The sequence below is a fragment of the Mucilaginibacter phyllosphaerae genome (assembly GCF_004378255.1).
GTDB classification, from domain to species: domain Bacteria; phylum Bacteroidota; class Bacteroidia; order Sphingobacteriales; family Sphingobacteriaceae; genus Mucilaginibacter; species Mucilaginibacter phyllosphaerae.
This window is the reverse complement of record NZ_SNQG01000002.1, coordinates 115,343-230,685: the sequence shown is the minus strand read 5'-3', so window position 1 is coordinate 230,685 and position 115,343 is coordinate 115,343. Positions and strand designations below refer to the sequence as shown.

Sequence of the window (115,343 nt, the reverse complement as noted above, 5' to 3'; positions counted from 1 at the left end):
CTTTTCAAAGTGATATGATTAAAGCCTAAATATAGTAAAGCCCCCTCTAATCTCCCCCGAAAGGGGAGACTTTTTTTTAAGCCCTTCTACTTCGGAGATGGTTTTGGGTGAGGCTTATAAATTAGATAAGCAAATTGTCATGGTGAGCCTGTCGAACTATTAGCCGCATGTAAAGGTTTTCGATGCAGTAGTTGTGCTGACTATCTATTTAACCCCCGTCTTTGCGAGTTACGAAGCAATCTCTTGAGGACAATTCGCGGATCAGTTCTCTGTTAGGAAAGGCAGTGCGCAAATTTTGGCCTGTGGATGTTCTTTTTCTTTTCTCTCAAAAGAAGAAAGAACCAAAAAGAAAAGTCGCGGCTTGGTAACGCCCTTTGTAAGGTAGTGCTTTATCAATACCTGTGCTATCCGTGCGTTACACTATGCCGCATTTAGGATGTTATTGTTCAGGTTGTCAGGCTCAGTAGTCCACCATGTCATTGCGAACCAGGGCTGTGATGTTGGCGGCGCGGTGAAGCAATCTCGTCGGGTTAATTCTAATTTACCCGTCTTTGCGAGGTACTAAGCAATCTCTTTATGGGTAGGTGGAGATGATGTATAAAACCATAAGCGGAACGATTGCGGATGCGGAGGAGGAACAAAAAATATTAATTTTTTTCGTAAGTTAGATGTTTAAAGAAAAAGAATTTAATGAGTAAAATAAAAGTAGACGGTGTTGAAATAACCATTTTTACACAAAATGATCATGACTATATATCATTAACGGATATGGCCAAAAGCCAACACGAAAATATAATCATTACTAAATGGCTAAGTTTAAAAAATACAATTGAATATCTAGGAGAATGGGAGGCTATGTATAATCCTGATTTTAATTATACCGATTTCGGTACAATTAAAAATACAGCAGGTGGAAACAATTATGTACTATCCGTAAAAGAATGGATTGAGAAAACAAAAGCAATAGGTATTAGAGCAACTGCTGGTCGATACGGTGGTACATATGCACATAAGGACATAGCATTTCAATTCGGTATGTGGATGAGTCCAAGGTTTCAATTATTATTAGTAAAAGAGTTTCAAAGATTAAAAGAAGAAGAAACTAAGCGACTAAATTCAGATTGGGATTATAAACGCTTTCTTGCAAAAGCTAATTACACAATTCACACAGATTCAATAAAAAATTATGTGATTCCTAAGATTACTGATGAAGAAAGAAAAAAATGGGTTTATAGCACAGAGGCTGATTTATTAAATGTCGCGCTATTTGGATTTACTGCCGCTCAATGGAAACAGGCGAACCCAACATTGGCAAAACAAAATTTGAATGTAAGAGACTTGGCAGATGCTCATGAATTGTTAGTACTATCTAATTTGGAAGGCTTAAATGCAATATTAAATCAGCAAGGAATAGAAAGTCATAATAAATTGGATCTACTTAGAAAAGCTGCCTCTCAACAATTGGCTGCTTTAAGAGCTTCATCTTATACTTTAGAAAAAATCCAAAGTCCATTCAATATTGAAAAAAAGAAATTAAACTAATAGTTTCATAGGCGTATGCCACCTGCTGTCGTACCCAGTTCGTACGTACTTTAATAACTATATCATTTCCTTTAGATTAGCTTCAAAATAACAACTTATACTACTCTGTTAAATATAATTTAAAGGAATGACACATATAATATCTAATTGTCCTACGGTCGGTTGTCTTCATAACTCGCAATAACGCGCAAGGGATATAGTAGGTTACCTACTTTGCATAGGAGCTGCCGAAATAAATCTTAATGGCCTAAATATCTAACCCGGGATGCATAAAGCGTTTACATAACCTATGGTGACAGAATGTCGTCAGCTATATTTTCATAGGCCTGATTATTAGTATATTAACTAATGTTCACGGTGTTCACGTGCGTGAACATGAACACTCATTAATTTCTGTTAACCTTTGATGATCACATAAGTGCGGGCCCATTTGTCGTGCCAGGCTTGTTTCTGGCTATCCCATAGGATGGCTAAATAGCCAATACCTAATGCCGTGCCCGATACAAATTTACCCAGGTTGCGCAGCAGTGCCCTGCCAAAGCTTAGTTTCATGCCATCGGCATCCACCACGCTGATCTTAAAGAATTTTTTGCCCAGGCTACCCTGCATGGGCGAAAATTCGCAAATGGTATGGTACACCGCCATAATTAAAAAGCTGATCATATTAAATTTAAGCATGATCACCAAATCATCTACAGTAGCAGTGCCGTTTGTTGCCCTGGCATAAACCTCTGTAAAGGTAGCCGGCCTGAAGAATGATATAGGGTAAGATAGGATGATGGAATCTACCACGTAGGCAATTAAGCGCCAGCCAAAACCGGCCAGGTTATCTTCGGTGGGGAAGTAGATGCCGCGGGCTTCAAAGTATTCAAAAAATTCGGGCAGGTCTGATGCACGCTGCCAGTCGTCCTGCTGTGGCGATAGTATCATCGTATCCACATTGAGCGGCATATTCAGCATCTCTTCCAGCGTGTATGGGCCGTTCTCCTCTTCTCCCTGCGATATGTAGTAACCGTCTGTCATGTGCAATTAAAAAACTGAGCGAAAGGTAAGCATAATTGCCGTTACGCGTTTACGAATTTAAGGCATAAACAATAATGTTTACGCCAAACTTGGTGTTGTCTTCGGCCAGGAAACGTTTGTTACGGAAATCGTAATCCCATTCGCAGCCATAATCCTTACTACTGTATAAAACGCCTATACGGCCATTTATCTCAATAGCTTTCAGATAGTCGTGCACCAGGTCATCGCCCCAGCCGTTTAGCTCAAAGGTTGTGGTAGGCGGCCCTTTCTCAAACTTAAAAAACGAGTTATACAGTTTATGGTTGTTCGGGATCTTTTTTAAAGCCGCCGGCCCAAATAAAGCCGCCATTTGCGCCTCAAATGATTTGGCGAACAACCCGTCTATATCGTGATTGCAGTCGTCCACAAACACAAAGCCGCCGTTTTGCACGTATTTTTTAAAGTTGGCCTTCTCTTTGGCATCAAACTGCACCAGCTTGTGGCCGCTGAGGTAGCAAAACGGATAAGCAAAAATATCGTCGCTGCTTAAGGGGATAACCTTTTCGTGCTCGTTAATGGGGATGGTGGTATATTCCAGCAAAGAATTAAGCAAGTTAGATGGCATCCGCTGATCGGTATCCCAATCGCCGCTGTGGTAACTTAACCTTGTAAATGTAAATTTTTGTCTGTACGCCATCTGCCGCTAAAAATCTAAAATTAAAACAAAAATATGGGCCGCTTATATTAATAAAACGATGATGTTGTAAAGTTTTAGATACTTTGTTGATATTTTGATAAAAAAGCATGGTATTTAGTTAAAAGCATAATATCTTGTAGGCTCATGAGCCTCTCCCCGGCCCTCTCCTTTGGAGAGGGTTAGGGAGAGGCCGAAATATTATAATATTTGGAACTGACCGAAAAAAATATAAAAGCCCTGCTGGATAAATTACCACAGCTAAAAACCGAGATCCAAAAAGTAATTGTAGGGCAGGATGCCATATTGGATGAATTGCTGGTGGCATTTTTAGCCGGCGGCCATTGCCTGCTGGAGGGTGTGCCGGGCCTGGCCAAAACGCTGATCGTGAAAACCATGTCGCAGGCGCTGCACCTGGCTTTCAGGCGTATCCAGTTTACGCCAGACCTGATGCCGACGGATATCATCGGTACCGAGATTTTGGAAGAAGACCACGTTACAGGGAAACGCTTTTTTAAATTTAACAAAGGCCCTTTATTTGCCAATATAATTTTGGCTGATGAGATCAACCGGACGCCACCCAAAACACAGTCGGCTTTGTTAGAGGCCATGCAGGAGTTTGAGGTAACCTACGGCGGGCAAACCTATCCGCTGGATAAGCCATTTTTTATTTTGGCCACCCAAAACCCCATTGAGCAGGCAGGCACCTACCCCCTGCCCGAGGCACAGTTAGATAGGTTTTTACTGCTGATAAAAATTGGCTATCCAACACCCGAAGAAGAATTTGCGATACTAAACCGCACCACCGGCACTAAAAAAGCCAATGTGCAGGCCGTAATAACCGCCGATGAAATTATACAGGCGCAAGCCCTGGTAAGGCAGGTAACTATTAATGAGGACCTGACCCGCTATGTAAGCGAAATCATTCGCGCTACCCGCCCGGATACCACCACTATTAATTATATAAAGGAGTGGGTACGCTGGGGGGCAGGTCCGCGTGCAGGCCAGGCGTTGATCCTGACAGCCAAGGCAAGGGCATTGCTAAAAGGAAGGTACTCGGTACTGATGGAGGATATCCACGCTATGGCCCCGGCCGTTTTAAGGCACCGCATCCTGATGAACTTTAAAGCCGAAGCGGAGGGCATCACATCCGACAGGGTAACCGAGGAACTGATAAAAGTGGTGGAACGGAAAGGGGCGCTGTAGCCTCACCCTGCCCTCTCCAAAGGAGAGGGTTCTGATAAACTATGCGCAACTAATCTCTAATTAACCATTCTCTGATCACTAAAAATGCTTAACCCCAAAGTTTTAATGACCATTAAGGATTTGCCATTGCTGGCGAAAACGGTTATTGATGGCTTTATGAACGGGTTTAACAAAAGCACCGTTAAGGGGCCCGGGCTGGAATTTAGTCAGTACCGCAGCTACCAACCCGGCGATGATCTGCGCTGGCTGGACTGGCACATGTTTGCCCGCAGCGACAGGTATTACATCCGTGAATCGGAGGTGGAAACGAGTATCTCCGTAAGGTTTTTGGTGGATGCCAGCGCATCTATGAACCATGATGATGACGGGGTGAAAAAAATAGAATACGCCAAAGCGCTAACCGCCTCATTGGCCTACCTGGCCAATCTGCAGGGCGATTCGGTTGCGCTGAATGTTTTTCAGGATGGCGGGCTGTTCTCCCTGCCCTCCAGGCCGGATCCGCAGCACTTACAGCGGTTATTTCATCACCTGCAACAAATAAACCCGACAGGGAAATTCACCAAACCTATACAGTATAAAGAGCTTTTTGCGGGCACCGGCCGTAAAGAATTATTGGTTTTTGTGACCGATATGTACCAGGCAAACGGCGAGATAGATGAATTACTGAAATCGCTATCATCATTAAGGCACGAGATCATTGTTTTCCACCTGATAGGGCAAAACGAAATTGACTTTGATTTTAAAGGATATACGACGTTGCAGGACCTGGAAACCGGCGAAACCATCCAGGTAAACACCCAACGGGCAAAGGACGCTTATCAGGTGAGATTGAAAGAACATTTGGCAGGCATCAAAAGCAACCTCGCGGCAAAAGGTATCGTATATCAAATGGTGAGCATCGCACAACCGCTTGATGAAGCATTGCGGGCATTTTTGGTCCGGCGTAAAAAGGGGGCAAAATAGGCATGCAGTTTTTAACCCCAATATGGTTTTTGGCGCTGGCTGCACTTGGTATCCCGGTGATTATCCATTTATGGAATATCCGCCCGGGCAAAACGCTGAAGGTGGGCAGTATATCATTAATAACAGAGGCATCAAAAAGCAGCAGCCGTAGCTTTAAACTGCTGGATGTTTTATTACTGATATTGCGGTGTTTATTGCTGATTTTATTGGCTGCGCTGCTGGCGTCGCCAATTTGGCAAAGGGCTGTATCCATGCAAAAATCAAAAGGCTGGCTGCTCATCCCTAAAGAGAATTTTAAAGAAACGTATCAAAAATTTAAACTAACTGTAGATTCATTGAGTAAAGCCGGATACGAGTTTCATTATTTTGACAGTGGATTTGCACAACAGGACCTGAATAGGCTGATAGCTGATACCGATTTGAAAGATACCGTAGCTGTAAGCAATTACTGGACTTTAATTAAGGCCTTAAACAGTAAAGTTACCGCCGCTACCCCGGTTCATATTTTCACCCAAAACGGCATCAACTATTTTAAAGGGACTAAACCTGCGGTTGATATGAAGCTGTACTGGCAAACCTACACAGCAGCAGATTCTGTCAGCACATGGCTGGCATCGGCATCACTAACCGTTAGCGGTGCTATCAAAGTTACCCAAGGGAATAGTAACCCTGCAGGGGTAACTTATAAGCACCAAATTTTGCACAACGAAGGCAACCCGCAGATCCGCATCAATATGCAGAAGGGCCAGCTTTCCGTCAGTTTAAAAGATGGTAAACGTATAACAGTAGATACCGGCACTATGCGTTTAGCTATTTACACCGATAAATATGCGCTTGATGCAGGTTATTTAAAGGCAGCATTATCGGCAGCGGTTAACTTTAGCGGCCGTAAGGCGATTATTAAACAATATAATAATCCATCATCTATACCGGGCGGGCAAAACTGGTTATTTTGGTTATCTGAACAAGTTATAATTGGCCCTGCAAAAAACAGCAAAAATATATTCAAATACGAGGCAGGCAAAGCTGTGGATGTAAACACCTGGATAGAGCCGGGACACATCGCTTTAGCTAAAACAATAAATGCCGATAGCAAAGATGACGCGATATGGAAAGATGGCTTTGGTAAAACTGTATTGGAGTTAGATAACAATACCTACCATTTTTACAGCCGTTTTAACCCGCTTTGGAATGATTTGGTTTGGAGTGATGCCTTCCCAAAGATGATATTAAAACTGATCGCAGAGGATCAAACTGACCTGTCGCCAAAACAGGATAAACGCGTTTTAAGCAACGAGGAAATTCAGCCGCAGGTACGTAAACAAAACAAACCGGCAACAGCTGCTAAAGCAACGCAACAAACTGATCTGTCGCGCTATTTTTGGCTGATGCTTGTAGTTATATTGATCATAGAACGCGTACTGTCGCATCAAACTAAACAAGCAAACAATGGCTAAACCGGGCGGCATACATCAGATCCAAAACCTGCGTCGCCGCCGGATAATTTACCGCGTGCTGGAGGATGCGCTGTATGCCTTGTACGCAGCATTATATGCAGGCGGCTTAATATACTACCTGCTTTCGCCAACCTGGCTGTGGGGTATGCTCATATTCCCTATAGCATTGGCAATACTTTTAGCTATCCACCGCCCGTGGCAAATAAACAATGAAAAAATTGCCGCATTTTTAAATAAGGAATACCCGGAATTACAGGAGAGCACTCAATTATTGTTATTACCAACAGACGAGTTAAACCCGCTGCAGCATATTGCATCCTCTAAAACGGCGGCTGTTTTAGCGGGCCTTAAAGTTTCGCATAAGCATTTTAGCAGCCGCCTGTTAAAAGCTTTTATTGCCCTGTTTGTTTCGGTTGCCTTGTTATGGGTGGTAGCTAAAAACCTGCCTAAGCGTTCTGTTCAATCAAGTTCTTTTCATCCGGTTAACGAGTGTGCCCCTATCCCAAATGAAAAAATGCTGCCACAGGTAAGTACGGTCGAGATCATAATAACCCCTCCCGCCTATATCCACAGGCCAAAGCGCACCTGGGATAAATTCAGCCTCACGGTTGAAGAAGGCGCAACTCTTACCTGGACAATTAAAACCAATATTGCCATAAAAAAAGCAAGCCTGCTATTTAATAATACCGAGCAGATCCCCTTAAAGCCCACTAAAAATACTAATTGGTATGCTTCCAGGCTGATTGACAAGGCGGGTTTTTACCAGGTAAATATTGATGGTAAGCTGTCGGATCTATACTACATCCAGGTGATTAAAGATGCTGCGCCGGTGATCCACCTGAAATCGCCTAAGCAGTACACCTATATAGATGCCGGTGAAGCGCCCAGGGTAAATATAAATACCTCGCTGGATGATGATTACGGATTAATATCGGCAACCATTATGGCCACGGTAGCCAAAGGCCGTGGCGAGGGAGTGAAGTTTAAGGAATACAAACTAAATTTTGCCGAGGGTTTTGCCGCGCAAAAACCGCAATACGACTTAAAGAAACTGATAGACCTGCCGGCTTTAAATATGGAACCTGGTGACGAACTTTATTTTTATGTGCAGGCACAGGATACCCGCAAACAGTTAAGCCGCACAGATGTGTACACTGTAAGCATCCAGGATACCGCAGAGTTGCTGAGTATGAACGGCATGCTTACCGGCGCAAATTTAAAGCCCGAGTTTTTCAGGAGCGAGCGGCAAATCATTATAGATGCCGAGCAATTGCTGAAAGAAAAAGATACCATTGCCCTGGAGAAATTTAACGCCCGCAGCAATAACCTGGGCATCGACCAAAAACTGCTGCGCCTGCGTTATGGCAAGTTTTTGGGCGAAGAGGGTGAAGATGCCATTGGCGCACCCAATAACGATGCTGCCGACCCGGCTGATTTTAGCAATGCCCAAAAGATCCTGAAAGAATATACCGACGACCATGATAATGCCGAGGACGCAGGCTTTTTAGAGCCAACCGTTAAAGCCCAGCTAAAAGCCACCCTTACCGAAATGTGGAAGGCCGAACTACAGCTGCGCCTTTACAAACCACAGGCCGCCCTGCCGTTTGCCTACAAGGCCTTACGATTATTAAAAGATCTGCAACAAAAATCGCGTTCTTTTGTGGCCAAAACGGCTTATAACCCGCCGCCCTTAAAAGATGAAAAACGGTTAAGCGGCGAACTGGATAAAATTATTCAACCCATAAATAAGCAGGATATAAAACCCGTTGCCGACCAAACGGACGGCTTGAAAAAAGCCGTAACGGTATTAGAGGGACTAAAGCAAAATCCGGTAAAAAAAGCTGCTGATGGGCAGGTGTTGCAAGCGGCATATTTACAGTTAAGCCAAAGGGCATCACAGCAGCCGGGAATTTATCTGCCCGCTATGAATGCCATGCGCAGGATCTTATCATCGCCCAAGGCAAATCTTAATGACATCAATTCGGTAGAGCGTGTTTTGCAAAAAACACTGATAGCGCTAAAAAACATGCCATCAGCACAGGGAAATCAGGTAGATATGGGCCTGTCTAAACAGTATTACAAAAACCTAAAACAAGCTAACCGTTAATGCTGGGCAACTTTACATACATCGTTATCGCAATTTGCATCTTAGTGGCTGTAGCGTTTGCCTGGCAGGAATACAGGCGTGCTAACAAAAGGCACCTGTTGCTGCGCATCATAGCAGTAGTATTAGCGGTAACTGCATTGGCCTGTATCATTTTACCCATTGCTTATGATGGCGCGCTTAATAAAACAGCTGAACGTAAAGCCATTTTATTAACCACTGGGTTTAATAATGATAGCTTAAACAGGGCAGATACCAACATCATCACTGCAGATGCGGTCATTAAAAATCAATACCCCAATGCCAAACTGATAAACGGTTTAAATGAGTTGCCCAAAAACACTAACCTGCATATTTACGGCTACGGTTTAAATGAGGATGAATTAGCGCAACTGGATACGTTACCGATCGTATTCCACCCTGCAAAAGCGCCTGTTGGTGTTAACTATGTAAATTGGGATGGATCCATCAAGGCAGGCGAGCCATTGCATGTGCAGGGCCAATACAACAATACATCGGCACAAAAAGTAAAATTGGTTTTAAACGGATTAAATACCGGCTTAGATTCGGTCATGTTGCCGCCAAACGCACAAACCAACTTCAATCTGTCTACCATTCCTAAAACAACCGGTAAAATAGTATTTACGCTATATGCTGATACAGCTTTGCAGGGTAGCATACCCGTACAAATTGCCCCGGTTAAACCACTCAGGATTTTAATGCTGTCGGCTTCGCCGGATTTTGAAAGCAAATTTTTAAAGAATTGGCTAACCGGAAACGGTTATGCCGTGGCTCTGCGCTCGGCCATCAGCAAAAATAAATTCAACAGCGAGTTTATTAATACCGATCAGTTTAATTTATCCAAGCTATCGGCACAAACCTTAAACAAGTTTGATGTGGTTTTTGGCGACTTGTCAGTTTTTAACGGACTAAGTGTTGCAGAAAACAGCGCACTAAAACAAGCTGTTGCCGATAATGGCTTAGGTTTGATCGTTCGTGCAGATAGTACAGGTAAAACCTCCTGGCTACAACAACCTTTCCCGGTAGACAGGGCATCTGGCAAGGAACCCGCAGCAGGCCCGATCCTGATCAACGGTAAAAAAAGTGCCGGCAAGCTTAACAATGGGTTGGCATATATAGCCTATCAAAACGGTACGCAACCACTTATAAAGAATACACAGCAACAAGTGCTGGCAAGCAGCGCATTATATGGCTCGGGCAAAATTATTTTCACTACGCTTAATAATACTTTTACCTGGATACTGGGCGGCAATAAGCAGGATTATTGGTTATTGTGGAGTACATTGATCACCAAAGCCGCACGAAAAGAAAACCCCGACGAAAGCCAGATTGAAGTTTTGACCCCGGCTTATGCGGGCGAACCTGTACACCTGCAAATAGCACAGGGTAATGCATCGCCTTTAATTATCAACGGTAAAAATACCCCATCATTACAAAACGCTGCTATACCTTTTGAATACCGTGCGCAATACCGGCCCGCAAAACCAGGATGGCAAACATTACAAAGCAACAATTGGTATGCATACACCAAACAAAGCTGGGCAGTTATGCAGGCATCTGCTAAATTATCGGCCACCAAAAAATATGCTAAAGCACATCAAATAAATAGCATTGTAACAAAACAGATACAGCAAAAAATGCGGATTGATGTGCCGAAAATATATTTTTATATCTTGTTGCTTGCGGCATGTACTTTCCTTTGGGCAGAAATAAAAAGCCTCTTTTAAAGAGCTTTTTTAGAACCCCTCCTTTGCAGATGCAGAGAAAAGCTATTTAGTAATTAATTTATTGGAGGATAAACTTTGAGAAGAAGAGACTTTATTTTTTTAACCGGCGTAGGTGCAGGGGCCATGATGCTCCCCTCTTTAGACGGTTTTGGTAAAAATATTGATGTGCAGCAGGCGCTTGAGGGTGTTGACGTGCGCATTAAAAAAGAACTGGCCGATGCCGGACTGAATGCAGCCAAAAGCGCAGGCGCCAGTTATGCCGATGTGCGCATTGGCCGTTACCTTAACCAGTTTGTGATCACCCGCGAAAACCGGGTGCTTAACGTAGCCAATACCGAATCGTACGGTGTGGGCATCCGCGTAATTGCCAATGGTTGCTGGGGCTTTGCGGCCACCAACGAGGTAACCAAAGATGGTGTGGCTAAAGCCGCTCAACGCGCTGTTGCTGTTGCAAAAGCCAACGCTAAATTAGGCAGTGCCCCTGTACAATTGGCACCGCAAAAAGGGTATGGCGAGGTAAGCTGGAAAACACCTATCGAAAAAAACGCCTTTGAAGTGCCCATTAAAGAAAAAGTCGACCTGCTTTTGGGGGCAAATGCATCTGCCATTGCAGGCGGGGCCAATTTTGTAAACTCCACCATTTTTGCAGTGAACGAGCAAAAATATTTTGCCTCTACCGATGGCTCCTACATCGATCAGGATATCCACAGGTTGTACCCGTCGTTTACGGTTACCAAGATAGATTCGGCATCCAATTCGTTCCAAACCCGCCGCTCGTTAAGTTCGCCGGTTGGTATGGGTTACGAGTATCTGATGCCGCTGGAAAGCGAAAAAGTAACCGGCATAACTACCCGCTATAAAAAGCGCTACGATATGCTGGAGGATATGAAATTTGCCACTAAACAGGCGGCAGAAAAAATAACCGCCAAAACGGTAGAGCCGGGTAAGTACGATCTGGTGCTGGATCCAAGTCACCTTTGGTTAACCATCCACGAATCGGTAGGCCACCCAACCGAGCTTGACCGTGTATTGGGTTATGAAGCCAACTTTGCAGGTACCAGCTTCCTGACGCTGGATAAATGGAAATCGGGCAAGTTCAACTTCGGCAGTAAAAATGTGAACGTAACCGGCGATAAAACCGAGGTAGGTTCATTAGGTGCTGTGGGGTATGATGATGAAGGCGTGGGCACCAAAAAATGGGATATCATTAAAGATGGTACATTGGTAAATTACCAGGCCATCCGCGATCAGGCGCACATCATCGGGTTAAAAGAATCGCAGGGCTGCTGCTACGCCCAAAGCTGGCAGGATGTACAGTTTCAGCGGATGCCAAACGTATCCCTACAGCCGGGCAAAACCCTATTGGCGGTGGATGACATGATCAAGAATGTTGAAAAAGGCATTTACATTATTGGCGATGGCTCGTTCTCGATAGATCAGCAGCGCTATAACTTCCAGTTTGGCGGGCAGCTGTTCTACGAGATCAAGAATGGAAAAATAGCCGGGATGCTGAATGATGTGGCCTACCAGGCCAACACCCAGGAATTCTGGAACTCGTGCACTGCTGTTTGCGATCAGCGCGATTACCGTTTAGGCGGCTCGTTCAACGATGGCAAAGGCCAGCCAAGCCAAAGCAGCGCGGTATCGCATGGCTCATCAACAGCAAGGTTTAACGGTGTTAATGTGATTAACACAAAAAGAAAGATCGGATAACATATGCCTATATATACAAAAGAACAAGCACAGGCTTTATTAAAAAAAGTGCTTAACTATTCCAAAGCCGATGAGTGCGAGGTAAGCCTGGGCGGCAGCGAGGGCGGTAACGTACGTTATGCCTTAAACGCAGTTTCTACCGCTGGTGATATCAGTACGGTTGGCCTTAGCGTAACATCTGTTTACGGCAAAAAAGCAGGGTCGGCTACTATAGATCAGTTCGACGATGCTTCGCTGGAGCGCGTTGTTCGCCGTTCGGAGGAACTGGCGCAGCTGGCTCCCGAAAATTCGGAATACATGCCGATGCTTGGTCCGTCAGAATTTAAAGAGTCGATAACCTATAATGCCAATACAGCCGCCATGACGCCGGAAAGCCGTGCAGATATGGTAGGCAAAAGTTTGCAGGCAAGCAAAAATGCCAAACTATTTGCAGCCGGCTTTCTTGAAAACTCAACCGGGTTTAACGCGGTCATGAATTCTAAAGGTTTATTTGCCTACAACAAAAGCAGCGATGTTACCTTTTCTGTTACCACCCGTAACGAGGGCGGCACTACATCCGGCTACGCAGCCCGCGGCTTTACCGATGTATCTAAATTAGATACCGCATCTGCCACGCGTGTGGCCTGTATGAAAGCTAATGCCTCAGTTGGTGCAAAAGCATTGGAACCGGGTAAATACACGGTGATATTAGAGCCTGTTGCAGCAACCTACATGCTGGAAAATATGTTCCGGTTTGATGCGCGCAGCGCAGAAGAGGGCCGCAGTTTCCTGAGTAAAAAAGGCGGCGGTACCCGTTTAGGCGAGCAACTGGTTGACCCTAAAGTAACCATCTACTCTGATCCGTTCAATCCCGATCTGCCATCATCAACCTGGACAGGCGACGGCCTGCCACGCGAAAAAACCATGTGGATAGATAAAGGCGTAGTGAAAAACTTATCCTACTCGCGCTTTTGGGCGCAAAAAAAAGGTGTAGCGCCTACCCCCGGCCCGGGCAATATCATTATGGAGGGTGGCACCCAAAGTTTAGAGGACCTGATCAAAGGTACCGAGCGTGGCATCCTGGTATCAAGGTTATGGTATATCCGTATGGTAGATCCACAATCGTTGCTGCTTACCGGCCTTACCCGCGATGGTACGTTTTACATTGAGAATGGTAAGATCATGTTCCCGGTAAAAAACTTCAGGTTTAACGAGAGCCCGGTAATTATGCTGAACAACCTGGAAGCCCTGGGCAAGCAGGAACGCAGCATCAGCGTAGAAAGCTACCGTAGTTACCTGATCCCGCCCATGAAGATCAGGGACTTTACATTTAGCTCGTTATCAGATGCGGTATAAGAGATTTGACAACTTTAATAAAGTTGTCAAATCTGGTTTTGAAATGGCGCTTAATGGCGATGAAGATTAGTAACCTTACGTTCAGATCGCTATCGAATGCGGTGCAAGGGAGATTTCTGGGATTTGAGATTTGACAACTTTAATAAAGTTGTCAAATCTGGTTTAAAGGCCATTATTATTGGCGTTTTTGTTTATTTGCAGCCCCAAAGCTTTTATCATGCAAAAATTCCCGGTTAGTAGTTCAGTTTTGTCTGCAGATCATCTGGGCGTATTGGTACAGGATGTTTACAATTTAAACACCGGCGTTACCTGCCAGCTTTTAAAAACAGGCATCAACCACAGTTATCTGATAAAAGACTTTCCTGATAAGTATGTATTCCGTATTTATAGTTTAGACTGGCGCACCCGCTTAGAGATCGAGGAAGAGATCAGGTTATTGAATTTGCTGTGCGATGCCGGGATCTCCGTATCTTATCCAATAGCAGATGCCGATGGAGATCATATCCAGGAATTGAATGCACCCGAAGGCATGCGCTATGGTGTATTGTTTTCTTTTGCTGAGGGTGAAAAGCTGCTCAACTTCCCTGCAGAGGTACATCATAAAGCTGGCGAAACCATGGCCCGCATACACCAGGTAACTAAAAATGTAGGGTTGCAAAGGGCAACCTATACACCGCAAGTTTTAACAGAAGACACAATATCCGGCCTGCAAAAGTTTTTACCTGCTGACAGCGAAGAGATGGCCTGGATATTATCTACGCAAAAGTATTTACTAAACGAACTGGCCAAAGCCGATTTAGGGCAATTACGTACAGGTGCCGTGCACATGGATATTTGGTTCGATAACTTTAATATCACTAAAGATGGCCAGATCAATTTGTTTGATTTTGATTTTTGCGGAAACGGGTGGTTGTGTTTGGATATTGCTTATTACGTATTACAATTGCACAGTACCGAAAAGATAGAGGATGAGCGTAACGAAAAGCTAAATGCCTTTTTTGCCGGGTATGAATCTATCACTCCGATAAGTGCGGAAGAGAAACGCCTGTTGCCTGTGCTGGGTGTTAGTATGTATTTCTTTTACCTCGGGGTGCAATGCAGGCGGTTCGAAAACTGGTCGAACGTGTTTTTGAATGAAACTTATTTAAAACGCTTTATTAATCTGCTGGTAAAAAAATACTTTGATGAAAACGTTGTGACCGCAACAAATGTTAACCCATCATGACAAATACAACAAAAATTGGCTGGATAGGCCTTGGCTTAATGGGTAACCCCATGTCACAGCAATTGCTGAAAGCCGGTTACCCCGTTACGGTTTACAACCGCCATAAGGATAAAGAAGCTGCATTGAAAGAGCAAGGTGCCGAAACAGCATCATCCCCAAAAGAATTATTGCAGCAAACCGATGTGGTTATCATTATGGTGACCGACGACCAGGCCATCCGTGATATTTTTACAGGTGAGGACGGTTTGTTAAAGGCAGGTGCTACAGATAAGATCATGATTAATATGAGCACGGTATCGCCCGCCATCAGCAAAGAAATGGCCGGGTTATGTAAGGCGCAGGGGTTGCATTATCTGGATGCGCCGGTATCAGGCAGCGTTAAACAGGCCGAAACTGCCCAACTGGTTATTATGGTGGGCGGCGAAGCTGCTGCCTTTGAAAAAGCCAAACCTATTTTAGAAAAAATTGGCAAAATGGTGGTTAACGTTGGCGAAACAGGTGCCGGCAACAGCGCTAAACTGGCTATAAATACCCTGCTTAGTTTTTACACTCAAGGGCTTGCCGAAGCCGTTATCCTCGCCAAAAACAATGGCATCGAGCCGGCAGTTTTGCTGGATCTTTTGGGCAACGCAGCTATTGCTAACCCTTACACCAAATTAAAAGGCGAGGCCATTACCAATAATAATTTTAAAGCGGCATTCAGCCTTAAAAATATTGTGAAAGACCTGAAGCTATCTAAAGATATAGGCCTCACCACGCCTTTAGGCCAGGCTGCGCTAAATACGTTTGAGAAGGCTTCTGCAAAGTTTGGAGACGAAGATCTGATAGCTATCTATAAATATTTAGATAACACCAATTAACGATCACCTTTGCTTTTTTAAAGAAAACGCGGGCTTGTTAGATTTTACTTTTTCTGAGCCATCGTAAAGGCTTAAGGTTTTTTTATTGATGATAAACGAATAAGCTTTCTGGCCTGTAGTGCCCAGATTAAAGATGATCTCGTCGTGGCTGTGGTCGGGATCCGTAATCAGGTCATTTTGTATGTAATAAGTGGTAAAGCCGGCCAGGCCCGTTACTTTCCCATCATTGGTAAAATTGGCGGTAATTTTTTTGCCTGATGCGTCAGCCCCCTCATACCTGCCCGACAGGATAGCCTGGTTGATCATAAAATTCATGCCCGGGGCCAATCCGGCTGCAGGCTGCTTATCCATCGCCTTTATATACTGGTCGGTATTGGTTTCCCTGGTATCCGGGTTATAATGATAGATGATCAGGTTTGTATCTTTTTTAAGCTTATAACTTAACTCATCTTTACCTAAAGTAATGGTGGTTGTGTTTCTGCCTGGTTGAAATTTAAGCGTTAGGTTACTGCCCTCGTGGTTGTTTAAAATAACCGGCACTATAATACTGTCGCCGGTAAGTTTGGCTGTATCAATATATAATACGGTGATACCCCTGCCTTTATCCACAGCCTCTAAAGGCGATTTGCTCTTTTTTACTTTTTTAATGTAGTCCTTTTTTACCCAAACGCCATTGATCATTGGCTTAAACTGCTGTATCAGCGCGGGCGATTGGTTGAGCCTGCTGCTACTGCCCTGTTCAGAATCGTCGGTTTTACTTTTGCACGATAAAAATATACTCAGTATAAGCGGGAAACAGATAACTCTTTTCATGTAGACGTATTAATAAACCCAAGATAGGGAATAATGCTGTTTAACGGACATTTAAAGGCGCTTTTTAACATTATTATTTGAAGTATTTTGTCAATCATCGCTTATACTCATCAGCCATGTTTAATTCTAAACTTTCCTCAGTACCTTACTTTTTCTTTTGTTGGATATAAGCAAATAATTAAGTTTACCCCATACCTACACAAACAAACTCCAACCTTCAAAGTTCTTTCGTATTTTTGCATCTTATTAATTCCACCTCTGCATGAATGCTGATGCCGTTAAAATGCTGCAAGGCCGTTATTGTAATTCATTAACCAGCTATTCCCGTTTTGTAACCCGCGAGGTTGCTATTGGTGATGTGCCAATGGGCGGCAATAACCCCATCCGCATCCAAAGCATGACCACCACCGATACCATGGACACTATAGGTACGGTGGAGCAAACCATCCGCATGGTTAACGCGGGCTGCGAATATGTGCGGATAACAGCCCCGAGTATTAAAGAAGCCAACAACCTGGCCGAAATTAAAAAGCAGTTGCGCATGCGCGGTTATAATGTGCCGCTGGTTGCCGATATACATTTTACCCCAAACGCTGCCGAGGTAGCCGCCCGCATTGTAGAAAAAGTGCGTGTAAACCCGGGTAACTATGCCGATAAAAAGAAATTTGATACCATAGAATATACCGACCTGGAATACCAGGGCGAGCTGGACCGCATCTTCCAGAAATTTACACCGCTGGTAAATATTTGTAAGGAATACGGCACGGCCATGCGCATTGGCACCAACCACGGCTCGTTGAGCGACCGGATCATGAGCCGCTACGGCGATACCCCGCAGGGTATGGTAGAGAGCGCTATGGAATTCATCCGCATGTGCGAGGCCTTAGGTTATTACAGCCTTGTGGTGAGCATGAAGAGCAGTAACCCGCAGGTAATGGTGCAAGCCTACCGCCTGCTGGTACAAACCATGGTGGCCGAAGGTATGAATTACCCGCTGCACCTGGGTGTAACCGAAGCCGGCGACGGCGAGGATGGCCGCATCAAATCTGCCGTGGGTATTGGTACCCTGCTGGAAGATGGCCTGGGCGATACCGTGCGTGTATCCTTAACCGAAGAACCCGAAGCCGAAGCACCTGTTGCCATTGCGCTGGTAAAAAGATATTCGTTAAGGAGTGAGATTTTAGGAGCGAAGAGCGAAGTAGCTGTAGCGAAGAATAAGGAAGAAAACATCTCGCACCCCGCACCCCAATCTTCACATTCTCCGTACGAATACAAAAAACGCGACACCTACGAGGCTAATGCTTTTATAGGCGGCCACATGGTGCCGAGGGTGGTTATTGATCTTTCGCGGGCTAACCTGAAGGATGCTGCTGTAATGAATGATGCAGGCTACCTGTATTCGGCATTACTGGATAAATATACCATGGCCGAGCAATCGGTAGATTTTGTTTACCTGGGCGATAGTTTGCCATCGTTTACGCTACCGGGTAACTTAAAGCAGCTTTATAACTATACAACCTGGCAAAAGCTTACCAATAAAACGCTTTGCCACCCGCTGTTTACGCTGGATGAGTATAGCCGTACAGGTGCCGACCGTACATCGGCCCTTAACCTGGTGCGCATTAAAAATGCGGATTTGGATACAGATGCCTTTGGTTTGATCCCGCTGGATAAGTCGCTGGTTTTTGTGCTGGAAACTGATGAAGCCCACGGCATGGCCGACCAGCGCACCTTTTTCCTGAAACTACAGGAGATGGAGCTGGATGTACCGGTGATCGTGAAGAGAAGCTATACATTCTCAGACCATGTACCATCGACCATGGACCATGGACAAACCGACCTAACCACCTATCTGCAACTTTACGCCGCTACCGATTTGGGTGCTTTATTGGTTGATGGTTTTGGGGATGGCATTTGGATAGATGCACCGCAGGTGCCGGCCAACATCATCACGTCTACCGCTTTTGGCATACTGCAGGCCACCCGCTCGCGGATCTCTAAAACAGAATATATCTCTTGCCCAAGCTGTGGCCGCACGCTGTTCGATCTGATGTTGACCACACAAATGATCCGCAGCCGCACCAGCCATTTAAAAGGGTTAAAAATCGGCATTATGGGCTGCATTGTAAACGGCCCCGGCGAAATGGCCGATGCCGATTATGGCTACGTAGGCTCGGGCACGGATAAGGTTACCCTATACCGCGGGCAGGAAGCCGTAAAAAAGAATATCAATTCGGCCAACGCGCTTGATGAGCTTATCGGCATCATCAAAAGCGATGGCAACTGGTTAGAACCTGCCGAATAGGTTAAATAGGTAATTTCCGTAACCCTGTTAAATAAACAAAGCCCCATTCTTACCGAACGGGGCTTTGTTTATTTGATAGCAAGATCTTAGTGAATCCCCATAAATAACCTGCTCCAGCGGATCTTGCTGAAGAACGAGCCGTTATCGTCCCAGCTCATCCATACAAACAGGGCTTTACCTACTATGTGGTCTTCGGGCACAAAACCCCAGTAGCGCGAGTCTAACGAGTCGTGGCGGTTATCGCCCATCATCCAGTAATAATTCATTTTAAAGGTATAGGTAGTAGTTTCCTTACCGTTTATCAGGATCTTACCGTTATTGATCTCCAGCTTGTTACCTTCATATATTTCAATGGCGCGGCCATAAACCGGCAGGGTTAAACTATCCAGTTTTACCGTCCACCCTTTTTTAGGGATGATGATAGGGCCGTAGTTATCTACATTCCAGTCGAAATTTTTATTGTTGGGGTTAAGCTTATATTTTTGGGGTGAACTGGCCGGGAACACCGGATTTAACGGATCTGTTAAACCGGCGGGCATGTAGTTTGGTGTAATAGCTTTAACGTTAGAGTAGGTTTTAAGCTTGGCAGCAGCATCCTTAGTCATGGTTGGCGATGGTACGTTATCATAATTAGATACGTTAAGCTCTGCCAAAATATCGGGATTTACATCCATGCCGTTGGTGGTAACGGTATAATCTGTTTGCTCGCCCGGCGGGTTTGGCGCGGCCTTGCCATTTACATATACCTGCGCGTTAACCAGGCTTAGGGTATCACCCGGGGCGCCCTGGCAGCGTTTAATATAATTTTCGCGCTTATCTACCGGCCTGTAGTACGGCGAATCTGCCTCCATAGGATAATTAAATACCACTACATCGCCTTTTTTAACTTCGCTTAAACCGGGCAAGCGGTAATAAGGCAGCTTAATACCATCCCAGTAGGCTTTGGTGCCAAGCAGGGGCATGGTATGGTGCGCAAACGGGAATGCTACGGGTGTCATTGGTGTACGCGCGCCATAGTTAACCTTGCTCACAAATAAAAAATCGCCTACTAACAGCGAGCGTTCCATCGAGGGAGTAGGTATGGTATATGCCTCTATAAAAAGCACACGGATCAAGGTAGCGGCTACAACAGCAAATATGATAGCGTCGAACCACTCGCGGCCGGCGCTTTTCTTTTTCTTATTTTCTGCTGATTTATTTTTATTCCAGAATTTCCAGTTCATTATTTAAATATAGGGCAGTAAATTAATACTAATTATTAAAATCAAACATATCCTCAACAGAATAAAAACCTTTTTTATCCTTTACCCATTCGGCAGCCAGTACGGCGCCCAGTGCAAACCCGTTACGGTTATGGGCGGTGTGCTTAAATTCTATGGTATCCACTTCAGAATCATATATCACGGTGTGGGTGCCCGGCACGTTCTCTATCCTTAAAGATTCTATCAGCACCTCGTTATTAGCGATGGTTTCATCATCAGGCTGATCATCACTTATCAAAACATTTTTCCACTCATTTTTACCGTCCAGGTTTTGTATGATCCCCTCGGCAATGGTAATAGCCGTACCGCTTGGCGAATCGAGTTTTTGGGTATGGTGTATCTCTTCTACCTGTACATCATAGTACGGATAGTTGTTCAGCACCCTGGCCAGCATTTTATTAATATAAAAAAAGATGTTTACCCCTACGCTAAAATTGGTACCGTATATTAACGATGCCTTGTTATACCCGCACTGCTCTTTTATCTGCGGCAGCTCTTTATGCCAGCCGGTGGTACCTACCACAATGGGCGTACCCGCATTAAAGCAAAGTTCGATATTAGATAAAACGGTAGCCGGGGTGCTAAATTCGATAGCCACATCGGCCTTTTGCAGGTTTTCGGCAGTTAGTTCGTGCGCGTTATCCCGGCCTATCTTCAGTACAATTTCGTGCTTACGGTCAAGGGCTATCTGCTCTATCATTTTACCCATTTTACCGTAACCTAACAATGCAATCTTCATCGGTTAATTTATTTAGCTAAGGCTTTGTAATTATTTTAAAGCGTAAAGGTAAATTTTATACCCGGAATAAATGCACTGCTAAAATTTGAAGCATAAACAGGCTGATTCATAAAGGTTGGGGTTACCCTAAAAGATAAATTGTTATCTACCGTAAACGAATTAATGAATTTGGCATCGATGTAAGCCTCTATCGTTTGCACGCCCCAAACAATCAGCACACCTAATATACTTATCTGGAAATTGCGCTGATAACCGTTCGCGGCGCTCTCCAGGTCGGCATATGAAGCGCCGTAATTCAGTACATACAAATCATACTCGCGCTTATATTTCACATAAGTATCATATAGCTGATCGCCTTTTACAGGCATGCCCACAACGCCGGTATTAGAGATCCGGGCAAGGTTCAAGAAAACTTTATACTGCTTTTGATTATCAATGATAGCCTTAGCCAAAAAACCTAAGCCAACATAAATAGCCGGTACCTTTAAATACCAAATGCCCTTATTATAGTACTGCCCCCAGCCCGGCACCATCAACGATCGCTTAACGGCCAGGCTTGGGCTGTGTGTGCTATCCGGATGGTACTCTTTATCCTTTTTTATTTTGGGTGCAAACGAGGTTTTTTTTACCGTATCAGCTTTTTTTAAAACCGTATCTGCCCTGGGCTTTGCCAGAGTATCCGGCTGCTGGCCCATAGCCAAAAGGGCAAAACTTAAAAAAAATACGGTGGTTAAAAGTTGTTTTAGCATGTGATGTATTACCAATCCAGCATTTCCAATATACGGCCCAGATCATCTTCGGATAAGAACGGAATTTCTATGCTTCCATTGCCCTGGGCATTAACTTTAAGCTTAACCCTGGTGCTAAACTTTGATGCCAGGTCGTCCTGCACCTTTTGCAGCTGGTAGGGCAGCGCTTCGGGCTGTTTACCTTCCTTTTTTTGCGGGGCTTTCTGAATCTCCCTCACCATCTCCTCTACCTTACGTACAGACAGTTCGTTTTTAATGATCTGCTGAAAAATGTAAAGCTGTACGGTTGGGTCATCTACAGCCAGCAAGGCTTTGGCATGCCCCATGGTAATGCCGCCATCGCGGATGGATGCCTGTATGGTAGGCGGCAATTTTAATAACCTTAAATAATTGGTAACGGTTGATCGGTTTTTGCTTACGCGGTCGCCCAGTTCTTCCTGCTTCAGGCTGCACTCGTCTATCATTCGCTGAAAGCTCAGGGCAACTTCAATGGCATTCAGGTTTTCGCGCTGTATGTTCTCGATCAAGGCCATCTCCAGCATCTGCTGGTCGTTAGCGGTGCGCACATAAGCAGGGATCTGGGTAAGGCCTGCCATTTTAGAGGCACGCAGCCTGCGCTCGCCGGATATCAGCTGATAGGCATGTGCGCTAACCTTACGCACGGTGATAGGCTGTATCAGCCCTTGTAATTTTATGGAAGCCGACAGGTCTGCCAGGGCCTGCTCATCAAACTCGGTGCGGGGCTGAAAAGGGTTAACCTCTATCTCGCTTATCTTGATCTCATTTACCGAGCCCAGGCTATCCAGTTCTGATACCGGGTTAGACGGGTTGGCATAAGTTTTTTTATTATTGGTATTTACGTTCGGGGAATCGTTCAGCAGGGCGCTTAAACCTTTTCCCAAAGCGTTTCTTTTCTCTGTACTCATTGTTTTTGTTAAGCTGTTACGGTGGTTGCCAGTTCCTCGTTACTCACCAGGCCATTCTTGCGGATGATCTCGCGGGCAAGGTTCAAATAATTTACGGCACCCTTACAGTTGGCATCGTGCATAATTACCGATATACCAAAACTTGGCGCCTCGCTTAAGCGCGTGTTACGCTGTATAATGGTATCAAAAACCATATCCTCAAAATGGGTGCGCACCTCATCAACCACCTGGTTTGAAAGGCGCAGGCGCACATCATACATGGTTAACAATATCCCCTCAATCTGCAGTTGCATATTCAGGCGCGACTGTACAATTTTGATGGTATTTAAAAGTTTACCCAAACCCTCTAACGCAAAATACTCGCATTGTACCGGGATGATCACCGAATCGGCAGCGGTAAGGGCGTTAATGGTAATTAAACCTAACGACGGAGAGCAGTCGATAATAATAAAATCATACTCATCGCGCACGCTTTCCAGCACCGCTTTCATTTTATACTCGCGGTTGGTTAGGTTTATCATTTCTATCTCGGCGCCAACCAGGTCAATATGTGCCGGCAGCAGGTCGAGGTTTGGTGTTTCGGTTTTTTGAATGGCATCATGCGGGTTAATATTATTAATGATACATTCGTATATACTATTTTTGATATTGCGCGGATCGAAACCAATGCCCGATGTTGAGTTGGCCTGCGGGTCGGCATCTACAAGCAATGTCCTGTATTCTAACACAGCTAAACTTGCGGCAAGGTTTATGGATGATGTAGTTTTACCAACGCCACCTTTTTGATTTGCTAAAGCAATAATTTTACCCATTCTGGTATCTCTAAAAAAATTAAGTATGCGGTTTATAACAAACGAAAAACAGGCGCATAAATTTTTATGTTTGTACTGTTTTTTGTCCGACGCTAAAGATACGGATTTAAATAATTGAGAAATTAACAGTTTTGCCAACTTACAAACATATTTGAGTTTGGTTAAGTGGTAAGTGGTGAATAGAGAATGGTTTTATAACGTGCTTATAATCATGATTTAAACCTGTCTTTAAATTAGCTATTTAACTACTCACCACTCTCTATTCACTACTCACTAACAACATGGTCACCATCATAGCATCAACCAACCGCCCCGGAAGCTTAACGCTGCAGCTTGCCAAATACTATCAAAAGCAGCTTGCCGCCAAAGGGCTCGATTGTAATTTGCTATCATTGGCACAGCTGCCGCCCAACCTGATCGAAACCGACCTGTACGGCAAACGCAGCGAAGCTTTTAACGAGATCCAACAGATCATCACCGCTACCGAAAAATTCCTGTTCATCATCCCGGAATATAACGGCAGTTTCCCGGGTATATTAAAGGTTTTTGTAGATGCCTGCAGCTTCCCCGAGAGTTTTTACGATAAGAAGGCTGCACTGGTGGGCTTGTCATCCGGCAAGTATGGCAACATCAGGGGGATAGATCATTTTACCGGCGTTTGCCATTACCTTAACCTGCATGTAATGCCCTTAAAGCTGCATATCGCATCCATCCGTAAAGAAATGGATGCCGGGGGGAATCTTACCCAGGAAGATACCCTGCGCTACACTACCGAGCAAATGGATAAATTTATTATGTTTTAAGGCTTAGCGCATTAGCAACACCCAGCCGGATTTTGCAGGGAGCCCATCTTTTTTAAAGTCGATAATGTAGTAGTAAGTACCTGCAGGCAGGGCACTGCCGTTAAATTTGCCATCCCAGGCTTTGCCGTAGCCCCTGCTTTGGAATACCTGCTTACCGTTTGGGGTTAATATGGTGGTAAGGCTTTGCGGGTACGTTTCTAAAGCTGCAATGTTCCAGCTATCGTTTACGCCATCGTTATTAGGTGTAAAGCTTGTTGGTATGTCAATTTTATTATAAACCCTAACAAAAACGCTACTGGCGTTAACACTGCAATTATTAACGGATATAGCGTTAAGTGTATAAATAATATCTGCAGGCGGGGTTGCTATTGGTGTTAGGGAAGCGGGGTTGTCCAGGTAATCTGCAGGTGTCCAGATGTAAGATACCACATCACCAACGGCGTTACCATCAAGTTTAACAGACTGCCCCTCAAATATCTTTTTGTTACTGCCCGCGTTAACTACCGGTGTAGGTAAAACATTTACCTGTACGGTACCCGTGCCAACACAGTTACTGGCATTGGTTACTTTAACCGTGTATAGCGTTGAGGCAGACGGACTGGCAACCGGATTAGCCGAATTTGCATCAGATAAGCCAATCGCAGGCGACCAGCTATACTTTACCGCATCCGTGGCAAAAGCATTGATAGTGGTGCCGGTACCCGAGCATATTTGTTTTGTTGGGCTAACATTAACTACAGGCTTGGCGTTAACAGTTACTTGCACATCGGCAGAGGTAAAACAATTGCCCGCTGAGGTGATCACCAGGTGATACGTGCCTGCATTTATTGCGCTGGCATTGGGTATATTAACCGGGTTTTGCGAGGTTGCCTGCAAATTGGGCCCGCTCCACGTATAGGTGGCCCCGCCGGTTGCGGTTAAGGTAAGCGCATCGCCCTCACATACTTGCTGTGAAGTAGCTGTTGGCGGTAACGGGAAAGCTGTTACGTTAATACTAATTGCATTTGTATATACACGGCAATTTAAAGAATTGATGTTATTACCCTCGGCTGCGCCTAATCTATACTGGTAAATGCCTAATTTTGCACTTGGGAAATCCCTTTTTAACGACGCAGGATCAACTTCCCCGGCAATATCTGTCCAACCATTGCCATCATTTAAATTTTGCTGCCATTGGTACATTGGCATTGTAAAACCGGTACCGGTTACGGCTGTAATATTGTAAGATGCGGGCTGCCCTACACACGCATTTTGATCAGTAACATTTATATCGCCTGCAAAACCGGCTTTTGAAACCGGCCCGAAAGCCCTGAAAACAATATCATCAAGCAACAGATCGTTACCGTTACCGCCGGGCGCATTATTCACCATCCTGATCACTACACGGGTAATTCCCGGCAGGGTGGTAAATTTGGTGCCATATTTTATCCAGCCGTCTGCACTTGCAGATAGGGGTATCTCTACCGTATATGGCAAATTTAACTGTACGCCCTCGGGTGTTTCTATAATAAACGTTATTTTGGGTTTTATGGCCTGCCCATCTTGCTTTATCAGGTTAAGTATATATGCCGAAAACTCATAGGTAGTATTTTCGCACAATACGCCAGCATCTGTTGTTAGCCTAAAAAATTCTTTGTTGGGGGTTTCATCTGCGTTCACAATCATCATATAGCCGCCTGTATTACCGGTATGGTCATGCGTAACCGTGTGCCAGGTGCCGCCAAAACAATTATTTGTGCTTGTACCTACGCTGTAAGAACCATCGATAGGGCAGGTATTGCTGGTATAGGTATAATCTGTTACAGGTAGCTTTGGGGTGCCGTTAGATCCAAAATCGATGTTAACTACCGGGTCGCCCAGTGCACCTTCAGAAACTTGTGCAGCGGCTTGCATGGTTACCAGCATTAAAAGTGCTATGATATATAATTTACCCTTATTGCAATACATCTGTTATTCTGCAGATATCAAAAATATTGTTTTTGGCCAATAATTGTATTTATTATTGACTGTAAAGCGCCATAATCACGCACCAAACAAAAGCCCATACTTTAAGGTTATTTATTTAACTAAAAAACAAACATGAAAACATACCTTGCTTATACTTTAAGTATTACCCTGCTTGCTGCCAGCTGCCAGCAAAAAAAAGCAGACAGCACCAAAGCCGCAAACGTAAATACCGATGTTCAGCAAGAGGTTAAACTACCCGCCCCTTACCAAACCAAATCTGTAAGTAATTACTGCAAAGTGATAGGCTGGCCGGCCGGTAAAACCCCCGTTGCACCTGCGGGCTTTACAGTAAGCTTATTTGCCGATAGCTTAAAAAATCCACGCAATATATACATCGCCCCGGGCGGTGATATTTTTGTATCCGAAGCCAATACTGAGGCTAAGGGCGTTAAAAAGATAGGCGCTAAAATAATAGGCGCCGCGGCCTCACAAAACATGGGCAAAAGCGCCAACCAGATCACCTTACTGCGCGATACCAATGACGACGGCACACCCGATACCCGCACCGTATTTTTAAGCCAGCTAAACCAGCCCTACGGCATGCTGATACTGGGCAACTATTTTTACGTAGCCAATACCGATGGCCTGTGGCGCTACGATTATAAACCCGGCCAAACCAAAATAACCACACCCGGCAAAATGATACTATCGTTGCCTGCGGGCGGCTATAATAACCACTGGACGCGTAATATCAAAGCAAATGCAGCTGGCACCAAAATTTATGTGGCCGTAGGCTCGGGCACCAACATTGCCGAGCAAGGTATGGAGGTAGAAAAACGCCGCGCCGACGTGCTGGAGATAAACCCCGATGGCAGCGGCGAACGGGTATATGCCAGCGGCTTGCGCAACCCTGCGGGGATAGCCTTGCAGCCGGGAACGGGCGTATTATATGCCGTAGTGAACGAGCGCGATAAATTAGGCGACGACCTGGTGCCCGATTACCTGACCAGCGTTAAAGAAGGCGGCTTTTACGGTTGGCCCTGGGCCTACTTTGGCCAGCATGAAGACCCGAGGCCGGAAGTTAAACGCCCGGACATGGTAAAAAAAACTATCACGCCCGATCTGTCTTTAGGCCCGCATACCGCATCCTTAGGTTTGGAGTTTTACACTGGCAAAAAATTCCCGGTTAAATATCATAACGGTGCGTTCATCGGCCAGCATGGGTCATGGAACCGGTCGGTGCTATCTGGTTACAAGGTGGGTTTTGTGCCCTTTACCAACAATAAACCTGCCCCTAAAATGGAAGATTTTTTAACCGGCTTTGTAGCCAATTTAGAAAAGAAAGAAGTTTACGGCCGCCCGGTTGGCGTAGCTGTAGCTAAAGATGGCTCGCTGTTAGTGGCAGATGATGCCAGCAACCGTATATGGCGGGTTAGCGCAAAATAACTTTCAAATATTAAAACAAAAAATAGCCCAACATCATGTAAAGGGCTATTTTTGTTTAGTTTGAATGCTTTTATGATAAAAAACTACTCAAGTTTATTTTTATTCCTCCTATTTTTTAATACTGCTTTTGCGCAGACAAAGCCTGACGGTAAACCCGATACCGTACGGCAATTACCCCCCGTTATGGTAAAGGGCTATTTGTCAGAACAGCCGGTTTTAAGTGTGCCCGCCTCTGTAAGCGTTTTGGGTGGGGCGCAGTTACGGTTACAGCCCGATAATTCATTTGTTACCGCCCTGAATACGGTACCGGGCGTACGCGCTGAAGAACGTTCGCCGGGAAGTTACCGCCTGTCTATCCGGGGTAGTTTGCTGCGCTCACCATTTGGGGTGCGGGACGTTAAAGTTTATTTTGATGAGATCCCTTTAACCGATGCAGGGGGCAATACTTATCTTAATGCGATAGATATTAGTAATATCAGGCACATTGAGGTGCTAAAAGGGCCGGATGGAAGCCTTTTTGGGGCGAATTCTGGCGGTGTGGTTTTACTGAACCCCGTGAACCGTATGGATAGCAATTACCTATCGGCAGGGATCAACGGCGGCTCGTATGGTTTGTTTCATGAGAAGGTTTCGTTACAAAATACCAGTGCTAAAAACCGCTTCAACTTCAATCAATCTTACCAAACTTACAATGGTTACCGCCAAAACAGCCGCATGCACCGCACCTATATACAGGCCGGCGATGCTTATCGCTATGCCCCGCAAAGCGAATTACGTGCAAGCATCTTATACTCCGACCTGGACTACCAAACACCCGGCGGCTTAAACCTGGCGCAAATGATGGCTAATCCACGCTCTGCACGGCTGCCAACGGCTACCCTTCCGGGCGCCATCCAGCAGAAGATCCGCATTAATACCAAAATGCTTTTGGGTGGATTGGTAAACGATGCCCGGCTAACCAACCGCATCCGTAATGTATTGGCCGTTTTTGGCAATCATGTAGATTTTGCCAACCCATTCATTACCAACTATGAACAGCGCAATGAAAACACTTACGGCCTGCGCACTTACTTTGAACTGGCAGCTATCCGGAAGGAAAACCTCGACTGGAAACTAAACCTGGGCATAGAGTGGCAGCAAACCAATTCGCAGATAAGCAATTATGATAATAATGCAGGCGAAAAGGGCAACGTGCAAAAGATAGATAAGATCAACACCGGGCAGCATTTCTTTTTTGTTCGCTACGCGGCTGATATTTTTAAACGGCTGCACGTAGAGGCCGCTGCAAGCTTAAATTACTACGGCTACAAATTCCGTAATCTGGCGCCACTGAATGAAACCGGCTTTACCAACCGTAATTTTGATGCCGTGGTAATGCCAAGGCTGGCCCTCTCCTACCAGGTTACTAATGATTTTATCTGGCGGGCATCGGTTAGCCGGGGATATTCGCCGCCTACCACGGCAGAGGTTAGGCCTACCAATAACATCATCAATACCGGCCTGCAGGCGCAATTGGGTTGGAACTACGAAACAGGTTTCCGCCTGCGCAATTCAGATGAAAGCATGCTGTTGGATGCCTCTGTATTTTATTACCGGTTAAATAAATCAATTGTTCGCCGCTTAAACCCCGATGAAACCGAATACTACATCAATTCAGGCGGCACCAACCAGCCCGGTTTTGAACTTGCTTTTACCGATTGGCTTGTTAAAAGAAAGAATAATGGTATCATCCGTGGCCTGCAATTTAATACCGCGCTCACGGTTAGCCGTTTTAAATTCAGGGACTATAATGTGGCCGGGGCAAATTACTCGGGCAACCGCTTAACCGGGGTCCCGCGCGAGGTGGTAGTATCGTCCTTGCAAATGCTGTTGCCGCAAACTTTTGCTTTATTTATACAGCATAACTACACCGCCAATATCCCGCTGAACGATGCCAATACCGTTTATGCGCCTAAGTATCATTTACTACAGGCCAAAGCGTCCTGGCAGCATAATATCAGCCATAAAACCCGATTAGAACTTTATGCTGGTGCAGATAATTTGTTAAATCAAAAATACAGCCTGGGTAATGATCTGAACGCCGTTGGCAACCGTTATTACAACCCCGCCCCGCTAAGGAATTACTTTTTTGGGATAAATTTGAATATGTAGGGTGGGTTTATAGCGAAATAGTTGATGGTTCATAGCGCTCGCGCAAGTTTAGCGTAGCGTAACTTGTGTGTAACAACAGGCAAGCTTTCAGCTTGTGTCAGCTGAAAGCTCACCGCATTTTAGGCACAAGCTGTAAGCTTGCGCAAGTGTTGGGTACCAATGACGGCTTTTGCTATGGTCTATCAACCATTTACTATGGACTAACCTACATCGCCGGTTCCTGCTTATTTTGCACTTCGGCTACGTTACCGCCACGGCCTTTAACATCAAACGCACGGAACTTGATCATACCGTTTGCAGGGATGGGTTTTTCGTAAATCGTGCTGTTGGCATCCGGCTCTTTACCGTTGGTGGTGTAGCGGATAACCATCCCAGGGAACTGGATGTTGCTTTTATATTTACCATCTTCCAGTATCACACCCGGCTTAGGGATGCGGAAGTTGTAGCCGCCATTGTAATAAGCCAGGCGCGGCAATTCGCGTTTACCTAAAATGTTCAGAAATTTGCTCCAGTCGGCGTTGTATAATTCGCGGGCTTTGGCGGTATCGCGCTCGGTGGCCCATGCCGGGTCTTTGGCCCAGGCGCGTTCGCCCAAACCTATCAGCTTAGGGAATATCATGTAATCCATCCGCTCCGGGGTTTTTACAGTTTCGCCCCATAACGCACCCTGTAAGCCAATAATGTTGGTTTTACCGTAGTCGGTAAGGCGCTGTTTACCTATAAAGATATTGCGGTTTATCGGGCGGCCATTCTTATCCACATCTGCATTTTTAAAGTAATCATACGGAATGAACGAGAAAAATTTATCTATCCCCAAAAAAGCCCCCCAATAATAACCCGGCTCATCAAAAGATTTATAGTTGGCCATATCAAAGTACAGGTTGGTTACACAGGTAAGCACGGTTTTATAACCGCCGTTAGCCAGTTTGTAAGCCAGATCTTCCTGCCCATCCCCCAGTACGTTGTTCCAAACATCAACCTGCATATTTTCGCCTGCAAACTGCGGGTTGGGCACATAGGTGCTTTGCCCGTCAACCAGGGTTTTACGCAGGGCCATTTCTTCCCAGCCGGCCATCCGGATATTGCGTTTCTTTAAGATACTATTTACCCTGCCGTAAAAGTAATACCAAAGGTCTCCGGTATTTTGTATTTCGGGATTGCTTGCCTTTAATGCCAGGTAAGCTGGCGATTTTTCCCAAACGTGCGCAGGCACCTCGTCGCCCCCAAAGTGGATAAGCGGCAGCGGCGCACCAGCTTCCTTGTAAATATTTACCAGGTCTCCCACTACGGTTTCAATGTAGTTGTAGGTTGATGGCAGGGATACATCTATTACATTATCATTCCAATATTGTACAGAGTGATAGGCAGACTTATCGTTCAGATCTACCAGCAGGTTACGTTCTGCACCGGCTTTATCACCGGCAGCCATTAAACGGTTGTAGCGTGCAGTCATCGCTTTAATAGATGCACGGGCATGGCCGGGTGTTTCTATCTCGGGTATCACGGTAATATGGCGTTCGGTGGCATATTTTAAAATTTCTATATAATCTGCCTTTGTATAAAAGCCCGTACCAGCTATATTGCTAATATCCGGACCAGAGCCATGAGAAGCAGGCAGCAATGCTTTACTATCCAGCGTATGGCCGCGTTTGGAGCCTACGGCGGTCAATTCCGGTAACGACGGGATCTCTATCCGCCACCCCTCGTCATCAGTTAAGTGAAGGTGCAGGGTATTGAGTTTGTAAACCCCCATCAGGTTTAAAAGCTTAACTACCTGTTGCTTGCTTTGAAAGTTACGTGCAACATCCAGCATTACGGCACGGTAAGAGAAACGTGGTTCATCCTTAACTTCCATACAAGGCACCGGGATATTGGCTTGCGCTTTCATCCCCGGCGAAGGGGCTATTGCCGTTTGCAGGGATTGGATGCCGTAAAACAAACCTGCCGTGGTTGATGCGCCTACATTGATACTTGTTGGTGTAACCGTGAGTGTATAAGCCTCGGCACCCAGGCCGGTATCCTTTTTAAAAGTTATTCTTTTGCCTGCTGATATATTCTTTAATTTACTGCCCAAAAGCTTTTCTAATCCGGCAATAAAGTAAGCTTTCTCTTTAGCAAAAAGTGGGTCGCTTACAATATTTACGGTGTTGGTTATGATAAAATTACCCGAGTTTTCGATGTAGCTAACCGGCGTAGGGATAATTTTTTGCAGCTGCGATGCCGGGATATCCTGAATAACCTTGTTCTGGTTATACAAGATCTCGGGCGTTATCAATCCCTGGTAAGTTGGGCTATATGGCTTTATCGTAAAATCGCCGGGCAGGTAACCTTTATCCGGCACAGCATCCCAAACAAAATAAGGCCCTTCAATGGCATCTGTAAAATTCACCACGGGGGCATCACATACATATTCTATGCGTGTATGCTCTCCGGGTTTTATGGCTGCAAATTTATCGTTAGGCGTAATGCAGTATAAGTCGCCATTTATTTGTGCAATTTTAGCATTGCCGCTAACCGCATCAGATGTGTAATCGCGCGATGAATTGAAATAGATCTTCCAGCCGCTTGCAGGCAAAGTTTGGTTGCCTTTATTGGTTATAATTAACGCCGTTAAAGCCCGTGGTTTATTCTGATAATTATTATCAACCACCTCCCAGCTCAGGTGCAAATCTTTTACATTAAAAGCCGGCGCACCAGCCGTAACTATTACAGTTTTAAAGGTTATTACAATAAAAAATATCAGCGTAAAAAAGCGGCGCATGGGTTATATTTTGGGTTAGTTAATATTCAATTTTTTAGTCAGCTTGTCAATTTTGTCAGTCTGAGTCTATCGACTTTTGTCAGTCTGAGCTTGTCGAAGACCTATACGCTTGGCTAATGGTTCGACAGGCTCACCATGACATCTTCGCCATGTCAGTCTGAGTTTATCGAAGACTTAGCAAAGCAGTTAATGGTTCGACAGGCTCACCATGACATGCTAAAATACCATGTCATTCTGTACGCGCTCCATCTTGTCAGTCTGGACACGTTAACAACTTGCCGGTCTGAGCCTGTTGAAGACTACTCAACCGTAAATATAAACAATTTAAGATGCGGGAAATCTTTTTAAAATATTTTTTAAAGTGCAAATTTCACCCAGCCGTTGCCTTCGTTACCAAATATAAACTGCTTGGGATGGATGATCTCGGCAAGTATCTCCACAGAATCTACTACCCTTGGGCCGGGGCGGTTAAAGTACTGGTTACCATCGGCAATATAAACGCGGTTATTCTTTACCGCTTTCAGATCGGTAAAGCCTGGCCGGCCTAACAGCAGGCTTATCTCGCGCATGGTGCGCTCTATAGCAAATCCGCAAGGCATCAGCAAAATGATGTCCGGGTCGCTTGCGCGAATGTCATCCCAGCTTACATAGAGCGAATATTTGCCCGCCTGGGCCAATACAGGCGTACCACCGGCAATCTGCACCAGCTCGGGCACCCAGTTGCCGGATATCATCAGCGGCTCCAGCCATTCTATACAGGCTACGGTTGGCTTGTTTTCCATAAACTTTAGCTTATGGCGAATGATGTCTACCCGCTCTGTCAGGTCTTCCAGCAAGCGCTCGCCGGCATCGGTTACCTTCAGGGTACTGGCTACTAATTTAATATCGTTAAAGATCTCATCCAGGCTGTTGGGCTGCAGCGAAATGATCTTTGCCTGTTTATCCAGATAACATTCCAGCGCCTGCTCCACCTCCGGCAGCGATACCGCACAAACCTCGCATTGTGCCTGGGTGATCACCACATCAGGCGATAAATCTTTGATCACCTCGCGTTTTACTGTATAAACCGACAAAGCATCCGCCAGGATCTCTTTTACCTTTACATCAATATCGGCGCTGCTCAAGCCATCCGGAAAGTTGGCTTCAGAACATACGGGCAGGCTTTTTACCGCTTCGGGGTAATCGCACTCATGCGAGCGGCCAACCAGGCTGGCTTGCAGCCCCAGGGCGCAAACTATTTCGGTAGCGGCGGGTAATAACGAAACTATTTTATCAGACATTTCTTTTTAGCAGGTACAATGCTGCAAATATGCAAAATATAGCAGCATTTTTTAGATAAGTGGATACTGGCAGCTACGCAATACAGCGCATACCCTGCACATGATATTTTTTCCTGTTTAAACATTACCTTTGCCGCTAATGATATTTCTAACCTTTTTTATCGGGATAATTGCCAATTTCATCGGCTATATACCTCCCGGTAATATCAACCTTACTTTGGTACAGATCACCATAAACCGTGGCATGAAACAGGCGCTGCAGTTTATTATAGCCTTTAGCTGTATAGAGTTTTTTTTTACCTATGTAGTGATGCAGGGCGCCAAATGGCTATCTGAAGAGGTTAAGCTGGATACCATTATCGACTGGGTAATGGTGGTGCTTTTTGGCACCCTGGGTACCATTACTTGGTTAAACCGCAATAAGCCGCCAAAAACCACTTATAGCAACCATGCCAGTATCAAATACGGAATTTTGCTGGGCTTTTTAAACCCGATGCAGATCCCCTTCTGGATGGTTACGGGCACTTACCTCATTACGCATCAATGGATAGAGGACGGCCGTTTAGCGTTGGTGATATTCAGTATCGGCTCGGCGGCGGGGGCGTTCATTGCGTTATATTTATATGCCAGGTTTGCCAGCTACCTGCAACGCAAATTTGAGTTAAGCACCAAAGCTATCGATATTGCTATCTCCATCCTGTTTTTTGCCTTTGCAGCTTATCATGTTTTTAAGCAGATCTACCTGGTGTATTTTAAGCACAGGTAATTACATCACACTTTTCCCGTTTTGTTATACACTTTAATGCCGGGTGTTTAATTTTTACAAGGATCACCATAACTTGCACCATATTTTCAGGTATGATAATCTTGTAAAGTATGATCAACAGCATTATTCATTATTTCAGAAACAGCGGTCAATTTTCACAAAGAATAAAAAGGCGCCACGAAACCTTCTGGCAAAACCGCCACGGCGAACGTGTGAGAAATACCAAGATGAGCCGGCACGACCCGCTGGATAAGTGGATGGACGACCCATACTGGCAACGCAAATTAAGCAATAAGCATAACGCCAGGGAATTTGCCAAAATGCATGGCTGCAAAGTGCCTCACCTTTACTGGAAGGGATCTCATATAGATGATATTAACTTTGCAGACCTGCCACCTCAATATGTTATCAGGCCAACAGTAGGGCATTCTTCAAACAATGTTTTTGTGATGAAGAACGGCATTAATCTGTTTGATAAAACGCTTTATACCTGTGATGAAATTAAGGCAATTTTAAGATCAGAGGTTGCGGCAAACCCCCATCAGGAGTTTTTAGTGGAAGAGTTTTTAAAAAATGAGGACGGGGAATTTGACATTCTTACCGACTACAAATTTTATTGTTTTAAAGGCGAAATAGCCTGTTTATACGCCATTAAAAGGTTAAGCCCTAAAACCGGTTTCGGTACTTTTTATGATGAGCACTGGCAACCCATGGAAAAGGTACAACATAACTATCCGCTTGCAACAGACATCAAAAAACCCGGGTGTTTTGATGAGATGGTGAAGATGGTAAAAACCTTGGGCAGCAGCTATAATATGTTTGTGAGGATAGATGTATATGCTACCTGCAACGGTTGTGTATTTGGCGAGTTTACCCCAACCCCATCTATGGGAATGAACTTTACCCGGTTTGGAAAAAAGCTGATGCTAAGTTATTGGGATAAATACTGCACCGGCATTATTTAAACAGCGCTTACTATTCCTGAGAGGTTTTTACATGAATGTTCCAGATCTTTTCTGCCTTGCGGCCTACCAGCCAAAAGGATAGGGCCAGGATAGAAAAGAACAGCGTTTTGTTGGTGCCATCCCAAAAATACTCAAAGTATTTGGTGTACAGGAAAATGATAAGGAAGGTAATGCCAAACTCGCGGGCAATTGTATCTTTAAATTTTAAGCCGTAAAGCAAAAACAAACCTGCAGCTACGGCAGCAATAATTCCCCAGTAAAACAGGCTGATCTGCTTGATTTGCCACCATACATCCAGGCTGCCATAATTACCAAAGATGCTCAATAACCAAAGCGACATAAACAGGTATAACATCCCTACAACATAAGTAAGCTCCCAAAAGTAGGCGAACCATTTTTTGCCTTTAAGCAGGTGGCAGGCCCCTACCAGTAATAACCCAAATACCACAAAACGCAACGGATAATTCATCCCCAAAAAGTAAAAGGCCCAGTTGGTTTGGTAACCCGTTTCGGTGCCGAACCAGCTGCCGAGCGATACCAGCGCAAAAAGCCAGATGAGCCTTGATTGCATGCGCGATGCCAATATACCATATACCAATACGGATACCAGGAACAATATAGAGTAATGCCCCGAACCATTATCAAAGGTTTTACCCAGGTAAGCTATGCAACTGGCGGTGCAAAAAACGCCTAAAAACAGGGTAGCTTCATTACTAAAAATCTTTTCAGGGTATAATTTTTCACGCCTGCGGCCTAAGTAGAATAAGGCAGCAGCAGCTGTGCCGGATAGGATACTGATAATAACATCAGGGGTATCATACAGCTTTTTGAGCCAGGTAATAACTGCACTATCTACAATTAACGACCCGATAGCTATGGCACCGCAAAATAAAGCCACCCAAATACTATACTTGGCCAACCGCATCCAATCGAAACCTTTTACTTCATAAGAATTACGGAGCTTTTCGGCCTGGGCAGCATCAAGCAGGTTGCTTTTTTGCCAATGCGCTATGGTATTGTTTAAAAACTCACTTTCCTGCCGGTCGATATTCAGTTTAGCCATAGCTTGATAGATATACGAATTTATAGAGATAAGTGATCAATAACAATATTAATTAACACTTAATCATCATAAATCTACACGGAATTTAGGGCTTGTATATGAAATTGAAATGAAAACTAAGTATTGAATTGCGGGCCGTCAATCACCAGCAGTGCCTGCACATCTTCCTTATCCTTACCTAACTGCACAACCAGTTGCTCAAGCGATTCAAATTTAACATCGCCGCGTACAAAGTGCAAAAATTCCATCCTGATCTGCTGGTTGTATATCTCGGAACTAAAATCAAAAATATTCACCTCGATATTGCGGGTCATCCCGTTAACAGTGGGGCGATGGCCAATATAGGCCATACCCGTGTAGCCTTTGCCGGCAATTTTAACTTTCACCGCAAAAATGCCGTCGGCCGGTATCAATTTGTAATTTTCTTCTATCTGGATATTAGCTGTTGGGTAACCTAACTCGCGGCCCAACTGGTCGCCGCGTACTACCTTGCCGGTAATAAAAAACGGATAACCCAGGCATTCATTAGCTATCCGGATGTCATTGGCCATTAAGGCTGTACGGATTCGTGTGGAACTGATAGCTACGTCGTTGATATCCTGCTCAGGTATCTCTACCACCTCAAAATTATACTGCGGTGCCAGGGCAAGCAGGTCCTGCAAGCCGCCTTGTCTGTCTTTACCAAAGCGGTGGTCGTAGCCTATTACAATTGTTTTGGTGCCAATTTTATTTACCAGTATGTCGCGGATATATTCTTCGGCAGTTTGATTGGAAAAATCTCTGGAGAACGGCGTGATAATTAAATGATCGACACCTAACTGCTCTAATAATTCTGCTTTCTCATTGATGGTGTTAATCAATTTAAGGCTTTCATCCTCCGGGTGTAGGATCATCCTTGGATGCGGAAAAAACGTCAAAATAACTGTTTCGCCACTTGTAGCGGCAGCCAGCTCCTTTATGCGCGATATTATTTTACGGTGCCCAATGTGCACACCATCAAAAGTGCCAATAGTAACCACGGCATTTTTAACCGGTGTAAATTCATCAATATGATTATAGATCTTCATTATCTTGATTTCACAAAGGTAAAAGGAGAATGCAGAATGGCGAAAGGTTTTTGCGGATTGAATGTAAAGATGTTACTGTACTTCTTTGCGCTGAAGCTCTTTAGCCTTCAGGTCACGAATGGCATCTACCAGTTCCATTATCTCGTGCGCGTCCTCAATTCTGTAATTACCGCTGCGGGTGCGCCTCAGTACCGACATGTAAGCGCCGTTGTTTAAGGCTATACCAAAATCATTAACCAACGACCGGATGTAAGTACCCTTGCTGCATACTACCCTAAAATCAACCTCCGGTAGTTCTACACGGGTTATCTCAAATTCTGATATGGTTACATTACGCAGCCTAAGTTCTACCTCTTCGCCGCGGCGGGCTTTTTCGTACAGGCGCTCACCATCAATTTTTATAGCCGAATGCGCGGGCGGGTATTGCTGTATGTCACCGGTAAATTGTGCACAGGCGGCTTTTATTTGTTCTTCGGTAAGGTGGCTGGTATCAAATTTTATCTCGGGCTCACTTTCCAGGTCGTAGGTTGGGGTGGTTGCGCCCAGTACCATGGTACCGGTGTACTCCTTATCCTCTGCCTGGAAGGTATCGATCTGCTTGGTCATTTTACCGGTGCAGATGATAAGCAAGCCTGTAGCCAACGGATCAAGCGTACCGGCATGGCCTACCTTAAGCTTCAGGGGCTTAAAAGAGTTACGCAGTTTGCCTACCACATCAAAGCTGGTCCATTTATAGGGTTTGTTGATAAGAAGGAGCTGCCCGTCGGCAAAGTTTTGTATGGAGGAATAAGAGGACACGATTTTATGATTTATGAATGGTCGGGATTAAGGTTTAGAAGAGATTAAAAGTAAAAAATCAATTTCTTAATCCATCAATCCTTAAATCCTGTTTAGATCACCTGCAAATTATGGCCGCTCAGGTAAAGGATAATAATTACCCCGCCTACCAAAATACGGTACCAGCCAAAAAGCTGGAAGCCGCGGCGCTCTAAAAATGTGATGAATGTTTTAATAGCCAGCAAGGCTACAATGAATGCAATTACATTACCTATAGCTAAAAGCTTAATCTCTTCGCCGGTAAACACATGCCCATCTTTGTAAAAATCGTAAAGCTTTTTAGCGGTTGCAGCAAACATGGTTGGTACGGCTAAAAAGAATGAGAACTCGGCAGCTGCCTTGCGGCTTAGTTTCTGGCTCATACCACCAACAATGGTAGCCGCAGAACGTGATGTGCCGGGAATCATAGATAAGCATTGAAAGAAACCGATTTTTAAAGCGGTTAAGTAGCTGATCTCTTTTTCTTCCTTCACATCGGGATTGTTAAACCATTTATCTACAAAAAGTAAAATGATACCACCAATAAACAAGGTGATACCAACCGTTAAGGCACTCTCCAGTAAAGCATCTATCTTTTTACTAAACAGCAAACCAAAAACAGCGGCCGGTATAAAGGCCACAAAAAGTTTATAGTAAAAATTGATGGACTGGAAAAAACGCTTAAAGTAAAGCACTACTACAGACAGGATAGCACCTAACTGAATGGCTACTGTAAAAAGCTTTACAAAATCATCGCTTTGGATACCCATTACAGATGATGCAATGATCATGTGCCCGGTAGATGATACCGGCAAAAACTCGGTGATGCCCTCTATTATAGCAAGGACAATTACGTGGATGATATTCATTATTTAGCGGCAGGCTTTTTTAAGATAGCATAAAAACCCAGCCCGAACCCTGCCAGTACTACAATAGGTGCAATCACAATTTTAGTGGTGCTGTAAATATCTGTAGTACCACTCATCAGCACAAAACCAAAAGCTACCACAGCTATGCTGATGATAAGCCACATGTAATTGTCTTTACTGAATATAAACTGAACAGGCGTGGTATTGCTTACCGGTGGCTGTGTTTTGCTTGCAGCTGTTTTTGATTGTTGCAGTGCCATATTTTTTACTTAATGATTTGTTGAATTAATGATTTATTGATTAGCTACAAATGAACTGATAAACAAATAAACTACCTGTACAGATCGTATATTTTTAAGCGTAAAAACTTGTTAACCGCCAGGAACGTGCTAAACGCCGAAATAAAGATACCCAGTATTACGATACCTAAAAACACCATCCCAAACTCGGCAGGGCTTTGCAGAATAACCAGATCAGGAATTTGTTTGTTTGCCAGGAACAAGGTACCTATCAATATTACAACGGCTATTAATGCACCTAATAAACCATGCCAAATCCCGTATAGTAAAAAGGGTTTACGTATAAAGCCTTTTGTTGCCCCTACCAGCTGCATAGATTTGATGAGGAAACGCTGCGAGTAGATGGCCAGCCTGATGGTATTATTGATCAACGCTACCGACAGGATGATGAAGATGCCGGCAAAGCCTAATATAATTAAGCTGATAGAGGTAAGGTTAGCGTTCATCTGATCTACCAGCGATTGCTGGTATTTAACTTCTTTAACCAGTTTATTTTTAAGCAGATCGTTTTTAAATTTCTCTATCCCTGCATTGTTGGCATAATCGGCCTTCAGGTAAATATCCAGCGATTGTGATAAAGGGTTATATCCCAGGAATTTCACAAAATCTTCGCCAAGATCTTTCTGCAGATTACGCGCTGCCAGTTCCTTGCTTACATACTGGGTTTGTTTTACCATTGGGTTAGCATCCAGTTGCTTTTGCAATTGCAGCACATCAGTTTCGTGGGCAGAATCATCCATAAATATATTCAGCACAATGTTTTCTTTAACATAGCGTGACAGGTTATTGGCGTGTACCAATATTAAGCCCAGCAGCCCTATCATCAATAAAACCATGGCAATCCCAAAAACAGTTGATATATATATCGCTTTTGTTTTTTTTGCCGATGCGCTTGCTTCAAATTCTTCCATGCGTTATTGTAGATAATTTGCGAAATTAACAAACCTGCCCTAAAGGTAAAAGTTTATAACGGATAATTAACAATTATTAACGAGAGACCCGATTGCTGGATTAAAGGATTAACAGGATGATGAATTAAGGATTGGATGAATTCGCTATCAATCTTTTTAATTTACACACAACTTACTAACCTGTCAATCCTTTAATCCAGCAATCGTGTCCATAGCCATCAACAAATTTAAGTTTCACCTGTTATCCGTATATGACAAAGCCAGCAAACGACCACGATAAACCATCCCCATCTGATACGCCAACAGAAAGGCCTGCCGATAACGGACATGAAAGTGTTGTTAAAAAGCAGGATGAACAATACCATGCTGATGAGCCGGAGCAAGAAAATGTAGCCGGATATTACGAAAACCGCGAACAGCCTGTGGAGCCGGTAAAGAATGCACCAAAAGAAGATCAGCCGGATGCATCTGATGATGACGCCCGTCGTTTGGAATCCAAATAATTTATTCTAAAGGTTTGGCTATGCCTGCCGAATTGAATTGAAGATCGTACAGTTTGCGGTAATAGCCGCCTTCTATTCTTAGCAATTCCTGGTGAGTCCCCATTTCTTTGATCTCGCCATGGTCAAGTACGATGATCTTGTCGGCATTTTGGATAGTTGAAAGGCGGTGTGCTATCACAATAGCCGTACGCCCCTGCATCAGCTTATTGATGGCATTTTGTATCAGCAATTCTGTTTCGGTATCTACTGATGATGTGGCCTCATCTAAAACCAATATAGCCGGGTTATACACCAGTGCGCGGATAAAAGATATTAATTGTGCCTGCCCTGCAGAGAGGGTTGCACCGCGTTCCATCACATTATAATCATAACCGCCGGGAAGGCGTTCAATAAATTCATGCGCGCCTACATCTTTGGCTGCCGCGATAATTTCTTCGCGGGTTATATCTGTATTATTCAGGCTGATGTTGTTACCAATAGTATCTGTAAACAAAAAAACATCCTGTATCACAGTAGCTATTTTAGAGCGCAGGTAATCTACCTTATACTCCCGTATGTCGTGCCCATCTACTTTCACTTCGCCTTTACCTATCTCATAAAAACGGTTTAAAATATTAATGGTTGATGATTTACCCGCACCGGTTGCTCCAACCAAAGCCAGGGTTTCGCCGGGCTTAATGTGGAAATTAATATCCTTTAATACCCAGTTTTCTTCATTATAAGCAAACCAAACATTATTAAATTCAATTTCGCCGCGCAAGGCCGGCGGGGCAAGTTTGCCCTCGTCAGTAGCTACTTCATCGGTATCTAAAACCTTAAAGATCCTGTCGGCACCTACCATACCCATTTGCAGGGTGTTAAATTTATCGGCCAGCTGGCGTATCGGGCGAAAAAGCATATTCAGCAACACAATAAACCCGGTAATAACGCCCGGTGTAATACCATTTGGCGATGCCGACAGCGCATGCATTTGCTGATCGTTCAGAATGCGTTTGCAGCCATACCAAACCAGCAGGGCTATACAAATGGCAAACAAGATCTCGACCACCGGAAAGAAAATAGAATAGTACCAGTTAGAGCGGATGTTGGCATCGCGGTATTTCAGGTTTACGGCCTTAAACTTCCGCATCTCCTGCTCCTCGCGCGAGAAGTACTGGATGATGCTGATACCACTGATGTGCTCGGCTAAAAAAGTATTTAACTGTGCCACCTGGGTACGCACTTCCTGAAACGATGATTTAATGGCTTCCTTAAACACATAGGTAGATGCAAAAAGCAACGGCATTGGGATCAGCGTGATCAGGGCAAGTTTCCAATCCTGATACAGCATAATGCCAATAACGGCCACTACCAGCAGCAGGTCGCCCATGATAGAGATTAACCCTTCCGAAAAAATATCGGCAATGGTTTCCAGGTCAGATACCGTACGGGTGATGAGCATGCCGATAGGCGTACGATCGAAATACTTTAAACGCAGGCTGGTAATGTGGTTAAAAACATCTATCCGCAGATCGCGGATAACCGACTGGCCCAGGGCATTGGTTAAAAACGTTTGGTAGTACTGCGCAATGGTTTGTATAACAAGCTGCAGCACCATTAAGCTAACCATAAATATCAGGCCGTTATAATCGTTACCTAAAATGTTTACATCAAGCGTACGCTGTATTAGTATGGGTTGTACAATGGCAACTGCCGCCAAAAAAATAGTCAGGAATGTAGCTATGATGAATGTACCGTTATATGGTTTTACATAGTGCATAACCCTGCCCATTAATTTCCAGTCGAGCGCCTTACCTGTTATTACACCCCCTCCGCCTCCTGAAGGGGGAACCGTTGACTTGCTATCTTTTATGTCTTTCGCCATCTATTAAACTTTATTTCCCTTTAGGGGGTTAGGGGGTATGGATATTTCACCTCTGTTAAATATAAGCCGCAAGCCGGTACGCTCATTCCCGCCTTGCTGCGGTTTTTGCTTTCTATTACCTTGCGGATGTCTTCCGGTGATATTTCGCCCCTTCCTATCTGCAATAAGGTACCTACTATAGCGCGCACCATGTTACGCAAAAACCTATCTGCCGAGATACGGAAAACGATGCCGTTATCTGTTTCTATCCACGCTGCTTTTACAATTTTACAATTATTGGTTTTAACCTGCGTATTACTTTTGCTAAAACAGCTAAAATCTGTGTATTCCATCACTATCGCCGCCGCCCTGTTCATGGCCTCCAAATCCGGCCTGTCGCGTATCAACCACGAGTAGCCGTTCAAAAAAGGATCTTTATTAAAGTGGATGTGATACTCATATGAGCGCTTGGTGGCATCGAAACGGGCATGAGCACCGGCATCTGTGGCAATAATGCTTTTTATGGCGATTGAGGGCGGTAAAAGGGCGTTTAAACTACGTTTGTCTATGGTCCATGGTCTATGTTCCATGGTCTCTACATCTATATGCGCAAAATACTCTTTGGCATGTACCCCGGTATCCGTTCTGCCGCAGCCTACTGTTTCTATGGGCTGGCGCAGCAATGTGGTAAGTGCCTTATCTAAAATTGCTTGTACGGTTACCGCATTGGGCTGCGCCTGCCAGCCGTGATAATTGGTGCCATCGTAAGCCAGTTCAATAAAATATCGTTGGGTGTTTGCCACACCGCAAAGTTAACATCATTTACGATTTTAGATTTACCAATTCCGTTCTATCTTTGCTTACAACATATAATCAAATAAAATGCTGCAAAGAATACAATCTATATATCTGCTTTTCGCTTCTTTAGTGCTTTTCGCCTTGTTTGTTTTTCCGCTTGCCCACAACATTTTTGTGGATGGTAAGCTGGTAAACGTTTCTGTAACCGGTGTTTACGAAATTGTGAACGGTACCGATAGGCAGATCCAGGCATTTTTGCCTTTAACTATCGTTACGGTTATTGCCGCATTAATACCCCTGGTGTTGATTTTTCTGTTTAGAAACCGCAAGCAGCAAATCACCATCAGCTATGTGGCTATCCTGGTATTAATTGGCTACAGCTTTTGGATGGCACAAACGGTAAAGGGTGTAGTTGGCCCAATAACGCTGGAATATAAAAACATGGGCATCGGCCTTTTCTTAACCTCGTTAAGTATCGTGCTTATTATTTTTGCCGTAAAAGCAATTCAAAGGGACGAAAAGCTGGTAAGATCTGCAGACAGGCTGCGGTAATTACCGACCACAGCTTTCACCCGGCTTCCACTTTACAAGCGTCAGGTTGTTTTCAGCTGCAAATTTATCGGCTTGCTGTTTGGTAAGCCCGTTGGCACAAAATTCATTCCCTGTAAAATTATCGGTAAAATATGCCGCACCTGTAGTTGCGATTTTAAAATCGGCTACTTTATCTTCAAAATCTTTCATAAATATTTAAGTTTTAGTTTAAAAATATACTACTAAACGGAACCCCTATTTTTATCCCTAATTCCCTGCGCTGATAAAATCTGGTCTCTTTATCTTCTGCCGAATTAAGCAGATCATAAAAATTAAAATAGAGCTCGAAATTTATTACAGCTTTCTCCTTTTCCTTATCAAGCAGGGATAGTGTGTAGCCTGTACCGGTAGTCCAATAAGGTTTATCTTTTATTTTAACCGGATTTTTCAGATCATCAAAATTCAATATCACACTGCTATACAGCGATAGCGCATTTGATTTTTTCTCGTTAATATATTTTGTTGCCTGGGCACTTAACGTATGCGCATAAAACTTTTTAAATGGCCCGGCATAGGCATCAACCTTATCCACAACCTCGCGCCTGAAAGATGGGGTATCTATATTTACCGTATTGGTAATTGATTGGGTTTTAGCACCAATAAAATTGTTATTGTTTGATAAAGAGTAGCCTATTTTATATAAAAATCCATTCTTAACAAGCCCTTTGCTGCTGTTTGACATAAAACGGTTAAACGATGTACCTACACTCCAATTGGTGAAAGATTGCTTGCTTAACTGATCTTTAACCGGCAATAAGCTGTTAAACACATTATACTTTTCTCCGCTGATGCTGACGTCAACATTCCAATATTCGATAGAGAAGCGCCTCCATTTTACATTCCTGGTTTCCAAATCAAGCAGCTGCTTGTAGTATGCATCTATCATGCCTTCGCTGCTGTAGCTACGGCTTTTTGCCATATAATTATTATACTCTTGCCTGTTTTGTGTTAATGCCAAACCGGTAGAATCATTATGTATCGTCATGCCTGTCAATAATAAAATCATTCTGCTTTTTATTTCAGCTACCGGAATATTACTTACTTCCTCAAAACGCTTTCCGGAAAATGCAGCAAACTTCTTTTTAAAATTAACCGAATCAGCTTCATTAAAATCATTTAAAGTACTGCCTACCTCGTTAGTACGTTGCTGATCTTTGCTTAAGGTTTGCCTCAGTTCCGAAACCTGCTTTCTAAATTTTTCCATCCGTAACAAACTGTCAAGATAGAACTTCTGATATTCTAAATTATAATTATCCAACAGGCGTGTTCTGTAAAGCGCAAGTGTATTACAACCATATATAGATGCACCTTCATAAAAGGTGTTTCTGGTTAAAAAAGTCATTTTCGCTTTGATGCCTACCCCGCTATTCAGGTTTTTATCGGCAAATAAAGATGCTATCCCATCGGTAACTCCTGCCTTGATGTTTATTGACAGGATGTTTTTTATCGGGTCGTTCTCTGATGATTTATAAAAAGGATTGTACCAGGATGTATTTAAGGTAATCTTAGAATTATCTTCAGAATACTTTATGGTTGCATAATTACCAACCGAGGGCATCCCATCTTCATTCAGGGTAATTTTAGTAAGATCCTGCCTTATCAGGCGGTTCATAGAGTATGTGGTGATATACTGATAATCGGTGTAGTGAAAACGCTTTTTTACATCTTCAATTGCTTTAAATTTTTTATAAAGCGAATCTGCCGGCTTATATTTTTGTTTAAAATTTTTATCTAAGTAGTTGCAATAGTTGCTGTCAGATAAAATATTTCTTAATATACTGTCACGCTTTACCTGCGCTGACAGCGCAAAAGCGTTTAAAAAAAACAATGCAAATAATAAAACTTTCTTCATGATCATACTTGATTAAATCTGATGATCGAAGATTGGTATAACCTAAAGGTTTTTAACGGGTGTTTACACCTATTATAATGGGTTATTTACCGGGCTACATAAACCTGCCGCTTTTTTCTATTTTGCGGTAAGGCTTGGCAAAAAAATTGCCCACCACCTGGTTAAACTGGTCCTTATAAACAATGGGGGTAGAATGGCCCGAATTAGGCAAAATCCACAGGTAAGCATTTTTAATTCCCTCAAATATCTCCAGGGTATGGCGCGTGGTAATTACATCATGGTCGCCGCCAATTACCAGGGTTGGGCAGGTAATTTTCTTCAGATCGGCGGTTTTAATATTGGGCTCGTATGATAATAAATGCATCAGTTTTAACTGGTTCTTCATTGCAGGCGTTGGGTTTTTCATCCGTTTCAGTGAGTCGGCGCCTTTCACGTTAACGGCCAATACCATTTTTTGCACAAAGGGGTCAACAGCTGTGGTGTCGGGCCTTAAATTAGCGCCGGTTACGGCCAGCTTCTTCACCTTATCCGGATGATACATGGCCAGCAACAGGCCCTCAATACCGCCGTCGCTCCAGCCTAAAACGTTGGCATTTTTTATTTTCAGGTGGTCAAGCAGGGCGTTAAGATCATCGCTTATCATTTCATAACTCAGCGAATCGGCACCATCAACAGTTTTCCCCTGTGCGCGGCTATCAGCCAGTATCACCTGATACTTTTTAGCAAAATAAGGAATCTGATAAATAAAGTTATTGATAGAGCCTCCGTTGCCATGGATGATCAGCAGTGGTTCGCCTTTACCATACACCTCGTAATACATTTTTATTCCGCGTAGTTCTGCATACTTACCAACAGCTTTATTACGGCCATAGGTGGTAGTATCCATGTCTTTTTGAAAGTTTTGTGCTAAACAAATCGACCCGGTTGTTAAAAATAAAAGTGCGGTAATAAAAGATAGGAGCTTTTTCATATTGTGTATGATTTATTTGCTAAATATAGCGATTGTAGCCGGTTTGCCCTATTGCCATAACTGTGGTTAACATTATTTGACTCTTTTTTATAAGTGACAAAAAAAGCACTATTGTGTACTGCTAACACTATGCTAAAAGGAAATAATGCAAAAAAAGCTTTGATTTTAAGCCTGTTACAGCCAAATCTTGGCGTTAAATTGTCATTATTAAAATTTATAAAACAGTATTTGATATTATAATTATTAATTGTACTTTTGCACCCGATTTGGCGATGTAGCCAAATACGTTATTTTAATTCATGAACCCATTTATTAATCTGGGAATCCGTCATGATATTGTTAATGCCATCTCTGAGTTAGGATTTGAAAATCCTACACCAATCCAGGAACAGTCAATTCCGGTATTGTTAACAGGCAGCAACGATTTTGTCGGATTAGCCCAAACAGGGACCGGTAAAACAGCTGCTTTTGGACTGCCGCTATTAGAACTGCTTGATTTCGAAGAAAATCATCCGCAGGCGCTTGTTTTATGCCCAACACGTGAACTTTGTTTACAGATCACAAACGACATTAAGAACTACGCCAAAAAAATGAACAACGTTAATGTTGTTGCCGTTTATGGCGGTGCAAGCATTCAGGATCAATTACGCCAAATTAAACGTGGCGTACAGATCGTTGTGGCCACACCAGGCCGTATGCTTGACATTATTAACCGCAAAGCGATCGATTTTTCGCAGGTTAAGTTTGTAGTATTGGATGAGGCTGATGAGATGCTCAACATGGGCTTCCAGGAAGACATTGACAGTATTTTATCTACCACTCCTGACGAGAAAAAAACATGGCTGTTCTCGGCCACTATGCCTTCTGAGGTTAGAAGGATCGCTAAAAAATACATGGATAACCCTTTTGAGTTAACCATGGGCGAAAAAAACACCGGCAACGTTAACATCGACCACGAATACTATGTTGTTCGTGCACGTGATAAATATGCCGCATTTAAACGCATTGTTGATAACAACCCCGAGATCTTCGGTATCGTATTTTGCCGTACCAAAATAGAGACTCAGGAAATTGCCGAATCACTGATCAAAGACGGTTACAACGCCGATTCTTTACACGGCGACCTTTCGCAGCAACAACGCGATAAGGTAATGAAACGCTACCGCGAACGCAGCCTGCAATTACTAATTGCTACCGATGTTGCCGCACGTGGTATTGATGTTAATGATGTTACACACGTTATTAACTACTCGTTACCTGATGAGATCGAGAATTACACTCACCGTAGCGGCCGTACAGCCCGTGCAGGTAAAACCGGTGTATCAATCGCTATCATCAACAGTAAAGAACTTGGTAAAATTCGCCAGATAGAGCGCGTTATTGGTAAAAAGTTCATCAAAGCAGAGATACCTACAGGTTTTGACGTTTGCGAGAAACAACTTTTTGCATTGGTACATAAAGTACATAATGTAACCGTAAACGATGAGCAGATTGAGCAATACATCCCGCGTATAATGGATGAGTTTAAAGACCTTGATAAAGAAGAGGTAATTAAACGTTTTGCATCATTAGAGTTTAACCGCTTTTTAGATTATTACAAAAATGCACCAGACCTTAACGCACCTACAGATGATTTCCGCAGGGATGGCGAAAGAGGCGAACGCGGCATGCGCGACTCTGGCGGCAAATCAGAATATACACGTTTGTTTATCAACTTAGGTAGTGTTGATGAGTTTAACCGCGGCGATCTGCTGGGTTACATTTGCAACAACTCTAAAATAAGCGGCCGTACCGTTGGTAAAATTGATGTTAAAGGTGTTTACTCTTTCTTTGAAGTGAACAATGGCGACGTTGAACAGGTAATGAATAACTTTAAAGGCGTTGAGTTTAAAGGCCGCGAAGTTAGGATCGAAGTATCTGGCGAAGGCACCAGCAGCCCACGAAGCGGCGGCGACAGACGTGAAGGTGGTTACCAAAGGCGCGAAGGCGGCGGCGGTTACAACCGCGATAGAAATAGTGGTGGTGGCGGACGCCGTGAAGGTGGTTTTAACAGGGATAGGAGCAGCGGCGGCGGTAACAGCGGCGGCGGTTTCCGTGATTTCTCTGGCAAACCACGCGAAGAGCGCCCGGAACGCCGCAGAAGATTTTAGTTAGTTAGTTTTCATAAGGGCTTTCGGAGTAGTTAACCGGAAGCATAGTTTTAGTTTAGTTTTGTTTACAAAGCCTCTCGTTTGTTAATCATCCGGGAGGTTTTTGTTTTAACGGATAAATTCTACCAAAACAGAATCGGGATATATCAGTTTAAGGCTTTGTTCATCCAGCTTTTGGATCACAAATTTGGTATATGGCTGGTTACCCTCAAAAGAAGTGAAAATGGTATCGCCCTTAGTAAAATAATCTTCGGCGCTTTGCTCATCGCCATCTATTATAAATTTTTTAGCCGTAATTTTCAAGGTGGTTTCTTTATCCTTCGACACCCAGTTTCCCTGTAATTTTGTGTTAACCTGCTTTTTATCACAAGCCGTAAGCATCACTATCCCGGTTAATAATGTAAAGGTTAAAGCATGTTTTTTCATCGTGATAAGATAATAAAAAAAGCATCTGCCAAGTAACAGATGCTTTTTTTATTTGCAATTATTTTACCGGCTTATCTACCAGTTTGGCTTTAGGCACATATATGTGGCGGCCTTTTTTGTTTACGTAATAGTAATACGAGTTTTTATCGATGTAAATAGTTTGGCCTTGCGGGCCTACTTTTTCATCATATTTTTTGTCACTTACTGCAGATGCACCTTTAGAGGCAAGCTCTGCTGTTTTATTGCCAACTGCCTTGCCTGCTTTTTTGGTAGAATTCCAGCCTTTTTTAGCCGTTGTACCAATCTTTTGGCCAAGGGTAGTATCTTTATGTGTTTGTGCGAAAGCCGATGATGCTGCAAATAATGATGCCGCAAACAGAACTGATTTAAATAGCTTTTTCATTTTTAAGGTTTTGTTTAATTAACTGTATCAGTTAACTCAATTTCTCTGCCAGCTTTTGCATTTCGGTAACAGGGTGCCCTTTCTTGTACAAAATAGCATAAACAGCCTCGCAGATAGGCATATCAACCTGGTATTGCCTGTTTACCTGGTGTAGGCAATTTACTGCATAATAACCTTCAGCTATCATATTCATTTCCAGTTGGGCCGATTTTACGGTGTACCCCTTGCCTATCATATTACCAAAGGTGCGGTTACGGCTAAACTGAGAGTAAGCGGTAACCAGCAGATCGCCCAGATAGGCTGATTCTTTGATATCCCGGTCTATGGGGTGTACCTGGTCAACAAAACGCTCCAACTCGCGGATGGCATTAGATATCAATACCGACTGAAAGTTATCGCCATATCCCACACCGTGGCAAATGCCGCTGGCAATGGCATAAACATTTTTTAAAACAGCGCCATACTCGGTGCCGTATATATCATCAGATACAATGGTTTTGATGTAGCGTGTACTCAGCATACCGGCAAACTCGGCGGCCAGCAGGGTATTTTTTGATGCAATGGTTAAATAGGATAATTTTTCAAGCGCTACCTCTTCGGCATGGCAGGGGCCGCTTATTACCAGGATATGGTCAAATGGCACCTTATAGTTTTCGTTTAAAAACTCACCGATGATCTTGTTCTCATCGGGTACGATGCCTTTTATGGCCGATACTATTTTTTTACCCTCCAGATCTGCCGGGGTAATCCCCCGCAGTGCTTCTTTTAAAAAAGCAGCCGGTACGTTAAGCAATACAAAATCGGCAACCTGTATCAGCGATCTCAGATCTGTAGAAATATTTTGTGACGGCACCTTTATTTCAACCGAACTTAAATAATGCGGATTATGCCTGAATTTATGGATATGCTGAACCGCTTCTTCATTACGCATCCACCAAAAAATCTCTTTTTCGGCAGCGTTATCGGTAAGCATTTTAATATTAGCCGTGGCCCAGCTTCCGCCGCCCACAACAGCTATCTTGTTTTTTTGCTTAAGCATTAAGTATTAATGTCTCACCCGGGTAATTGGTTTTACCGGTGGATACAAATTAATGAAATATTATTGGGAAGCTGAAGAGAAAGCTGATAGGCCTTGTATCTAAGCTATTGCCAATAAGTGTTCACGTTCACGGTGTGAACACTGTGAACTTTTCACAATCGGCTTATAATCAAGCAATTCAAATTTAGCAAGGTGACAAAATAGCGCCACCACCAGCAAACGGATAAATGCTATTGCTGGTAATTGCCTGCCGGTGGCCGGATACGCCTTCAAAATGGCTCTAAATCGCCCCAAAAACGCCCTGAAAATACAAAAGGTGAAAAGTTCTGAAACCTTCCACCTTGTACTTTTAAACTTTCAGCTTAAAACCTATTTCTTGGCATCGGTATTAAACAGCTTTGATTTATCCACCTTCTCTACCAGCATGCCATCTTTTAATGTTTTGGAGATGGCTGCGAATGGTGCAGATATCACTTCTTCGCCGCCCTTAAGGCCGGATAGGATCTGGATATAGGTGTCGTCCTGTATGCCGGTTTTCACTTCAACCTGTTTTACTTTGCCCGCCTGCAATACAAATACATATTCTTTTGATGGCGCGGCGATGGTTGTTTTCTTATCGTCCTTCTGTTCCTCTTTTGCTTCGGGTTTCTTTTCGTCGCGCGTGGTGACAGATTGGATAGGGACCGACAGCGCCTTCACGTGGTTGGTTTGAATATCAACCGTAGCGGTTAAACCCGGGCGAAACGGTGAATGATTGGCCGCATTTTTTTTCAGCAGGTCGATATACGATTGTGCCGTGATGCGCACTTTAACCGTAAAATTGGTCACCTGGTCGGCATTGGTGCCCACCACATTTGCCGAACTGCCTATCTCAATCACCTCGCCGGTGAATTTTTTACCTAAAAATGCGTCAATCTCAATCTGCGATTGGTTGCCTACAGCAATGCGGTTGATATCGTTCTCGTTCACATCCACATTTACATCCATCTTGCTCAGGTCAGATATGGTCATGATCTCGGTACCGGCAAACTGTTGGGTACCTAACACACGCTCGCCCTGCTCTATAGATAGTTTTGATACCACGCCATCAACCGGGGCATAAATGGTTGTTTTGGCCAGGTTATCCTGTGCCTCTTTAACAGATGCCTGCGATTGCTCTAACCCGAATTTAGAGCCTACAACATTTTGCCTTGCAGCTTCTAAAGATGCCTTTGCACCTTCGTAATTCGCTTTCGCCTGCTCAAACTCGGCAACGGTTAATACTTTTTTATCAAAAAGTTCTTTACTGCGTTTGTAAATGGATTGCTGGTTGGCAAAGGTGGCTTCTGATTGTTTGAGCATTTGCGCAGAGTTGCCAACACTTGCTTTTTGTGTGTTGTATGATGCCACCGCCCTGTCATAGCCCGATTTGAGTATATCCGGGCGAATGCGGCATAGCAGCTGGCCTTTTTTAACCACGTCGCCCTCTTTAATGGGCAGTTCTACCACCTCACCAGATACTTCGGGGCTGATCTTAACCTCGATGTGCGGTTTTATTTTACCGCTTGCAGATACCGTTTCATTAATATCGCGGCTTTCGGCCTTTTCAACGGCAACCTGCGTTAGCTGCGGCTTGCCTATAATGCCCGTTACTTTACCTATTACTAACAGTACTATAAGTACGCCAAGGCCTATCAAAATATATTTAGTAGTTTTTCCCATAATAATTTCAGGATTGTTTTGTGTTAAAGGGTTATCGGGTTTCCAAGATAATAATCAATTACTTTGCTTCTGAACACTACCTCGTACTGCGCCTGTATCAGATCAAACTGCGACCGGTTTAAATTGGTTAACGATGTGTTATAATCAAGCGAATTAACCAGGCCTACATTATACCGTTGCTGCACCACGTTAAAGGCATCTTTATTGGCATTGTATGTTTGCAGCGTGCTTTGGTATTTTTTGTTGGATGCCTGCACATCCCAAACCGCCTGGTATATTATTTTACTAAGGTTGTTTTTAGCCAGCTGTGCGGTAACAAGCGCATTCTCGTTAGTTATTTTAGCTTTACGTACAGAAGTACGCGCTGTAAAACGGTTAAAAATAGGGATCTGTAAGCTAATCCCTACAGACTGGTTAAAGTTATCTGTTAACTGCCTGCCAATAGGGTAATGCAACAGCGGTACCGAAAAATTTGGCGATACGATGGCATTGGTTGTATTCTGCACAAAGCCCAAAGTATCTAACCTGCCGGTGGCAAACGGTGTACCGGCCAAACGCCTGGCATCAGAGTAGTTTGTACCTATCTGGCCAAACAATACCACACTTGGGTAGTAGTTGCCTCTGGCAACTTTAATATCCTGCTCGGCAGCTTTTTGCCTGGCTTCTGCAAGCGTTACATCGGGGTTTACAGCTAAGGCGGTTCTTAAAACAGCCTCCGGGTCATAAACGGTGCTATTATCTTTAAACTTGCTGATGTCCGGCTTTTCAAAAGCGATGCGGGTTGCCGGCGGCATCTCCATATACTGTTTTAAAGTAAGTACCGATAGCTCTAACTGGTTTTGCGCATTGGTATAGTTTAAATCGGCGGTTGATTGCTGCGCTTTGGCCTGCGATAGGTCTGCCTGCGTTTGGTTACCTACGTCAAAGTTCTTCTGTGCCCTGTCCAGCCCTATTTTGGCAATATCAATTTGCTGCTGGGCAGCAATTACCAGATCCTGATTGGTTAAAATTTGCAGGTATTGGGTAACCACATTTAAAATAAGGTCGTTTTTTATTTTAGCGGTGTAACTGCGGTCGGCGCCAAGCAGCAATTTGTTCTCGATGATCTGGTTACGCAATTGCCCGCCCTGAAACAAAGTAACCTGGGTAGACAGGTTACCGCTTAAGGCAAAAATACGCTGATTGGTAAACTGGTTGGTAGAAGGGTCGATATTACGGCCAAAGTTAAACGAGCCCTGTGGCCCTGCCGTTAAATTTGGCAACTGGTTGTATTTAGATTGCTTCAGCGTTTCTTCTGATAAGGCTTCACTAAATTGTGCCTGCTTTATGGTTAAATTGCGTTCGAGCGTCAGATCGATGGCTTTTTGCAGGGTAATTACCTCTTGCGCCTTAACCGTAAAATTAACCGCCGAAAGTAACAGGAAGCATGCAATACTTATTTTTGTGATTGGTAAGTTTAGTTTCATAATAATTATATACAATTGTAAGTAATGCTACTTACTTTGCAAGCTCTTTTTGTTTGGTTAAATATAAGCACATAAACTTTCGCGCATCATGTATCTGGTAAAAACTCCCTGGTGGCTTAAAAAGCTATACCCCCAATTAATTTGGGATGCTAAACCCGGTACCCGGTGTATTTATTTGACTTTTGACGACGGGCCTATACCCATTGTTACACCCTTTGTGTTAAATATTTTAAAAAAGTACAATGCCAAAGCCACCTTCTTTTGCATTGGCGATAATGTGCGTAAGCATCCGGATGTATTTGCCGACGTAAAAAAGGCAGGCCATGCTATAGGTAACCACACTTATAATCACCTTAAAGGCTGGGATACGGACGACCATACCTACCTGGAAAATTTTTTACAAACCGATAAGATGCTGAACACCCCGCTTTTTCGCCCGCCCTACGGGCGCATTAAACGGCAGCAAGTTAAACTATTAAAACAAGCCCGCCCCGATCTGCAGATAATTATGTGGGATGTACTTAGCGGTGATTTTGATTTTGCCCTTAACCGGCACGAGGCGCTGAACAACGTTTTAAAAAATTTGCAGGATGGGTCTATCGTATTGTTTCATGATAGCGTGAAGGCTTTTCATAAACTGGAGTATGTACTGCCCCTGATGCTTGCGCATTTTAGCAAAGCAGGCTATACTTTTAAAGCGCTGGATGCGGCGCAGTTTACAGCGCCGGGGGTATAAATTAAAACGGAAACCAAAGCAGTTTAAGGGCGGATAAGGCCATTTGCAACAATTTGTGTATATTCTTGTTGCTGTTCTATTGATCCACTAATTAAACCCATTATGAAAACATGGCTATGGACAGCTGCTTTGGCGGGTACTTTGTTGTTGGGGGCATGTAAAAAAAATTCGCCCGGCACAGGTACGCCAACCGCCCCCGGCAGCACTGCCGGCCTTACCGATAAAGTTGTGACCGACAAACTTACCCTGCCCTGGGAAGTTTTGTGGGGGCCTGATAATAAACTGTGGATAACCGAGCGTGGCGGCAAGATCAGCAATGTAGACCCTGCAACCGGTGCTATCACTGTAATTGCAACTTTAAGCGATGTGGTATCACGCGGCGAGGGCGGTTTACTGGGCATGGTGCTGCATCCCGATTTTACAACAACACCCGAAGTTTTTGTAGCCTACAATTATGATAAGAATGGCACTTACACCAAAAAGATCGTAAAATTCACCTACAGCGGCGGTACGTTAATTAATCCCGTTGTATTGATAGATAATATCCCCGCAGCTAATATCCATAATGGTACGCGGCTGGCTATCTCGCCGGATAAAAAACTATTTATTACCAGCGGCGATGCGGCGGCAGCATCACGCGCACAGGATAAAAATAACCCGGCAGGTAAAATTCAGCGGATCAACCTGGATGGCAGTATCCCGGCAGATAACCCTACCGCCGGCAGCCCGGTATGGAGCTACGGGCACCGCAACCCGCAAGGCCTTGTTTTTGTTGGCGACCGCCTTTACAGTTCGGAGCATGGCAACAGTACCGATGATGAGGTAAACATTATCCAGAAAGGCCGCAACTTTGGCTGGCCCAACGTAGAGGGGCTGTGCAATACCGATGCCGAGAAAGCTTTTTGCTCGGTAAATGATGTAGCCGAACCCATACAGATCTGGACGCCAACCATCGCACCATCGGGCATCGATTATTATAACAAGGATGCTATCCCACAGTGGAAAGGATCGTTACTGTTAGCCGTATTAAAAGACAGCGAACTTTTGCAGCTGAAACTTAATACCGCAGGTACCGCTGTAGAAGCTGTGCATACGTTTTATAAAGGCAAATACGGCCGCATGCGGGATGTAGCCATTTCACCCGCAGGCAAGGTTTACATCATAACCAGCAACGGGAGTAATGACAGGCTGATAGAGGTGAGCGGGAAGTAGGTATTTAAATATGCTAAATGATGGTTCAAATATTATCTTTATGCCATGAAGCCACATTTATGGATTAACTGTATTACTTTTAATAATGATTATACACTTCAATTAAAGGATGGCTCAATTACAGTTTTTGTTGGTCCCAACAATGCAGGAAAAAGTGCCGTATTAAAAGAAATAAGCCAACTGTTACAAAATAGTAATGAAGCTAATAAGAAAGTTGTAAAAAGCATCTCTTTATCAATCCCATTTGATTTAGTCAGTGTAGAGCAGTATTTACAACAGTTTCTAACAGCTGACGGAGTAAGTTATTCAACTATTAACACATTTACCAGAAAAAGTGACTTTAAATACACATTTTCAAAATTCAATAAAACACTTGCTGATGCGAAAGGATTCTTTGTTCAAGAGTTATCAACTGATCAAAGGCTTACAGGGATTTCTCCCCCAGATAATATTAATAGATTAACGCAACCACCATCACATCCAATTCATATCATACAACTAAAAGATAGTTTAGAAACAAAATTTACAAGTTATTTTAGAAAAGCTTTTAACAAAGATATAATCGTTAATCGTGGAGCGGGAAATATTGTTCCTCTACATGTTGGAAAAGCTCCGGCTTATGATTCAATTAATGATCGAGTCTCCGAAAAATATTTAGATGAGCTTTCTAAACTTGATCTATTACATCTACAAGGTGATGGAATGAAAAGCTTCACTAACGTCTTTCTAAATTTATATGCACGCGATATGTCAATAAATATAGTAGACGAGCCGGAAGCTTTTTTACATCCACCACAAGCAAAACTGCTTGGTCAAATGATTTCTAAAGAACTAGACTTTAATAAACAATTTTTTATTGCCACACATAGTGAGCATTTCTTAAAGGGCTTGTTAGACTACGCTGGTGACAGATTAAATATTATTCGCATTCAGCGAAATGAATATGTTAATTCTTTCTCACTCTTAAAAAATGATGAAATCAAAAATATTTGGAGTGATTCATTACTTCGACATTCAAATATTTTGGATGGCCTTTTTCATTCTGAAGTAATAGTTTGTGAAAGCGATTCTGACTGCAGATTCTTTTCAGCAATACTTACTGCAATATCTGAAGTTAATGATAATCCTGTTCCTGATATATTATTTGTGCAGTGTGGAGGTAAACACAGATTCCCAATTGTTATCAATGCTCTAAATAAATTAAATGTACCACTTAAAGTAATTGGAGATTTTGATTTGTTTAATAATGAAAATCCTATTAGATTTATGTATGAGGGCTTTGGCGGGACTTGGGCTGACATAGAAAAGGATTTTAGAATTGTCAAAAATTCAATTGATAAGAAGAAGCCTGAATTACAAAAAGATGATTTAAAAGAATCTATTAACAAAATCATATCATCAATAGACGGAAATGTGATATCGGATACTGATTTGAAAAGGATGAAAGATGAACTAAAAAAAGCTTCTCCTTGGTCTGAGGCTAAATTAAATGGCAAATCGTTTATTCCTTCAGGAGAGGCGACCAGAGCCTATAACGAGATAAATGCGCAATTAGAAAGCAAGGGGATTTTCATTCTGGATATAGGAGAAATTGAAGCATTTGATAAAAGTTTCGCGTTACATGGACCCAAATGGGTAAACAAGGTTTTAGAAAAAGATTTAATAAATAGCCCCGATTTACAATCTGCCCGAGATTTTGTTAGTAATAAACTATTGCAGAAGATTGTTATTTAGAACATATCCAAATAACAATTGTACAAAGGGCTGACTGTGAATAAAGTTTATATTTTGTAAATTCGCGGCTGACAGCCGGAAACGGTTTTGTCGATTCTTTTTACCACTAAAAAAATCAAACATTATGGCTTTTGATTTAGATATGATCAAAAAGGTTTATGATCGCTACAGCACCCGTGTGGATGCTGCCCGCAAAGCGACCGGTAAATCTCTAACATTAACCGAAAAAATATTATACGCTCACCTTACAGAAGGCGATGCTAAAAAAGCTTTTGAACGTGGTACCGACTACGTTGACTTTGCACCAGACCGCGTGGCGATGCAGGATGCAACCGCGCAAATGGCATTGTTACAATTTATGCAGGCGGGCCGCCCGCAGGTTGCCGTACCATCTACCGTACATTGCGACCACCTGATACAAGCAAAAGTAGGCGCCGTTGCCGACTTAAATACGGCGGTTGATATTAACCGCGAAGTTTACGATTTCCTTTCCTCTGTATCTGATAAATACGGTATCGGTTTCTGGAAAGCCGGTGCAGGTATCATCCACCAGGTAGTGTTAGAAAACTACGCTTTCCCCGGTGGTATGATGATAGGTACCGATAGCCACACACCTAACGCAGGTGGTTTGGGTATGGTTGCCATTGGCGTTGGCGGTGCCGATGCCTGCGATGTGATGGCAGGTTTACCATGGGAGCTAAAATTCCCTAAACTGCTGGGGGTTAAATTAACCGGTAAACTATCCGGATGGACATCGGCTAAAGATGTTATTTTGCGTGTTGCCGGCATCCTTACCGTAAAAGGTGGTACCGGTTTTATTGTAGAATATTTTGGCGAGGGCGCACGCTCTATGTCGGCCACCGGTAAAGCAACCATTTGTAATATGGGTGCCGAAATTGGTGCAACCACTTCTATCTTCGGTTACGACGAAAAAGCGGCCATTTATCTGAGAGGTACCAAACGCGAAGAAATTGCAGATATGGCCGATGCCATTGCAGCGCATTTAACCGGCGATGAGGAAGTTTACGCTAACCCTACCGAGTATTTCGACCAGGTTATCGAGATCAATTTATCAGAACTGGAGCCGCACGTTAACGGCCCTTTCACACCGGATCTGGCGTGGCCGATATCTAAATTTGCACAAGCTGTTAAAGAAAACAACTGGCCGGAGAAATTAGAGGTTGGTTTGATAGGATCCTGCACCAACTCGTCTTACGAAGATATTACCCGTTCGGCATCTATTGCCAAACAGGCTATTGATAAAGGTTTAGAAACCAAGGCTGAATTTACCATCACCCCGGGTTCTGAACAGGTACGTTACACGGTAGACCGCGACGGTTACCTGAATACTTTTGCCGCAATGGGCGGTGTAGTACTGGCTAACGCTTGCGGCCCATGTATTGGCCAGTGGGCACGTCATACAGATGACCCTACACGCAAAAACTCTATCATTACATCGTTTAACCGTAACTTTGCTAAACGCCAGGATGGTAACCCTAATACACATGCTTTTGTGGCCTCTCCGGAGATTGTTACTGCGTTTGCTATTGCCGGCGACCTTACCTTTAACCCGCTTACAGATACCTTAACCAACAAAAATGGCGAACAGGTTAAATTTGATGAGCCGCAGGGTATAGAAATGCCGTTGAACGGTTACGCTGTTGAAGATGCCGGTTACCAGGCACCTGCCGAAGATGGCAGCCAGGTACAGGTTTTGGTGAGCCCAACTTCATCGCGTTTACAATTACTGGAGCCGTTTACCCCCTGGGAAGGCACAGATATTACCGGCCTTAAATTGTTAATTAAAGCCCGTGGTAAATGTACTACCGACCATATTTCGATGGCAGGCCCGTGGTTAAAATTCCGTGGCCACCTGGATAACATATCAAACAATATGCTGATAGGTGCCATTAACTACTTTAACAACACGGCTGACAGCGTTAAAAATGAATTGACAGGCGAATACGGCCCGGTTCCGGCCACACAGCGTGATTATAAGGCCCATGGCATTGGTTCTATCGTTGTTGGTGACGAGAACTATGGTGAAGGTTCATCACGCGAGCACGCGGCGATGGAGCCACGCCACTTAGGCGTACGTGCCATACTGGTAAAATCATTTGCCCGTATCCACGAAACCAATCTGAAGAAACAAGGTATGCTGGGTATCACCTTTGCAGACCCTAACGATTACGAAAAGATCCAGGAGGACGATACGATAGACATTACCGGCTTAACCACCTTTGCCCCCGGCAAACAGTTAACCGTAGTGTTACACCACAAAGATGGTTCAACAGAATCGTTCCCGGTAAACCATACTTATAATGCGCAGCAAATTGAGTGGTTTAAAGCAGGCGGTGCACTAAACATCATCCGCAGGCAAATGGTTAACTAAGCTAAAAATCCAAAGTAAATTTTATAAAGCCTTCCCGAATGGGGAGGCTTTTTTTGTGGCGCTATTTTAGCGTGTAACCTGTGGTATGACATGGTTACACAACAAAGGCGACAAGTAAACTCGTCGCCTTAAATCTCGTAACTAATCTCCCACTAAAACCTTTCTTTCAAAAACTTGCCGGTATAGCTATCCTTTATCTTTATCAAATCTTCGGGCAGGCCTTCAAAAACCACTTTACCGCCGCGGTCACCGCCTTCGGGGCCAATGTCTATCACCCAGTCGGCACATTTTATCACGTCCATATTGTGCTCTATCACGATGATAGTATTGCCGTGCTCTAACAGCGCATCAAATGATTTTAACAGCTTTTTAATATCGGCAAAGTGCAAACCTGTTGTAGGTTCATCAAATATAAAGAGCGTTTTATGCGTGTTGTTACCCTTTACCAGGAAAGATGCCAGCTTAATACGCTGTGCCTCGCCGCCCGACAGGGTGTTTGACGACTGCCCCAACTGCACATAACCCAGGCCCACATCAACCAAAGGCTTTATTTTGGCCAGGATCTTTGGTTCTTTAGCAAAAAACTCCAGGCCTTCGTCTATCGTCATTTCCAATACCTCAGAAACGTTCTTGTCGTTATAGGTGAGGTCTAAAATATGCTGTTTAAAACGTTTGCCGTTACAAGCCTCACAAGTCAGGAAGATATCTGCCATAAATTGCATTTCTATCTTCACCTCACCTTCGCCCTGGCAAACATCGCAGCGGCCGCCCTCTACGTTAAAAGAGAATGCCGACGGCTTTAGCCCGGCAGCTTTGGCAGCAGGCAAGGCTGCATACAGGTTACGGATCTCGTCCCAGGCCTTTACATAGGTAACCGGGTTAGAGCGCGATGAACGGCCTATGGGGTTTTGGTCAACAATTTCTACCTGTTCTATTTTGTTGTAGTCGCCCTCAATGCTATCAAAAGATCCGCTTTGGTCGCCGTTATAATTACCCAGGGTTTTTTGCAGCGCCGGTGCAAAAATGCGTTTAACCAAACTGGTTTTACCCGAGCCGGATACCCCTGTTACCACGGTAAGCACACCTAACGGAAACTTGGCATCGGCATTTTGAAGGTTATTTTCGCGAGCACCTTTAATCTCGATAAAATCGCTCCACTTACGGCGGCTTTTGGGGATAGCGATCTCTTCGCGGCCGCTCAGGTATTTGCCGGTAAGGCTATTATCATCTACAATGATCTGGTCATAAGTACCGGTAAATATCAGGTTGCCGCCATGGGTACCGGCCTCGGGGCCAATATCGATGATATGGTCGGCCGCTTTCATGATCTCTTCTTCATGCTCAACCACCAAAACGGTATTCCCTACATCGCGCAGGGATTTTAAAACGGTTATTAACCGCTGCGTGTCGCGCGGGTGCAGGCCTATACTGGGCTCATCCAGCACATAAATAGATCCTACTAAACTACTGCCCAAAGAAGTAGCCAGGTTAATACGCTGCGATTCGCCGCCCGATAAGGTATTGGATAAACGGTTAAGCGTTAAATAGCTTAACCCCACATCGTTTAAAAAGCTTAGGCGATTGTTTATTTCCAGCAACAGGCGTTTACCTATCTTAAGGTCAGTTTCGTTTAATTGTATCTGGCTAAAAAAGTCCAGCGCGGTATCTAAAGGCATCAATACTACATCGGTAATTGATCTGCCTTCTATTTTAACATAAGTAGCATCTTTACGCAAGCGGCTACCCTTACATTCCGGGCAGGTAGTTTTACCACGATAACGGGAAAGCAGCACACGGTACTGTATTTTGTAGGTCTGCTCTTCCATTTCTTTAAAGAAGGCATCTAACCCACGGAAGTATTGATTACCCGTCCACAGTAAATGCTGCTCTTTATCGGTAAGCTGGTTATACTGGCGATGGATAGGAAAATCAAACTTTAACGAGTTTTTCACCAAAACATCGTTCCATTCGCGCATTTTTTCGCCGCGCCACGGGGCAATAGCACCTTCATAAATGCTTTTACTTTTATCGGGGATAACCAGGTCGGCATCTATGCCGATAACCTTACCGTAGCCCTCACATTTTTTGCAGGCGCCATAAGGGTTGTTAAAACTAAAAAAGTTTGCGGTAGGCTCTTCAAAACGAATGCCGTCCAGTTCAAAACGGTCGCAAAAGAAACGCTCCACTTCTCCGTTTTCAGAAGTCCTCTCCTTTGGATAGGATTTAGGTGAGGCCTCTTCAGGTTCGTTGTACCGCACATAGCAATCACCTTTGCCTTCAAAAAATGCGGTTTGGATACTATCTGCCAAACGGCTGATGGTTTCTTCTTCCTCGTTCTTGGTTACACGGTCAATTACAATGCGCACATGCGGGTCAACACTGGTGGTAGGCTCATGGCCGGCCTTATCCGCTTTTTTGCCTTTTGCTTTTTTGCCGGTTTCTATAGATGCATTATCAATGGTTTCATCTTCCAGTAAAGCCTCAATGCGCGAGATCTGCCCGTCGTACTCCACCCTTACAAAACCCTTTTGCATTAAAACAGCCAACTCCTCTTTAATGGTACGGTTGTTATGCGGGTGCAGCGGGCAAAGTATGGTAACCTGTGTATCATCTGCCAGGGTGGTAATAAAATTGATCACATCGGTAACGCTATCCCTTTTTACGATACCGCCGGATACAGGCGAAATGGTTTTACCTATGCGCGAAAAAAGCAGTTTAAGGTAATCGTAGATCTCGGTAGAGGTACCCACCGTTGAGCGCGGGTTGCTGGTAATTACCTTTTGCTCAATAGCAATAGCAGGGGCTATACCCTTTATATAATCTACATCGGGCTTATTCATACGGCCCAGAAACTGGCGTGCGTAGGAAGAAAGGCTCTCTACATACCGGCGCTGCCCTTCGGCATAAAGCGTATCAAACGCCAGCGACGACTTGCCGGAACCCGACATGCCGGTTACCACCACCAGCTTGTTCTTAGGAATGGCCACATCCATATTTTTAAGGTTGTGTACCCTTGCCCCTTTTATAATGATATTTTTTTGCGGATCTTTTTCTGCTTCTTTGATCATAATTTCAGTTCATAGTTGATGGTTCACAGATCATGGCAGAAGTTTGCATTGCCGGTTAAACCTAAAAGAAAACCTGTAGTCTAACCAATAGTTTTGCAACGAACGATGATCTATTAATCATGAACTTTTTGGAAATGCAAAAATCCTAAAATATTTAGCTTAATCCAAATAGGTTTTGGTAATTGTGGGGCTTAATTAGTTACAGATAAAAGAGTTTGCATTGTAGTGACACATCGCTTTTAAGAAAACATACCATACCCGTTTAAAAAATATTTGTTTTTATTTTTTAAGATTATTATATTTGAGGGTAACATTTTTCTTAACCCTAAAAAGAAACGCTATAGATATAACTCTACTTTTAATAACGAAAAAAAAATTAATTTAGTTTATTAGTAGTTTTCTATGGATTTTCAATTGAAAAGTGATCAGGATCTAATCCATCTTTACATCGCCGGCGACGAGGCCGGGCTTGTTGAGCTCATCAGGCGGTATCAAACCAAAATTTACACTTCTATTTATTTGCTGGTTAAGGACGAAGCCCTTGCCGAGGATATTTTTCAGGATACGTTTATTAAAGTTATCAATACGCTAAAAGCAGGTAAGTATAACGAAGAAGGCAAGTTTTTGCCCTGGGTAACCCGTATAGGGCATAACCTGGTTATCGACCATTTTCGCCGTGAAAAACGCGCGCCGATGGTAAGTAATGGCGACGACTTTGATATTTTTGAGGTACTGGGCAATTACGACGAAAGCGCCGAAGACCGGCTGGTGCGCGAGCAAACGCATAAGGACCTGAAATCGCTGATCCAGCTTTTACCGTCTGAGCAAAAAGAGGTTTTGATAATGCGCCACTTCGGCGATATGAGCTTTAAAGAAATTGCCGATGTTACCGATGTAAGCATCAATACCGCCCTGGGCCGCATGCGCTATGCGCTGAATAACCTGCGCAAAATGATGCAGAACAAAGAAATGAGCTTAAAAAATTAAACTTTTATACGCGTAACAACAATATTGCAAGCCGCCCCCGCAAGGGGCGGCTTTTTTTATTTGGCAGCCACAATATCAAATGCCATGCTATCGTTTAAATTTCGATTTTATGATGAAAATTTTTAACCGAATGAGTTAATATTGTTAATTAAAAGCGGCTGTATTAAGCCAATATTAACCCCCGAAAAAAATTTCATTAAAATTTCATCTTTGTAAAATATTAATAAATATTTCTCGTTACTTTTATAATTAAACAAACAACAGCTTATGGGTGAAACCTTTACTTCAATTTTTAATGCGGTTACTAACAAAGCTCAGGTGAAACAATCAGAGGTAGTAAATGAAAATCTGGAGGCTGATGATGTGATATTTTATCACTCTATCCGCGCTGATTTGGATCTTCTAAAAAAGAAACCAAAACTGCAGACGATCCACTACATCCTCGATTATTCAAAGAGCCGGCGCTAAGTAGTACAACGCCAAAACACTGGTTCATAAATCAGCCCGGTTGGATCATTATCCGCTGCGCCCGGTTTATGAACCTTTCTATTTTATATGATGTTCATTAGTTGCTGCGCAGGATTTTATACTTTTACACCTTGATTTGTTTATGCTTTGGTAAGCCCAATAAACAAATGTCCCCATGAACTAATGAACAAACGATGCTCAAAGCCGAACGCTACCGCCATTTTGTTGAATACTTTTCTAAAAATCAACCCGAAGCCGAAACAGAGCTGCATTACAGCAATTCTTATGAACTTTTAGTAGCGGTAATACTATCGGCCCAATGTACCGATAAACGCATCAACCAGGTTACACCCGCCCTTTTTAAACGCTTCCCGGATGCACAGGCCTTAGCCGCTGCAGATGCAGACGAGATCTTCCCTTACATCCGCAGTGTTAGCTACCCTAATAATAAGGCTAAACACCTGGCCGGCATGGGTAAAATGCTGATAGGATATTTTAACGGCGAAGTACCCTCTGATATCAACGAATTACAAAAGCTGCCCGGCGTTGGCCGCAAAACCGCCAATGTTATTGCATCTGTGGTTTTTGATGCGCCTGCCATTGCGGTAGATACGCACGTTTTCCGGGTAGCTAACCGCATAGGCTTAACCATCCGCGCCACCACCCCGCTTGCTGTAGAAAAACAACTGGTAGAGCATTTGCCGCAAAACACGCTGGCCATTGCACACCACTGGCTGATACTGCATGGCCGTTATATATGCGTGGCCCGTACACCTAAATGCGAAATTTGCCCGCTTACCTGGTTTTGCAAATACTACGCCCAGCACAATACCGAAACTGCCTTGCTAAAAGCCGAGGCAGCAAAAATACGCAAGGTTAAAGAAGCTAAAAAGCGGAAAAGCCTGAATGCCATTAGTAAAGAACTGGCTAAACGCAGTGTTGATAAAGATATTTGATTGATAGTGGCGGGTTAAGTAAGTTTACATCAATCCTTTGCGTCATTGCCATGCTATCGCTCGCAATAACGGGATTAATAAATTAATTACTAAAAATATTAGTAATTTAATAAAAAGTATTTTATATTTGTTTCACAATAATTTAAGATGAGCAACGCAGATAAATTAAAGGCATTACAGCTTACGTTAGATAAGCTGGAAAAATCATACGGTAAGGGCACCATCATGAAAATGGGTGATACCGCTATTGAGGCTACCGAAACCATATCAACCGGTTCTTTGGGCCTTGATATCGCTTTGGGTGTGGGCGGTTTACCAAAAGGCAGGGTGATAGAGATCTATGGCCCCGAATCTTCAGGTAAAACAACCTTAGCGATACATGCCATAGCCGAATCCCAAAAAAAAGGTGGCATTGCTGCCTTCATCGACGCCGAGCACGCGTTCGATCGTTTTTATGCTAAAAAATTAGGCGTAGATGTAGAGAATCTTTTGATCTCGCAGCCGGATAACGGTGAGCAAGCCTTAGAGATCGCCGATAACCTGATCCGCTCGGGAGCTATCGATATTTTGGTTATCGACTCGGTTGCGGCCCTGGTGCCAAAGGCCGAGATAGAAGGCGAAATGGGTGATTCTAAAATGGGTTTGCATGCCCGCTTAATGTCGCAGGCATTACGTAAGTTAACCGGTACCATCAGCAAAACCGGCTGCTGCTGTATTTTTATTAACCAGCTGCGCGATAAAATAGGTGTGATGTTTGGTAACCCCGAAACCACTACCGGTGGTAACGCCTTAAAATTCTACGCTTCGGTACGTTTGGATGTACGCCGCATATCACAAATTAAAGATACCGACGAAGTATCCGGTAACCGCGTTAAGGTAAAAATTGTTAAAAACAAGGTTGCCCCTCCGTTCCGCATTGCCGAATTTGATATTATGTTTGGCGAGGGTATCTCTAAAGCAGGCGAAATCATTGATCTGGGTGTGGAATACAACATCATCAAAAAAGCAGGGTCATGGTTTAGCTACGGCGAAACCCGCCTGGGACAGGGCCGTGATGCCGTTAAGCAACTGATTTTGGATAATCCGGAACTGATGGAAGAACTGGAAGCCAAGATCAAAGCAACCGTAACCGGCGAAAGTTTGGCAGAAGCTTAAATACAGCGTTCAACTGCTTAAACTTTTGTTTTTTATCGATTTAGATATTAAGCCATTTCAATATTAAAGCCTCCTTTTTTTGGGAGGCTTTTTATTTACCGCCGGTTTTCCAGTACATATAGGCAATACAGCCAATTACGGTAATAGCCAATACAATAAGCCCGGTTACACCTTTACGCTTATCCTGGCGCATTAGCCAAATTAAAAAAGCTACCAGCGGCAGTACAAAAAACGCCCAAAATATAAGTGAAGGAATGTTCATAGTTTAACCCCCTAACCCCCTGAAGGGGGAATAGAATTTTTCTAAAGTGTAATTAATTGATCAACCGTATCCGTTTCCCCTTTAGGGGGTTAGGGGGCTAATCGGCATTCTGGCCAGCGGGGCTATCTCCTGCCCGGCAAATTCGCCTTTTAAATATTTATAGTAAGCGGCAATGGCTATCATGGCCGCATTATCGGTACAGTATTCAAACTTGGGTATAAAAACATTCCAGCCATTTGCTGCTCCCAAATTGGTTAACCCTTCGCGTAAGCCGGTATTGGCCGATACGCCGCCGGCCAGTGCAATATCTTTAATGTTGTAGGCCTCGGCAGCACGTTTTAGTTTATTCAGCAATATGGTTGCGATGCGCTTTTCTACCGATGCACAAATATCACCCAGATTTTCCTGAATAAAATTAGGGTTGGCTGCTACGTTATCCCTGATGAAATACAGGATAGCCGTTTTAACCCCGCTAAAGCTAAAATCAAAACCCGGGATCTGCGGCTCGGGGAATTTATAGGCATCGGGGTTACCCGTACGGGCATGCTTGTCTATCAGTGGCCCGCCGGGATAAGGCAGGCCGAGGATCTTGCTGGTTTTATCCATTGCCTCGCCCGCAGCGTCGTCAAGCGTTTGGCCTATAACCTCCATATCAAAATAGTCCTTCACCAAAACGATCTGCGTATGCCCGCCAGACACGGTAAGGCACAAAAACGGGAAAGACGGCTTACGCTCCGCAATAAAATGCGCCAGGATATGCGCCTGCATGTGGTTAATATCTATCAGCGGCAGGTTTTTAGCCAGCGCAAAGGCTTTGGCAAACGATACGCCTACTAAAAGTGACCCTAAAAGGCCCGGTCCGCGTGTAAAAGCTACCGCATCAATATCATTTTTGCTTACTTTTGCGTTTAATAGTGCTTGTTGCACAGCAGGAACAATATTTTGCTGATGAACCCTTGAGGCAAGCTCAGGGACAACACCTCCGTAGGCTTCGTGAATGGTTTGATTAGCAATAACATTGCTCAGTATCTCGCCATCTACACAAACAGATGCAGAGGTTTCATCACAGGAAGATTCGATTGCTAATATTACCGGCACGTTGTATGGTTATTGATTTACAGATTTGGTGAATTAGTGATTTATTTAAAAAGGCAAACTATCCCTGTTTTAAATTGTATAGGGATGGGGAAAGAATGGGCTAAATCAATAATTCACTACGTCACTCATTAAAGAGACAAAGTTATTAAAAAAGTACTCAAAATAGCGTTAAGCGTCGTATTGATAATTTTGTTGCTGATAAGCATTACGCTATTGCTTTTTCAGTACAAACCGGTACAAACGTGGGCTGCAAAAAAAGCCACCGTGTACCTGTCTAAAGAATTACATACCAAAGTTGATATAAAAAGCCTGTACATCAAGCCCTTTTCTTCGGTAGTGTTAGAGGGGCTGTATATACTGGATAAACAGCAGGACACCCTGTTAAGCACCCCAAAGCTTGCTGTAGAGCTTAACGGTTTTTCGGTATTTAACAGCATTAAAAAAAAGCAGATAGATTTTGCGTCCATACAGCTGGATAACGGTTCGTTTTACCTCAAAAAACAAAAAGACAGCACCACCAGCCTGCAGTTTGTACTGGATTATTTTAACTCGGGCGATACCACAAAAACCAAAACCAAACCGTGGACGCTTACCTTTGAAAAGATCGCCCTCAATAATTTCCGTTTCAGGTATATTAACCATCTGCGTACCGAGCTGGTTAAAGGCGTAAACTTTAACAATTTGGATGTTAGTCACTTTAGCACGGTGATACGCAACATGGACCTGCAGAACCACCTGTTTAAAGCCCGCATAGGCGGTTTAACCCTGCGCGAAAAAAGCGGTTTTTTTGTGCGTAACCTCAATACCAACGCTACCGTTGATACCAACCAGATATTGCTGCAGAACCTCAACATCCAAACGGCAAATTCAAACGTGCGCAACTTTTTTAAAATGAGGTTTAAATCGTTTGATGATTTTGACGATTTTGAGAACAAAGTAACCATGGACGCCGATTTTAAAACATCGCACCTGTCATCAAAAGATATTACTTACTTTACCAGCGCCCTGGATAAAACAACCTTTGAACTGGGTATTGACGGGCGCGTGCGCGGCATGGTAAACAACCTGAAAGCCAAAGGCGTTACCATTACAGCCGCACAGGCTACCTTTATAAAGGGCGATTTTAACCTAACCGGCCTACCCGATTGGGAGAACACCTTTTTGCAGCTAAAATTTGACCAGATAGCCACTAATAAAAAAGATCTTGATTATTTATACCAGCATTTTACCGGCAAACCAAACGCCAAAGTGCCGGCCATTGTAGGCAAATTTGGCCATGTGAATTTTACAGGCAGGTTTACCGGCGTGCAGAATGACTTTGTTGCATTTGGTACTTTTAAAACAAAACTTGGCCGTTTTGACCCGGATATCAACCTGAAGATAAATAAAGCGGGGATGCCAAGCTACAGCGGCAAAATAACCACAAATAATTTTAACCTGGGCGAACTGATTGACAACAACACCATTGGCCGCACCACCCTATCTGCCAATGTAACCGGCCGCGGCGACGAGCTTAAAACCCTGAATGCAAGCGGTGATGCTAAAATAGCCTACCTGCAGTTTAAAGGTTATAACTACAGCAACCTGGCAACCAGCGGCACCTTTATCAGTAAGGTTGCCAAAGGTAAAGTAAGCATTAATGATAAAAATTTAAAGCTGAATATAGCCGGCAGTATTAACCTTAACCCCAAGCTGCCGGTGTATGATTTTACCGGTAACATCAGTAACGCCAGGTTGCGCCAGCTAAAATTATTAAAGGATACCATTACCTTCAGTACAGATCTTAATACCAACTTCTCGGGCAATAACCTGGATAACCTGGATGGCAGCATTTTGCTTACCAAAATAAGGGTGCTTAACCCCCGGAATAATTATGTGGTAGATTCTGTTGCCTTAACCGCCAGCGGTAAAGGAGATACCCGGGTGATCTCGCTAAAATCCGATCTGGCAGACGGCAGCATTAAGGGCAGTTATGACCTGGCTACTTTACCTTCGTATTTTAAAACGATAGCCAAAAAGTATATCCCATCATTAAAAACAGATATTACGCCGCCCAAACCGCAAAACTTTGATTTTAATTTCACGATCAAAAATATCGACCCCTTAACGGCCATTTTTATGCCCGACCTGAAGATACCCGAACAAGGTACTTTTATAGGTAAATTTAATTCGGCGGCAAAAACGGCTACGCTAAACGGATATATCAAAACTATTAAACTGGGCAAAATAGTTTTTCATGATTTTATTATTGATGAAAGCACCAGCGACGATATGCTGGGGCTTAACATGTCGCTTAACCGGGTTGATCTTACTGATAGCCTGTACATCAAAAACATCAACATCACCAATTTCCTGAAGAACGACAGCCTGAACTTCAACGTTAAATTATCTGACAAGGATGCCGCCAACCAGTTAGACCTTTACGGCCTGGTTGAGTTTGGCCGGGACACTACCGCTAAACTAAAGATATTGCCATCTGATGTGGTGCTGGAGCGCGAAAACTGGAAAATAACCGAGCAGGTACGCATCCGCTTACTTGATGGCAAAACGCAGGTATCGGGTTTTGAGCTATCAAACGGCAGCCAGAAAGTAAGGATCAACGGTTTTATATCTGACAGCCCTGCCGACAAGCTGAAGGTTAGCTTTGAAAAATTCAGTATGGCTACGCTTAACCAGTTAACCAAAACATCGGGGGTGCTGCTTAAAGGTTCATTAAACGGCGATGTTACCCTTACATCCATCATCAAAAAACCGGGGGTAGATGCCAACCTGGGGATAGATTCGCTGACGATGAATAAAACCCTGGTAGGCGATGTAAAAATTGTATCGAACCTGGATAATGAGCGCGGCCAGGCAAATGTTAAGCTTAACATTACCAATAAAGGCTCGGAAACCATGAACATTGCCGGTATCTATACGCTGGGCAAAGAAACGGACGACAAGCTTGATTTTGATGTGAAGATGGACCATACCGAAGCAATTATTTTTGAACCGTTCATTAAAGAACTGGTATCAAATATAAAGGGTGCGGTGTCTGCCGATCTTAAACTATCAGGGTCGCCATCCAAGCCGGAATTGAACGGTTCACTCTCTCTGGATAATACCGGCATTACGGTTAATTACCTTAAAACGGCTTATACGGTGAATGATAAGCTGGCGGTGAATAATAGTGTAATCAAGATAGATAAAATGATTTTGAAAGACATTAGGGGCGGCACCGGGGAAGCTAATGGCACGGTAGACCTTAATAACATATCAAACCCAACATTAAATATCTCGCTTGAGGCTAAAAACCTGATGGCGCTTAACACCACCTTTAAAGACAACCACCTTTACTATGGTACAGCCTACGGCAGCGGTACCTTTAGCTTTACCGGGCCTATTGATAACATGAAGATAGATATCAAGGCATCTACCGAGGCAGGTACCATATTTAATATCCCGCTGAACACATCGGCCACTGCTGCAGATTATGACTTTATACGCTGGGTTAACCATAACGACACCACAATGAAAGTGGTTGACAAGGCAAAGGCATTTAATGGTGTTACGCTTAATTTTGACCTAACCATTGACGAAAGCACCACCGTTAGGATAAGTACCGACTATGGTGTTTTAGAAGGTACCGGGCAGGCGCGCAACCTAAAGCTTAATATTAATAGCCTGGGCGATTTTGAAATGTTTGGTGATTTCCTGATCACATCCGGCAAGTTTGAATTTACCGCTAAAGATTTTATCAGTAAAAACTTTGTGGTGAACCAGGGCGGTACCATTAAGTGGACGGGCAGCCCCAATAATGCCGAGATTAATTTAAAGGCCGTATATGAGGTGCGCACCAATATTGCACCGTTATATACAGCGGCAGGCTCGCAGGCACCTCAGCCTAAACAAGTATTGGTACAGGCCGAGCTGATCCTGACAAAATCTTTATTACAACCCAACATCGATTTTAATTTTAACTTCCCTGTAGATCCATCTATAAAAGATGACCTGAACACCTACCTGGCAGATAATAATAACCGCAGCCAGCAGGCGCTAAGTATTATTGTGCGCCGCAGTTTTGCATCGGGCACGGGCAGTAATTTAACCAACCAGGTACTGGGCACGGCCGGCGAAGCGGTGAGCGAATTTGCCTTTAATAAACTAAACAGTTTTATATCGCAATCAAACATTAAGTACTTCGATTTAAATATACGGTCGTTTAACGATGCGAGTGCTTCTTTAAAATTCTGGAATGACAGGCTGGTTATCAACGGTAGCTTATACTCCAACAGCGGCACAAGCGACTTATTTAACAATCGCCAAAGCTTGCTAAATACCGATTTCAGGACGCTGACAAAAGATTTTGAGATCCAGTACCTGATACGCAAGGATGGTAACTTAAGGGCCCGCTACTCGTACCGCGCGCTGAACAGCACCACGCTGAATACGATTAACGACCAGTTGGGCATACAATATGTAAACGGTATTGGTTTGGTTTACCAGCGCGACTTTGATACGTTTGGCGAATTTATAAGAAACATTTTCAGGCAGAGCCGCCGCGACAGGGCACCTGTTGCACCGGCACCTATCCCGGCAACCAATATCAATACGCCAACACCGGCAAAACCGTCAGACGATAATAACAACAACGAGGATACAGAGGGCGACGACTAATTAATGATCGCGCATGATGGCGTGGTCCATTTTATCCCTTTTGGTACGCAGGTAAACTTCGTTGTGGGGGTTTGATGGAATTTCTATCGGCAGGTTTTCAACCACCTCTAAACCATAGCCAATGAGCCCGGCGCGTTTTTTAGGATTATTGGTTAACAGGCGCATTTTAGAGATACCCAGGCTGCGCAATATTTGTGCACCGATACCATAATCGCGCTGATCCATGTTAAAGCCCAGCTTTATATTGGCTTCTACAGTATCAAGCCCGCTCTCCTGCAAATGATATGCCTTCAGCTTGTTAATAAGCCCTATACCACGGCCCTCCTGGTTCATGTAAACAATAGCGCCCTTACCCTCCTTGCTGATAATCTCCATCGCTTTATGCAGCTGCGGGCCGCAATCGCAGCGGCAAGAGCCAAATATATCGCCGGTAACACATGAGCTGTGCACACGCACCAACACGGGTTCGTTTGGTTCCCACTCCCCTTTTACAAGTGCCAGGTGGTTTTCGCCGGTATCCAGCTGGGTATAAGCAATCATATCAAAATCGCCCCACTCGGTAGGCATCTTTACAGATACCTCTTTACGTACCATCGATTCGGTATTTAAACGGTAGGCGATCAGGTCTTTGATAGAGATGATCTTCAGGTCTAACTCTTTAGCCATCACCAGCAATTCTGGCAGGCGGGCCATATCGCCATCTTCTTTCATGATCTCGCAGATAACACCGGCGGGCTCAAAGCCGGCCAGTACAGAAAGATCGATAGCTGCTTCGGTATGGCCGGAACGGCGTAAAACGCCCCCATCCTTTGCAATCAGCGGGAATATATGCCCGGGGCGGCCCAGATCTGACGGTTTGGTTGCCGGATCAATTAAAGCCAGCGTAGTTTTTGAACGATCGGTTGCCGAAATACCTGTTGTACAGCCGTTCCCCAGCAAATCTACCGATACGGTAAAATTAGTTTCGTGCGATGTGGTGTTACGGCTTACCATCGGCTCCAGTTCCAGTTCGTTCGCACGCTGTTTGGTTATAGGCGCACAAACCAAACCACGGCCATATTTTACCATAAAGTTGATCGTTTCGGGCGTAGCGTTACGGGCAGCGGTTAAAAAATCGCCCTCGTTCTCGCGGTCTTCGTCATCAACAACAATAATGGTTTTACCTGCTTTTATAGCTTCTATGGCTTCGGGGATCGTATTTAGCATTTTATGTTTGGTTTGTAGCCGGGCTATTTTGCAGATAGCCTTATGATACAGCAAATTTATAGGTTAATTAGATGAATAAGGTCGGTAATTTGTAAAACTATGCAGGCTTGGTTTTGCGCAGTTTAAAGCGTTTAAAGAAACGCTTATACATTTCCATATCAAACAGGGTAGAATCGGTAGCGGCCTTGTAACTCAAAAACAGGCCTATCGGGAATAGTACAGCAATTGAGATCCATGCCCCTACAAGCGGCGACAGATCGCCCTCTTTGGCAGATTTTTCGCCAATGGTGCCGATGATGTAATAGATCAGAAAAAACACTACCGACACTACTACAGGCAGGCCCAGCCCACCTTTACGGATAATTGCCCCCAATGGTGCGCCAATTAAAAACAATACGATACAGGCGGCCCCTAAAGTAAATTTCTTTTGATACTCCATAATATAGCGCCGGATGCTTTTGGTTGTTTCCTTATGCACATCGGCCCGGCCGCGTAACAGGTCCTGTACCTGATGCACCTCGCTCAATGCATTATTAAGCGAGTTGATCTTGTCGCTGATGTTGGTAGCCTTTATGCTATCTGCAGGAATAGGTTTTTTAATAACCGATGACTTTTCTGGCACCGAGGTATATTTAAAATAAGGCACTATCAGCTTGTAATTAAAGTTTGCATTACTATCCACCGTTTTACCTGTAGAATCAATGTAGTGCTGCAACTGCCGCAGGTTCATCATCATAGATGCGTTCCTGAACTCATTCTCATCTGTACGCTTCATCTTAAATTCACCCAGGTCAAACTTCTGCTCGGTTTCTTTGAACCGGAAACGCCTGAATGTTTGCCTTGGATTATAGCCCCCTTCTTTGGCGGCATCCTCTTCGTACCTTACCCCGTCTTTTAATTTAAGCACCAAAAAAAGATCATCCTTAGTACGATACATTAAGCCCGATTTGGCAAAGGTAACCACCTGGTTCACTTCCAGCTTACCTTTAGAGTAGATCATGATATCATGCAGGGTTTGCCCATCGGCGTCTTTACGCTTTACACGAATGGTGTAGCCGGGGAAACGATTGGTAAAAATATTTTCGGGCAGCAAATCGGCCGACTTTTGCTTACGGGCATCATACAGTAAAGAGTAGTACTTAAGATTGGCAACGGGCAGCATATAATCTGAGAAAGCAAAGGCGGCGATACTCAATATCACCACTACCACTATCATCGGGTACATAGCGCGGCGCAGCGAGATCCCTGCAGATTTTATTGCCACCAACTCGTAATTTTCGCCCAGGGCGCCGTAGGTCATAATGGATGACAGCAGCACAGACAGCGGCAGTGCCATAGCAACATTAGTGGCCGAGTTGTACATCATCAGCTCCAGAATAATGTACCACTGAAAACCCTTGCCAATAAGATCGTCGATGTATTTAAACAGAAACAGCATCAGCAATACAAACATCACTATAAGTAAGGTTACTATAAAAGGCCTTATAAATGATTTAAGCAGTAACAGATGTATTTTTTTCATCAGGGCAATAGTGTACTGGGACTGAAACGTTTTGCCCGGCAAATAATTGTTTAATTGCCCTGCAGTTTCAGGGATCGCAAAGGTATGGAAATAAAAAATTATGCGCCCAGGGTACTTATCAGGTAATCTATCTGGTTATCCCAAATTTGCTTGCGCTCGGCAATGGTTTCTTCCGTTGCAAAATCGGTAATGCTAAGTGCTACGTCGTTAGTGAGTTCATCCTGGATGATCTCCATCTCAAAATAGCATTGCGGCTCATCGTCCAGCCATTTAAACCTTACCAGCTTATTCTCTTTCAGGGTAACTAACTTTGCATTTTGCTTCTCATCATCCCAGGTAAAAGTATAGATCTGATCGCGCACGCTTACATCATCGGCAAACCACTGGGTAAGGCCATTAGCCTCATTCAGAAAGGTATATAATATTCTTGGTGACGATTTTATTTCGTACTCGATGTTGAATTTCTTCTTTTCGGACATAAGGCTCGGTAGTTACAAATTACTATAGGGGTAAAAGTTAAACATTTTTTCTAAAGAAAGCGAATTTCTACTATATTTGCAAACCTTTTTCAGGAAGCACTGCGTGTATGACTGTCAAAAAGAACTAAAGTAAAATTTAGATATAAATAAATTTTCGGCGGGGTAGCTCAGATGGTTAGAGCGTTGGATTCATATCCGTTGGCTAACGGACGGCAGTTCGAAATATAAAAATGTACTCAGAAGCAAGTTCTGAAAAATAAACCCGGCGGGGTAGCTCAGATGGTTAGAGCGTAGGATTCATATCCGTTGGCTAACGGACGGCAGTTCGAAATATAAAAATGTACTCAGAAGCAAATTCTGAAAAATAAACCCGGCGGGGTAGCTCAGATGGTTAGAGCGTAGGATTCATAACCCTAAGGTCGGCAGTTCGATCCTGCTCCCCGCTACAGTAGAAGGCTCCATATCGGGGCCTTCCTAATTTAATTACAGCGCATGTTTACCGTTTACGTGTTGTATTCTCCATCCTTCAACCAGATATACATCGGCTTTACTACAGATCTAAACAATCGGTTCTTATCACATAATCAACTTGCTACTAAGGGGCATACGATAAAGTACCGGCCCTGGATCATCGCTTACACGGAAGAACATACCACTAAAGCGGTAGCTCTTAAAAGAGAAAAACAATTAAAATCATCTAATGGCAGAGCCTTTATCCGGCAAACTATTTTGCCGGAATTAATGCCTATTGATGGTTAGCAGTAGCATTCATATCCGTTGGCTAACGGACGGCAGTTCGATACTGCTCCCCGCTACAGTAGAAGGCTCCATATCGGGGCCTTCCTAATTTAATTACAGCGCATGTTTACCGTTTACGTGTTGTATTCTCCATCCTTCAACCAGATATACATCGGCTTTACTACAGATCTAAACAATCGGTTCTTATCACATAATCAACTTGCTACTAAAGGGCATACAATAAAGTACCGGCCCTGGATCATCGCTTACACGGAAGAACATACCACTAAAGCGGTAGCTCTTAAAAGAGAAAAACAATTAAAATCATCTAACGGCAGAGCTTTTATCCGGCAAACTATTTTGCCTAAATTAATGCCTATTGATGGTTAGTAGTAGGATTCATATCCGTTGGCTAACGGACGGCAGTTCGATCCTGCTCCCCGCTACAGTAGAAGGCTCCATATTGGGGCCTTCCTAATTTAATTACAGCGCATGTTTACCGTTTACGTGTTGTATTCTCCATCCTTTAACCAGATATACATCGGCTTTACTACAGATCTAAACAATCGGTTCTTATCACATAATCAACTTGCTACTAAAGGGCATACAATAAAGTACCGGCCCTGGATCATCGCTTACACGGAAGAACATACCACTAAAGCGGTAGCTCTTAAAAGAGAAAAACAATTAAAATCATCTAACGGCAGAGCTTTTATCCGGCAAACTATTTTGCCTAAATTAATGCCTATTGATGGTTAGTAGTAGGATTCATATCCGTTGGCTAACGGACGGCAGTTCGATCCTGCTCCCCGCTACAGTAGAAGGCTCCATATCGGGGCCTTCCTAATTTAATTAAAAGCCGGGAAGCGAACGCCAATAACTCAATTCAAATTCCTGTATTCATTCGGCGTTATTCCCGTCTTCTGTTTAAATAAACGTGTAAAATGCTGCTGGTATTTAAAACCTAATTCGCCGGAAATCTCGTTGATAGACTTACCCGTGTCAAACATCTTTCCCTTAGCTTCGTTTATTAGTTTCGACTGGATGTATTCCAATGCCGTGTTCCCTGTCTCTTTTTTGATCAGGTCGCCAAAGTAATTAGCTGATAAATGCAACTGCTCGGCGCAGTAGGCTACACTCGGTAAACCATCAGCCTGGGCCCTGCCCGAAACGAAGTAGTTGTTCAGCAGTTCTTCAAAGCGTGTCAGTATGTCTTTGTTTACGTTGTTGCGGGTAATAAATTGCCTGTCGTAAAACCGCATGCAATAATTCAGGAATAATTCGATATTGGATACAATGAGCGTTTTACTGTGCTTATCAATATTCTGCTCAATCTCTGCCGCTATTTTTTCCAGGCAGTCAACAATCGTTTTTCGCTCCTTTTTAGATAGGTGTAGCGCTTCATGCACACCATAAGTAAAAAAGGTGTAATCTTTAATGATCTTCCCTAAATGCGTCCCCTTGATCAGGTCCGGATGAAATACCAGCGCATAGCCGGATGGCTTTATGGCCTGGCCGTTACTATCAATACCATACACCTGCCCCGGCGATATAAATACCAGCGTACCATCCTCATAATCATAGGGCTGGCAGCCGTAGGTAATATTACCGCATTTTACATCCTTTAAAAAAACAGCATATACGCCTATGTACTGCCGAAAGTGATGTATAGAGGATACCTCGCTAAAGTTAACCACGCTTACCAGCGGATGTTTGGTATCAACTCCTACATAACTGTTATACTGCGCTACCGTATCAATTCTGTCTACTCTTTCCATTATCAAGGTTTTACCGTACAAATTTAGGCAACCATTTTATGATAAGGCACAATTGACTGCCGCATGAGTAAAACTGGTAAATAAAACCGTAACCTGTATAAACACAATCCGGCCGGCCGGGGCGAAATTTGCACCATCAATTACTTACAGGAAGAATTTCCATGAAGCATAAACATTAAATGGACCAATCAGATATTTTTAAAAGGCTGCGGGCAGGCAAGGTTATTTCCTTAAACGACCCGGGTTTCCGGGAAATAGATGAGGTGGTGAACCGTACCATCCGGCTATCTGCTCAACTCAATGCTGCAGTTGAGATTCAGCAGGTGCGATTGTTGTTATCAGACATTACCGGCCAAAATATAGATGACAGCACCACCATATTTGCGCCGTTTTATACCAATTTCGGCAAGTTCATCAGCATCGGGAAGCACGTTTTTATCAATCATGCATGCTCCTTTCTGGATATGGGCGGGATTACTATTGAAGACCATGTGCTGATAGGCCCCAGAGTAAACCTGGTCACCGAGAACCATCCGGCTAACCCTGCCGACAGGCGCTCGCTTATCACTAAGCCCATACTGATTAAAAGAAATGCCTGGCTGGGGGCAAACTGCACCATTTTACCGGGGGTAACGGTTGGGGAAAACGCTATTGTAGCGGCAGGCGCAGTTGTATCTAAGGATGTTGCGGATAACGTGATTGTGGGCGGGATTCCGGCGAAGTTCATCAAAACCATTAATTAATGTTTATGAAAGTAAGATCAGCCATTAACTTATTCGCCTTAACAGGGTTATTATTAACAGCCGCTTGTACAAGCGGCAAAAACCAGGAGAACATGACAACATTAAACGATAGCTCATTATTCCCGAAGGGGGATAAATTGCCCGATAATTATTTTACCGGCAACGCCTTTTTGAAGCCCTTGCTACCCAGGGATGCCAATAATGATTTTTTGATGGGCAGCGTAACCTTCGAGGCCGGGGCCAGAACGGTTTGGCACACCCACCCCAAAGGGCAGGTTTTAATAGTTACCGAAGGAAAGGGCTGGTATCAGCAAAAAGGCAAAGCCGCACAGGCCATACAAAAGGGCGACGTGATCAACATCCCCGAAAATACAGAGCACTGGCACGGGGCGTCGGCAGACACCGGGATGGTGCACATTGCCATCACTAATTATAAAGATGATGTAAATGTATTTTGGCTAAAACCGGTAACCGAAGAGGAATATGCAGCGGTTAACAAAAAATAATGTTAAAATTTAAAGGCAAAGCTAAATGGCTGCTATGGCCGTTATGCTTGATCTTTTTATCGACCCCCAAAAAGATGACAGCACAAAATACAACAAAGCCTTTAAACGCTTTAAATAGCCAGGAGCAGTGTATGGTTAGCATATCTGCACTCACTGCGGTTGGCGACATGGATCATTTAAAACCAGCGCTTAATGCCGGCCTGGATGCCGGGCTTACGGTTAACCAGATCAAAGAAGCGCTGGTGCAGTTATACGCTTATTGCGGTTTCCCACGAAGCTTGAACGGCATAACCTTACTAATGGCTGTTTTAGATGCACGCAGGTTAAAAGGCATTACAGATAACCCGGGGAAAGAATATGCTGACCAAGCCGATACCACAGATAATTATGAAAGAGGCCGTAAAACGCTGGAAACCTTAAGCCAAACGCCGCAGCCAAAGCCGGCACCTGGCTTTGGCGAATTTGCACCACGAATAGATACATTTTTGAAAGAACATTTATTTGCCGATATTTTTAAGAGCGACGTACTATCCTACAAACAAAGGGAACTGGTTACCATAGCTGCCCTTGCTGCAATGCCTGGTGTGGCTTCGCAATTAAAATTCCATGTGCAGGCAGGCATTAATACAGGTTTAAGCAAACAACAACTCATAGCTGTGGCGGTAGTAACCGCAAAACAGATCGGTAAAAAGCAGGCAGATATTTTAAGCGGCATTTTAGCCGAATTGTAAGATGCATTAATCCCTTTTATCCAAATATACTTATATCCCATCATGAAACACATCAATCGCACCTACCTCCTTTTACTGCTGTTATTAACGGCTTTAGCTGTTTCATCGTTTTCCTGCTCAAAGGGTAATGATGATGGCGCCGGAACAACCCCTGATGCTACAAACCCCAACACCAGCCTTAAAATGAAAATAACAATCAATTCAAAAGTATTTACCGCCACACTGGCAAATAATGCAACGGGCAGGGCCTTCGCTCAATTACTGCCCCTTACTATCCAAATGAAGGATTTAAACGCAAACGAAAAGTTTTTTGACCTCGCCTCGTCATTACCAACCCAATCCTCCAATCCCGGCAATATTAATAACGGCGATATCATGCTTTACGGATCGAGAACATTGGTACTATTTTACAAAGGCTTTCAAACATCGTTTGCATATACAAAAATTGGTGCCGTAAACGATACGGATGGTTATGCCACTGCTTTGGGTAACGGCAATGTAACCGTTACCTTTGAAACAGAATAGCAGGCTTGTTCAGCATTGCTGATAACTTATATCGTTTAAAGTATTATGCTATAATATGCCAAATAAACTAAACTAATAACAGTAAACGGAGTTTATAAGGCACAACATAATAATTAAACATGGCTTCAGGCTTTTTTGCTGTTTTAGATGATATTGGCGCTTTGATGGATGATGTGGCGGTGGCAACCAAATTAGCCACCCGTAAAACCGCGGGCATACTGGGCGACGACCTTGCCGTAAATGCAGAAAAAGCAACCGGCTTTTTATCATCAAGGGAGCTGCCTGTGCTGTGGGCAATTACCAAAGGCTCGTTATTAAATAAGCTTATCATCGTGCCCGTTGCTTTATTATTAAATATATTTTTCCCAGCGGCTATCAAGATCATACTGGTATTGGGCGGGTTTTATCTGGCCTATGAGGGTGTCGAAAAAATTGTTGAATTTCTTTTCCATCGTGCAAAACCGGCCCATGAGGTAATTAAGGATAAAGAACAAACTGATGCTGATGCCGAAAAAACCAAGGTCAGATCGGCCGTTACTACCGATTTTATTTTGTCTGTAGAGATCGTAATTATTGCCTTAGGTTCTGTAGCAGAAAAAAGCCTGATGATACAGGTAATAACGGTTTCGGCAGTTGCATTTATAGCCACGGTGGGCGTTTACGGGCTGGTAGCCCTTATTGTAAGAATGGATGATACCGGCTATAAACTCATTAAAAAGGCCAATAATAAAGGCGCCCTGTCGGCCATCGGTGCTTTTTTGGTTAAGCTGCTGCCTGTTATTATTAAGGTATTAAGCGTTGTAGGCACCATCGCCTTAATTTTAGTATCGGGCGGTATTTTTGTGCACAATATCGATTACCTGCACCACCTGCTGCCCAACTTCCCATCCATTATCAAAGAGCTGGCATTCGGCCTGGTAGCCGGGTTAATTGCGCTGGCAATAATAGCGGGTTGCAAAAAGATAGTATCGATGTGGAAGAAATAGTGAAACCAGCCTTACTTATAACGATGCCCTGCGGGTGTAATAAAAAGGCACCTCTATTTTCTTCTTGGTATGCTCTGTGATCATGGCCGCCGCCGCCGCGCCCATGTACTTAAAATCGGTTGATATAGTGGTGATGCCGTTAAGCAATACCTTTTTCAGGGGCGTTTCGTTATAAGATATCACCCCTACATCCTTACCGGCTTTAAATTTATACTCCAGGATGCGCTCCAGCAGTATCACCAGGTCGTCTTCCATCAGGCTGATGAAAACTTCCCCCTTATTGATAGTTGCGCTGCTGATATTGCCGATCACCTCGTGGTTAAATGCATACTGCTCGCAAAAGTGCTTAAACCCCTTAATAATTTCTACCGGGAAGTAAGTTTGCTCGGGGAAGATCAGCTTCATCGTATGATACTTGCTTAACTGGGTACGTGCCTGGTAAAGCGCATCGTAAATATCCTGTTCAAAGTTTTCGTACACTACGCTGTATTCGCCGGTGATACCGGGGATGTTCTTATCCAGCAGTATCAGCTTATCTTTAGGGATGGCGTTGATCACCTCGTTGGCATTTTCGCCGCCCTCCATAAAATGCGGGATGATCACATAATGCGAATAATCATCTTTTTTGGATTGCAGTAATTTTTTAAAAAGGTTAAAATCATTATTGTAGATGTAAAAATCTATGGCCACGTCATCCCCCAGCCCGGCCACCAAACTATCGTAAATGATCTTTTTATGGGCGCTGAGTTTATTGAACAACAAAAAGATCCGGAGCTTTTGCTTGAAATCAATATCAGAGATGCAATACCCCTTACCCGGAAAAGAATTAACCACACCTATTTTTTTAAGATGACGGTAGCTTTTCTGGATGGTATCCCTGGAGATCTCAAAACGAAAACTCAGCTCGTTGATGGAGGGTAACAGATAATCCTTTTCAATAACGGCTGCTTCCAGCGCGTTGATGATAGAACTGGCCAGTTGCAAATACTTGGGTGTGGCCGAGTACTCGTCTATCTTTATAAAATCATAAAAAGTTGCTTGCTTAGTCATTTGCGCTTACCCAGATACATATATAAGGAATTTTATCTCCTTCATCAATATTATAGCACAAGGGCCCCGCTTGCCGCGTAATATTTTAACCCGATAATATCGGTGGCTATTGGTTTTACATTCCATTCCTGGTGGATGCTTAACGCGGCGCCAACTGCCGAAGCCTGGGCCATAGAAGCGGCAAAGGTTTCCATATTGGGGAATGCTGCGGCCAGCAGGTTCATGTAAATACTGTTTTTGCTAAAGCCGCCGTCTACAAAGATCCTTTTTACCGATGCATCATTTAAGATAATGCCGGTAGACCCCACCTGCAAACATACCAGATCAAGCATCAGCTGGTGATAGGCTTCTATATCATCCTCAAAAGCCGCCAAATCCCTTGTTGCAAACAGGGATGCTTTGGCAAATACATCTTTTTGCATCTGCGGGAATTGCTTTTTAAGCTTCAGGATTACTGCCGGATTGAAAAACATGTTCCTGAATTTTATGGCATCCTGGTTAAAGTGTGCAGCAATCCTTTTTACCTGCTGCTCATGCTCCAGCCCCGAAAACAAGCGCGAGGCCTTTACATGCTTACCCTGATAGCCAATATAAAATAAACAATCCTTATCCAGTTCATCTGCTGTTAATGCCGACTGGTTAAAAGGGTTTAAACTGATGCACCAGGTACCGGTAGAGATAAGGATAAAGGGTTCATGAAAATTAACCAAATAAGGTATCAGCGCGGCAGAACTATCATGCAGGCCGATACCCACTTTATAGTTGTTGCCGGGGAACAAGGCGGGCAGCGCCTTGTCTGCTTCTGCTATCGGTGCAAGCTTTACAGCCAAACCTTCGCCGTTCACCCAATCGTGGTAACGGTTGTTCCCAAAATCCCAAAGGGCGGTGTGGCAGCCAATACTGGTCAGGTCTGAATAGTATAGGCCCGAGAGTAAAAAGCTCAGATACTGGGGCAGGTGCAGCGCATACTGTATGCGCTGATATAATGCCGGCTGCCGGTGTTTGATGCGGTAAAGCTGCAGGCCCGAATTTAAACTACCCAGTACAGGCGATGCTGTTTGGGTGCTGAATGGCAGTTCGCCGCCATAGTTGGCGTATAATTCGTGGCTTAACTCTTCGGGATAGGGCTTAAGGTAATTATACAGCGGCGCTATGGCCTGGCCGGTTTCATCCAGGTAAACCAGGCTGGCGCCATAGGCCGAAAAGTTTACGGCCTTTACCGCAAACTCCTTCAGCCTGAAAATCTCGCTCAACGAATCAAATACCGACAGGCGCAGGCTTTGCAGGTTTTCGCACGCAAAGCCATCCTCGTCAACCGTTTCGGTAAACCGCGCCGATTTTTCATAAACAATGCGATAATCCTGGTCAAACAGAAACAGTTTTTTGTTGGTCTTCCCCACATCAAATACCGCTATAACGGGTGTTGGGCTCATCATATCTTATAATCCGGTAGCTACGGTGTTTAAACCGCGTTCTTTTATCAGGTGTTCGCGCACCTTCAATTTACGGTAAGCAGCAACCGGGTTTAACGCACCGCCGTTGCGCAGGCCGGCTTCTGCCACCAGCGGGCGTACATCTGTGCGATAGGCCTGCTGCAGTATTTCTTGGGCCAGCACAACGTCGTTATTTTTTTGGGCGGCGGTTAGCGCATCCTTATCTATAATTAAGGCCTGTGCATAAGCTATTTTAATGGCCTGTACCGATTGCAGCAGATCCTCTACAGGGTCTTTTACGTTGTGCGATGCATCGATCATCCAGCCCAGGCCGGTGGCGTGGTCCATACCGCGTGCATCCATTCCCTCTACCAGTTCGTTAAATATCAGGAACAGCTGATAGGGGTTAATGCTGCCCACGGTAAGGTCATCATCCCCGTATTTAGAATCATTGAAATGGAAGCCCGCCAGTTTATTCTCCATCAGCAGTAAAGATACAATCTGCTCGATATTGGTGCCCTGCAAATGGTGGCCCAGATCTACCAAGGTGGCTGCTTTTGGCCCTAACTTGGATGCCAGTAAATACGATTGCCCCCAATCGCCGATGGTGGTAGAATAAAAGTTAGGCTCGTAAGGCTTGTATTCTACCCATACTTTCCAGTCGGCAGGTAAGGCTTCGTAGATCTCCTGCAGGCTTTCCAGCGTGTTCTGAAAGGCATTACGAAAGTTAAGCTGACCGGGAAAGTTCGACCCGTCTGACAGCCAGACCGACAAGGCTTTTGAATTAAGCTGAACGCCATATTTTATGACCTCGATATTATGCTGAACGGCCTGTTGGCGCACCGCCTTATCCGTATGGTGCAGCGAGCCGAATTTGTAGCTGTGCTGCTGCCCTTTCTGGTCCTGAAAGGTATTGGAGTTTACCGCATCAAAGTGTAAACCGTGCTGTGCCGCCAGTTCTTTTACAGACGCGGCATTTTCAGGAATATCCCAGGGGATGTGCAGGGAGATAGCATTGCTGGATCTGTTGAGCGCGTGTATCACGCCTACATCTTCAATCTTCTCTTCCAGGCTGCGCGGCTCGCCCCCGCCAGAAAACCGGCCGAAGCGTGTGCCACCCGTGCCCAGCGCCCAGCTTGGGATAGCGATGTTAAATACACTTAGCTTTTGCAATACTGCTTCAACATCGTTTATATCGGCAGCAACATGTTCAAACTGCCGCCGGTGTTTTTCAATGCCGGTATGGTTTATCTCCTGTAATTTATCTTGCTCAATTTGCATCTCGGTTTGTTTTTGGTTGGCCGGTGGTTAGCCGGCCTTTAAGTTCGATCAGTTTTTTTGGGGTTATCTTACAAACCCGGCAGCAACACCGCCATCCACATTAATTACGTTCCCGGTTGATTTATTTAACAAGCCGCCGGTTAAGGCAAAGCAGGCGTTGGCAATATCAACAGGTAAGATCACTTCGTTAAGTAAAGTCCTTTTGGCGTAATACGCGGGTAATTCTTCTACCGTAACGCCGTAAGCTTTAGCACGGCCTTCGGCCCATCCGCCGGCCCATATATTGCTATCGCTTATTACCGCATCCGGGTTAATCACATTCACGCGGATATGATCTGCACCCAGTTCGGCAGCGTTTAACCTGCTCAGGTGCAGCTGCGCCGCTTTTGCGCTGCCATAGCCGGCGTTGTTGGGCCCGCTTACCAGGGCATTTTTGCTTACAATGTTAATAATATCGCCGCCGATTGCCTGCTGTTTCATCACAGCAACTGCGGCCTGGGTAACAAAAAACTGGCCCTTCACCAATACATCATATAACAGGTCCCAATCTTTTTCGGTATGGTCTGCAATGGTTTTAGATATGGATAAGCCCGCATTATTCACGATCAGATCTACCCCGCCAAATGCCAGTATAGCGGTTGCCATAGCTTCCCGGATCTGTGTTTGATCGGTTACATCCAGCGTGGCTGTTACACAGGCATCTTTACCAAACTGCTTTACAAATTCGTCATAAGCGCCGGCCAATCGTTCGGCATTCATATCGTTAAGAATCACAACTGCCCCTTCTTCTGCAAACTTTTTAGCAATAGCTTTGCCAATACCCCCTGCGCTGCCTGTTACCAAAGCAATACGGCCAGATAAGGCCTTTGGTTTGGGCATGCGCTGTAGTTTTGCCTCTTCCAGCAGCCAGTACTCAATATCAAACGCTTCCTGCCGCGGCAGGGAAGTATATGCTGATATCGCTTCGGCACCCTTCATTACATTAATAGCATTGATATAAAACTCCGCTGCTACCCTGGCCGTTTGCTTATCCTTGGCAAAGGTAAACATACCTACGCCGGGATAAAGTATCACCACGGGGTTGGCATCGCGTATGGCGGGGCTGTTGGGGTGCTTGCAGGTGTTGTAATAACCCTCATACATTTTGCGGTAATCCTCAAACGCAGGGGTAAGTTTTTCTTTTATCGCGGCAACATCTGCCAGGTTTTCATCCGGTGCAAGCGTTAAAACCAGCGGACTGATCTTGGTGCGCAGAAAGTGATCGGGGCAGCTGGTACCCATCGGTGCCAGGCGTTCCAGGTCGTTAGAGTTGATGTACTCTAAAACCCTGGCATCATCTGTAAAATGCCCTATCATCTGTGTTTTAGATGAGCAAAAACCACGCAGTACCGGGGCCAAAGCAACGGCCTGTTTTTTACGGTCAGCTTCGGGCAGGCTTTCCATTATGGGGCCGTCAAATACGCTGCCATTCTTAGCATAACTTTGCTCCAGATATTCGGCGCATTTTTCTATCACCTCCAGGGTGTTGATGTAGCTTTCATAAGCGGTATCGCCCCAGGTGAACAACCCGTGCGAACCCAGCATAATACCGCGGATACCTGGGTTACTTTCCAGGCAATCCCTTAGCTGCAAACCCAGGTCGAAACCGGGTCGCTGCCAGTCTACCCAGCCTATGGTGCCTTCAAAAAGTTCTTCGGTTATTTTTTTACCGTCTTTTGCGGCCGCAATGGCTATGGCAGCATCGGGGTGCAGGTGGTCGATATGCTTAAAGGGTAAAAAGCCGTGTAAAGGTGTATCGATAGACGGTGCTTTGGAGTTAAGGTCAAAAATACTGTGGTTAAACAGCTCTACCATCTCATCCTCAAACTGAATGCCGCGGTAAACGTTTTCCAGGCTGCGTAAACGGTCTACATATAAAGCCGCCAGTCCGCTTTTCTTTAATGTGCCAATATCGCCGCCAGACCCTTTGATCCACATCACCTCTACCTCTTTACCCGTTAAAGGGTCTTTATCGGTAACCTTGCAGGAGGTATTGCCGCCGCCGTAATTGGTAAGGCGCAGATCGGCCCCCAGCAAGTTAGACCGGTATATTAACAGTGCTACTTCATCACCCGCCAGTTCGGCCGCACGGGCATCATCCCACAAGTAACTTACATGTTTAAATTGAGTTGTATTAGCAGACATATTTATAATTTTTTAATCTATTGATTTAACGTGAGTGAATAATTCTGTAAGGGCCGCAAATTAATTAACAAGTATTTTTTAACTGTTATGCACTGTATGGAACCAGCATGGCAAAAAGTGTGTTTAAATAATTAGTTTTTATAGCGATGGGTTTAAAACCCATCGCTGCCGGTAATTCCCATTGCTGTATCATTAACCTTTGATTGAATTACCGTAACCCACTATCAGCACCGAAATAATAATGGTAACAATACCTGCAAATACGGTGCGCAGCGCCTTCTTACTTACGCCCTTCCATTCGTTAAGTACAAGGCCCCAGGTATTGGCTATCAGGATGATGAACGCCATGTGCAAGATCCACGAGCTTGGGCCGTTGCCTAAACGGCTTTCGCCCATGCCGTAAAAAAAGAATTGTAAAAACCACGTGGTACCCGCCAATGCCGAAAACAGGTAATTGGCCCTTAACGGCGTTTTTTTATTGGTATAGTCGCCAAAGGTTTTGTTGCGCGCATTCAGCAACATGCACCAGATAAAGTTTGTGGTTAACCCGCCCCACAGTATTACAATATAAGTTACATTGTTCTGAAACAGAAACTCGCCGTCGCCCGGGTGCAGGGCCTTCCAGGCATCGTTCGCTTCGTTAGCCATCACCTTGCCTGCATCAATACCAAAGGCAAAACAGGCACTTAATATCCCAGATACAATGGCTACAAATATGCCTATGCCAAACTTGTATTCGGTATTGTTTACTGCAACTTGCTTATCTTTAGATAGCTCCTGCTCTTTCATCATCCCGGCATAGCCGCAAATAACAATGCCCAGCACACATACCGCCACACCCAGTAAAACCATTTGCCCCCAGTGGTTGGTTAATAACATGGTGATGGTATCCTTACCCTCTGCCGGGAAAAAATCATAATAAACAGAGGGTATAAGCGCCCCGAAAACCGAGCATAAGCCCAGTATGATAGAGCTGCCCAGGGCTACCCCCAGGTACCTTACCCCCAAGCCGTAGGTAAGGCCGCCAATACCCCACAGCACCCCAAAAAAGTAGGTTAGCAGTAATACATGGCCGTGGGTTTGTTTTATAATATCTGCAAAGCCCGGTATTGTTAGCCAGGCTGCCAACGGCGGTACAATAAGCCACGAGAAGATGCCGCCCACAATCCAAAAGCTTTCCCAGGCCCAGCCCTTAACTTTTTTATAGGGTATATAAAAACTACCAGACGCAAAACCGCCGATAAAATGGAACAGGATCCCAAAAATTGCTTGCATGAAAATAGGTTAATTGGTAAATAACATGCTAAACTAATTAACCCATCCTTTATAACTGTTATGTACTGTTATGCGGTAACTATTGCAACAAAACTTTTACAACGCCAAAATTATAGCTATACTTGCAAAGTTATTTTTAATTAGTCTTAATAAATGAAACATAATTTTACATTTTTAGCTTTTCTTTTTTTGTTATTTGCCGATCCTGCAAACGCTCAGGAAAAAAACAATGCCATTATACAGGGTTTTATTCAGGATGACAGCGGCAGGCTGCTGGCCGGGTCTACCGTGCTGGTTACCGGCACCCAAATATCAGCCGCAGCCAACAGCGATGGTACCTATACTTTGCGTTTACCCGCCGGCAAATTCAGCCTGAGGTTCTCATTTATCGGTTACGAAACCATTAACAAAGAAGTAAACATTATTGCCGGGCAAAAATTACAGCTTAATGTGGTTTTAAGCGAAAATAACAATGCTTTGCAGCTGGTAGAAATTACCGGCCGCAAGGAAAAAACCTACAAAACCAAATCCACCTTTATAGGGAATAAAACAGAAACAGATATTAAGGACCTGCCGCAATCCGTATCCTACGCCAGTAAAGAGCTGATGGCCGACCAGGGCGCCGTGCGCGTTGGCGATGTGGTAAAAAACTTTAGCGGGGTAAGCCAGTTTACTTTTTATGATGACCTTACCATCAGGGGTTTTAGGGTAAACGGCCAAAGCAATACGCAACTGGTAAACGGTTTCCGTACCAGCACCGGTTTCTGGAAACAGCCCTTAACCAATTACCTGGAACGCGTAGAAGTATTAAAAGGGCCATCATCTGCATTATACGGCAATGCCAGCCCCGGTGGTGTGGTAAACAGGGTAACCAAAAAACCGCTGGATGAAACGCGTAAATCCATCAGTTTTTCGTTAGGGAGCTTTAATACCTTTAGGGCGCTGGCAGATTTTACCGGCCCCGCCAATAAGGATAGCTCGTTACTTTACCGCCTTAACCTGGGTTACGAGGATGCCAATTCATTCAGAGACCTGCAGTTTGATAAGAACGTTATTGTTGCACCCTCGTTATCGTTTGTGGCCTCGCCCAAAACAAGGCTTAATTTCGATCTTGTTTACAACAGTTCGCGCAGCAGGCTGGATCGTGGGCAGGCCGTTATTGGTAATGATCTGTACTCCACGCCCCAATCGCTGGCTTTAAGCGCCGGTAACGATTATCTGAACGAACAAACCTACATCGTATCCTTATCCTTAAACCACCAGTTTACCAATAAACTAAGCTTTAACGCCGGTTACTCTAAAACCGGCTACCAGGAAGACCTGTATGAGCACCGCAGCGCCAACGCCTACGCCAAAGATAAACTTGGTGCGGATATCCCTAACCTGGTGGCCATGCAGATTTTTCAGCGCAAGCGCAAACGTTATATAGATAACTTTACCGGTTACTTTAATTACAATGAAAAAACAGGCCCCATACAACATAAAATAGTGGCGGGTTATGATTATGGCAGCGAAAAAATGCCCGTAGGCGCCTCGCAGCTTACGGCATCGGGCTATCGTAATGCAGCCAACACAGGCACCATTGCAAGTTATGTGGCTAAGGATAGCCTTAAATACAGGCGGGATACGCAGGGCAACCCGGTACCCAACGTAGCATCGTTTAATTTGAATGATATTTTAAACTCGCAGCGACTGCAGGACGACAGCAAATCTATTTTTGCACCCACAACCCTGTCGCCTACCTATTATTACCTGCATGCCGGTTACGTGCAGGACCAGTTAAAAATTGGCCGGCTGCAGGCATTGCTCGGCATTCGCTATGAATACTACACCGACTTTTTAAACTACGCAACCCCCACGCAGCAAAAAACACATTCAAGCGCGTGGCTGCCCCGCTTTGGCCTGGTATATACCGCATCCAGCAATATTAATATTTACAGTACTTATGTAATGGGTTACAACCCGCAAACTGCGGCCACTATAGCCAACCCCAATGCGGGCGGCCCGTTTGCCCCGGTTACCAGCAACATGATAGAACTGGGCGCCAAAAGCAGCTGGCTGGACGACAGGCTGGCCATAACCACCTCTATTTACCAGATAGAACAAAAAAATACTTTGTACAACGCCAATGTTGCAGGCCAGCCAGACCTGTTAAGGCCGGTAGGCAAAGAGCGATCAAGAGGGGTGGAGTTTGATATTACCGGGCGCATAACCCCCTATTGGAGCCTGCTGGCATCTTATGCCTACAATGATGCTAAAATAACCGAAAGCGGCATCCCGGCAGAGGTGGGCCTGCAAAAACCCAATGCACCAAAAAACATGGCCAATATCTGGACGCGTTATAACATTACCAAAGGTAAGTTAAGCGGCATGGGCCTGGGCCTGGGGGCAAATTATGTAGACAGGCGCACCCTATCTATCAATGTTACCCAAAGCATTCCATCCTATACCCTGGTTGATGCCGCGCTGTTTTACAATATAGGCAAGGTGCAGCTGCAGTTTAATGCTAATAATATTACCGGCAAAAAATATTGGGTAGGCGGGTATGATTATATCCGGCTGTTCCCCGGTGCGCCATCCAATTATTTGTTAACATTAACTTATACCTTTAATTAATGAGGCAGGTTTGGAAACGGTTTAAAGCAACAGCAGCATGGCTGCATTTATGGCTGGGGCTGGTTACGGGGATAATTGTAGTAATTATAGGCGTAACCGGCTGCCTGTTGGTTTTTGAAGATGAACTGTTTGGCTTTTTTAACCGCAACCTTACCGAGGTTAAACCAACCGGCCGGCAAAAACCCGTTTCTGAACTGATGGCTATTGCACAGCATGCCCTGGGCAAAAGCAAACCCATTACCGATATCCGGATAAATGAGGATGGCCGCAGCTATGTATTCTCGGCCAGTAAGGCGAATAAGAAAAAGGATATTACGCTGAGTTATTTTAGCCAGTTTAAATACCGCGATGACGTGTACCTTAACCCTTATAACGGCAAAGTACTTGGGCAGATAGACGTACGTTACGAATTTTTTAACGTTACCGAGCAATTGCACAGGCAGCTGTTACTGGTAAAACCGGTTGGCAGTGTAATTATTGGCAGCTGCATCCTTATTTTTTTGGTGATGCTGATCAGCGGTTTTATATTGTGGCTGCCCAAAAATTTACGGCAGTTAAAAAAAAGCATCACTGTAAAATGGAGCGGCAAATGGAAACGCGTAAACTACGATCTGCATAACAGTTTGGGGTTTTATGTATTGCCTGTAGCCATTATTATTGCCGTAACGGGGCTTACATGGTCATTTAAATGGTGGGAAAAGGGCATTTATAAAATGCTTGGTTCTGATAAGCCTGTAGTACTGTTGCGCAAGGCGCCTGCAATCAATACAGCCGATACCACGGCAAACCACCTGGATATGATGGTAGGCAAACTGCAGCGAACGCTTAACGGTAACTACCACGTTATTGGCCTGAGCCTGCCCGATAAGGGCGAAAACACCATGATGGCCTTTGTTTACCTTAAAACCCGTACAGACGGCTGGCGCAACCTGAGCTATTATTATTTTGACAGCCGCACAGGCAAACAATTCGATCAGCTGATACATGCACAAAAGCCCTTAGGCTTAAAATGGCGCAACTCTAATAAAGATATTCATACCGGTAAAATATACGGGCTGCCCACACAGATACTGGCATTTATGGCATCGCTGGTTTGCGCATCGTTACCCATTACAGGCTTTATGATCTGGCTGGGTAAAAAGAAAAAATCAAAAAAAACACCCCGGATACGCTCAAAAGCAACCCTCGATCCCGTAATTTAAAGCTTTAAGCCACAGGTTAAAACCAGCCCGCGCAGTGCCATCAGGCCGTTGCGCGGGTTGGTTTTTATAAAGGGCCGGTTAAGTTTTATAAATTAATTATGCAGGGCCTTAATTAAATTGCGGGTAATGCGCTGCAATATGGTGGCATCTTCGGTAATGATCTCGGCATCGGCATTCATGCCCTCCTTCAAATGGATCTGTTTCTGCGGATCTGCGGATCTGCCGAGCTTAAAGGTAACCTTCGACAGGAAAACGCTATCGTGATACGGCACTTCAGAGAGGTAGTCGAGCTTGCCCTTTATCATACCATATTCTTCAAAAGGGTAGCTTTTTAGCTTGATCAAAACCGTTTGCCCGGCCCTTACCTTGCCCGAATTGTTTTGGGGGATACTCATTTCGCCGAAGTAGTCGGTATTGCCGGCATTTATATAAAACACGTTGTTGGCGGGGGATACAACCTGGTTTTCCTGAACGGTGCCGGCAAAAACCACAAAGCCATCTTTTGACGCCGATAATACATATTTGCTTTTCCAGTCTTCGGCCTGGCTTAACAGGCTGTTAAGCGATTGTAAAAACCTGGCCTTTTCTTCCATCACCATATTATCCAGTTCCAGTATCTCTTTTTGCTTGGCCAGGTAATTGGTATTGGCCGATATCATGGCCGCATCTGTTTGTAACAAGGGCTGCTTTTTAGAAAGGTACTTGCTCTCCTGCTGCCTTAGCTCGGCAGATGTTTCTACATTTTGTTTGGCCAGCTTTTTATGCATATCATATTCATCCTGGGCCAGATCAAAATCGCGCTTTTGTAAGGTTTTTTCGGCCTTTAGCTGCTGGGCCTGCTGGTTAAGGCCGGCCATATCTTTTTGCAGGTAGGCCCGTTTTTTAACTAAAAAACCGTTTTGGGTAGATGATTTGTAGGTGATATAGGCAGTTGTAAATGCCTGGTAGGCAGGCTGTAATTCGCCCAGTTCGCCATAATGGGTGTTATCGAAAAAATTCTGGTCGGTTTTGTTGAGGGCCAGGTCTGTTTTTAACTGGTTAAGCCTTTCTATCAAAACCAAAACCTTATCATGGTCGGCAGTGCTTTCTATATAGCCTAATGGCTGCCCGCCGGTTACTTTAGTATCATTTTTAACCAGCAGCTTTACCAGTTTACCGGTTACCTTAGGCACAACGGGCTTGGCCACGTCTGATGATACGATCTTTAAACTGGTTTTAACCACATCGGGGTATTTAATAATGGCGGCTATGCTCACTACCATTATCAGCACCATAAAAAACAGGGTAATACCCCACCGCAGCAACCACGATGGTACGGCCGTCATGATATCCTGCATATCATCGGTATGCGGTGTAGTGCTTATTAAGTTCTCTCTGCTGGGTACCGGCATGTTGTATGTGTATTTATTGGTATAACTTTTAAGCGCCAAGTTCTAACTGGTTTTTTACCAGCTGGTAATAATCGCCTTTAAGGGCTATCAGCTGCTGGTGTGTGCCCTGCTCGGCAATGTGGCCTTTATCCAACAAAATAATGTTATCGGCATTGCTAACAGTGCTTAACCTGTGGGCTACTACAATGACGGTTTTGCCCACAAAAAACTCATTCATGTTATTGATGATCACCCGCTCGTTATTGGCGTCAAGGGCGTTGGTGGCCTCGTCAAAAAACAGGTATTCGGGGTCTTTATAAACGGCCCTGGCTATCAGCATACGCTGGCGCTGGCCCTGGCTGATGCCGTTACCCTCGGCCCCTATCTTTGTTTTTAGCCCCAGCGGCAGGCTGTCGATAAAATCGCCGATGTTGGCTATCCGGATGGCGTGCTGCAGCTTGGCCTTATTGGGCGACTCATCGCCCACCGCAATATTGCGTTCTATCGAATCGGAGAAGATGAAGCCGTCCTGCATCACTACGCCGCACTGGCTGCGCCATATTTTAAAGCTGATGTTATCCAGCAGTTGCTCGCCAACCTTAATTTCGCCCTGCTCGGTTTCGTAAAACCGAAGCAGCAGTTTAAGTATGGTTGTTTTGCCGCTGCCGCTCATGCCTACAATGGCCGTTGTTTTGCCCTGCGGAATGGTGAGGTTAATATCCTGCAGCACCGGCTCGTTACCTGCGCCGGGGTACCTAAAGGTAACATCCTTAAAGGTAATGGTGCGGTTTTCGGGCAGGGTGTTATTAAACTCCTTGTCTATAGGTTCTTCATCCTCCATCTGGTGGATCTCGTTCAAACGCTCTAAACTGATCTTGGCATCCTGAAAGCCCTGTATAAAGCCCAGCAACTGCTGCACCGGCCCGTTCAGCTGGCCGATAATGTACTGCACGGCTATCATGGCGCCCAGGGTAAACTGCCCGTCTATCACCGCTTTGGCGCTTAAAAAGGTAATGATGAGGTTGGTAGATTCGTTAATGAGCGTAGCCCCGCCCTGCTGGTACTGGCTTAACGCCAGGTTTTTTACGCTAAACTTAAATAAACGCGCCTGCAGGTGCTCCCATTCCCAGCGCTTTTCCTGCTCGCAGTTGTTCAGTTTAATTTCCTGCATGCCGCTTACCAGCTGCACAATGGTACTTTGGTTTTTAGACGAGATCTCGAAGCTTTTATAATTAAGCTCGCGTCGGCGTTTCAAGAAAACAAAGATCCAGGCCACATACAGGATACTGCTGGCCATATACACCCCAAAAATAACCATATTGTAATACGCCAGCACTACCGAGAATACCACCAGGTTAAACATCGAGAACAGCGTACTCAGCGTAGACCCGGTAAGGAAACTCTCTATCCGGCGCTGATCGTTCATGCGCTGCATAATATCGCCGGTAAGCTTGGTATCAAAAAAGCTGATGGGCAGCCGCATCAGTTTGATCAAAAAATCGGTAAGGATGGATACGTTGATGCGGGTACTGATATGCAGCAATATCCACGACCGGATAAACTCCACACTCACCCGGCCCAGTATTAAAAAGCCCTGGGCTATCATCACCAGGTAAATAAAATTAAGGTTACGGGTGTTGATACCGATATCTACTACCGACTGCGTTAAAAAAGGCGTGATCAGCTGCAGCAGGGTACCTATGCCCAGCCCTATAAACAACTGCGACAGCAGCTGGCGATAGGTAATTAAATAGCGGAACAAGAAACTCCAGCTTACACTGGTATCCTTCTCTTCCTCCTGATCGTAAAAGTTTGGGGTGGGCGAAAGCAGCAATACAATACCCTCTCCCTTATCCGGATCAGAAACCCAGTTGCGGGCAAAATCTTCTTCGTTGAGCTTCACCAGGCCTGCGCCGGGGTCGGCTATATAGTAATGGCCTTTGCTGATCTTGTAAAGCACCACAAAATGGTTTTGCCGCCAGTGCAAAATGCAGGGAAGAACCGCCTCCTTCAGGTCGCCCAGATTAAGCTTGGCACCGATAGACCGGAAGCCGATCTTTTCGGAAGCATCGCTGATACCCAGTAACGAAACCCCCTCGCGATTGATCTCGCACAGCTGCCTTAAGGTTTGCACCTTAAAATTGCGCCCATGATGCTTGGCCACCATTCTGAGGCAGGTAGGCCCGCAGTCCATTTGGTCGGGTTGTTTGTAAAAGGTAAAAGCCATTTATGTAAATTGAAACTTAAATATAAAACTATTAATTAAGGTGATTTTTAATTAAAAAAGAAAAAACATCTGATGTTAGTTAATCAACTGTATTATCACTCACTATCACTAATTAATTTATCAATAACATTTTTGTATGCGGCGAACTGATTGTCAGCATATCCAGAGATCCTGTAAACTTCTTTTCCTGCGCCATTTATAAATATGGTAGTGGGTATAGAAGAGAAATTATACCTTGCCTCAATTACTTCTATATCGGCCTTATCTACAAGAAACTGATCCCATTTCATTTGTTCTTGCTTTAGTGCTTTATACCACTCCATTTGATTTTCATCTATTGATATACTCACTACATTTAATCCCTTATTTTTATACAGCGTGTTTAGCCTTTTAATTTGTGGGATTTCCATTCTGCATGGGCCGCACCAACTGGCCCAAAATATTAACATATTCAGTTTTTTATCATCAAGAACTAACCTGACATTATTTTTATCATCTTTTAATTTCAAATCAAAAAACTTTTGACCGGCATCTAACCGGTTATCTAAATATATTTGAAATTTATTGCCCATGATCGTTTTCCTAAGATCATTATCAAATAGAGAAACTAATGCGGCGATTTCGGTTTTCGAGTACTTTTCTTTATTTAAATATAATTTGGATAGCAGGAAAGATGAATGAGGGTTATTCTGAATTACATCTTTGATCTCCTTGATCTTTTGCTGCCGCTGGTCGGCATTTAAGCCTTGAATATAACCAAACTCATTTAGTTGATAACGCATTATAAGCTTATTTTCATTACCCGCTTTTATACTTAAAAAATGATTTAAATTATTGTAATCTCCTGTTATTTTAACTGTATCATCATCCAAAATAAATGAAGTACCGCCGTATAACTTTTTGTTAACAGATAGAATGTCATTCTTAAAAACCAGTACTTTTTGATAATCATAGGTTTTGGTTATAGATAATGATAACTCCGAACTGTATTTTTTATCTACCGGGATTGAAAACTTAAAATTACCATTCTTTACATACGCAGAATCTTTTACATCATGTAAATAGGCATCCATAAGATAAATCTTTTTTGCAGGATAATTTTTCACACGGCCAATTAAAATATTTTCATGTGTTTTAGCATTACACGCAATGCCAAAACAGCTTATCAATACGATACAAATTACTTTCATTTATTATAATTAATGGGGCCTAACTAAAGGCCCCAATCCAACTAAATATTACAATGGCTTTTACCGCTTGTATTTACTTTGACGCCAGAGTTTACGGCATTACAATAACAAATAAAGGTTGTTGTAGAACCTGATGACTGAACATCTACTGCACAACGACCATTTGTAGTAATTCCGGTAACTTCATCAAAAACACTACAAGAACTATTTGCACAACCACCTGACCCACCTCCGGGCAAAGGTGCATTCCCACCCAAAACATTCTTCATCTCAGCCCTGCTGAGTTTGTTAAACTTTGACATAAAATAAATAATTGTTTAATTTTGCCGGTACCACGCCCCGGCAATTTAGGCTGCATGTATATAAGTGCATGCTTCTTTACTTTCGCGAGAAATTTCTTTTATTGCTGTTAGCCCAGCATATACTTAATATCTTTTATTTGGTAGATTATAAATGCGTTTTTGAAGTATTATTTCTTATTCTTAAAAAAATCAATTGCACCTGTTAAGCCTTTTTCACCTATTCCCCTGTAAACTACTTTACCCTTTGGGTCTATTAAAATACTTGTAGGAAATTCGTTTACCTTAAATTGATCTATTATTCCGTTTTTAACTTCCCTGTTATCCAGCAATTGTAGCCAGTGCATCTCATTATCTTCAATTAATTTTAACAGCTTGCCTTTATCCTTTACTTTATCATAAGCAATACTTACAAATTTGATCTTATCCTGATACGTTTTATTAAGCTTCCTTAATTCCGGGATCAGTTTGATACATGGCCTGCACCAGGAACCCCAAAAGTCAAGCAAAATGTACTTTCCTTTTTCGTCACCTAATTTAAAATCCGAATTTGAACGAATATCTTTTGATACAATATCAGGTGCCATTGTACCGGTTTCTGCCCCACTGCCGTTACTTTTACCTATGTAAACCAGTGCTAATTTATTTCCGGTCATATCTTTCACCTGATATAAATCTGCTGCTACTCCTATCGTATCAATGCTTTTATAATAATACTCGTTGTTGTTCTTTTTATCAAAAGGCAGCTTTTGTATATTTATGTTATATGGCGTTTTTGGATGCATTCCATCATAATTAATCAGCGATATTTTATAAAGCTGCCTGCCGATGGTAAAATATCCAGCTTTGTTATATGTTAAAACATTTAGGCTGATATCAAGCTGTTTTTCAACTGCTGATTTGTAATGATCATCGTCATAAGTAAGATTATATGGATCTATCTGCAGTAATACCTTGCCCCACCTAATTATTCTTCCATCGTAGTAACTAACCCAAGATTGTATGACAGGCAACGTTTGTTTAAAAGTTTTAGGATCGAAAACGTATTCCTGTTCGTTGTTAAGGTCATGGTCATTATTGGTATCTATAATAACGTGCTTTTTCCCGGCACTATCTATTCCGGTTAGCAAATAAATATAGTTGCTAACAATTTTTTGACTGATCAGGTAAGTAGTATCAACATCATATCTCTGTACAAAATCTTTATAATTTCTTTGTGACCCGGCATCGCTTTTCACGTTCTCAAACCTTGCCTGGCTTTTGTAATAAGGCATTCGGCGCAAACTCCAATCAGAAAATCTTTTTGGATCGGGTACATTAATTATTACTGAATCAGGTACCCTATCTGTTGGCATTTGCATAGACCCAAAACCTGAAGTGTTGGCAATATTTATATTGATGTTTTGTGCAAGAACGTTACTGGCTACAAAATTTAAACACAGCGCACAATACAAAATAAAATTCTTTAAAATCTTCATTTCACATACACATTAAAAGCCTCACATCTTTATACAGATGTGAGGCTTTGCAGTTAAGATGTTGGGCAAACGTTCTGGCATGTTTTGCTCGTAACTTTGCCATCAATTGTGCATGTAACACCATCATTTATTGAACATGTATTTTTTGCGCAATTCTTTAATTTCGCTGTGACCGACGTACCTCCTGGACATGAGCAACTTGTAGAGCAATCTTCACCATCAATTGGTGCATTCCCACCCAAAACATTCTTCATCTCAGCCCTGCTGAGTTTGTTAAACTTTGACATAAAATAAATAATTAAATAATTGTTTATTTTTGCCGGTACCACGCCCCGGTAATTTAGGCTGCATGTATATAAGTGCATGCTCCCTTACTTTCGCGAGAAGTTTCTTTTATTGCTGTTAGCCCAGCATATACTTAATATCTTTTATTTGGTAGGCATCTGGTAAACGGTAACCGTTTATCAGCAGGGTGGGCGTGGCTTTTACTTCGGCCAGCTGGCACCAGTCTTTCTGCTTGTCCAGCTGGGTAAAACCGGCTTCGTCCAGTTCTACGGGGTAGGCTTTAGCCCAGGCGGTGTAGCTTTTTTGGGTTTGGTTATACCAATCGTGCAGGGCCTTTTTTACGGTGGCCTTATCGGCATGCCGGTTTAGCGCCATCAAATGCCGCACAACCGGTGTTTTTATGTCGCCCTCGGTATTGTCGGCCGTAAATACAATCCTTGCCTGTAGTTCGGTGTTGTGGTTCAGCCAGTCATCCAGCAGGTTGTGGGTTTTAGAACATGGCGGGCAATAAGGGTTGCTTACCATGGTAATTACGTTTTCGGCATCGGGGTTGCCCAGTACAATGCTCCAGCCGGGTGCCGGGTTGGCATACTTGGGCTGCTCTTTAAGTACGGAGTTAAACAATTCGCTGTTATACTTAAATTTTTGCAGCTGCCCCTTCAGGGTTAGTGCCTGCTGCGCCTTTAGCAGCAGGGGCTTAAGTAACAGCCATGCGGCTACAGGCAGGGCCAGGCAAATCAGCAGGCTTATCAATCTGCCACTGCTTAACCCTGCAAACGGCTGGCTAAGGCTACTTACCAGGGGGATAAACTCCAGCCAGAGCAGGGCCTGCACTGCGCAGCAGAAAACGCACCACTGTTTGGCAACACGTGCCTGATAGTAAACAGAGTACACCGTATAGGGCAAACTAACTATATTTAAGATAGCGAGCGTTTGCAGCATGGCCGTGCTGCCGCCGCCAAACAGCAGCGCCAGCCAGGTACCGGCAAAATAAAAAAAGCCAACGTCACTCCAGGTTAGTCCCTCAAAAACGTTTGCCGCTTTAGACGACAAGATGGCATTACAATTGGTTTTGCCGCCGCCCCCGCAAAGGGTTTGCACAAAGGGGTTATTTTTATCTATACTTTGTACCAGTAACAATACAGATACCGCCAGCCCGGCGGTTTTAAATAATGCAGCCAAAGCAAAAGCCCAGCCAATAAAAACGGATGAATAAAACAAGGTACCGGCAACCAGGGCAAAAAGCAGCAAGCCTATCCCTGCCGGGTAGCGGATATCATCTAACGAGAACTTGGATGCTGTTTGCGGCACGGCGGCATTTGCGCTGCTTGTATCGGGCACCAGTACAACGCCGGCAAACATTCGCACAAAGTTGTCCAGCTTAACCTGCTGCCGCTTGTTATTATCGGTAAAGGTAAACGTGTTATTGGCAAAAGCGGTAACCACTATAAATTCGCTGCCGCTTTTGTGGGTGTGCGCTATAAACGGGCAGGGCACATCCGGCAGCTCGGCATTTTCTATACGGTAAGCGCCGGCCTCTATGCCAAAGTTGTTCAGCACATCGCTTAAGGCTATCAGGTTAGGGTAATCGGGATGCGTGCTTAGTTCATCTGTAATTTCTGCGGCTTTAATTTGCGGGTTAATGAGTTTTATAAGCGCAACCAAAGCTGCATCCGAGTTGGGGAGTTTAGAGAATAGGTCCATAGGTTAACAGTAGTATCTCTAAAGCTATCCATTAAAAAAGCATACTACAACTTTTAAAGCAAACTATTTTAAAATCACGTAAAATCACGTGGTCAAAAAAACATACACTCTTAAATTTATTAATCTTAAATTAAAAAAAGCCACCTTTTTGGGGTGGCTTTCTAAAAAAACTTCAAGATCTTACCTCAGCTTACGGATGCGGTGGTTATTATAATCGGCAACATAAATATTGCCCTGCTTATCGGCCACTATCCCGCGCGGGTCGTTAAACAAAGCCATGCTGCCATCGCCGTCGGCGGTGCCTGTTGTGCCGCTTTTACCGGCAAACACGGTCAGTACCTTATCCTTGCTTATCTTCAGTATCCGGCTATTGGCATCGGCAATAAAAAAGTTGTTGGCGGCATCAATGGTTATGGCCTGCGGCTTACCTATGGCAAGCGCAATAGAATCCAGCCCGCCGGCAAAGGTGGTTACCAAAGAGGTGTTATCAATTTTACGGATGGCGTTATTGGCGGCCTCGGTAACGTACATATTACCGGTTGCATCAATTGCAATGCTGCTGGGTTTGTTAAACGCGGCGCTGGTACCCAGTGCGTTGAGATAGCCTGCGCTGCGGCTGCCGGCAATGGTGGTAACAACACCGGCCTGGGTAACCCTGCGGATGATGTTATTGCTCATATCGGCCACAATCAAATCTCCCTGGGCATCCAGCGCGATACCCGCAGGCGAACTGAATGTTGCGGCGGCGCCTGTTCCGTTAGCATAACCTGCAGAACCATTGCCTGCAACCGTACTTACTACGCCTGCCGTGCTGATCTTGCGGATAAGGTTATTGCCCATATCTGCTACAAAAATATTCCCGGCGGCATCTACAGCCAAACCTGCCGGTGCATAAAACTGTGCCGACGCGGCGGGCCCGTCTGTATAACCCAGTGTGCCGTTGCCGGCAACGGTTGTAGTGATGCCATCAGGCGTAATTTTACGGATAACCGAATTAAAGGCATCAGAAACATAAACATTACCCGCAGCATCGGCAGTTACCGATGTAGGGTGGTTAAATAAAGCGGCTGTACCGGTACCGTTTACATAGCCGGCGCCGTTACCGGCAAAAGTGCTAACTGTGCCGTACACCGTAGTACCATCGCCTGTTTTAAACTGTATCACATCGCCGTAACCTGTGCCTGTAGCATTGGTGGCATACGCCCGTACGTAATAGGTGGTATTGGGGGTAAGCCCGGTAAGGTGGCTGTTAAAAGATAACAGGCGTATCTTCTCCTGCGTTTTGGCATCACTAATGGTAGGTGCTGGGTTAGCTGTGCTGTAGCATACGCCATACTCTATAAAGTTTGCTGCGGTATTAGTAATGATGCCACCGGTATAGGCGCTGGTGCCCGATGCTTCGGTAACTAAGTTATTGGTAACCAAAACGGGTAATTCGTTAGCTACATTGCTGTTTTTTGTGCAAGCACTAAAGGTAACAACCAGGGTTAAAAGCAATAAATAAAGCGGGGTAAGTGTTTTTTTCATTTTTATGAAAGGTGATGCGTGTAAAACCGGGACTAATTTGATGAAAATTTAATGCCTGAAGTGTTAATTTTTGTTAAGAAACAAGGTTTTTACACTTGCTGGCTTAGTTAACTGCCATTACAGGCCATGTACGCGCAAAATACACCTTTTGTAACAGTAAAATTAATAATGTGCCGGTAAACATGCTATATGTGCCGATTAAACCGCTAACTGATTACAAACGGCTGACCCAATAAATTTTGCCCTGTACTGCTTAAAGTTATTTTTGTAGATGTTAACCGGTTTATATTTTGCTCCCCAAACACCTGCATGGCTGAAACAACATTAGCAAGACGCCTTGGCCTGGCACAAGCCACCGCCATCAACATGACCGACATGGTAGGTATCGGCCCGTTTATTACCCTGCCCATGGTAATTGGCATGATGAATGGCCCCTGGTTTTTATACGCCTGGCTGGCCGGTGCATTACTTTCTTTTATTGATGCCATGGTATGGAGCGAGCTGGGCGCGGCCTTCCCGATGGCCGGCGGATCTTACAACTTTTTGAAAGAAACTTATGGCAAGCATGGCCCGGGCAAGCTGATGAGCTTTTTATTTGTATGGCAAACCATGATACAAGCCCCCTTGGTGATCGCATCGGCGGCTATTGGCTTTGCGTCCTACTTTTCTTATCTGGTGCCGGTGGCTGATGATCTTAAAAAAGTGATTAGCGGCAGCGTGGTTATAGCCATTGTAATATTGCTTTACCGTAAAATAGAAGCCATAGGCAAAATAAGTATGGTGCTGTGGGTAGGCGTTTTATTTACCATGATCTGGATCATTGCCGGAGGGCTGGCACATGGCAACTTCCTGGCGCCTATTAAACATATAAATGATGGCCTTACCGTTAATTATGCCTTTGTTGCCGCCATTGGTTTTGCCAGTGTAAAAAGCGTTTATAGTTATTTAGGCTATTATAACGTATGCCACCTGGGTGGCGAGATCATCAACCCATCTAAAAACATACCAAAAAGTATGTTTTTATCTATCGCCGGCATTGCTATACTTTATATGCTGATGAATGTAAGCGTGGTGAGTGTTATCCCCTGGCAGCAGGCTAAGGACAGCCAGTTTGTGGTAAGCGAATTTATGGAAAAGCTATCCGGCCATGTATCTGCTAAAATTGTTACCTGTTTGATCTTGCTGGTAGCGTTCTCTTCGGTATTTTCGGCTACGCTGGGTTACAGCCGCATCCCGTATGCCGCTGCTGCAGACGGCGCCTTTTTTAAGATATTTGCCCGGCTGCACCCTACGGGCAACTTCCCGCATGTATCGCTATTGTTTTTGGGCGGGATAGCCTTTGTTTTTAGCCTGCTGTTTAAGCTGAGTGATGTGATCAGCGCCATACTGGCCATGCGGATACTGATCCAGTTCATCTCGCAGGCGTTCGGCCTGTACCTGCTGCGCCGTAAAAAGGGCGAAACTGCTTTTCCCTACAAAATGCCCCTCTTCCCTATCCCCATTTTTTTGGCTATCCTGATGTGGATAGGCATCCTGGTATCAACCGGGTTCCATATGGTATTGGGCGGCTTAAGCGCCATAGCCCTGGGCACGGTAGTTTACTTCATCAAGGCAAACATGAACAAGGAATGGCCTTTTAAACCGGCTGGTTATAAACCATAAAAACCCACCCCGTTCTTAGCCCAAAACAGTTCCTGCTCGTTTTGGCTTAGGCGGCTTACATAGGCCTCCAAGGCAGCAAGCACGCCTTTGTAGCCCCCTGCTACGTTACATACCGGCCAGTCGGACCCATACATCACCCTGTTTGCACCAAAGGCGTTAAACACGGTATCCAGGTAAGGCACAAAGTCTTCGGGCTGCCAGTTTAGCCAGTCGGCCTCGGTCAGCATGCCTGACACCTTGCAGGATACGTTAGGGTAAGCGGCTAATGCTTGTATATCTTGCTTCCAGCCATCCGTAATTTTATCTTTAATATAGGGCTTGGCCAGGTGGTCTACCACCAATCGCTGATTGGGCAACGCGGCTGCAAACGTTTTGGCATAAGGCAGGTGGTTGGGTTTTATCAGTATGTCGTAGCTAAAGTTATATTTATCCAGCAGGCTGATGCCGTGCATAAATTTTTTGTTCAGCATGTACTGTTCATCCGGCTCGCCCTGCAACACATGCCGGAAACCCTTCATTAATTTTTCGTTGCTGTAATGCTGCAGGCGTTCCTCTATATCACCGGCCTTAAAATCTACCCAGCCTACCACACCTTTTATAAAGCTATGCCCCTGGGCCAGCCCCAGCAAAAACTCATTTTCGGTTTCCGACTGGTTTGCCTGCACGGCCACGCATCCAGTAATATCATTTGCTGCTAAAACCGGCGCCAGGTGTTCCGGTAAAAAGTCGCGCTGAATCACTTTCATATCATCGGTTATCCAGGCATCTTTTACCGGGTGGTATTTCCAGAAATGTTGGTGGGTATCAATTTTTAACATCGGTTTTACATTGGTCAATCAGCCGCCAATATCGAAATATTAGGGCATAAAAAAAACCTCCGTTTTCCGGAGGTTTCAAGGTCGTTTCAAAGCCGTTTTTTGGTGATTTAAGGGCGTTTTTTGGTGCTGTTTTCAGCCTATTTGGTGATCAGGTTATACAATTCATCCAGCTTAGGTGTCAACACGATCTCGATGCGCCTGTTCCTGGAAAGTGCTTCCGGGGTGTTGGCCGTATCAATCGGCTGGAACTCGCCCTTGCCGGTTGCGGTAAGCCTTTTAGGGTCGATATTCTCGGTTTCGGTGAGGTACCGGGTTACCGATGTTGCCCGTAGTACGCTCAGGTCCCAGTTATCTTTGATCTGGCCCAGGTTTTTGATCTTTTTGTTATCTGTATGGCCCTCAACGGCTATATTGATATCTGCTTCTTTATTCAATACGGCGGCTAACTGCTTAAGCGCCTGCTTTCCCTTATCATCAATAACTATACTGCCCGACGGGAACAGCAGTTTATCTGTTAGTGATACATACACCTTACCGTTACGGATATCTACCGTTAAACCGCTTTGCTGAAAGCCCAGCAGGGCCTTTTGCAGCTTATCCTTCAGGGCGTTTGTTGCCTCATCGCGCTTGCGCAAAATCTCTTCTACTTCTTTAAGGCGGGCTTCGCGTTTTTGCAAATCGGTGGATAGCTGGCTTACCTTGGATGAGCTGGCATTGTAGTTCTTATCCAAAGTGTTATACTTGTCGTTCAGGCCGTTATAGTTACCCTTAAGCGAAGCCAGTTCCTGCCGGATGCGTGAGGTATCGGCTATCAGTTTTGACACCTGGTCTTCCAGCGTAGTGGTGCGTGTAGCCAGCGAATCGCGCTCGGCAAGCAAAGCTTTATGCTTTTTGGGCGACATTACCACGCACGATTGTAATGCGGAAGCCAGCAAAAAGGCCAGGTATAAATATTTAAGTTTCATAGATAGTAAATTGGGTTTATGCAAGGGCATTCTTCAAAAAAACGTTCAGCGGATAGATGCGGCTGCATACTTTAGCTATCTCATCTGCCGCTTTGGGGCTGCACACTTCTTTATCTTTTAACGGATGCCAGGCAATAAAGCTTTTCAGTTTCAGCAGGTCAATATTCTCATTATCAACATCATAACCCTTAGGGGTTGTTTTCAGCTGGTCCTGTTTTCTGAATTCGCCAAACAGGGTTACAAATTCTTTATCATCGATGATCTTTTTCAGGTCATCGGCATTATAATCAATTTCCTGGCGAATAGCTTTCAGGTGCTCTGCCTCGGGCATCCAGTATCCCCCGGCAATAAATGATTTGCCGGGCTGTATCTGCAGGTAATATTCTACCCCGCCCAGCTTTGAGCCTAAAGTTGGCAGGCTGATGCCAAAATTATTTTTATAAGGTGTTTTATTTTTGCTAAAGCGGATGTCGCGGTAAATACGCATCACGCATTTTTTAGGGTCAAGTTCGGCGCTAAGAAATGGGTCGATATGGTGCAGCTTCGGGATAATAGCAGCAGCAAGTTCAATTACATTCTCGCGGGCCTTATCGTACCGTTCTTTATTGGCCTGAAACCACTCCCTATTGTTGTTATCAACAAGCTCTTTTAAAAAATCAAGCGTTTGGGATTGTATCATTACAAAGTTTATGTTAAACGCATTAAAACCGGGGTGGCCTTAGTTGAGGTTAAGCTTTTCGCTGCGCATGTTTAATTCAACATCTTTACGGCGGTATTTTTTATACCAAATGTATCCAACAGCGGCCACAGCCAGGTAAGGCGCGGCCAAAAGATACATAATGCCATTGTTTAGCCCCTTTGTTTTATTATCGCCGCTTTTGCTGTTGGTTTCTACATTGGCGCTGCACATAGCACATTGTGCCTTTACCGGGGCAGCGCTGATTACCAGCAAACCGAATACGAATATGAGATATAAAAATTTTAATTTATTCATTTTTGTACTGTTAAAAATGATAGTAAGGTTTGATCATCAAATATACAACAACACCCGATATTGTAACGAATAACCAGATAGGAAACGCCCATCTTACCAGTTTCTTATGCTTTTCTACCTGCATTTGCAACCCGCGGTAAAAACTCAGTAATATTAACGGTAAAACACCCGCTGCCAATATAATGTGGGGCACCAATATTATAAAGTAGATATACCTTAAAGAGCCGGCCGTTGCTTTCTCAGCATCGGATACCAAATGATCTCCGTTCAAATCTCCATACTTCGTTTCGGGTGCCAGGTAATGGAAAAGGATATAGGATACCAGGAATAGTGATGACAGACAAAAGGTTAAAATATTCAACCGTTTATGAACGATAACATTACCTTGCTTTATAAAATATAAAGATGTTAATAACAACACACTGCAAGTGCCGTTTAAAACGGCGTTTAATAACGGTAACAAGTGCGTAAATGAAGGCACCACCGCAGGTGCAGGTATTATTTTGCTTTGAAGCACTATTACCACAACAATAACAAACACGGTTATACCGGCAACGAAACGGAATATGAATTTATCAGTCATTTTTTAAAAAGATTCAGGAACCAGGCCAGCAAGGGTCAAGATTCATTTTATAATTAAAAGAGCCCTTCCCGGCCCTTGATCCTTATATGTTGCTTTAATAAAGCGCTTTATCAACCTTGCGTAATTCTTCGGCTATCAGCACCTTTATTTCGTCGTTCAATTTGGTCAGGTCGGCAGCTGAAGTGCCATCATAATACCCGCGGATGCGTTTTTCGGCGTCTATCAATATCAACTTATCGCTGTAAATAAAATCGCCTTTACCTGCTTGTACGGCATTCACCAAAAAGCCGTTACGGGCAAGCTTATACGTAGTAGCCGTATCGCCCGACAAAAAAAACCACTTATTTGTAACCTCAAACTTTTTGCTGTAAGCTTTTAGCGCTACGGGTGTATCGCGTTGCGGGTCTACCGTTATTGATATAAAATAAACCATCGGGTTTTTACGGTAGGCATATACCAGCTCGCTGATGTTTTTATTCACCGTACTGCAAACATCCGGGCAGTTGGTATAAAAAAAGCTTGCTAAAAATATCTTCTTATCAAAGTTTTTAAAGGATACCGGCTTACCATCCTGATCTGCCAAACTAAAATCGGCCAGCTTGTGATAAATGGTATCGGGGATAAACCTGCCATGAAACTTACGGCCTGTTTTAGCAACTATCTTTGGCCCGTAAAACGATAGCGGTTTATACCTGTTTTTACCCTTTGCGGTTAGTAAATAATATAAAAATCCCGGTAAAGCTAATATCAATACCAGGATTATTATTTTTTTAAGGACAAATCCTTTACGCATTACACTTTCGGCCTCAGGTCTACCCAGTAATGGCTTTCGTTTGTAAGCACCAGTATCAAACCGATGATAAACAATATTGGTACGATGATACTCAGGGCCATTCCAATTTTTTCGAATTTTAAGTGCATAAAATATGCAACAATATAAAACGCCTTAAACAGGGTTAATACGATGTATATCGGGTTTGCCCAATGCAAAGGGATGTGGCCTTTAGGCACTAACCAAAGCGCAATAATAAATTCAACTACAGTTATACCTAATAAAACCAGGAAGATCTGTACGATCTTTTTGCGGGTCATTCCTTCACCATGCTCTTCGTGGTGAACTTCTGTTGATTCTGATGACATATGTTTATCAGTTAAATTTTTAAACTAAGTAAAAGAAAGTAAATACAAACACCCATACCAGATCTACAAAGTGCCAGTAAAGGCCTACTTTTTCGATCATTAAATAGCTGCCGCGTTTTTGGTAGGTACCTGCCAATACGTTTATCGTGATGATGATATTGATGATAACCCCGCTAAATACGTGGAAACCATGGAAACCCGTAATGGTGAAGAACAGGTTGGCAAACTGCTGTGCATAGGTTGCGTATGTAGCCTCGTTACCGCCGTTAAAAACGTGTTTAAGCTCTTCTGCGGTAGGGATGTGCCCCCACCAAAAACCTTCGTGGTGTAAGTGGCTCCACTCTAATGCCTGGCAGCCCAAAAAGGTAAAACCACCAATAATGGTTGCAACCATCCACCATAAAACTTCTTTTTTGGCCATACGGTGACCGGCCTCTACAGCCAATACCATCGTAACCGAGCTCAGGATCAGGATAAAGGTCATCAAACCCACAAATACAAGGGGCGCGCCGCTATCCAACAAACCCGGTACCGATTGGAAAACCAGATCAGGCGCGGGCCAGCTGCTTGAGCTGAAACGCAGTGCACCATAGGCAATTAATAAAGATGAAAAGGTAAATGCATCCGAAAGGAGGAAAAACCACATCATCATTTTACCATACTCCACATTAAACGGCGATCTGCCACCAGACCACGGCGTTGTCTTTACTTCATCAATAGGTGATACTTGTACACTCATGAGTTTTTATTGTTGGTTCAAAAGTAAAAAAACATACAGATAAATCCATATAATATCGACAAAATGCCAAAAAATAGAGGACATCTGCATACTGTATAAATTTTTAACCTGCTCTATACTGCGGTAGCTACGCCAAAGCGTATGGGCCAGTAGCAGCAAGCCGGCAAAAATGTGCAATAAATGCATCCCGGTAAATACATATATAAAAGAGAGGGATGCATTGGGGTTACTAAAATAAACGCCTGTTTTTACCAGGTAGGTCCAGGCATATAGCTGGATGCCAAAAAAAACCACACCTAATATAATAGTTAACCACAGGTAAAGCCTTTGTTTGGCAAATTGAGAACTTTTGGCCGCTTTGGATGCCAAAAACATAGTTATGCTGCTTACGATTATTACTGCCGTGCTGTATAAAAAAGCATCGGGCATTTTAATATTTAAGCCGTGTGCCGCACTGCCGCCTGCGTAAACAATAAAGCCGCTGGTTAAGGCCGCAAAAAACATAAACGATGTGAATATAAAGATCCACATGTTGAATTTTTTGGGGGCCAGGTTATATCTGTCTTCTTGTATCTGGGCCATTATTTTGCTATAAAATCAAATAAAAACATTAATTGCACTACCGGCAAATAATAAAAAGAACCAAACATTAATTTACGCGCACTGGTGATCTCCAACGTACGCATCAAATTAAATGCCTGATAAATAAACAATAAACTCATCAACAGTGATACTATTGCAACATAGATACCACCATTATGATTTAAATAAGGCAATAAACTTACCGGCAGCAATATTACAGTTGTTATAAAAGTAATAACGGCGCTGGCCCTATCGCGTTTGCCGGTTGGTAGCAATCTAAAGCCAGCCAGTTTGTAATCATCATCCAGCACCCAGGCAATAGCCCAAAAGTGGGGGAATTGCCATACAAATTGTATAGCAAAAAGTATCAAAGCTATTTCATCTATACGGCCATGCGGCTGCCCCGCCACGTACCCGATCAACGCGGGTAAAGCCCCCGGGATAGCGCCCACAAAAACGGCTACGGCCGATTTGCGCTTTAACGGGGTATAAGCAAACGCATATAATAAAATAGAAAACACGGATAGCAAACCGGTAAGCACATTTAAGGTACCTAAAATATAGGTACCGGCTATGCCCATACCCATGCCTAAAACTAAACCCTGGCCGGTGGTCATTCTTCCGGCGGGCATAGGGCGGTCCATCGTGCGTTTCATCAGCTTATCCAGCTTTACTTCAATTACCTCGTTAAAGCAGTTTGCTGCCGATGTAACTAAAAAGCCGCCTAACACAAGCTTAAGCCAGTTTATCCACATGGTGGTACTGTATAACGAGCCCCAGGTATTGCCGCCGTTAGCTTTAACTGCGATAATGAAAGAGATGGATGCCGAAAATACTACCAGCATCGTTAATCGCATTTTTATCAGCTTCGAAAAATCACTCCATTTCATTTGCCTGCCCCCTGCACGTTATCCGAACTAAATAAATTCAACAATAAATAAAACTGGGCGCCAAATAATAAACTCGCCAATACAATATGTGTTGCCTGCGCAAAAGGCGGTAAGCTCCAGTACGATAAAAATATACCGGTAACTATCTGCAGCATGATCATCAAAAACGTAAAGCTCATTAACTGCTGCTGTATAGAATGGCGGTTAAAGTTTTTACGGATCAGCGCATATAAAATTAAATTCACAATCAGCACAATCACGGCAACATCCCGATGCTGCGAAAATATTTCACCGGCACGCTGTACCCAGCTATCGCGGTAGCTGCCCTCCAGGTGGCTGGCTACGGCGTCGATCTTTTCGCGTACCTCGGTACCAAAGGTTATCTGCAAAATAGTTAGGGCCAATACCAGTAGCGTAACAATGGCCACAAGCGGTTTGCGCTCCACTTTATACCTGCCCTGCACTTTAGCCAGATGGTAGGTTGTGATACTGATGGCCAGAATTGCCAGTGCAATAAGCATATGCACGGTTACTATCCAGGCTACCAGGTTGGTAGATACTACTATTGAGCCTAACCAGCCCTGAAAACCAACCAGTATCACGTTAAATATACTTAGCCACACAATCAGTTTGCTGGTTTTCCAATACTTAAAAGAATATGCAGCGCATAATAATAAAAACATCCCCGATACTGCGCCTATTAAACGGTTAACATATTCCGTCCAGGTTTTGGCGGTGTTAAACTCTTCGGGCACCAGTATAGATCTGTCGTTACGGATCCGCACAGCCATCTGGCTATAACCCAAAACATCCAGCATCCTCGCAAACTTGTGGTTTTTGGCCAGGCGCTTATCTGCGTAAGTTTTTTTATAATTCGCCGGAAGTTCTGACAGGCTGGTTGGTGGTATATATCTTCCAAAACATTTGGGCCAATCGGGGCAACCCATACCCGAGCCTGTGCTGCGCACTACGCCGCCTGCAAGTATCAATACAAACAGCAGGATGATGGTTATGAGGTTAATTTTTAGAAACTTACTGCCGGATGCTTTAATGCTCATCTAAATATTTCTAACAAATTAGGGTACCTGTTAAGGACAATAATGCCTGCACAGATACCCTAAAAGATCAGATCAGTATAATGTTATTTTACTTCTTCGTTGCTTTTTTGAGTACTTGCCCATTTGGTATGCTCCTCTAAACCTATCGGGTTATCCTCAAAGTCGTGCGGAAGGTTAGAACTCATTGTTTCTGAAAGCGGTGTTGTTTGCGGTATAAAATCATGTTCGGCACCAGGCTTGCTGTAGTCATACGGCCAGCGGTAAACGGTAGGGATCTCTCCCGGCCAATTGCCGTGCAGGTGCTCTACAGGAGTGGTCCACTCCAGGGTGTTTGATTCCCATGGATTCTGTGTGGCCTTTTTACCCCAGAAAATAGAGTGAACAAAGTTAAACAGGAACGCTAATTGCGCCACGGCAGACATGATAGCCGCCCAGGTTATAAATGTATTTACCGATAACCATTGTTTCATTGACTCGAACTCGGTGAACGCATAGTAACGGCGTGGTACACCATCCAGGCCCATAAAGTGCATCGGGAAGAACACCAGATACGCACCGATAAATGTTAACCAGAAGTGCAGGTAACCCAAACGCTCGTTCATCATACGGCCAAACATTTTAGGGAACCAATGATAAACACCGGCAAGCATCCCGAATATAGCTGCCGAACCCATTACCAGGTGGAAGTGAGCTACTACAAAGTAGGTATCGTGCAGGTTGATATCTAACGCTGCGTTACCCAGGAAGATACCTGTTAAACCGCCCGAGATAAAGAATGACACCATACCGATAGCAAACAGCATAGCTGAGGTAAAACGGATGTTACCGCGCCATAAAGTAGCCAGCCAGTTAAATGTTTTTACTGCCGATGGTACCGCAATGATAAGCGTAGTGATCATGAACACACCACCCAGGAACGGGTTCATCCCCGTAACAAACATGTGGTGCCCCCATACAATAAACGATAATACGGTGATACCGATAAGCGAGTAAACCATGGCGTGGTAACCAAAGATAGGTTTACGCGAGTTTACAGACATTACCTCTGATGAGATACCCATGGCAGGCATAATTACGATATATACCTCGGGGTGGCCCAGGAACCAGAATAAGTGCTGGAACAGGATCGGGCTACCACCTTCAAAAGGCTGCACCTGCGAGCTGTTCAATACAATTTCTGATAAGTAGAAACTGGTACCGAAGCTACGGTCGAATATTAATAATACAACACCCGCAACCAAAACCGGGAATGATAATACACCCAATACAGCAGTTAAGAACAATGCCCATACAGATAAAGGCATCTTCCAAAGGTCCATACCTTTTGTACGCATGTTAAGGATGGTACTTACATAGTTAATACCGGCCATCAGCTGTGATGCGATGAACAAGGTCATACTGATCAGCCATAGCGTCATCCCCATGCCAGAACCCGGCATGGCTTTAGGCAAGGCAGATAATGGCGGATAAATTGTCCACCCACCGCTTGCAGGGCCTTTTTGGATAAAGAAAGATGATAGCATGATAACACTGGCAATAAAAAAGAACCAGTAAGAAAGCATGTTCATGAACGGCGATGCCATATCACGTACACCTAACTGCAAGGGAATTAATAAGTTGGCGAAAGTACCGCTCAGGCCTGCTGTTAATACAAAAAACACCATGATGGTACCATGTATGGTTACCAGCGCCAGGTAAAAGTTTGAATCTAAACGGCCACCGGGTGCAAAACGGCCCAGTAAGGTTTCCATTAAAGGAAACGCCCTGTCGGGGTAAGCTAATTGGATCCTGAACAGGACAGAAAGGATCATGGCGATAAAAGCCATGGCCATACCTGTGATCAGGAATTGCTTGGCGATCATCTTATGGTCCATACTGAATACATAGGTATTCAGGAAAGTTGCTTTATGATGTCCGTGATCGTCTTCGTGATGTGCTACACCGTGATCGTGAACTGCTAATGTTGACATACTCGCTAATCTTTTTGAATTAATTGTTTAACGCTAACCTTTTTGATTGTACTTCTTGTTTCTCTGCAGCAAACTTAAGGTCTTTCTTAATCGCGTCAGTAAGATATGGTTTTTGCTGTGCCAGCCATGCCTGGTACTCAGCTTCTGTAACCACACGTACAATTTTCTTCATGTTATAATGGGCCCCGCCACAAATTTTGTTACAAAGTATCTCGTACTCAAACGTTGGTTTATCCAGTTTAATACGCATCTCTGCCGTAGTGATGGTTGGTTTAAATTTAAAGAAGGTTGGTAAGCCCGGTACCGCATTCAGCTGCACACGGAAATGAGGAATGTAAACGCTATGGATAACATCCTGTGCATGTATATTTAGCCTTACCGATTTACGCACCGGCAAATACATGGTATCGGCCTGTAAATCATCATAGCTGTATTTATCTTTAAAGTTGATACCTAATTTGTTTGAACCGCTTACCAGTTTGTAATTGGTGGCGCCTAAACGGGCATCTTTACCGGGGTAGCGTAACTCCCAGGCAAACTGG

At 44.0% G+C, this 115,343-nt stretch carries 99 protein-coding genes and 1 tRNA gene (2 of these 100 running past the window's edge); 40 read left to right on the top strand and 60 right to left on the bottom strand.

All coding sequences use genetic code 11. From position 1 onward, the window contains the following. On the bottom strand, positions 1–8 hold the 5' portion of the coding sequence (locus E2R65_RS05870; RefSeq protein ID WP_134335568.1) for a TldD/PmbA family protein. It extends 1,627 nt beyond the left edge of the window; 8 of the gene's 1,635 nt are visible here — the first part of the coding sequence; its start codon is at positions 6–8; the stop codon falls past the left edge of the window. Positions 9–690: 682 nt separating this feature from the next. Here E2R65_RS05870 and E2R65_RS05865 point away from each other — a divergent pair. Beyond that, positions 691–1,542, top strand: coding sequence for a KilA-N domain-containing protein (locus E2R65_RS05865; protein WP_134335567.1), 852 nt, complete (start codon positions 691–693; stop codon positions 1,540–1,542). Between the two features lie 396 nt (positions 1,543–1,938). On the opposite strand, the gene E2R65_RS05860 is transcribed toward E2R65_RS05865, so the two are convergent. Next, positions 1,939–2,565 (bottom strand): RDD family protein, encoded by a 627-nt coding sequence (locus tag E2R65_RS05860; protein ID WP_134335566.1) that lies wholly within the window; start codon positions 2,563–2,565, stop codon positions 1,939–1,941. Positions 2,566–2,614: 49 nt separating this feature from the next. After that, positions 2,615–3,241, bottom strand: coding sequence for a DUF4159 domain-containing protein (locus E2R65_RS05855; protein WP_134335565.1), 627 nt, complete (start codon positions 3,239–3,241; stop codon positions 2,615–2,617). Between the two features lie 207 nt (positions 3,242–3,448). Here E2R65_RS05855 and E2R65_RS05850 point away from each other — a divergent pair, with 207 nt between their 5' ends. From E2R65_RS05850 to E2R65_RS05810, 9 genes are all read left to right on the top strand, one after another. After that, positions 3,449–4,444 carry an AAA family ATPase gene (locus E2R65_RS05850; RefSeq protein WP_134335564.1) on the top strand — a complete coding sequence of 332 codons (996 nt, stop codon included), beginning with the start codon at positions 3,449–3,451 and terminating at the stop codon, positions 4,442–4,444. A 105-nt stretch (positions 4,445–4,549) separates the two neighbouring features. Next, positions 4,550–5,407 carry a DUF58 domain-containing protein gene (locus E2R65_RS05845; RefSeq protein WP_134335563.1) on the top strand — a complete coding sequence of 286 codons (858 nt, stop codon included), beginning with the start codon at positions 4,550–4,552 and terminating at the stop codon, positions 5,405–5,407. Between the two features lie 2 nt (positions 5,408–5,409). Continuing rightward, entirely contained in the window at positions 5,410–6,864 is a 1,455-nt protein-coding gene (locus tag E2R65_RS05840; protein ID WP_134335562.1) for a BatA domain-containing protein, read from the top strand. Continuing rightward, the gene (locus E2R65_RS05835; protein WP_134335561.1) at positions 6,857–8,971 is read left to right on the top strand and encodes a DUF4175 family protein; all 2,115 of its coding nucleotides are present in this window, start codon (positions 6,857–6,859) and stop codon (positions 8,969–8,971) included. Before E2R65_RS05840 ends, E2R65_RS05835 begins: the two co-directional genes overlap by 8 nt. Positions 8,972–9,015: 44 nt before the next feature. After that, the gene (locus E2R65_RS05830) at positions 9,016–10,716 is read left to right on the top strand and encodes a hypothetical protein (RefSeq protein WP_158285221.1); all 1,701 of its coding nucleotides are present in this window, start codon (positions 9,016–9,018) and stop codon (positions 10,714–10,716) included. 75 nt (positions 10,717–10,791) lie between these two features. Next, a complete protein-coding gene (locus E2R65_RS05825) occupies positions 10,792–12,429 on the top strand; it encodes a TldD/PmbA family protein (protein ID WP_134335559.1) in 1,638 nt (545 codons plus the stop codon). Positions 12,430–12,432: 3 nt separating this feature from the next. Next, the gene (locus E2R65_RS05820; RefSeq protein WP_134335558.1) at positions 12,433–13,764 is read left to right on the top strand and encodes a TldD/PmbA family protein; all 1,332 of its coding nucleotides are present in this window, start codon (positions 12,433–12,435) and stop codon (positions 13,762–13,764) included. A gap of 217 nt (positions 13,765–13,981) precedes the next feature. Next, a complete protein-coding gene (locus E2R65_RS05815) occupies positions 13,982–14,989 on the top strand; it encodes a phosphotransferase enzyme family protein (protein WP_134335557.1) in 1,008 nt (335 codons plus the stop codon). Then, positions 14,986–15,849 carry an NAD(P)-dependent oxidoreductase gene (locus E2R65_RS05810; RefSeq protein ID WP_134335556.1) on the top strand — a complete coding sequence of 288 codons (864 nt, stop codon included), beginning with the start codon at positions 14,986–14,988 and terminating at the stop codon, positions 15,847–15,849. The genes E2R65_RS05815 and E2R65_RS05810 overlap by 4 nt, the downstream gene beginning before the upstream one ends. 3 nt (positions 15,850–15,852) lie before the next feature. Here the strand turns inward: E2R65_RS05810 and E2R65_RS05805 are convergent, their stop codons facing one another. Then, the gene (locus E2R65_RS05805) at positions 15,853–16,662 is read right to left on the bottom strand and encodes a hypothetical protein (protein ID WP_134335555.1); all 810 of its coding nucleotides are present in this window, start codon (positions 16,660–16,662) and stop codon (positions 15,853–15,855) included. 262 nt (positions 16,663–16,924) lie between these two features. Between E2R65_RS05805 and ispG the strand changes: the two genes are divergently transcribed. Beyond that, positions 16,925–18,967, top strand: coding sequence for a (E)-4-hydroxy-3-methylbut-2-enyl-diphosphate synthase (gene ispG, locus E2R65_RS05800; protein WP_134335554.1), 2,043 nt, complete (start codon positions 16,925–16,927; stop codon positions 18,965–18,967). Between the two features lie 86 nt (positions 18,968–19,053). Here the strand turns inward: ispG and lepB are convergent, their stop codons facing one another. Genes lepB through E2R65_RS05775 form a run of 5 tightly spaced genes read right to left on the bottom strand, consistent with a single transcriptional unit; the run spans position 19,054 to position 23,455 of the window. Continuing rightward, entirely contained in the window at positions 19,054–20,190 is a 1,137-nt protein-coding gene (gene lepB / locus E2R65_RS05795; protein ID WP_134335553.1) for a signal peptidase I, read from the bottom strand. A 28-nt stretch (positions 20,191–20,218) separates the two neighbouring features. Beyond that, positions 20,219–20,968 carry a 4-hydroxy-tetrahydrodipicolinate reductase gene (gene dapB / locus E2R65_RS05790; RefSeq protein ID WP_134335552.1) on the bottom strand — a complete coding sequence of 250 codons (750 nt, stop codon included), beginning with the start codon at positions 20,966–20,968 and terminating at the stop codon, positions 20,219–20,221. Positions 20,969–21,003: 35 nt separating this feature from the next. Beyond that, entirely contained in the window at positions 21,004–21,717 is a 714-nt protein-coding gene (locus tag E2R65_RS05785) for a DUF5683 domain-containing protein (protein WP_134335551.1), read from the bottom strand. Positions 21,718–21,725: 8 nt separating this feature from the next. After that, positions 21,726–22,643, bottom strand: coding sequence for a ParB/RepB/Spo0J family partition protein (locus E2R65_RS05780; RefSeq protein ID WP_134335550.1), 918 nt, complete (start codon positions 22,641–22,643; stop codon positions 21,726–21,728). An 8-nt stretch (positions 22,644–22,651) separates the two neighbouring features. Then, the gene (locus E2R65_RS05775) at positions 22,652–23,455 is read right to left on the bottom strand and encodes a ParA family protein (protein ID WP_134335549.1); all 804 of its coding nucleotides are present in this window, start codon (positions 23,453–23,455) and stop codon (positions 22,652–22,654) included. A 281-nt stretch (positions 23,456–23,736) separates the two neighbouring features. Between E2R65_RS05775 and E2R65_RS05770 the strand changes: the two genes are divergently transcribed. After that, positions 23,737–24,258 carry an NADPH-dependent FMN reductase gene (locus E2R65_RS05770; RefSeq protein ID WP_134335548.1) on the top strand — a complete coding sequence of 174 codons (522 nt, stop codon included), beginning with the start codon at positions 23,737–23,739 and terminating at the stop codon, positions 24,256–24,258. A gap of 3 nt (positions 24,259–24,261) precedes the next feature. On the opposite strand, the gene E2R65_RS05765 is transcribed toward E2R65_RS05770, so the two are convergent. After that, positions 24,262–26,205 carry a gliding motility-associated C-terminal domain-containing protein gene (locus E2R65_RS05765; RefSeq protein WP_134335547.1) on the bottom strand — a complete coding sequence of 648 codons (1,944 nt, stop codon included), beginning with the start codon at positions 26,203–26,205 and terminating at the stop codon, positions 24,262–24,264. A 132-nt stretch (positions 26,206–26,337) separates the two neighbouring features. Between E2R65_RS05765 and E2R65_RS05760 the strand changes: the two genes are divergently transcribed. Both E2R65_RS05760 and E2R65_RS05755 read left to right on the top strand, forming a co-directional pair. After that, positions 26,338–27,651 (top strand): PQQ-dependent sugar dehydrogenase, encoded by a 1,314-nt coding sequence (locus tag E2R65_RS05760; RefSeq protein ID WP_134335546.1) that lies wholly within the window; start codon positions 26,338–26,340, stop codon positions 27,649–27,651. A 183-nt stretch (positions 27,652–27,834) separates the two neighbouring features. Beyond that, a complete protein-coding gene (locus tag E2R65_RS05755; protein ID WP_229704647.1) occupies positions 27,835–29,802 on the top strand; it encodes a TonB-dependent receptor in 1,968 nt (655 codons plus the stop codon). 205 nt (positions 29,803–30,007) lie between these two features. On the opposite strand, the gene E2R65_RS05750 is transcribed toward E2R65_RS05755, so the two are convergent. After that, complete coding sequence (locus E2R65_RS05750; RefSeq protein WP_134335544.1) at positions 30,008–32,563, bottom strand: family 20 glycosylhydrolase; 2,556 nt, start codon at positions 32,561–32,563, stop codon at positions 30,008–30,010. A 356-nt stretch (positions 32,564–32,919) separates the two neighbouring features. Continuing rightward, positions 32,920–33,843 (bottom strand): cobalamin-binding protein, encoded by a 924-nt coding sequence (locus E2R65_RS05745; RefSeq protein WP_134335543.1) that lies wholly within the window; start codon positions 33,841–33,843, stop codon positions 32,920–32,922. Positions 33,844–33,982: 139 nt separating this feature from the next. Between E2R65_RS05745 and E2R65_RS05740 the strand changes: the two genes are divergently transcribed. Both E2R65_RS05740 and E2R65_RS05735 read left to right on the top strand, forming a co-directional pair. Continuing rightward, complete coding sequence (locus E2R65_RS05740; protein ID WP_134335542.1) at positions 33,983–34,609, top strand: LysE family translocator; 627 nt, start codon at positions 33,983–33,985, stop codon at positions 34,607–34,609. A gap of 110 nt (positions 34,610–34,719) precedes the next feature. Further along, positions 34,720–35,574, top strand: a complete 855-nt coding sequence (locus tag E2R65_RS05735; protein ID WP_134335541.1) for an ATP-grasp fold amidoligase family protein — start codon at positions 34,720–34,722, stop codon at positions 35,572–35,574. 10 nt (positions 35,575–35,584) lie between these two features. On the opposite strand, the gene E2R65_RS05730 is transcribed toward E2R65_RS05735, so the two are convergent. From E2R65_RS05730 to E2R65_RS05705, 6 genes are all read right to left on the bottom strand, one after another. Beyond that, positions 35,585–36,637, bottom strand: coding sequence for a DUF2157 domain-containing protein (locus tag E2R65_RS05730; RefSeq protein ID WP_134335540.1), 1,053 nt, complete (start codon positions 36,635–36,637; stop codon positions 35,585–35,587). 116 nt (positions 36,638–36,753) lie between these two features. Then, entirely contained in the window at positions 36,754–37,704 is a 951-nt protein-coding gene (locus tag E2R65_RS05725) for a bifunctional riboflavin kinase/FAD synthetase (RefSeq protein WP_134335539.1), read from the bottom strand. Between the two features lie 72 nt (positions 37,705–37,776). Beyond that, positions 37,777–38,502 (bottom strand): tRNA pseudouridine(55) synthase TruB, encoded by a 726-nt coding sequence (gene truB, locus E2R65_RS05720; RefSeq protein WP_229704646.1) that lies wholly within the window; start codon positions 38,500–38,502, stop codon positions 37,777–37,779. 92 nt (positions 38,503–38,594) lie between these two features. Next, a complete protein-coding gene (locus E2R65_RS05715; RefSeq protein ID WP_134335537.1) occupies positions 38,595–39,389 on the bottom strand; it encodes an undecaprenyl-diphosphate phosphatase in 795 nt (264 codons plus the stop codon). Continuing rightward, entirely contained in the window at positions 39,389–39,649 is a 261-nt protein-coding gene (locus E2R65_RS05710) for a DUF3098 domain-containing protein (protein ID WP_134335536.1), read from the bottom strand. The genes E2R65_RS05715 and E2R65_RS05710 overlap by 1 nt, the downstream gene beginning before the upstream one ends. 71 nt (positions 39,650–39,720) lie before the next feature. Continuing rightward, positions 39,721–40,599: a cell division protein FtsX gene (locus E2R65_RS05705; RefSeq protein ID WP_134335535.1), complete on the bottom strand. Its 879-nt coding sequence runs from the start codon at positions 40,597–40,599 to the stop codon at positions 39,721–39,723. 251 nt (positions 40,600–40,850) lie between these two features. Between E2R65_RS05705 and E2R65_RS05700 the strand changes: the two genes are divergently transcribed. Continuing rightward, positions 40,851–41,102 (top strand): hypothetical protein, encoded by a 252-nt coding sequence (locus E2R65_RS05700; protein WP_134335534.1) that lies wholly within the window; start codon positions 40,851–40,853, stop codon positions 41,100–41,102. 1 nt (position 41,103) lies between these two features. Here E2R65_RS05700 and E2R65_RS05695 read toward each other — a convergent pair whose 3' ends face one another. Next, on the bottom strand, positions 41,104–42,873 hold the full coding sequence (locus E2R65_RS05695; RefSeq protein ID WP_229704659.1) for an ABC transporter ATP-binding protein: 1,770 nt from the start codon (positions 42,871–42,873) through the stop codon (positions 41,104–41,106). Positions 42,874–42,986: 113 nt separating this feature from the next. After that, complete coding sequence (gene truA / locus E2R65_RS05690; RefSeq protein WP_134335532.1) at positions 42,987–43,748, bottom strand: tRNA pseudouridine(38-40) synthase TruA; 762 nt, start codon at positions 43,746–43,748, stop codon at positions 42,987–42,989. A 79-nt stretch (positions 43,749–43,827) separates the two neighbouring features. On the opposite strand from truA, the gene E2R65_RS05685 reads away from it, so the two are divergent. Next, complete coding sequence (locus E2R65_RS05685) at positions 43,828–44,295, top strand: DUF4293 domain-containing protein (RefSeq protein WP_134335531.1); 468 nt, start codon at positions 43,828–43,830, stop codon at positions 44,293–44,295. On the opposite strand, the gene E2R65_RS05680 is transcribed toward E2R65_RS05685, so the two are convergent. From E2R65_RS05680 to E2R65_RS05670, 3 genes are all read right to left on the bottom strand, one after another. Continuing rightward, complete coding sequence (locus E2R65_RS05680; RefSeq protein ID WP_134335530.1) at positions 44,296–44,484, bottom strand: hypothetical protein; 189 nt, start codon at positions 44,482–44,484, stop codon at positions 44,296–44,298. A 13-nt stretch (positions 44,485–44,497) separates the two neighbouring features. Further along, positions 44,498–46,186, bottom strand: a complete 1,689-nt coding sequence (locus E2R65_RS05675; protein ID WP_134335529.1) for a hypothetical protein — start codon at positions 46,184–46,186, stop codon at positions 44,498–44,500. Between the two features lie 94 nt (positions 46,187–46,280). Next, positions 46,281–47,156, bottom strand: a complete 876-nt coding sequence (locus tag E2R65_RS05670; protein WP_134335528.1) for an alpha/beta fold hydrolase — start codon at positions 47,154–47,156, stop codon at positions 46,281–46,283. A 299-nt stretch (positions 47,157–47,455) separates the two neighbouring features. On the opposite strand from E2R65_RS05670, the gene E2R65_RS05665 reads away from it, so the two are divergent. Next, the gene (locus E2R65_RS05665; protein WP_134335527.1) at positions 47,456–49,306 is read left to right on the top strand and encodes a DEAD/DEAH box helicase; all 1,851 of its coding nucleotides are present in this window, start codon (positions 47,456–47,458) and stop codon (positions 49,304–49,306) included. 108 nt (positions 49,307–49,414) lie between these two features. On the opposite strand, the gene E2R65_RS05660 is transcribed toward E2R65_RS05665, so the two are convergent. From E2R65_RS05660 to E2R65_RS05640, 5 genes are all read right to left on the bottom strand, one after another. After that, positions 49,415–49,732, bottom strand: a complete 318-nt coding sequence (locus E2R65_RS05660; protein WP_134335526.1) for a hypothetical protein — start codon at positions 49,730–49,732, stop codon at positions 49,415–49,417. 58 nt (positions 49,733–49,790) lie between these two features. Beyond that, positions 49,791–50,135: a hypothetical protein gene (locus tag E2R65_RS05655; RefSeq protein WP_134335525.1), complete on the bottom strand. Its 345-nt coding sequence runs from the start codon at positions 50,133–50,135 to the stop codon at positions 49,791–49,793. Between the two features lie 31 nt (positions 50,136–50,166). Then, the gene (locus tag E2R65_RS05650; protein ID WP_134335524.1) at positions 50,167–51,174 is read right to left on the bottom strand and encodes an NAD(P)H-dependent glycerol-3-phosphate dehydrogenase; all 1,008 of its coding nucleotides are present in this window, start codon (positions 51,172–51,174) and stop codon (positions 50,167–50,169) included. A 369-nt stretch (positions 51,175–51,543) separates the two neighbouring features. After that, entirely contained in the window at positions 51,544–52,875 is a 1,332-nt protein-coding gene (locus E2R65_RS05645) for an efflux RND transporter periplasmic adaptor subunit (RefSeq protein ID WP_134335523.1), read from the bottom strand. Between the two features lie 23 nt (positions 52,876–52,898). Beyond that, the gene (locus E2R65_RS05640; RefSeq protein WP_134335522.1) at positions 52,899–54,341 is read right to left on the bottom strand and encodes a TolC family protein; all 1,443 of its coding nucleotides are present in this window, start codon (positions 54,339–54,341) and stop codon (positions 52,899–52,901) included. An 88-nt stretch (positions 54,342–54,429) separates the two neighbouring features. On the opposite strand from E2R65_RS05640, the gene E2R65_RS05635 reads away from it, so the two are divergent. The 4 genes from E2R65_RS05635 to E2R65_RS05620 all read left to right on the top strand — a co-directional run bounded on the left by E2R65_RS05635 (position 54,430) and on the right by E2R65_RS05620 (position 60,415). Next, positions 54,430–55,077 carry a polysaccharide deacetylase family protein gene (locus tag E2R65_RS05635; protein WP_134335521.1) on the top strand — a complete coding sequence of 216 codons (648 nt, stop codon included), beginning with the start codon at positions 54,430–54,432 and terminating at the stop codon, positions 55,075–55,077. A gap of 102 nt (positions 55,078–55,179) precedes the next feature. Beyond that, positions 55,180–56,289, top strand: coding sequence for a PQQ-dependent sugar dehydrogenase (locus E2R65_RS05630; RefSeq protein ID WP_134335520.1), 1,110 nt, complete (start codon positions 55,180–55,182; stop codon positions 56,287–56,289). Positions 56,290–56,334: 45 nt separating this feature from the next. Further along, complete coding sequence (locus tag E2R65_RS05625) at positions 56,335–58,023, top strand: ATP-dependent nuclease (protein WP_134335519.1); 1,689 nt, start codon at positions 56,335–56,337, stop codon at positions 58,021–58,023. A gap of 124 nt (positions 58,024–58,147) precedes the next feature. Beyond that, complete coding sequence (locus E2R65_RS05620) at positions 58,148–60,415, top strand: aconitate hydratase (protein WP_134335518.1); 2,268 nt, start codon at positions 58,148–58,150, stop codon at positions 60,413–60,415. A 152-nt stretch (positions 60,416–60,567) separates the two neighbouring features. Here the strand turns inward: E2R65_RS05620 and uvrA are convergent, their stop codons facing one another. Beyond that, entirely contained in the window at positions 60,568–63,483 is a 2,916-nt protein-coding gene (gene uvrA, locus E2R65_RS05615; RefSeq protein ID WP_183500337.1) for an excinuclease ABC subunit UvrA, read from the bottom strand. A 402-nt stretch (positions 63,484–63,885) separates the two neighbouring features. Here uvrA and E2R65_RS05610 point away from each other — a divergent pair, with 402 nt between their 5' ends. The 4 genes from E2R65_RS05610 to recA all read left to right on the top strand — a co-directional run bounded on the left by E2R65_RS05610 (position 63,886) and on the right by recA (position 67,049). Continuing rightward, positions 63,886–64,470 carry an RNA polymerase sigma factor gene (locus E2R65_RS05610; protein ID WP_134335517.1) on the top strand — a complete coding sequence of 195 codons (585 nt, stop codon included), beginning with the start codon at positions 63,886–63,888 and terminating at the stop codon, positions 64,468–64,470. 267 nt (positions 64,471–64,737) lie between these two features. After that, a complete protein-coding gene (locus E2R65_RS05605; protein ID WP_134335516.1) occupies positions 64,738–64,938 on the top strand; it encodes a hypothetical protein in 201 nt (66 codons plus the stop codon). A gap of 194 nt (positions 64,939–65,132) precedes the next feature. Then, positions 65,133–65,894, top strand: coding sequence for an endonuclease III (gene nth / locus E2R65_RS05600; protein WP_134335515.1), 762 nt, complete (start codon positions 65,133–65,135; stop codon positions 65,892–65,894). 147 nt (positions 65,895–66,041) lie between these two features. After that, a complete protein-coding gene (gene recA, locus E2R65_RS05595; protein ID WP_134335514.1) occupies positions 66,042–67,049 on the top strand; it encodes a recombinase RecA in 1,008 nt (335 codons plus the stop codon). Between the two features lie 91 nt (positions 67,050–67,140). Here the strand turns inward: recA and E2R65_RS19595 are convergent, their stop codons facing one another. Further along, positions 67,141–67,311, bottom strand: a complete 171-nt coding sequence (locus tag E2R65_RS19595) for a hypothetical protein (RefSeq protein WP_158285220.1) — start codon at positions 67,309–67,311, stop codon at positions 67,141–67,143. An 81-nt stretch (positions 67,312–67,392) separates the two neighbouring features. After that, complete coding sequence (gene tsaD / locus E2R65_RS05590; protein WP_134335513.1) at positions 67,393–68,409, bottom strand: tRNA (adenosine(37)-N6)-threonylcarbamoyltransferase complex transferase subunit TsaD; 1,017 nt, start codon at positions 68,407–68,409, stop codon at positions 67,393–67,395. Between the two features lie 180 nt (positions 68,410–68,589). Here tsaD and E2R65_RS05585 point away from each other — a divergent pair, with 180 nt between their 5' ends. After that, positions 68,590–73,065 carry a translocation/assembly module TamB domain-containing protein gene (locus E2R65_RS05585; RefSeq protein ID WP_134335512.1) on the top strand — a complete coding sequence of 1,492 codons (4,476 nt, stop codon included), beginning with the start codon at positions 68,590–68,592 and terminating at the stop codon, positions 73,063–73,065. Here E2R65_RS05585 and E2R65_RS05580 read toward each other — a convergent pair whose 3' ends face one another. The 3 genes from E2R65_RS05580 to E2R65_RS05570 all read right to left on the bottom strand — a co-directional run bounded on the left by E2R65_RS05580 (position 73,066) and on the right by E2R65_RS05570 (position 76,272). Continuing rightward, positions 73,066–74,271: a bifunctional 3,4-dihydroxy-2-butanone-4-phosphate synthase/GTP cyclohydrolase II gene (locus E2R65_RS05580; RefSeq protein ID WP_134335511.1), complete on the bottom strand. Its 1,206-nt coding sequence runs from the start codon at positions 74,269–74,271 to the stop codon at positions 73,066–73,068. 97 nt (positions 74,272–74,368) lie between these two features. Beyond that, the gene (locus E2R65_RS05575; protein WP_134335510.1) at positions 74,369–75,793 is read right to left on the bottom strand and encodes an LptF/LptG family permease; all 1,425 of its coding nucleotides are present in this window, start codon (positions 75,791–75,793) and stop codon (positions 74,369–74,371) included. Between the two features lie 98 nt (positions 75,794–75,891). Continuing rightward, entirely contained in the window at positions 75,892–76,272 is a 381-nt protein-coding gene (locus tag E2R65_RS05570) for an START-like domain-containing protein (protein ID WP_134335509.1), read from the bottom strand. Positions 76,273–76,644: 372 nt separating this feature from the next. Between E2R65_RS05570 and E2R65_RS05565 the strand changes: the two genes are divergently transcribed. The 4 genes from E2R65_RS05565 (at position 76,645) to E2R65_RS05550 (ending at position 77,769) form a co-directional block, all read left to right on the top strand. Then, a tRNA-Met gene (locus E2R65_RS05565) sits at positions 76,645–76,718 on the top strand. A 46-nt stretch (positions 76,719–76,764) separates the two neighbouring features. Next, on the top strand, positions 76,765–77,031 hold the full coding sequence (locus E2R65_RS05560) for a GIY-YIG nuclease family protein (protein WP_134335508.1): 267 nt from the start codon (positions 76,765–76,767) through the stop codon (positions 77,029–77,031). Positions 77,032–77,133: 102 nt separating this feature from the next. Continuing rightward, positions 77,134–77,400 (top strand): GIY-YIG nuclease family protein, encoded by a 267-nt coding sequence (locus E2R65_RS05555; protein WP_134335507.1) that lies wholly within the window; start codon positions 77,134–77,136, stop codon positions 77,398–77,400. 102 nt (positions 77,401–77,502) lie between these two features. Continuing rightward, a complete protein-coding gene (locus E2R65_RS05550) occupies positions 77,503–77,769 on the top strand; it encodes a GIY-YIG nuclease family protein (protein ID WP_134335507.1) in 267 nt (88 codons plus the stop codon). 122 nt (positions 77,770–77,891) lie between these two features. Here the strand turns inward: E2R65_RS05550 and E2R65_RS05545 are convergent, their stop codons facing one another. Further along, entirely contained in the window at positions 77,892–78,788 is an 897-nt protein-coding gene (locus E2R65_RS05545; RefSeq protein WP_134335506.1) for a helix-turn-helix domain-containing protein, read from the bottom strand. Positions 78,789–78,967: 179 nt separating this feature from the next. On the opposite strand from E2R65_RS05545, the gene E2R65_RS05540 reads away from it, so the two are divergent. From E2R65_RS05540 to E2R65_RS05520, 5 genes are all read left to right on the top strand, one after another. Continuing rightward, on the top strand, positions 78,968–79,531 hold the full coding sequence (locus E2R65_RS05540) for a DapH/DapD/GlmU-related protein (protein ID WP_134335505.1): 564 nt from the start codon (positions 78,968–78,970) through the stop codon (positions 79,529–79,531). 5 nt (positions 79,532–79,536) lie between these two features. After that, positions 79,537–80,037, top strand: a complete 501-nt coding sequence (locus E2R65_RS05535) for a (R)-mandelonitrile lyase (RefSeq protein ID WP_204986286.1) — start codon at positions 79,537–79,539, stop codon at positions 80,035–80,037. Between the two features lie 74 nt (positions 80,038–80,111). Further along, positions 80,112–80,768, top strand: coding sequence for a carboxymuconolactone decarboxylase family protein (locus E2R65_RS05530; protein ID WP_158285219.1), 657 nt, complete (start codon positions 80,112–80,114; stop codon positions 80,766–80,768). A gap of 42 nt (positions 80,769–80,810) precedes the next feature. Next, a complete protein-coding gene (locus E2R65_RS05525; protein ID WP_134335503.1) occupies positions 80,811–81,293 on the top strand; it encodes a cyclophilin-like fold protein in 483 nt (160 codons plus the stop codon). A gap of 119 nt (positions 81,294–81,412) precedes the next feature. Further along, on the top strand, positions 81,413–82,279 hold the full coding sequence (locus tag E2R65_RS05520) for a DUF808 domain-containing protein (protein WP_134335502.1): 867 nt from the start codon (positions 81,413–81,415) through the stop codon (positions 82,277–82,279). A 15-nt stretch (positions 82,280–82,294) separates the two neighbouring features. On the opposite strand, the gene E2R65_RS05515 is transcribed toward E2R65_RS05520, so the two are convergent. The 5 genes from E2R65_RS05515 to rhaT all read right to left on the bottom strand — a co-directional run bounded on the left by E2R65_RS05515 (position 82,295) and on the right by rhaT (position 89,502). Further along, positions 82,295–83,329 (bottom strand): GntR family transcriptional regulator, encoded by a 1,035-nt coding sequence (locus E2R65_RS05515; protein ID WP_134335501.1) that lies wholly within the window; start codon positions 83,327–83,329, stop codon positions 82,295–82,297. Between the two features lie 50 nt (positions 83,330–83,379). Next, positions 83,380–84,765 (bottom strand): FGGY-family carbohydrate kinase, encoded by a 1,386-nt coding sequence (locus E2R65_RS05510; RefSeq protein ID WP_308472309.1) that lies wholly within the window; start codon positions 84,763–84,765, stop codon positions 83,380–83,382. Between the two features lie 3 nt (positions 84,766–84,768). Further along, the gene (locus E2R65_RS05505) at positions 84,769–86,043 is read right to left on the bottom strand and encodes a TIM barrel protein (protein ID WP_134335500.1); all 1,275 of its coding nucleotides are present in this window, start codon (positions 86,041–86,043) and stop codon (positions 84,769–84,771) included. Positions 86,044–86,106: 63 nt separating this feature from the next. After that, positions 86,107–88,227: a bifunctional aldolase/short-chain dehydrogenase gene (locus tag E2R65_RS05500; RefSeq protein WP_134335499.1), complete on the bottom strand. Its 2,121-nt coding sequence runs from the start codon at positions 88,225–88,227 to the stop codon at positions 86,107–86,109. 192 nt (positions 88,228–88,419) lie between these two features. Then, a complete protein-coding gene (gene rhaT, locus E2R65_RS05495) occupies positions 88,420–89,502 on the bottom strand; it encodes an L-rhamnose/proton symporter RhaT (protein WP_134335498.1) in 1,083 nt (360 codons plus the stop codon). A 153-nt stretch (positions 89,503–89,655) separates the two neighbouring features. Here rhaT and E2R65_RS05490 point away from each other — a divergent pair, with 153 nt between their 5' ends. Together E2R65_RS05490 and E2R65_RS05485 are read left to right on the top strand one after the other, a co-directional pair. Further along, entirely contained in the window at positions 89,656–92,118 is a 2,463-nt protein-coding gene (locus E2R65_RS05490) for a TonB-dependent receptor (protein ID WP_134335497.1), read from the top strand. Continuing rightward, positions 92,118–93,320 carry a PepSY-associated TM helix domain-containing protein gene (locus E2R65_RS05485; RefSeq protein ID WP_134335496.1) on the top strand — a complete coding sequence of 401 codons (1,203 nt, stop codon included), beginning with the start codon at positions 92,118–92,120 and terminating at the stop codon, positions 93,318–93,320. The genes E2R65_RS05490 and E2R65_RS05485 overlap by 1 nt, the downstream gene beginning before the upstream one ends. 92 nt (positions 93,321–93,412) lie before the next feature. On the opposite strand, the gene E2R65_RS05480 is transcribed toward E2R65_RS05485, so the two are convergent. From E2R65_RS05480 to E2R65_RS05450, 7 genes are all read right to left on the bottom strand, one after another. Further along, complete coding sequence (locus tag E2R65_RS05480; protein WP_134335495.1) at positions 93,413–94,711, bottom strand: HlyD family secretion protein; 1,299 nt, start codon at positions 94,709–94,711, stop codon at positions 93,413–93,415. Between the two features lie 28 nt (positions 94,712–94,739). Further along, a complete protein-coding gene (locus tag E2R65_RS05475) occupies positions 94,740–96,917 on the bottom strand; it encodes a peptidase domain-containing ABC transporter (RefSeq protein WP_134335494.1) in 2,178 nt (725 codons plus the stop codon). Between the two features lie 95 nt (positions 96,918–97,012). After that, on the bottom strand, positions 97,013–98,107 hold the full coding sequence (locus tag E2R65_RS05470; RefSeq protein WP_134335493.1) for a thioredoxin-like domain-containing protein: 1,095 nt from the start codon (positions 98,105–98,107) through the stop codon (positions 97,013–97,015). Positions 98,108–98,148: 41 nt separating this feature from the next. Beyond that, positions 98,149–98,409 (bottom strand): hypothetical protein, encoded by a 261-nt coding sequence (locus E2R65_RS05465; protein WP_134335492.1) that lies wholly within the window; start codon positions 98,407–98,409, stop codon positions 98,149–98,151. Positions 98,410–98,576: 167 nt separating this feature from the next. Beyond that, positions 98,577–99,884, bottom strand: a complete 1,308-nt coding sequence (locus E2R65_RS05460; protein WP_134335491.1) for a TlpA family protein disulfide reductase — start codon at positions 99,882–99,884, stop codon at positions 98,577–98,579. 402 nt (positions 99,885–100,286) lie between these two features. Then, the gene (locus E2R65_RS05455; protein ID WP_134335490.1) at positions 100,287–101,873 is read right to left on the bottom strand and encodes a vitamin K epoxide reductase family protein; all 1,587 of its coding nucleotides are present in this window, start codon (positions 101,871–101,873) and stop codon (positions 100,287–100,289) included. Between the two features lie 180 nt (positions 101,874–102,053). Then, a complete protein-coding gene (locus tag E2R65_RS05450) occupies positions 102,054–103,400 on the bottom strand; it encodes a hypothetical protein (protein WP_134335489.1) in 1,347 nt (448 codons plus the stop codon). Between the two features lie 309 nt (positions 103,401–103,709). On the opposite strand from E2R65_RS05450, the gene E2R65_RS05445 reads away from it, so the two are divergent. After that, a complete protein-coding gene (locus E2R65_RS05445) occupies positions 103,710–105,062 on the top strand; it encodes an APC family permease (RefSeq protein WP_134335488.1) in 1,353 nt (450 codons plus the stop codon). Here the strand turns inward: E2R65_RS05445 and E2R65_RS05440 are convergent. The 13 genes from E2R65_RS05440 to E2R65_RS05380 form a co-directional block, all read right to left on the bottom strand. Continuing rightward, positions 105,050–105,880, bottom strand: a complete 831-nt coding sequence (locus E2R65_RS05440; RefSeq protein WP_134335487.1) for an amidohydrolase family protein — start codon at positions 105,878–105,880, stop codon at positions 105,050–105,052. The genes E2R65_RS05445 and E2R65_RS05440 overlap by 13 nt on opposite strands. Positions 105,881–106,017: 137 nt before the next feature. Next, entirely contained in the window at positions 106,018–106,845 is an 828-nt protein-coding gene (locus E2R65_RS05435; RefSeq protein ID WP_134335486.1) for an OmpA/MotB family protein, read from the bottom strand. Positions 106,846–106,861: 16 nt separating this feature from the next. Further along, positions 106,862–107,524, bottom strand: a complete 663-nt coding sequence (locus tag E2R65_RS05430; RefSeq protein ID WP_134335485.1) for a DUF2461 domain-containing protein — start codon at positions 107,522–107,524, stop codon at positions 106,862–106,864. Positions 107,525–107,563: 39 nt separating this feature from the next. After that, positions 107,564–107,839: a hypothetical protein gene (locus E2R65_RS05425; RefSeq protein WP_134335484.1), complete on the bottom strand. Its 276-nt coding sequence runs from the start codon at positions 107,837–107,839 to the stop codon at positions 107,564–107,566. A 10-nt stretch (positions 107,840–107,849) separates the two neighbouring features. After that, positions 107,850–108,422 (bottom strand): DUF420 domain-containing protein, encoded by a 573-nt coding sequence (locus tag E2R65_RS05420; protein ID WP_134335483.1) that lies wholly within the window; start codon positions 108,420–108,422, stop codon positions 107,850–107,852. Between the two features lie 94 nt (positions 108,423–108,516). After that, complete coding sequence (locus tag E2R65_RS05415) at positions 108,517–109,215, bottom strand: SCO family protein (RefSeq protein WP_134335482.1); 699 nt, start codon at positions 109,213–109,215, stop codon at positions 108,517–108,519. Continuing rightward, positions 109,215–109,562: a cytochrome C oxidase subunit IV family protein gene (locus E2R65_RS05410; RefSeq protein WP_134335481.1), complete on the bottom strand. Its 348-nt coding sequence runs from the start codon at positions 109,560–109,562 to the stop codon at positions 109,215–109,217. Before E2R65_RS05410 ends, E2R65_RS05415 begins: the two co-directional genes overlap by 1 nt. A gap of 19 nt (positions 109,563–109,581) precedes the next feature. Beyond that, complete coding sequence (locus E2R65_RS05405) at positions 109,582–110,301, bottom strand: cytochrome c oxidase subunit 3 (RefSeq protein WP_134335480.1); 720 nt, start codon at positions 110,299–110,301, stop codon at positions 109,582–109,584. A 6-nt stretch (positions 110,302–110,307) separates the two neighbouring features. Next, positions 110,308–110,883: a cytochrome c oxidase subunit 3 gene (locus E2R65_RS05400; RefSeq protein WP_134335479.1), complete on the bottom strand. Its 576-nt coding sequence runs from the start codon at positions 110,881–110,883 to the stop codon at positions 110,308–110,310. Next, on the bottom strand, positions 110,883–111,773 hold the full coding sequence (gene cyoE / locus E2R65_RS05395; protein WP_134335478.1) for a heme o synthase: 891 nt from the start codon (positions 111,771–111,773) through the stop codon (positions 110,883–110,885). The genes E2R65_RS05400 and cyoE overlap by 1 nt, the downstream gene beginning before the upstream one ends. Next, positions 111,770–112,831, bottom strand: a complete 1,062-nt coding sequence (locus tag E2R65_RS05390) for a COX15/CtaA family protein (protein WP_134335477.1) — start codon at positions 112,829–112,831, stop codon at positions 111,770–111,772. The genes cyoE and E2R65_RS05390 overlap by 4 nt, the downstream gene beginning before the upstream one ends. Positions 112,832–112,914: 83 nt before the next feature. Beyond that, the gene (locus tag E2R65_RS05385) at positions 112,915–114,801 is read right to left on the bottom strand and encodes a cytochrome c oxidase subunit I (RefSeq protein WP_183500341.1); all 1,887 of its coding nucleotides are present in this window, start codon (positions 114,799–114,801) and stop codon (positions 112,915–112,917) included. A 19-nt stretch (positions 114,802–114,820) separates the two neighbouring features. Then, positions 114,821–115,343 carry the 3' portion of a cytochrome c oxidase subunit II gene (locus E2R65_RS05380; RefSeq protein WP_134335476.1) on the bottom strand. 677 nt of this gene lie beyond the right edge of the window, so 523 of the gene's 1,200 nt are visible here — the last part of the coding sequence; its start codon lies beyond the right edge, outside the window; it ends in the stop codon at positions 114,821–114,823.

Bases quoted from the DNA above. Each gene is read 5' to 3' on its own strand.
- E2R65_RS05675 (WP_134335529.1), bottom strand. From the start codon at position 46,186: ATGAAGAAAGTTTTATTATTTGCATTGTTTTTTTTAAACGCTTTTGCG.
- E2R65_RS05485 (WP_134335496.1), top strand. From the start codon at position 92,118: ATGAGGCAGGTTTGGAAACGGTTTAAAGCAACAGCAGCATGGCTGCAT.
- E2R65_RS05820 (WP_134335558.1), top strand. From the start codon at position 12,433: ATGCCTATATATACAAAAGAACAAGCACAGGCTTTATTAAAAAAAGTG.
- lepB (WP_134335553.1), bottom strand. From the start codon at position 20,190: ATGAACTGGAAATTCTGGAATAAAAATAAATCAGCAGAAAATAAGAAA.
- E2R65_RS05415 (WP_134335482.1), bottom strand. From the start codon at position 109,215: ATGCGTAAAGGATTTGTCCTTAAAAAAATAATAATCCTGGTATTGATA.
- E2R65_RS05500 (WP_134335499.1), bottom strand. From the start codon at position 88,227: ATGTCTGCTAATACAACTCAATTTAAACATGTAAGTTACTTGTGGGAT.
- E2R65_RS05670 (WP_134335528.1), bottom strand. From the start codon at position 47,156: ATGAAAAAGCTCCTATCTTTTATTACCGCACTTTTATTTTTAACAACC.
- E2R65_RS05580 (WP_134335511.1), bottom strand. From the start codon at position 74,271: ATGCTAAATACGATCCCCGAAGCCATAGAAGCTATAAAAGCAGGTAAA.
- E2R65_RS05750 (WP_134335544.1), bottom strand. From the start codon at position 32,563: ATGCGCCGCTTTTTTACGCTGATATTTTTTATTGTAATAACCTTTAAA.
- E2R65_RS05405 (WP_134335480.1), bottom strand. From the start codon at position 110,301: ATGAGTGTACAAGTATCACCTATTGATGAAGTAAAGACAACGCCGTGG.
- E2R65_RS05460 (WP_134335491.1), bottom strand. From the start codon at position 99,884: ATGAAGATTTTAAAGAATTTTATTTTGTATTGTGCGCTGTGTTTAAAT.
- E2R65_RS05520 (WP_134335502.1), top strand. From the start codon at position 81,413: ATGGCTTCAGGCTTTTTTGCTGTTTTAGATGATATTGGCGCTTTGATG.
- E2R65_RS05640 (WP_134335522.1), bottom strand. From the start codon at position 54,341: ATGAAACTAAACTTACCAATCACAAAAATAAGTATTGCATGCTTCCTG.
- E2R65_RS05735 (WP_134335541.1), top strand. From the start codon at position 34,720: ATGATCAACAGCATTATTCATTATTTCAGAAACAGCGGTCAATTTTCA.
- E2R65_RS05540 (WP_134335505.1), top strand. From the start codon at position 78,968: ATGGACCAATCAGATATTTTTAAAAGGCTGCGGGCAGGCAAGGTTATT.
- E2R65_RS05610 (WP_134335517.1), top strand. From the start codon at position 63,886: ATGGATTTTCAATTGAAAAGTGATCAGGATCTAATCCATCTTTACATC.
- E2R65_RS05525 (WP_134335503.1), top strand. From the start codon at position 80,811: ATGAAACACATCAATCGCACCTACCTCCTTTTACTGCTGTTATTAACG.
- E2R65_RS05530 (WP_158285219.1), top strand. From the start codon at position 80,112: ATGACAGCACAAAATACAACAAAGCCTTTAAACGCTTTAAATAGCCAG.
- E2R65_RS05840 (WP_134335562.1), top strand. From the start codon at position 5,410: ATGCAGTTTTTAACCCCAATATGGTTTTTGGCGCTGGCTGCACTTGGT.
- E2R65_RS05440 (WP_134335487.1), bottom strand. From the start codon at position 105,880: ATGTTAAAAATTGATACCCACCAACATTTCTGGAAATACCACCCGGTA.
- E2R65_RS05410 (WP_134335481.1), bottom strand. From the start codon at position 109,562: ATGTCATCAGAATCAACAGAAGTTCACCACGAAGAGCATGGTGAAGGA.
- E2R65_RS05470 (WP_134335493.1), bottom strand. From the start codon at position 98,107: ATGAAAGTAATTTGTATCGTATTGATAAGCTGTTTTGGCATTGCGTGT.
- E2R65_RS05660 (WP_134335526.1), bottom strand. From the start codon at position 49,732: ATGAAAAAACATGCTTTAACCTTTACATTATTAACCGGGATAGTGATG.
- dapB (WP_134335552.1), bottom strand. From the start codon at position 20,968: ATGAAGATTGCATTGTTAGGTTACGGTAAAATGGGTAAAATGATAGAG.
- E2R65_RS05450 (WP_134335489.1), bottom strand. From the start codon at position 103,400: ATGAAAAAAACACTTACCCCGCTTTATTTATTGCTTTTAACCCTGGTT.
- E2R65_RS05785 (WP_134335551.1), bottom strand. From the start codon at position 21,717: ATGCTAAAACAACTTTTAACCACCGTATTTTTTTTAAGTTTTGCCCTT.
- E2R65_RS05835 (WP_134335561.1), top strand. From the start codon at position 6,857: ATGGCTAAACCGGGCGGCATACATCAGATCCAAAACCTGCGTCGCCGC.
- E2R65_RS05465 (WP_134335492.1), bottom strand. From the start codon at position 98,409: ATGTCAAAGTTTAACAAACTCAGCAGGGCTGAGATGAAGAATGTTTTG.
- E2R65_RS05635 (WP_134335521.1), top strand. From the start codon at position 54,430: ATGTATCTGGTAAAAACTCCCTGGTGGCTTAAAAAGCTATACCCCCAA.
- E2R65_RS05535 (WP_204986286.1), top strand. From the start codon at position 79,537: ATGAAAGTAAGATCAGCCATTAACTTATTCGCCTTAACAGGGTTATTA.
- E2R65_RS05755 (WP_229704647.1), top strand. From the start codon at position 27,835: ATGGTAAAGGGCTATTTGTCAGAACAGCCGGTTTTAAGTGTGCCCGCC.
- ispG (WP_134335554.1), top strand. From the start codon at position 16,925: ATGAATGCTGATGCCGTTAAAATGCTGCAAGGCCGTTATTGTAATTCA.
- E2R65_RS05400 (WP_134335479.1), bottom strand. From the start codon at position 110,883: ATGGCCCAGATACAAGAAGACAGATATAACCTGGCCCCCAAAAAATTC.
- E2R65_RS05715 (WP_134335537.1), bottom strand. From the start codon at position 39,389: ATGAATATCATCCACGTAATTGTCCTTGCTATAATAGAGGGCATCACC.
- E2R65_RS05775 (WP_134335549.1), bottom strand. From the start codon at position 23,455: ATGGGTAAAATTATTGCTTTAGCAAATCAAAAAGGTGGCGTTGGTAAA.
- E2R65_RS05860 (WP_134335566.1), bottom strand. From the start codon at position 2,565: ATGACAGACGGTTACTACATATCGCAGGGAGAAGAGGAGAACGGCCCA.
- cyoE (WP_134335478.1), bottom strand. From the start codon at position 111,773: ATGAAATGGAGTGATTTTTCGAAGCTGATAAAAATGCGATTAACGATG.
- E2R65_RS05575 (WP_134335510.1), bottom strand. From the start codon at position 75,793: ATGAAAAAAATACATCTGTTACTGCTTAAATCATTTATAAGGCCTTTT.
- E2R65_RS05620 (WP_134335518.1), top strand. From the start codon at position 58,148: ATGGCTTTTGATTTAGATATGATCAAAAAGGTTTATGATCGCTACAGC.
- E2R65_RS05855 (WP_134335565.1), bottom strand. From the start codon at position 3,241: ATGGCGTACAGACAAAAATTTACATTTACAAGGTTAAGTTACCACAGC.
- E2R65_RS05680 (WP_134335530.1), bottom strand. From the start codon at position 44,484: ATGAAAGATTTTGAAGATAAAGTAGCCGATTTTAAAATCGCAACTACA.
- E2R65_RS05435 (WP_134335486.1), bottom strand. From the start codon at position 106,845: ATGAAACTTAAATATTTATACCTGGCCTTTTTGCTGGCTTCCGCATTA.
- E2R65_RS05420 (WP_134335483.1), bottom strand. From the start codon at position 108,422: ATGACTGATAAATTCATATTCCGTTTCGTTGCCGGTATAACCGTGTTT.
- E2R65_RS05570 (WP_134335509.1), bottom strand. From the start codon at position 76,272: ATGTCCGAAAAGAAGAAATTCAACATCGAGTACGAAATAAAATCGTCA.
- E2R65_RS19595 (WP_158285220.1), bottom strand. From the start codon at position 67,311: ATGAACATTCCTTCACTTATATTTTGGGCGTTTTTTGTACTGCCGCTG.
- E2R65_RS05630 (WP_134335520.1), top strand. From the start codon at position 55,180: ATGAAAACATGGCTATGGACAGCTGCTTTGGCGGGTACTTTGTTGTTG.
- E2R65_RS05730 (WP_134335540.1), bottom strand. From the start codon at position 36,637: ATGGCTAAACTGAATATCGACCGGCAGGAAAGTGAGTTTTTAAACAAT.
- E2R65_RS05510 (WP_308472309.1), bottom strand. From the start codon at position 84,765: ATGATGAGCCCAACACCCGTTATAGCGGTATTTGATGTGGGGAAGACC.
- E2R65_RS05865 (WP_134335567.1), top strand. From the start codon at position 691: ATGAGTAAAATAAAAGTAGACGGTGTTGAAATAACCATTTTTACACAA.
- E2R65_RS05695 (WP_229704659.1), bottom strand. From the start codon at position 42,873: ATGGGCAGGGTTATGCACTATGTAAAACCATATAACGGTACATTCATC.
- E2R65_RS05780 (WP_134335550.1), bottom strand. From the start codon at position 22,643: ATGAGTACAGAGAAAAGAAACGCTTTGGGAAAAGGTTTAAGCGCCCTG.
- E2R65_RS05740 (WP_134335542.1), top strand. From the start codon at position 33,983: ATGATATTTCTAACCTTTTTTATCGGGATAATTGCCAATTTCATCGGC.
- E2R65_RS05760 (WP_134335546.1), top strand. From the start codon at position 26,338: ATGAAAACATACCTTGCTTATACTTTAAGTATTACCCTGCTTGCTGCC.
- E2R65_RS05810 (WP_134335556.1), top strand. From the start codon at position 14,986: ATGACAAATACAACAAAAATTGGCTGGATAGGCCTTGGCTTAATGGGT.
- E2R65_RS05625 (WP_134335519.1), top strand. From the start codon at position 56,335: ATGAAGCCACATTTATGGATTAACTGTATTACTTTTAATAATGATTAT.
- E2R65_RS05425 (WP_134335484.1), bottom strand. From the start codon at position 107,839: ATGAATAAATTAAAATTTTTATATCTCATATTCGTATTCGGTTTGCTG.
- E2R65_RS05550 (WP_134335507.1), top strand. From the start codon at position 77,503: ATGTTTACCGTTTACGTGTTGTATTCTCCATCCTTTAACCAGATATAC.
- E2R65_RS05710 (WP_134335536.1), bottom strand. From the start codon at position 39,649: ATGGCACTGCAACAATCAAAAACAGCTGCAAGCAAAACACAGCCACCG.
- nth (WP_134335515.1), top strand. From the start codon at position 65,133: ATGCTCAAAGCCGAACGCTACCGCCATTTTGTTGAATACTTTTCTAAA.
- E2R65_RS05605 (WP_134335516.1), top strand. From the start codon at position 64,738: ATGGGTGAAACCTTTACTTCAATTTTTAATGCGGTTACTAACAAAGCT.
- E2R65_RS05770 (WP_134335548.1), top strand. From the start codon at position 23,737: ATGGTCACCATCATAGCATCAACCAACCGCCCCGGAAGCTTAACGCTG.
- E2R65_RS05560 (WP_134335508.1), top strand. From the start codon at position 76,765: ATGTTTACCGTTTACGTGTTGTATTCTCCATCCTTCAACCAGATATAC.
- E2R65_RS05815 (WP_134335557.1), top strand. From the start codon at position 13,982: ATGCAAAAATTCCCGGTTAGTAGTTCAGTTTTGTCTGCAGATCATCTG.
- rhaT (WP_134335498.1), bottom strand. From the start codon at position 89,502: ATGCAAGCAATTTTTGGGATCCTGTTCCATTTTATCGGCGGTTTTGCG.
- E2R65_RS05505 (WP_134335500.1), bottom strand. From the start codon at position 86,043: ATGCAAATTGAGCAAGATAAATTACAGGAGATAAACCATACCGGCATT.
- E2R65_RS05480 (WP_134335495.1), bottom strand. From the start codon at position 94,711: ATGCCGGTACCCAGCAGAGAGAACTTAATAAGCACTACACCGCATACC.
- E2R65_RS05555 (WP_134335507.1), top strand. From the start codon at position 77,134: ATGTTTACCGTTTACGTGTTGTATTCTCCATCCTTCAACCAGATATAC.
- E2R65_RS05655 (WP_134335525.1), bottom strand. From the start codon at position 50,135: ATGAAAAAGCTATTTAAATCAGTTCTGTTTGCGGCATCATTATTTGCA.
- E2R65_RS05445 (WP_134335488.1), top strand. From the start codon at position 103,710: ATGGCTGAAACAACATTAGCAAGACGCCTTGGCCTGGCACAAGCCACC.
- E2R65_RS05430 (WP_134335485.1), bottom strand. From the start codon at position 107,524: ATGATACAATCCCAAACGCTTGATTTTTTAAAAGAGCTTGTTGATAAC.
- E2R65_RS05845 (WP_134335563.1), top strand. From the start codon at position 4,550: ATGACCATTAAGGATTTGCCATTGCTGGCGAAAACGGTTATTGATGGC.
- E2R65_RS05805 (WP_134335555.1), bottom strand. From the start codon at position 16,662: ATGAAAAGAGTTATCTGTTTCCCGCTTATACTGAGTATATTTTTATCG.
- E2R65_RS05645 (WP_134335523.1), bottom strand. From the start codon at position 52,875: ATGGGAAAAACTACTAAATATATTTTGATAGGCCTTGGCGTACTTATA.
- E2R65_RS05515 (WP_134335501.1), bottom strand. From the start codon at position 83,329: ATGACTAAGCAAGCAACTTTTTATGATTTTATAAAGATAGACGAGTAC.
- recA (WP_134335514.1), top strand. From the start codon at position 66,042: ATGAGCAACGCAGATAAATTAAAGGCATTACAGCTTACGTTAGATAAG.
- E2R65_RS05545 (WP_134335506.1), bottom strand. From the start codon at position 78,788: ATGGAAAGAGTAGACAGAATTGATACGGTAGCGCAGTATAACAGTTAT.
- E2R65_RS05385 (WP_183500341.1), bottom strand. From the start codon at position 114,801: ATGTCAACATTAGCAGTTCACGATCACGGTGTAGCACATCACGAAGAC.
- E2R65_RS05705 (WP_134335535.1), bottom strand. From the start codon at position 40,599: ATGGAAGAATTTGAAGCAAGCGCATCGGCAAAAAAAACAAAAGCGATA.
- E2R65_RS05765 (WP_134335547.1), bottom strand. From the start codon at position 26,205: ATGTATTGCAATAAGGGTAAATTATATATCATAGCACTTTTAATGCTG.
- E2R65_RS05665 (WP_134335527.1), top strand. From the start codon at position 47,456: ATGAACCCATTTATTAATCTGGGAATCCGTCATGATATTGTTAATGCC.
- E2R65_RS05700 (WP_134335534.1), top strand. From the start codon at position 40,851: ATGACAAAGCCAGCAAACGACCACGATAAACCATCCCCATCTGATACG.
- E2R65_RS05490 (WP_134335497.1), top strand. From the start codon at position 89,656: ATGAAACATAATTTTACATTTTTAGCTTTTCTTTTTTTGTTATTTGCC.
- E2R65_RS05455 (WP_134335490.1), bottom strand. From the start codon at position 101,873: ATGGACCTATTCTCTAAACTCCCCAACTCGGATGCAGCTTTGGTTGCG.
- E2R65_RS05650 (WP_134335524.1), bottom strand. From the start codon at position 51,174: ATGCTTAAGCAAAAAAACAAGATAGCTGTTGTGGGCGGCGGAAGCTGG.
- uvrA (WP_183500337.1), bottom strand. From the start codon at position 63,483: ATGATCAAAGAAGCAGAAAAAGATCCGCAAAAAAATATCATTATAAAA.
- E2R65_RS05745 (WP_134335543.1), bottom strand. From the start codon at position 33,843: ATGTCTGATAAAATAGTTTCGTTATTACCCGCCGCTACCGAAATAGTT.
- E2R65_RS05390 (WP_134335477.1), bottom strand. From the start codon at position 112,831: ATGAGCATTAAAGCATCCGGCAGTAAGTTTCTAAAAATTAACCTCATA.
- E2R65_RS05685 (WP_134335531.1), top strand. From the start codon at position 43,828: ATGCTGCAAAGAATACAATCTATATATCTGCTTTTCGCTTCTTTAGTG.
- E2R65_RS05475 (WP_134335494.1), bottom strand. From the start codon at position 96,917: ATGGCTTTTACCTTTTACAAACAACCCGACCAAATGGACTGCGGGCCT.
- E2R65_RS05725 (WP_134335539.1), bottom strand. From the start codon at position 37,704: ATGAAGATCTATAATCATATTGATGAATTTACACCGGTTAAAAATGCC.